This is a genomic window from Deferrisoma camini S3R1, assembly GCF_000526155.1.
Taxonomy (GTDB): Bacteria; Desulfobacterota; Deferrisomatia; order Deferrisomatales; family Deferrisomataceae; genus Deferrisoma; species Deferrisoma camini.
In genome coordinates, this window is the sequence record NZ_JAFN01000001.1 from 793187 (window position 1) to 904779 (window position 111593).

Consider the following 111593-nt stretch of genomic DNA (forward strand, 5'->3'; position numbering starts at 1 on the left):
GGCTCACCGAGAACACGGCGTCGGCCAGGTGCTCCCTCAGTTCCGGGTCCACGAACGAGCCGGGTACCGGCTCCAGGGTGTTCAGATCCACGCACTCCACGACCTCGGTGGGCAGGTAGTGTCGCACGAAGTCCCGGGCAGCCTCGGGCCGGGCGAATAGGTCGCGGAAAAACCGGTCATGGGGCGTCTGAAGGTCGGCCATGGGCGTAGTCTACCCTGACCCGACGCATTCGAAAAGGCCGCAGCGGGACCGGCTTCGGGCTCACGCGACGCCCCGACGCACCGGAATAGCCGTTCGTGGTTGATCGTCCGTCGCAGGTCGTGGGTCGGCCACCACGAACGACCTCCGACGAACGACCAACGGCAGTTGGGATGCCGTGTGGACGCTGGGAGGTGCGGACGTGCGAACGGTATTCCGTGTGGACGCTAGGACGTGCGGACGTGCGAACGGTATTCCGTGTGGACGTTTGGACGTGCGAACGTGCGAACGGAACGTCCCAACGTCCCAACGACTCACGACCAGCGATTCACCATTCACCATTCACGATTCACGGCCCCATCCGTCCCAACGTCCTAGCGTCCCAACGTCCTAGCGTCCTAACGTCCCCCGCCCCGTGGCGTCGTTGCGCCGTGGCGGGAGATCCGTGGGCCAAATCTCGAAGCCGGCGAGTTGGAAGTGGCGGTCGTAGGTGAACGCACGCCGAAGTCTGGCTTGATCCATGAGAACGAAGGAAATGCAGTCGGTGTAACTGACCGCCTGGTCGCCGAATTTCTCGAACAGGCTGACCGCTTTTTCTTCTTCCTCAGGGCCTGGGCGAAGAATGGTCAGTCGTGCAGACGACAGGATGGCTCGGGCCCGGTCGGCGGCGAACCGGTACGTGGTTCGGCGGGCCAGGAGGGTGAAGAGCTCGTCGAGGACGAAGTTGCTGGTGAATACAGGGCCGGAGGTGGTTTCCAGTTCTTTCCAGGCGAGGCGTGCCGAGGAATGGTATTGGTCTCGGGCCACGTAGCGGGCGAAGAAGGCGCCCGTGTCGACGTAGGTCATGCCCCTTCACCGTAGAGGTACCGGTCGTGTTCCGCGGCCATGTCGGCGGGGCCCGAGTCTTCATAGACGGCGTCGTCCGCGAAGAAGGGATCGAGCCCCCGAGGTTCCTCGAGAAAGCGGGCGAGGGAGCGGCGAATGAGTTCGCCGAGAGAAATCCCCTCGGCCTCGGCTCGTTGCCGAGCGCGGTGAATCAATGCGTCGTCGAGCATGATCGTGGTGCGATGCATGGTGCGCCTCCTGGATGCCACAACGATAGCGCCATAACTGAGCCACGACAAGGGCTGGAGCCGGGATGAGAAGGCCGTGCGTCCCAGGTCGCTCGTGGTTGGTCGTGGGAAAGGCCGTGACGGGTGGCGACGCCTCGCGTCGGCTGGGAGGCTGGAACGCTAGGAGGCTAGGAAGCGGAAAGGCAGGGCTGGCTGTTCGTCGTCGGTGGTTGAAGGTGTACAATGTACGCGACCGGCGATTTACGACCTGCGGCAGTTCAGATGACGTGCGGACGGTATTACGTGTGGACGCTAGGACGTGCGAACGAGCGGACGGTATTCCGTGTGGACGTTTGGACGTGCGGACGTGCGAACGGAACGTCCCAACGTCCCAACGACTCACGACCAGCGATTCACCATTCACCATTCACGATTCACGGCCCCATCCGTCCTAGCGTCCCAGCGTGCCAGCGGAGGGCGTCCTCAGCCCAAAACGATTCGCAGGGCCTCGCGGAACGCGTCGAGGTTTTCGACCCGCACGGCCTGTCGGAGGAGGATCTTGAGCTTTGCCGGGTCGTCGGCCAGGCGCACCCGGTCCACGATGTCCCCCGGCACGGGCTCGAACCGAGCTTCCAGGGCTTCCAGCACGCTTTCTCGGGCGGCTTCCAGCCGGCCCTCCTGAACTCCCTGCTGAAGGCCCTTCGTCCTCCCCTCTTCGATCCATTTCTCGGCCAGCGTCGGCATGATCTCTTCTCCTTCGGGCCCAAGAGCCGCTGTGAGGGCGTTTCGGATTTCCTCCGGACCCACCCGATCGGTGGCCGTGGCCACGTACCGGAGCATCACCTCCACCGCTTCGAGCCCGGTCTGGGACTGGCAGAGGTCTGCCAGGAGTCCCAGGGCCCGCGAGAGCGCCTCCCCCAGGTCGTCGTGGAAGATGTGCTTCATGACCAGCAGCGACGCCTGGAGGATCGCGGTCCCACGGATCTCCTCGTCCGCGTACCGGCCCAGGTCACAAAGCAGGTAACGAAGCTCCGGCTGATACGCGCGCAGGATTTCGGGGGCGTTCAGGAGCTCCGAGAGCCGCTCCGGTACCCGCCAGGGGGGTCGGCCGTGGTACAGGACCACCGGGATCACCGGCGGAAGGCCGGGCTGCCCGGTCTCCCGGAAGGTTTTCTCCCACAACCGGACGACGTAGCGCAGCACCTGGAGTGCCGTGAGCCGGTCCGGGTAGCTCTTGTGCTCGATGAGCACGTACACGAAGGCCTCGCCCCCATCCTTGAGGCCCACGGTGAACACGGCGTCGGCCTGGTGGCTGCGCAGATCGGGGTCGACGAACGTGCCGGGCACGGTGGTCACCGTGTCGAGGTCGAGGGCCGCCGTGACTTCCGACGGGAGGTAGTGGCGCACGAACTCCCGGGCCGCGTCCGGTCGTGCGAAGAGATCCCGGAAGAACCGATCGTGGGGGGACTGGAGGTCGGCCATGGGCGTAGTCTACCCTGACCCGACGCAATCGAAAAGGTCGCAGCGTGACCGACTTCGGGCTCACGCAACGCCCCGAAGCACCGGAATAGCCGTCCGTCGTAGGTCGTAGGTCGTGGGTCGGCTACCACGAACGACCGGGGGCAGTTGACACCACGAACGACCTCCGACGAACGACCAACGGCAGTTGGGATGCCGTGTGGACGCTGGGACGTGCGGACGTGCGAACGGAACGTCCCAACGTCCCAACGACTCACGACCAGCGATTCACCATTCACCATTCACGGCCCCATCCGTCCTAGCGTCCTAACGTCCCAACGTTCCCCGCCCCGTGGCGTCGTTGCGCCGTGGCGTGAGATCTGGGGTTTGGAAAGGGGGCGACATCGCCCGGCCAGCGTTTGTCGGGTGCCGGATCTTGTGCTATCAATGGTGATATCATTCCCCTTGGCTTCGCAGGATGGATCCCATGGCTCAGGTGATCGTGCGCAACCTCGACGATCGGGTGGTCCGTGCCCTCAAGGCGCGGGCCGCGCTTCACGGCAGGGCTCTGGAGCAGGAGCTCCGGGAGATCCTGACCCGGGCCAGCGAACTCAGCCCGGAGGAGCGGCTGGGGCTGGTGGACCGGATTCGGGCCATGGCGCCGCGTCCCTCCACGGACAGCGCGGATCTGATTCGCGAGGATCGGGATTCACGATGATCTGCGTGGTGGATGCGTCGGTCGCGGCCAAGTGGTTCTTTGACGAGCCGTTGACCCCCAACGCCAGGGCGGTGCTCGGCCGGCACGAGGGGCTCATCGCGCCGGATCTGGTGCTGCTGGAGGTCGCGAACGTCGCTTGGAAGCGGGTGGCTCGGGGTGAGGCTGCACCGGAGCACATGAAGGCGGTGGTGGATGCTTTGCCCCATCTGTTCTCCCTACTGGTCCCCGCCACCGAGGTTCTTGCCGAGGCCGCGGAGACGGCGATCCGCCTCGGCCATGCCGTGTACGACTGCGCGTATCTGGCCTTGGCTCGAAAGCGCAACGTGCCCCTCGTGACGGCAGACCACCGGCTGAAGGCGCGGGCCGGCGCAGGGGGCTGGGAGGGCGAGATCATCGCGCTGGAGGAGGTTCCGCCCCTGGATTGAAGGGGTGAGAACTGCCCGACATCTGCCACGGTTCACGACCAACGACCCACGGCAGTTGGGGTGCCGTGCGGACGCTGGGACGTGCGAACGAGCGGACGGAACGTCCCAACGACTCACGACCAGCGATTCACCATTCACCATTCACGATTCACGGCCCCATCCGTCCCAGCGTCCGCACGTCCCACCGTCCTAACGATTCACGGCAGTTTAGCGGTGACGTGTGACCGGGGCAGCGCGGTTGACGCCGTTCCTGCCGAGTACCAGAATGGATCGATCGCGAGCCCGTGATGTCGGGGGTGGGCAACGCCGGAGGATGTCGATGCCCCGGTCCGGACGAGAGGGAGAAGGCTCTTCGGTGCCCCGAGAGGATCCCCCGGGAACCCAAACCGCTTTTCGGGATTTCCTGTCTCCTGTCCGCTGAATTCCGGTTCCTGAAACCCATGCCCCGCCGCCGGCACCGGCCCCGGACCAACGCACGTTACCCCTCCCCGGCGCCCGGCCCCGCAAGGGGCCTGACGCTGCTTCCAAGTGACGTAAAGCCCCGCGTTTCCCGTGCCGATAGGTAGCCCCGTGCGGAGGGAGAGGGTAGACTTTTCCGCCTTTGGGATCTCAACCGCGGATTCGTCCCAGGGGCGGTCCCGCTGACATCGGAGAACCCATGGCCACCACGGAGGATCGAGCCACCTTTTCGCGGCTGGCGCTGCGGTTGGCCGAGGCCTCGACCCTGGAGGAGGGGGCCGAGGTTTTGGCCTGGGCCTGCGCCGAGCGGATCGAGTTCTACCGGCTGTCGATCGTGCTTCCCCTGACCGAGCCCGGAGAGTACTGGGTGGGCGCGTCCTGGGCCGAGCGGCCCGAGGAGGAGATGGCCGGGTACACCTTCCGCCTGAGCGGCCACCCCCTGGCTCCCGTGGTGGAGCAGGGGAGCAGCGTGGTGCGCCACGACCCGGAGAACGATGCCCCCGAGCTGCCGGTGTCGCGGCTGTTCCGGGGCGAGGGGAAGCGCTGGGAGCTGGCGGTTCCCCTGCACATCGGGGCCCGGCGGGGCATGCTGGTGTTGGCGAGCCGCGCGCCGTCCGGGCCGGGCCCGGACGCGGTGGCCTGGGCCGAGGAGGTGGCCTTGTGGGCCTCGGTGTGGAGCCGGGCTTGGTGCGGCCCGGACGCGCCCGAGGTGCTGCGTGAGCTGTACCAGTCGCTCCTGGAGGGGGCTTTGGACGGGATCGCCCTGCTGCGGGACGGGGAGGTGGTGTTCGCGAACCCCTCGTTCCGGGAGCTGTTCGGCCTCTCCGCGGCGGAGACGGCGGGGCTGGGGTTCGAGACCCTACTGATGCCCCGGTCCCGGGAGCGGTTCCGGGAGGCCCTGGCCTCCCTGGCCGAGCGGCCCCGGGTGCTGCCCCGGGTCGAGGTCGAGGGTCGGGGCCGGGGGGGACGGACCCTGGTGCTGGATCTGGGGATGCAGATGATCCTTCACCGGGGCGGCCCGGCCGTGCTGGTCCAGGTTCACAACGCCACCCCTCGGGCCCGGCGGGAACAGGAGACCCGGGAGCGGGTGGACCAGCTGCTGCGGGTGCTCGGCCACGACATGCGCACCCCCCTGACGGCGGTTCTCGGGTACGCGCAGCTGGTGTCGGAGCGGCTGGGCAAGGAGGATCCGAAGCGCCTGCGGGAGATGCTGGCGATCCTGCGGCGCTCGGCCGACGGGCTACGCAACCTGGTGGAGGGCATGCTGGAGTACAGCTCGCTGGGGCGGGAGAGCAGCCCCCTGGGGCCGGTGGCCCTGGAACCGCTGTTCCGGGCGGTGGAGGCCGAGATGGCGGACCCGATCGAGCGCTCCGGCGCCCGCATCCGGTACCACCAGGTGCCGCCCCGGGTCTGGGGGCGGCCGGCCGAGGTGAGCCGGGTGTTCCGGAACCTGATCGAGAACGCCATCCGCTACGCCCGGCCCGGCGTGGCCCCGAGGGTGGAGGTGCGGGGCGAGGGCGAGGAGAACGGGTTCCACGTGCTGTGCGTGGCCGACAACGGCCGCGGCGTGGCCCCGGCGGACCGGGAGCGGGTGTTCGACCTGTTCGTGAAGGGCCCGGGGGGCGGGTGCGGGGTGGGCCTGGCCGTGGTCCACAGGATCGTGACCGGGTACGGGGGCCGCATCTGGGTGGAGGACGGCCCGGAGGGGGGCAGCCGGTTCTACGTGACCCTCCCCCGGCTCCCGGAGGAGTAGCGGCCGCGCAGGAAGGCGGCGTCTCCCTTGGAGAGGGCCTCCCACCGCACCCCGATCCGGCCGTCGGGCCGCACGTACACCACCCGGCCCGCCAGCGTGCGCACCCCGCGTTCGAACACCACGGAGAATCGCCAGAGCCGGCCCGGTACCGGAAACGGGGGGCGTTCGAACCGGATCGCGGCGCCGGCCTCCGACAGATCGAGGGTCTTCCCCAGATTCTCCCCCCCCGGCCCGTGGCCGAGCACGGTCCGTACCTCCCTCCACCGGGGGGAGAGGCGGGCTTCGTCGATCCATTCGGGCAGGCGAGTCGACATGGGCACAACCTCCGGGATCGGCCCCGGTGCGTCCGGCTCGGTTCCACGGGGGGAAAGCCGGTTGTGGTGGCTCGGAGTGGCGGACAAAGGCAGGATATACGGTTTCTGCCGAGAGACAAGAGGATGGAGAAGACGTTTCGAGCCGGAACGACTCCCGTGGCCCCATGCCGCGGCCGCCGGGTGTGGGCGGTCGCGGTGGCGGCGTGGCTCGCATGGACCGCGGGGGCCGGGGCGGAGCCGTTTCGGGTGGTGGAGCCGCCCCCCCCGACGGCCCGGCCCGTGGCCACGGTCGCGGGGCAGGCCCTGCAGGGGGGTGAGCCGCCGGCCGAGCTCCTGGAACGGGCCGCTGCGGCGCTGGCCTCGGGTGGGGGGCTGCTGTTCGTGGGCCGAACCGACCCGGTCGGCCCGCGGCCGGTGAACCAGGAGCTCGGCCGGATGTGGGCCGAGGCCCTGGCCCTGGGGACGGCCCGGGCGCTGGGGGTCGAGCCGCGCCGCTTCGCGGTGGCGTCGGCAGGGGAGGGGACGGCCTCGGAGGTGCGGGTGTACCCGTGGAGCCCTCCTGGCGAGGCCCGGGCCCGGCCCGGCCCGGTCACGGTGCTCGAGCCGGGGCCGGGCGTCGCCCCGGCGGGCCGGGTGTGGGCCCTGGGGCGGCCCGCGGGGGCGGTCTGGGCCGAGGCCGACGGGCAGCTGTGGCGGTACCGGCCGGCCGAGCCCCTATGGACCCTGCCGGTGCCGGTGGGGGGGGCCGGCCTGGCCGCGGCCGCTGCGGGCGGGGTGTGGACCCGGCGGGTGGGACCGGCCGGACCCCGGTGGGACGCCCTGAGGGCCCGGGTGGAGGCGCAGGAGGACTGGTGGGCCACGCTTCGGGTCGAGGTGCCCGAGGGGGCCCGCGATCCGGTGGTGTGGGCCGGGGGCATCCCGTACCCGGTGGCCCCGGGCGCCGGGGACGTGCCGGTGCTGCTGTTCCCCTCCGCCCGGCAGGCTCGGCTGGAGGCCACCGATGCCGAGGGCCGCCGCCGTGGGGGGCCCGGGGTGGCGCTGCCGGCCGGCCAGGGCGAGCCGCCCCGCTGGGCCCTGGTGCTCTCGTGGGAGGGGGCCTCGGTCGATCTGGACCTGTGGGTGACCGACGGCCGGCGGCGCACGGGGCCGGCGAGGCCGGACCCCCTGTTCGACCCCGGGGCCGTGGACGGGGTTCGGCTGCTGTTCGACGGGGGGGTGGGGGGCTCGGCCGCCGCGGTGGCCGGATGGCGGGATCCGTCCGGCCTGCGCGCGTGGGTCACCTGCTTCAGCGACCTGGGTGGCGGGGGCGCCCGGGCGCGGGCGTACCTCGTGGAGAACCCGGGGGACCCCCTGGAGGGAACGATCCGGTTCCTGGGCGTGCGCAAGCTCTCGCTCCGGCCGGTGCAGGCGGCCTGGCGGGTGTGGGAGCGTGGCCGGTAGGCCGCGAGGCGGGCGGTTTCCAGTGGGCAGAGGGCCCCGGACCGACGACCGATGACTGACGACCGAACTGACCGGGAGGCTCCGTGAGACGGTTTTGGGCTGTGGCGGTTGCTGCGGTGCTGCTCCTGGGGGCCGGCGCGGCGCGGGCGGCCGACCCCGTGGACGACTACGACGCCCGGCTGGAGGAGATCGCCCGGGAGGTGGAGGCGATCCGCAAGGACCTGGAGGCCGTGGCCCGGGAGGTGGTCTGGGCCGGCATGGCCCAGGTGTTCGTGTTCGTGGAGAAGCCGGACCCGGCGTGGAGGGACCAGCCCGTGGAGGTGCGGGTGGACGGCACCCGGGTGGCGGTGCGACGGCTCCTGCCCGAGGAGTGGGAGCTGCTGGAGAAGGGGCTCGCGGTCGAGGTGGCCCGGGTGTGGGTGGCCGCCGGGGAGCACGAGGTGTGGATCGGGGCGGCGGGCGGGGAGCCCGGCGATGCGGCCCGCCTGGAGGCGCCGGCAGCCCGGCCCTCGGCCTGGGTGGCCGCGGCAGGGGAAGGGGAAGTGGAGTGGCGGGTCGAGTGACCCTGGCGGCCGCCGTGCTCCTGGCGTGTGCCGGGGCCGCGCGGGCCGGGGTGTGGGGGGAGGCCGGCGTGGTCCGGGCCCTGACCGGCGACGGGGCCGAGGCCGTGGACCTGCTGGCACGGTCCCCCCGGCCGACCCGGGCCGAGCGGTACTTCCGGGCCCTGGCCCTGGACCGGGCCGGGTTCCGGCCCGCCGCGTTCGGGCTGTGGGCCGAGCTGTCCGTGTCGGACGGCGCGTTCTCCGGCCCGGCCCTGGAGGAGCTGGTGAAGCGGGAGTTCGGCCGGGCCCGGTACGACCGGGTGATCGCAAGCTACGAGGCGGCCCGCCCCGGCCGCCTCACCGACCCGGCCGGCCTGTGGTACCGGGTGGGCCAGAGCTACCGGATGCTGGGCCGGCAGCAGGAGGCGGCCGAGGCCCTGGCCCGGGTGGACGGGGGGACGTTCCTCCCCTACGCGCTTCACACCCTGGCCCAGATCCGGTTCGAGCAGGACCGCCACGCCGAGGCGCTCGAGCTGTTGGCCAAGGCCATCGAGGCGGCCCCCCCACCCCTGGCCGACCGGATCCGGCTGACCCGGGGCCGGGTGCTCTACCAGGTGGCCACCGGGCTGTCGGACCTGACCCCCCAGGCCCGCAGACGGGCCTTGGCCACGGCTCGGGCCCAGTTCGACCGGATCGGCCCCGACAGCCCCTGGTACCCGGAAGCCTTGGAGGGGATGGGGTGGTGCGGCCTGGAGCTGGGGGCCGCGGCCGAGGCCCTGGCCGCGTTCGGCCTGGCGGCCGAGCGGGATCCCGGGAGGGAGCCGTTGTACCTCTGGGCCGAGGGGCGGGCCTACGAGGCGGCGGGGGTGCCGGCCGAGGCGGCCCGGTGGTACGGCAGGGCCAGGGATCGGGCCCGGGCCGCGGCGGCCGCGCTCGAGGCCCGGGCCGACCGGCCCGAGGTGGCGGCCGTGTGGCGCCGGGAGCTCGACCGGATCCGTCCGGTGGCGAGGCGCCTCGACACCCTCGCCGCACGCCTCGAAGCGGTGTCGGCGGCCCTGGGGGTGCGAGAGGGGTTCCTGGCCCGGCGGGCCGGCCGGGTGGACCGGGCGGAGGCGGGGCTGGCGGCCCTGGGGGCGGAGCTGGGGCGGATGTCCGAGGGGGTGGGTGCGTACCTGGACACGGTGCCCCTGGACGTGCTGGTCCCCCGGCAGACCCGGCCCAGGGTGTCGGCCCTGTCGGCCCGGCACCGGGGGCTCGACCGGGAGGCGGACCGGCTCTACGGCGCGGTCGAGGCCCTGGAGGCCGCCTCGCCTGGGGCGGCCCAGGGCCTGCGGGACCGGCTGCTGGCGGTGCGGCAGCGCCTGGCGCGGGCCCGGGCCGCGTTCCTGGAGGGGCTTCGCCAGCGGGTGTCGGCCCGGCAGAGGGAGCTGGCGGCCCGGATCGCCCAGGAACGGGAGGGGCTCGCCACGGTGGCGTCGTCGGTGGAGGGGGTGCGGGAAGCGCTCGACGAGGCCGCGGCCCGGGTGGGCCGGGCCCGGCAGGCCTTGCAGGGGCTGAGGGAGCGGATCGAGGCGGTCCGGGGGAAGATCGAGGCCCTGCGCGCCGAGGCCGAGGCCCAGGGGCGCAGGGCGACGCGGGAGCGCCTGGTGGCCGAGGCCTCGCGTTGGCGCAGACGCGCGGACCTCTACGCTCTGGACGAGACCCAGGCCCTACACCTGCTCCGGGAGGGCCGGCCGTGAGGCGGTGGGCGCTCCTGTGGGGGGCCGCGCTCCTCGTCTCGGGCTGTGCCGGTGCCCCTCCGGCTCCGCGGCAGCGGCCGGCTCCCCCCGGCCGGCAGGAGGCCGCACCCCGTGCCCGCACCCTGTCGGAGGCCACCCGCCAGGCCCGGGCCCGGCTCGAGGCCCTGCGCAGGGGCGGGGCCGCGCCCCCCGAGCCGGGCGACGACCTGGTCGCCCGGTACGAGGACCTGCTGCGCCGGCCCGGCACGCCCGAGGACCGCAAGCCGGAGATCCTGCTGCGGCTGGCGGAGCTCGCGTTCGAGCGGGAGACCGAGGCCCTGCGCCGGGCCTACGAGGGCGAGGCCGACATCCCCCCCCGCGACCGGTACGTGGACACCGTGGGGTACTACGAGCGCCTGGTGCGGAGGTACCCCGACAGCCCCCAAGCCCTGACCGCCTTCTACAACCTGGGGTACGTGTACGGCGAACGGGGCGAGGTCCGTCGGGCCGCCGAGGCCTACCGCGAGGTCCTGCGCCGGGACCCGGACACGCCGTACCGGGACGAGATCCACATGCGGCTGGGCGAGGTGGCCTTCGACGACGGCCGCCTCGAGGAGGCCGCGGCCCACTACCGGGCCGTGGTCGAGGAGGGCAAGGAGGCCTACCGGGCCGCGGCCCTGTACAAGCTGGGCTGGTGCTTCTTCAACCTGGAGCGGTACCCCGAGGCGGTGGAGGCGTTCCACCGGGTGCTGGCCGACGCAGATCCCAGCCGGGAGGACCTCAGGCGGGAGACCCTGGAGGTGCTCAGCAAGACCTTGCTCGAGTGGGGGGGGCTTCCCGCCCTCGAGCGGTACCTGGCCGACCACCCGGAGGTGGCCGACCGGGGCCCGGACCTGTACCGCAAGCTCGGAGACCTGTTCCTGGACGCCAGCCGCTACGACGAGGCCGTGGCCACCTACGCGGCCGGGGTGGAGGCGTACCCGACCTCGGCCCTGTGCCTGGAGATGGAGCGGGGCATCCTGGCCGCTTACCGGATCCGGCGGGACGTGGAGGCCGCGATGACGCGCCGGGAGAGCTGGGTGCGGCGCTACGGGCCGGGGTCGGCCTGGGACCGGGCCCACGCCGGCACGGACCTGGCCGCCGAGCGCGACGCCATGGTGGAGGAGGGGCTTCGGCTGGCCGCCCTGTACCGCCACGGCCGGGCCCAGCGGGGGCAGGGCGAGCTGGGCCGGGCCCTGGCCCTGTACCGGGCGTACCTGGACTGGTTCGGGGACGGCTCCGAGGCCGGCTACGAGATGGCCTACCGGTACGCCGACGCCCTCCGGGAGGCCCAGCGGTTCCGGGAGGCGGCCGACGCCTACCGGCGGGTGGCGGAGCGGGAGGACCGGCGGAACCGCCGGGAGGACGCGGCCCTGCGGCGGATCGAGGTGCTGGGCCGGCTGGTCGAGGAGGATCCCTCCGTGCTGGACGAGTGGATCGAGAGCCACGCGGACTTCGTGCGGTGGAACCCGACCTCGCCCCGGGTCCCGGAGGTGCTCCTGGCCCAGGGGGACCGGCTGCTGGCCGCGGGCCGCCTGGAGGCGGCCGCGGCGGTGTACGAGCGGCTCCGGGCCGGCCACCCCGCCTCCGCCCAGGCCGCCCGCTCCTGGGGCCGGACCGCCACGTGCCTGTTCCGGCTCGAGCGCTACGCCGAGGCCGAGGCGGCCGCCCGCAAGGCCCTGGAGGCGGCGGCCGATCAGGACGAGCGCAGCCGGGCCCGGGAGTTGGTGGTGTTCAGCGTGTTCAAGCAGGGGGAGGCGGCCGAGGCCGCGGGCCGGATCGACGAGGCGAACCGGCACTTCCTGCGGCTGGTGGAGGAGTTCCCGGCGGCCCAGGCCTCGCGCATCGCGCTGTACCGGGCCGCCGAGAACCTCCGGAACGCCGGCCGGCAGGGGGAGGCGGCCGAGCTGTACGAGCGCCTGGCCCGGACCTACCCGGGCTCGGACCACGCCCGCGCCGCCCTGCTGCTGGCCAGCCGCATCCACGAAGGCCAGGGGGACTGGGTCCGGGTGGCCCAGGACCGCGAGGCCCTGTTCCGGGGCTCGTCGGACCCGGCCGAGGCCGCGGACGCCCTGTTCGGGGCGGCCCGGGCCTGGGCCAAGGCCGAGAGGTGGGACCGGGCGGCCGACCGGTACGCCGAGTTCGCACGCCGGTTCCCGGATGACCCCCGGGTGGCCGAGGCGTGGGTGGGCCGGGCCGAGGCCCTGGAGGCCGGCGGCGGCGACCCCGAAGCGGCCTATCGGGCCGCCTGGGCGACCCCGGCCGAGGGCCCCGGCGCCTACCACCGGGCCCGGGCCGCCCTGGCCCTGGCCCGCCGTCGGCTGGAACGGTTTCGGGCCGTGGAGCTGCGGGGCGATCTGGAGGCCCGGCTGGCCGAGAAGGAGGCCCTGCTGGAGGAGGCCCTGGCCTGGCTCACCCGGGCGGCAGGGGTGCCGTTCGCCGACGTGGTGACCGAGGCCCTGTACCGGGCCGGGGAGGCGTTCGAGCACATGAAGCAGGCCTTGCTGGAGTCGGAGCGGCCCGAGGGGCTGAGCCCGGAGGAGCTGGAGGAGTACGACTTCCTCCTGGAGGAGCGGGCGTTTCCCCTGGAGGAGCGCGCGGTGGGGTTTTACCAGAAGGGCGTGGCCGTCGCCCGACGGGCCGGGACGGTCACGCCGTGGGTGGAGCGGATGTTCACCCGGCTGGAGGCGCTGGTGCCCTGGGCGTACCGGAGGCCCGAGCAGGCCGTAACCGCGGTGGACCCGCCGGCCCCGCCCCCGGCGCCGGAGGCGGAGCGATGAGGCCCTCCCGGCTCGTGCCCTGGATCGTGGCGGGCCTGCTGGCCGCCTGCGCCGGCCCGCGGCCCGCGCCGACCCCCGCGCCGACGGAACAAGCCCCGGCCCTGGGGGAGGCCGCGGCCCGGCTGGGCCCCGCCCAGTGGGCGGCCCGGGCCCGGGCCGCGCTCGAGCGGGGCGAGTACGGGAGGGCCATCGAGGCCGCCCAAAGGGCCCGGACCCTGGACCCGGACCTGGCCGAGGCCTGGCGGCTGGAGGCCCGGGCCCGGGAGGCCACCGGCGACCTGGCCGGAGCCCGGGAGGCCTGGGCCGGGGTGGTGGACCGGCTCCCCGGGGATGCCGGGGCCGTGGAGGCCTACGCCCGGCTCTCGGCCCGGCTGGGTCGCGAGGCGGAGAGCTGGCAGGGCCTGGCCGACCGGGGGGCCGTGGCCGCGGGGTGGGCCGGGTGGCTGGCCCTGCGGGCGGGGCGGGTGGACGAGGCGTCCCGGCTGCTGGAGACGGCGGTGGGGGCCGAGGAAGGGGATCGGTGGTGGGTGCCCTTGGGCCGGGCCCGGCTCCTGCGGGGGGACCTGGCCGGGGCGGCCGAGGCCGCGCAGGCGGCCGTGGAACGGTGGCCCCGGGATCCGGAGGCGTGGGGCCTGCGGGGGGACGTGGCCAGGGAGCAGGGGCTCGGCGCCGAGGCCCGCTCGGCGTACGAGGAGGCGCTTCGCCTGGATCCGGGGCGGTACGCGGCCCGGGTGAACCTGGCCGTGGTGCTCCTGGGCCAGGGGGAGGCGGCCGAGGCCGAGGCCGTGCTCCGGGAGGCGATCGAGAAGGAGCCCGAACGGCCCGAGGCCTGGAACGACCTGGGCCTGGCCCTTCGGTCCCAGGGCAGGTATGCGGAGGCGGCCGAGGCGTACCGAAAGGCCCTGGAGGTCCGGCCCGGCTACCTGCCGGCCCTCAAGAACCTGGGCATCTGCTACGAGAAGTACCTGGGGCGGCTGGCCGACGCGATCCAGGTGTACGACCGGTACCTGGAGCTGTCCCCGGACGACCGGGACGTGGCCCGGTGGCGCAAGGCGGCAAAACGAAGGGCAGGGGAGAGATGAAGGGTTCGGGGACGCCCGGTGCGAATCGGGGGGGAACGTGTGGATGTGCTGGGGCCGCGCCGCGGCGGGCCGGTCGGCGTGGGTCGCAGGTCGCTGGTAGCAGGTGGTGGGAAAGGCCGTCCATTGCAGGCCGGAGCGCGCTGGTCGTTGGGTCTTCCGAACGAACGACCAACGACAAACGACCTGCGGCAGTTGCTACCACGAACTACCTGCGATCTACGACCTACGGCCGTTCAACCATTCACGATTCACGATTCACGATTCACGTAAGTTGGCCCATTCCCGATTCCCGATTTACGATTCACGACCTCCGGCCATTCCTCGCGCTTCTCGTCGCCCTGGCGCTCTTGGGTGTTGGAGGGGCCGTGCCGGCGGCGGAACGGCCGAAGCCGCCGGCCGAGATCCGGATGAAAGAGGTCGAGATCCGGGGCGAGGTGGAGCGGCCCGGGGTGTTCTACGTGATCCCCCGACGGCCCACCCCCCTGGACCTGGGCCCCCGCACCCGGGACTTCCGGCCCGAGATCCTGGAGCCCTTGCTCCCGCAGGGGGAGGCTGGGAGGCGAGGCGGCTAGGCGGCTGGGCGGCTCGTCCCAACGATTCACGATTTACGATTCACGATTCACGGCAGTTTACGATTCACGGCAGTTCACACGACCGATCATCCGGAGGTACGCGCATGTGGGAAGGTTTGGCCAGGGCGTTTCAGGAGGGAGGGGTGTTCATGTACGCCATCACCGGCGCCCTGGGGTTCGGGGTGGCGGTGATCCTGGAGCGCCTGTACTGGCTTCTGGTGCGGTTCAATGTGGACGGCCGGAAGTTCTACGGCGAGCTGAGACGCCTGATCGAGGCCGGAGATCTGGAGGCGGCCCGCGACCTGTGCGGGGACGCGCCCCTGCCCCGGATCCTGCGGGCCGGCATCGAGGCCGCCCTCGGCGCCGGGGGAACGGAGCGGGCGGTGCAGAACGCCGTGGACGAGGAGGCCCTGGCCGTGATCCCCAAGATCGAGAAGCGGATCCACTACCTGTCGATGATCGCGAACGTGGCAACCCTTCTGGGGCTCCTGGGCACGATCCTGGGCCTGATGCAGGCGTTCCAGGCCGTGGCCGGGGCCGACCCCTCCCAGAAGGCGGCCATGCTGGCCCGGGGCATCTCCATGGCGATGAACACCACGGCCTACGGCCTGCTGGTGGCGATCCCGTGCATGGTGTTCTACGCGTTCCTCCAGTCGAAGGCGGCGAAGATCGTGGACGAGATCGACGAGTACTCGGTGAAGCTGATCAACCTGCTGACCACCTCCCGGAGGGAGGGGTAGCGGATGCCCGGCCTGCGGCCCAGCAAGCGGCGCCACCGGGTGCACGCGGACGTGGAGCTCAAGCTGATCCCGGTGATGAGCCTGCTCGTGGTGCTCGTGCCCATGCTGCTCCAGACCGCGGTGTTCCAGAAGGTGGCCGCCATCTCCATGAGCCTGCCCAGCGCCGACGAGGTCCGGTACCTGGAGGAGCCGACCCCCGAGGAGCTGGCCCGGTCGGTCACGGTGGCCATGACCGACGAGGGGTTCGTGGTGGCGTCGGGGGACGAGACGCTGGAGCGGGTGCCCCTGACGGCCGAGGGGGGGTACGACTTCGAGGCCCTGGCCGCGGCCCTGGCCCGGGTGAAGAGGTCGTTCCCCGGCCAGGAGGCCCTGGTGCTGCTGGTGGAGGACGCGGTGCGCTACGAGGACGTCGTGCACGCCATGGACCGGGCCCGGCCCCACTTCCCCGACGTGTCCCTGGCCGACCGGGTCCAGGCCCCGGTCGAGGAGTGAGCCGTGCCGTTCTCGCCCACCAAGCGCAAGAAGCACTTCCGGCGCAGGCCCCGGGAGATGACCCTGCAGATCACGTCGATGATCGACGTGTTCACGATCCTGTTGGTGTTCCTCCTGAAGAGCTACTCCACCGAGGGCCACCTGATCAACATCGCCGAAGCGATCCGGCTGCCCACCTCCACGGCCACCCTCGAGGTGGCCCGGGCCGTGAGCGTGGGGTTCAACGACCGGGCCCTGTACCTGGACGGCGAGCTGCTGGTGGAGGACGTGACGCCCTATCTGGCCTCGGACGACATGGCGATCCCCCCGCTGCTGCGGGCCCTGGAGGAGCGGGCCGCGAGGGTCAAGGAGGTCGCGGCGAAGAACCCGTCGGTGGTGTTCACCGGTGAGATCGTGCTCCAGGGCGACCGGGAGATCCCGTTCCGGCTGCTCAAGAAGGTCATCTACACCGCGGGCCAGGCCGGGTACGTGAACCAGTCGCTGGCCGTGTTTCAGGAGGAGTAGATGGGGCTGGCCAAGCCGAAGCCGGGTGCCCCCGCCGCCCGTCGGGTGCTGTGGGTGCGGTTCTGGCGGGGCGACCGCCGGGTGGGGCAGGTGGTCGCCCCCACCGGCCGGGTCCGGTGGGGGCCCAGCGTGGGGATCGAGTTCGCATACCCCGTGCCGGGGGTGGACCGTTGGGAAGACCTGTTCCTGCCGGGCCCGCGGCTGGTGGTACGGCCCGGCATGACCGGCGAGATCCGTACGGGCCGGTCGGTGCTGGCCGTGGAGGACCTGGAGGCCCTGGGGCTCCTGCAGGGGGGGCGCCGCCGCCGGTGGTTCGGCCTGACCCCGGCCATGGAGGGCACGGTGGAGGCCCGGGGCCTCCGCATCGAGTTCTCGTTCGGGCCTCCGCCCCTGCTGGAGCCGGTGGTCCGGTTGGGCGGGGTGCCCCGCCGGTTCCGCCGCGGGCTGCTGAGCCGGGAGGAGTGGCCGTTCGCCCTGTTCTCGTGGGCCCTGTACGGCGTGCTGGCCCTCCTGTGCCTGCGCCTGGGCACGGTGCCCGTGCCCCCCGCCCCCAAGCCCGAGGCGGTGAGCCGGCGGTTCGCGAAGCTGATCTACGAGGCCCCCCAGGAACGCACCCGGATCCAGCAGGAGCTCCTGGCCCAACGCCGGGCCGAGGAGGCCCGGAGGGCGCCCGCGACCGAGGCGAAGAAGGAGCCCGCCGAACCCGCGCCCCAGCCCAAGCCGGAGCCGGAACGCGAGCCGAAACCGCAACCCGAGCCCGAGCCCCGGGCGCAAGCCCCGGCCGAGGAGGCGCCCCAGCAGACTCCGCCGGCCCCCGCGGCCGGGCCCCCGGCCGGGGAGAAGCCGGCCGGCCCGGCGGAGCGGCCCGCCGGACCCAGCCGCGAGCAGATCCGCAAGAGGGTGGCCAACAAGGGCCTCCTGGGGCTTCTGAGTGGCCGGGGCCGGGCCTCGGTGTCCCGCCGCCGGGCCTCGGTGCTCCAGGGCGGCGGAGCGGCCGCGGACCTGGACCGGGTGCTGGAGAAGGTCCAGGGGCTCGAGGCCACCCCGCCCGCGGGGGGCGGCGGGGGCGGGGGCTCGGGCGGGCCCGCGGTGGCCACCGGGGTGGACGAGGCCGCGAGCCGGGTGGCGGCGGCCCCGGAACCGGTGGAGCTGGAGGGCCCGGCCGAGGAGGCCGTGGAGGCGCCCCAGGAGGAGGGGTGGGACGAGGTCACGATGCGCGAGGTGCTGGCCGAGCTCCACCGGGCCGTGGGCGCCTACCTGGGTGGGCTGCGGTACCTGTACAACCGGGCCCTGCGCCGCAACCCCGACCTGGAGGGCAAGTTCACGGTGCGCATGACCGTGGGGCCGGACGGCAGGATCCAGGCCCTGGAGGTGGTGGAATCCACCCTGGGGGATCCCGAGCTGGAGAAGGCCCTGCTCGCCCGGATCCGCCGTTGGACCCTTCCGGCCGTGGCGGACCGTCCGGTCACGGTCACCTATCCGTTCGTGTTCTTCCCGAGCATGTGACCATGGGGAGCCGAGCCTGCGCCGTGGCCGTCGCGGCCGTCCTGACGCTCGCCGGGCCGGGGACCCGAGCCCAGGTCCAGGGGGCTGCTGCCGCGGCCGCCCGGGTCGAGGCCGTGGCCCAAGACCCGGCGGCGCTGGCCGACCTGATGGGGGACGGCACCCTCGCGCCCGCGGCGCGGGCCCGGGCGCTGCTGGCCCTGGGCCGGCTGTGGTCGGGGCCGCTGGAGTCCGAGGCCCGGCTCCTGCTGGCCCGGAGCCTGGAGGATCCGTCGCCCCGGGTGCGCCGGGCGGCCGTGCGGGTGGTGGGGGAGCTGGGGGAACGGCCCCTGGAGCGGACCGTTCTGAAACGCGCGGCCGAGGACCCCGACCCCGGGGTCCGGCGCGAGGCCCTGGCCGCGGTGGAACGCTGGACCCGCCCCACCCACCTGTACTACCTGGAGGCCGCGCTCGGCTTCGGGGACCCGGGCGTACGCGCCCAGGCCCTGCGGAACCTGGGCCGTTTGGGGGTCAGGGACCTGCGGCCCGAGCTGGTGGCCGCGGTGCGGACCGCCCTGCGCCGGGGCTCCCCGGCGGAGCGGGCGGCCGCCCTGGGGGCGCTGAGGGCCTGGGACCGGCTGGGGGACGAGGATCTGGCCGACCTGCTGCAGGACCCCGGCGCCCCGGAGTTCCTGGTGCTGCAGGCCCTGGAGGCGGCGCGGGGCCGGGAGGGGGTGGCGGATGCCGTGGCCGACCTGCTGGCCCGGTCCAAGGGGCTTCGCACGGCCTGGGCCGCGTTCACCTGGCTGCGGCAGGAGGCGCCGGGCCACGACCGGGTGGCCCCGGCCGTGGCCCGGATCGTGGACGGCGAGACCCGCCGGAACCGGGCCCTGCTCGAGATGGCCGCCTACCTCAAGGGCGAGGGGTACCGCGTGGAACAGACCCCCTCGGGCTGGCGGGTGCTGGGGAAGGGGCCGTGAGGGCCCCTAGCCCACGAACTGCTTGGCCTTGGCGGCCTCGGCCCGGACCACGTAGGCCACGTCCCAGTTCTCGGCGTCGTCCTCGCCGAGGATCCGGGCCAGCATGGAGGCGAGCTGCTCCTTCTGCTCGGGCTCCAGGTAGCCGAACCGGGCCATCTTCCCCAGGCTCCGCACCGCCTTGCTGCGCACCCCGGCGTACCGGTCCGACAGCCGGGCCATGAGCCGGTCGAACATCTCCTTGCGCAGCGTCTGGTCCACCCGGTCGGGCTTCACGTACTCGCAGATCTTGCCCACCGCCCGAGACGCGGTGTCGCGAACCTCGGGGTTGGGGTCCTCCATGGCCTCGAACAGCACGGGCAGGGCCCGCACCACCTCGGGGTCCCGGATCTTGCCGAAGGCGTACAGCAGGAACACCCGGTCGTCGTCCCGCTCGGCCGTGCGGTAGGCCTGGAGCAGCGGGTCCACGGCCGCGTACCCCATGCGGCCCAGCACGGCCGCCAGGTGGAAGTGGGTCTTCAGGTCGGACTCGGCCAGCATCTCCAGGAGCACCGGGATGATCCGGGTGCGTTGCTCGGCCAGCACCTCCTCGGCCTGCTCCAGCACGGGGATCAGTTCGGGATGATCCATGGGGTCGATGTAGAACAGGGCCGACACCGCCTGGACCGCCTCCTCGAACGAGGGGCCCTCCAGCTGGGGAAAGAGCTCCGACAGACCCTCCAGCCCCTTCTGGATCTGCAGTTTGTCCTCGCTGCGCAGTTCGTCGAGCAGTCGGTCGAGCATGGTGCCTTCCTTTCTGTGGTGGGGACCCGAGGCCTGAGTTCGTCCGCTTGTGAAAAGCCAGTGTACCCGTTTGCCGGGGCGATGCAAGCCGTTCAAGTGCGGGGGGCCGGCTGCCGAAACAGACCCCCAGGTCCCACACGCCCCGGGGAGGGGGTGCGATGAGCCAACGAGTTCCGTTCCGCCGCCGTACGTTCCTGGTCAGGCAGGGGTTCCAGCTCCGGTGGAGCCTGGCACCCGTGGCCGCGCTGCTGCTGTTCCTGGCCGTGGCCGGCGTCCACGTGTACCGCGAGGCGGCCGAGGCCCTTCGGTTCGAGTCCTACCGTCCCCACAGCCGGGTGGTGAGCACCTGGGAGCTGGTGGGGCCGGCCACCCTGGACGCGGCGGCCGTGGGCGGGGCCGGGGCCCTGGTGTTCCTGGGGCTCTGGGGCGTGCTGTGGTTCCGCCGCCTGCGCCGGGACCTGTCGGCCGTGGCGGCGTGGCTGGAGGAGCGGGCCGGGCGGCCGGGGACGCCGCCGCCCCGTCTGGGGGACCGGGAGATCCGACTGCTGGCCGAGGGGTTCGAGCGGGGCGCCCAGACCCTGGAGGCGTGGGAGCGGGAGATGGGGGCCGCGTGGGGGGCGCTGGCGGCCGAGCTGGACGCGGCCGAGCCCGACCCCGAGGCGGTGCGCTCCGCCCTGGGCCGGCTCCACCGGCGCCTGGGCCGGGTGCGGGTGGACGAGGGGGTGCGATGAGGCGGCGCCGGGGGGGCTGGATCCTGGCGCTCCTTGCGGTGGCGGCCTGGGGGCTGGGCGCACCGGCCCGGACCCCGCCGCCCGGGAACCCCCACGCCTACATGGACACGGAGTCGGCCTGCGGGGGGTGCCACCGCATGGAGCGGGACGGGGAGGACTGGCTGCTCGATCCCCACATCTTCGTGCGGCCGGTGGACCAGATCTGCAAGGGGTGCCACCCCGACGGGGAGATCGGCCGGTCCCACCCCGTGGGCGTGGACCCGTACCGGGAGCTGGGGCTGCGGGACCTGCCCGAGGAGCTCCCGCTCCAGCTCACCGAGGGGGAGCGCGACGAGCTCATGACCTGCGGCACCTGCCACAACCCCCACGCCCCCCGGCTGTCGCCCCGGAAGCTGTACGCCCGACAGCGGCCCGTGGAGGGGACGGCGAACCGGTACCTCACCTACTTCCTGCGGATCCGGCCGGAGGACCCCCGGGACGGGTTCGCCCCGTTGTGCAAGTCGTGCCACCCCAAGATGTGACGTCCAACACCGGAGAGAGCGCCATGGCGTCCCACCCCCCAACGGTCGAGCGGTCCCACTCGGTCGGGTTCGTGATCCAGGCGGCCCTGGTGTCCCTGGCGGCCTCGGCCCTGGGGCTGTGGGTGCTGCGGTGGGTGCTGGACCGGCCCCTGGGCCCGGAGTACGGAGAGGCCCACCACACCCTGCGATCCCTGCTGCCCATGATCGGGCCGGCCGTGGTGTTCTGCGCCGTGTCGGTGCTGCTGGTCGGGGCGGTGGGCCTGCTGATCCTGGGCGTCCTGGCCTCGCACAAGGTGGCCGGCCCCCTGTTCCGGCTGCAGCGGGTCGCCGGGTTCGTCGAGCGGGGCATCCTGCCCGGCCGGATCCACCTGCGGGCCACCGACCAGGGGGTGGCCCTGGCCACGGCCCTGAACGGGTTCGTGGACCGGTGGAAGGGGGTGCTGGCCGGCCACGAGGAGCGGGTCGCCTCGGCCGACCAGGCCTTCCGGGAGTGGGTGGCGGCCCGGGGCACCCGGGCCGAGCCCGAGGCGCTGGCCCGGTTCCGGGCCCTGGTCCGCCGGGATCCGGCCGGCCCGCCTTGACGCGCCGGTGCGGATTGCACTATGTGGGGGGCGGCGACGGCCGTTAGGGTTAAACAGGAGCTGCCGCCCGCTGTTCGGAGGGGCGAGGGACCTGCCGGAGGGCCGGGTGCGGCCCCTTGGATCGCCGCGCAGCGCTCCTGGCGCTCGGACCGCGAAATGGTCCGGGTTGCACCAAGCTGGCATGAAACCAGCTCGCTTCTCCTGTGCCTGCGCGGCGAATCTCACACCCGGCTTCGCGCCCGGCCGGAGGCAGGTCCCTCGCCCCTCCCTCCGTGGTGACGCGCCTGTTTTGTCGCCGTGTTGATTCGTTGTGTTTGTTTTTGTTTCCAGAAAGGGGGCCGCATGGCCGGTGGAAGGTATCTGGAGGACGTCGTCCGGAGGCTGAAGGAAACGGGATTGAAGGTCACGCCGCAGCGGCTGGCGGTGATCCGGTGCCTGGAGGGAAACTCATCCCACCCTTCGGCGGAGCAGATCCATCGGGCGGTGACCCGTTCGTTCCCCGCCATCTCCCTGGCCACCGTCTACAACACCCTCGAGACCCTGGAAAAGATCGAAGCGGTCCGGTCCGTGTACCTGACCGGCGGCCGACGGCACTACGACCCGGAGATGCGGCCCCACCACCACGCGGTGTGCCGGCGGTGCCAGCGCATCGAAGACGTGTTCCCAGAAACCGGAGACCCGGTGCCGGTGCCCGCCACCGTCCGCGGCCGGTTCGCCGAGGTCACTCCCATGGTGCTGTACCGCGGCACGTGCGCCGACTGCGCTTCGTCCTCGTCGCCCTAGCCGGCCTGGCCGCCTCGGCGGCCCGGGCCGGGGTGGAGGGGGTGGTGGCGGGCCGGACCGAGTGGTCGGGCACGGTCGAGGTGACGGCCGACGTGTGGGTGCCCCCTGGGTCCGAGTTGGTGATCCGGTCGGGCACGCGCGTGCGGTTCGCCGAGGCCCTGAGCACCAAGACCGACCCGGTGTTCTGGCACCCGGGCACCGAGCTGGCCGTGGAGGGGCGGCTCGTGGTCGAGGGCACGCCCGACGCGCCGGTGGTGTTCGACGGGGAGGGGTGGGGCGGCCTGGTCGCGGCGCCGGGCGGCCGGGTGCGCCTGCGCGGCGTCCGGATCCGCAACGCCCAGGAGGGGTTGCTGGCCGTAGGGGCCCGGGCCGTGCTGGAGGCCGTGGAGATCGAGGGCGGGGAGTTCGGCCTGGTGGCCGGCCCGGGGTCCCGGATCGAGGCGGCCGGCACCCGGATCCGGGTCGAGGGGGTGGGCGTGCTGGAGGCGGGGGGGCAGGTGGTCGGCGGGCCGGTCGAGGTCGCGGCGGACGACGCGGACCGGCTGCGGGTGCCGCCGGCGGAGCCGGAGGCGGCGCTGGTGCCGGTGCCCCCGGCCCGGGGCCCTCGGGTGGAGTACGTGGGGGAGTACACCGTGGCCCGCGACGAGACCTGGCGGGGCGAGGTGGTGGTGGCCGGGCGGGTCACGGTGGTGCCCGAGGCCGTGCTGACCCTGGCCCCGGGCACCCACGTGCGGTTCCGGCGCATCGACACCAACGGCGACGGTCTGGGGGAGGGGGAGCTCCTGGTGCTCGGGGGCATCCGCAGCCTGGGCACCCTGGCCGCGCCGGTGGTGTTCGAGTCGGCCGAGGCCGAGCCCCGGCCGGGGGACTGGGACAAGGTGAGCCTGGTGGCGTCCGAGGACCCGGACAACCGGTTCCGGTTCACGGTGTTCCGCCACGGGGTGCAGGCCCTGCACGCCCACTTCTCGGCCATGACCGTGGACTCGTGCCTGTTCACCGACAACCTGCGTGCCGTCCAGTTCCAGGAGAGCCCGGAGGCCGAGATCCGGTCCAGCGCGTTCTGGCGCAACAAGCAGGCGCTGCGGTTCCGGGACTCGCGGGTGCGGGTGATCGGGAGCTGGTTCGGGGAGAACTGGTTCGGGGTCCACGCGTTTCGGGCCGAGCTGGAGTTCCGGGGCAACCGGATGGTCGGGCAGGCGTTGGGGAACTTCCTGGCCAAGGAAGGCCGGGTGGTGGTCGAGGACTGCCGGTTCGAGGCCGCCCGGGACGGGGCCCGGTTCAAGGACCCGGATGGGGTGGTGCGGGTGCGGGGCTGCGAGATCCGGAACGTGGCCCAGGACGCGCTCTCGTTCTCCCGGGTGGAGGCCCGGGTCGAGGGGGCGGTGCTGGAGGGGGCCGGCCTGGACCTGGTGGGGGTGGACCGGGCCCGGGTCGTGCTGCGGGGGAACCGGTTCGGTCGGGCCGGCCGGGACGCGATCCACCTGAGCGGGCCGGCCGAGGTGGACGCGCGCCGCAACCGGTGGGAGGGGCGGCCGCCGGAGCGCATCCACGACGGGGAGGACGAGCCGGGCCTGGGCCGGGTGCTGTGGAGGCCCGCGGAGGAGGAGCCCGAATGAGGAGGTGGGTTGCGGCGGCGGTGGTGGCGTGCCTCGCGGGCGCGGCCGTGGCCAGGGCGGAGAGCCTGGAGGCGATCCGGCAGCGGCTGCGGGCCGAGGCCGGGGTGTGCGAGACCCCGTCCTCCCCGGCCGACCTGCCCATGGTGGGCCTGACCGTGCTGCCCGGCGACACCCACGCGCGGCTGGCCCTGGACCTGACCGGCCAGGCCGAGACCGCGGGCGTTCTCAAGAAGGTGGCGCCCCGCCTGGTCCCGGGCACCCGGGTGTTCGTGCCCCGGGCGCTGCTGTCGCCGCTGCTGGCCGACCCCCGGCTCGAGCCGCTGCGGCTCGGGCCCGACACCCCCACCCTGTGGCGGCTGGTCCGCCGCCGGGTGGACACCACCGAGGGCGGGCCGGCCGTGGCGGTGCGCAACCTGCAGCGGCTCAACGGCATCACCGACCCCCGGCGCCTGCCCCGGGGAGCCCGGATCCTGGTGCCCCGGAGTCTGCTGAAGGGGCGCCCCGGGGAGCCGGCCCCGCCCCTGCGGCTCTCCAAGAAGTACCGCGTGACGAGGGTCTCGGGCCTCCAGCGGACCCCCAAGCCGGACGATTTTCCCACGGCGCTCCGCCGCCGACTCCGCGGTCGGGCGTGGCGGCGCCAGCTCAAACCCCGCAAGCCCGACCTGGTGGTGATCCACACCACCGAGCACCGGGGCGCGCCTTTCCCCAACGTGGCTTCCTACATCCGGCGCAAGCGACTGACCAACTACCTGGTGGGCCCCGACGGCACGGTCTACGAGATCGTGCCCGACCGCTACCGGGCGTTCGGGTGCGGCCAGAGCCTGTGGGAGGGGCGGTACGAGGTGGACTTCAACGCGATCAACGTGGAGGTGTACGCCGACACCAGCCCCGGCCGGCCAGAGGGCGGCGGCATCCGGCCCGCCCAGTACGAGGCGCTGCGGGCCCTGCTGGGGTTCCTGCGGGGAAGGTACCCGGGTCTGCACGAGGGGCGGGTGGTCACCCACCGCATGGTCGCGGTGAGCTACGCCACCGGCCTGCGCTCCCGCAAGGGCGACCCCTACGTGTTCGACTGGGCCCGTGCCGGCCTGCCGGACAACAGCCAGGTGATCGACCAGGACGTGCTGGTGGGGCGGGCCAAGCCCTGCACCGACCCCCGGTACGCCGATCGGATGACCGAGGGCCAGGCGGCCGCGGCCCGCATGGGGGAGCTCTGATCCAAAAAAGACGCCCCGGGCCAGGAGGAGAGCCCGAGGTCGCCAACCCGCGGCCCGGAAAGGAGGGAGAAAACGGACCGCGGGGGAACGTCCCCACTTTCTCAATATAGCCACGCCCCCGCCCGGGCGGAACCCCCGGGCCGCCTCCCCGGTGACCTCGGGCCTCGGCCCGCCAGAAGGCTGGGAGGCGAAACGGCCGTTCGTCGTGGGAACTGCCGTGAATCGTAAATCGTAAATCGTAAATCGTGAATCGTGAATCGTGAATCGTGAATCGTGAATCGTGAATCGTGAATCGTGAATCGTTGGGGCGACCGTCCCAACGTCCCCACGTCCCAGCGTCCCAACGTCTTTCCCGATTGAGGGCTCACACCCCTCTCGCCCGGTACCGGCGCGGTCCGGCGGCCGCCGGTTTCGTCCCGGGTTCCCCAAGGGGGGACCGGGTATCGGTTTCGTGCCGGGCAGGGGGCCGGACCCCCGGCGCGGGCCCCTGCGGGCACGGGTTCCGGCGCGGCCCCGGGCTTGCATCCGATGGGCGGATCGAACCCGGTCCGAGAGCTGAGGAGGAGTCTGCGATGGCGCGGTGGGTGCGGTGGTTGGGGGCATGGTGCCTGGTGGCGGTGTGGGCCGCGGCGGCGTCCGGGGCCTGCCCCACGGCGGACGAGGCCGAGGTGGTACGGTTGATCAACGAGGCCCGGCAGGCCGCGGGGCTGGGTCCGCTCCAGGCAGAGGTCCGGCTGACCGGTGCGGCCCGCGGCCACAGCCGGGACATGGCCGCAAACGGGTTTTTCAGCCACACCGGATCGGACGGTTCCGTGTTCTGGCAGAGGATCCGCACCGGGGGCTACGGGTTGAGGGCGGGCGCCGAGAACATCGCGGCCGGCTACCGTTCGCCGTCCGCGGTGGTGAACGCCTGGATGGCCTCCCCGGGGCACCGGGCGAACATCCTCGGGCCCTACCGCGACGTGGGGGTGGGGGTGGCGCGGGGCGGGCCGTACGGGGTGTACTGGACCGTGGACTTTGCCACGCCGCTGGGGGCCAGTGAGCCGTTCGACCCGGTGTGCTCCGGGGGGGACGAGCCGGCTTCCGACCCGGTCCCGACGCCCGTGCCGGGCCCGCCGGCCGGGGGCGAGGTCGTGGTGGACGACGGCGGCGCGGGCACCTCGTTCGTGGGGCTCTGGCGGCCCTCGGCGATGCCCGGCGGATACGGGAGCGGAAGCCTGTACTGCGTGGGGTACCGGGGGGAGCGGTACCGGTGGACGCCCCGGCTTCCGGCCGCCGGCCGCTACCGGGTGTTCCTGTGGTGGGCCGAGGGCAGGGGGCGGAGCATGCGGGTGCCGGTGCGGGTGCGCCACGCCGGCGGCGAGTCCGAGACGCTCGTGAACCAGCGCCGGGACGGGGGGCGGTGGAACCTGCTGGGCACGTTCGAGTTCCGGGCCGACGGCAGCGAGTGGGTGGAGCTCTCGGGCGAGAACGGCCAGGCCTCGGCCGACGCCGTGCGGTTCGTGCCGGCGACCGGGGAGCCCGCCGATCCCCCTGCCGCGGCGAACCGGTCGCCCCAGCCGCGGGACGACGAGGCGGTGGCCCGAAGCGGCGAGACCGTGGGGATCCGGGTCCTGGCGAACGACACCGACCCGGACGGGGACCCGTTGACCGTGGTGGCGGTCGGCCCGGCCGCCCACGGCCGGGCCGAGGTGGGGGCCGACGGTGTGGTGGAGTACACCCCCGACCCGGGTTTTGCGGGGAACGACGCGTTCTCGTACACGGCGGGCGACGGTCGGGGGGGCACGGCGGAGGCCCGGGTCACGGTGCGGGTGGATCCGCCGCCCCCGGCGGACGCGCCCTCACCGGCCGTCGAGCTGGTTCTCGACGAGGACGCCGCGGCCGCTCAGACCGTGGGGTTGTGGCGGCCGTCCAGGATCGCCGGGGGGTACCAGGGAGACAGCCTGTACTGCCTCGGGCTGTCCCGGGACCGGTTTCGGTGGACCCCGGACCTGCCGGCGCCGGGCCCCTACCGGGTATACCTGTGGTGGACCGCCAGCCAGGGCCGGAGCCCACGGGTGCCGGTGCGGGTGCGCCACGCCGGCGGCGAGTTCGAGACGCTCGTGAACCAGCGCCGGGACGGGGGGCGGTGGAACCTGCTGGGCACGTTCGAGTTCCGGGCCGACGGCAGCGAGTGGGTGGAGCTCTCGGGCGAGAACGGCCAGGCCTCGGCCGACGCCGTGCGGTTCGTGCCGGCAGGGCCTTGACCCGGCGACAGGACGGGTGACGGGGAGGCGGCGCACGGCGTTGCTACCCCCCCTCGTCCCAACGTCCCAACGTCCTACCGTCCTAACGATTCTGGCAGGTGCGCGATCCGGTTGGCGTACTGAACGAGCAGGGGCTCGTTTCGCACGACGTACCGGGAGCGGGCCGGGGCGGGGTCCACGAACCCCCTGCGCTGGAACAGGTCCAGGGCGTCCCCGAACTCGTCCCACCGCTCCGCTTCCGAGCCGGCCCGAAATGCGGCCTCGGCCTCCTCCGGCCGAAACCAGGAGGTTCCGCCCTCCCGGCGGGCCACCCTCAGCACGGCGCGGGCCAGGAGCGAGGTGGACGCCGGCACGATCCCCGCCGCGATGCGTTCGAGGATCCGGGCCGCCACCCGGTCGGCGGGCTCGCCCGGAACGAGCTCCAGGGGCTCGGAGAACCGCAGGTGGATCGGGGGGTCGCCGAGCTGTCGGTACCGGCGGTCCAGCCGGGTCAGCTGGCTCACCAGGTCCTGCCGGGAGATCTCGGCCCCCCTGCGGGCCGCCTCGATCTCCTCGTCCTCGGGCACCAGGGTGTAGGACAGCGAGATCGGCACGGCCCAGGCCCGGCGGCCGGTGTGCTCCAGGTACCCCAGGATGTCGGCCACGATGCCCCGCTTGGGCTTGCCGAGCCGGCCGTCCCGGGAGCGGGTGCCCTCCAGGTAGAACAGGAACGGCTCGTTGCGGTCCCACCCGAACCGCAGGTAGGCGGTGTGGACCCTTCGGTACACCGGGTTCTGGAACCAGCGCACGGTGTGGGGCCACCGTTTCTCTGCCCCGATCTGCTCCCGCCGGATCTTGTAAGCGTTCATGGCCGGGAGCACCACCGTGGACACCCCCCGGAACAGGTTGGCCCCGGCTGCGATCCGGGGCTGGGGGATGCCGGCCGCGTTCAGGGCGAAGCACAAGGGCACGTGGTCGGCGTTGGACACGTGGTTGGGCAGGAGGAACACGGGGCCGTGCTCCACGGCCCGTCGCACCCGGTCGAGCACCCCATCGCGCTCCTCGAGCACCCGGATGCTCCTCACGAAGTGGGGGAAGATCCGTCGGGCCACGGCCCGAAACAGCAGGAAGAAGGCTGGGTTGAGCTCGGCCACCATGTCCTCGGCGTAGTACCGGGCGAGGTGGCGGATGATCGCCATCGAGTCGCCCAGGCCGCCGAGCTCGGCCACCCGGCGCCGGTACTTGGCGGCGCGAGGATCGGAGGGGCCCAGGCGGCGCAGCCGGTGCCGGAAGTACACCTTCTGGTACACCCGGGCCTGCCGGGCCGCCAGGGCCGCTTCGAACCGGTGCTCGGCGTAGTGGGCCGTCACGGCCTCCACCACGGCCTCGACCGCCTCCTGCCTGCGGTAGCGGGTCCGGTTCAGGCCGTACCGCTCGGCCAGGGCCCGGATCCACGGGATCTCGCATCCCCGCAGGGAGGCGGACAGGAGCCGGGAGGACAGGGACCGGGACAAGCGGGCGATGGGGCGGGACACGGCTGGGCGGCTCGATGGGATGGGGGTGTCGGTCGTCGGAAACGGCCCGAGACGGTACCCGATGCCGGGGTCCCGTGTCTACTGCGAGCAGGCCGGGGCCTCCAGGGACTCGATGCGGAGGTCGTCGTACCAGGCCGTGACGGACTCTCCGGTCTGGTCGGTGTCGGTCATGACCGCCACGGCCCCGGCCTTTGGGGGGTCGCGGCCGAAGGCGCGACGGTAGTCCTCCACCAGGTTCCGCCGCTCCTCCACCCACCGGCCCACCCGGTCGGGACCGGACTCGGCCGCGATCATGACCGCGTTGGAGAAGAACGGGTTGGGCACCGCGGTCTCCGGGGGCAGACGGGTGCCCCAGATGTAGTTGAGGCTCTTCGTCTTGGGGGGAAACCAGTGGGGGAACACCACGTACACCCGGGCGGCGTAGTCGTCGCCCTGCTTGCGGCTCGGGTCGCTCGCCTCCACCACCCGGTCCACCTTCCAGCGCCAGGAGAGGATCGGGTAGCGGCAGGGGTCGAACCGGATCTCGAACACCAGGCCGGAGGCCGCCCCCCGGCTCTCGGCCCGCAGGGCCCGGTTGCCGTCCGGCTCGGTGACCACCTCGTACAAGGTCTGCCCGGAGAACCGCTTTTCCTCCCAGCCCCTGCCCAGGCCCCCCTCGAAGTCCTCGACCCACAGCACCTCGGCCGCCGCGGTCAGGGGAATCAGCATGAGCGCCGCCAGGGCCGTGAGCCGGATCATTCCCACTTGCATTCGAGAAGAGCGCTTTCGGGGCGACCGTTCCTCCGCTGGTGAGACGGCCTCGCCGAAGCCGCTGCGGCTCGGTCCGCTACGGCGCGTGAGGGCACGCGCCACGGCCGCTCCCCTTCGCCGAGCGGCTTCGAGCGGCTCGGCCGTAACGCTCCGGACCGGTCGCCCCGAAAACGCCGGCCGATACGTCTCAGGTTGACGGCAACTTGGTATCAGACCCCGCATCGCAGCACCCGGGCGTAGTTGGCCCGCACCAGGCCGGCCGGGTCGGACGAGCCGTCCGAGGCCAGCAGGCCCCGGACCTGGTCCAGGTTCTCGTACCCCTTGCGCTCCATCCACTCGGTGAGGCCCCGGACCACGGCTCCGAGGTGGTCGGGTCCGTGCTCGAGGAGCGCCGAGACCATCTGAACCGTTCGGGCCCCGGCCAGGATCGCCTTGGCCGCGTCCTCGGGCCCGTGGACCCCGCCGGTCACGGCGAGCTCGGCGGGCACCCTGTGGGCCAGCAGGGCGGTCCACCGGAGCCGGAGCCCCAGCTCGGCAGGGGTGGACCGGCGCAGGCGCGGGACCACCTCGAGGGCCTCGGGGTCGATGTCGGGCTGGTAGAACCGGTTGAACAGCACCACGGCCCGGGCCCCGGTCTGGCCCAGGCGCCGAACCAGGTGGGGCAGCGACGAGAAGAACGGGGAGAGCTTCACCGCCACGGGCAGGGACACGACCCGCACCACCGAGCCCACCACCTCGACCACCCGGTCGTCCACCTCGGCCGGCCCCACGCCGGGGTCGGCCGCCAGGAAGTACACGTTGAGCTCCAGGGCGTCGGCCCCGGCCTCCTGGATCTGCCGCGCGTACTCCACCCAGGTGCCGGGGGATGCGCCGTTCAGCGAGGCGATCACCGGGATCGCGACGGCCTCCTTGATCTTTCGGAGGCGCTCCAGGTACGCGTCCGGGCCCTCGGATCCGGCCCGGGGGAAGTAGCTCAGGGCCTCGGCGAACGACTCCGACGGCCGTTCCACGTCCCGGATCCGGCGGAGCCGCTCGTGCTCGATCTCCTCCTCGAACAGGCTCGGCAGGACCACGGCGGGCGCACCCGCGTCCTCGAGCCTCCGGACCCGGTCCGGACCCTCGGTCAAGGACGACGCGCCAGGGATCACCGGGTGGGAGAGGGAGAGCCCCAGGTAGGTCGTGCTCAGGTCCATGGCAGCCTCCATCGTTCGGACAAAGGGGGACCGGTTCGGCCATCGGCACGGCACCACCGTAACCGAAAAAAAAGGCCCGTCAACCGACGGGCCTTTCGGTGCCGCGAACCCGGAACCTCGACGCTAGGCGTCCTTGTGGGCCGGGCCCATTTTGAGGTGGGCCAGCTGCTCGTACAGGGCGTAGTGGCGCCGCACCTCCTCCTCGGCCGACCGCAGAAGGGCCTTGGCCCGGTCGGGATCCATCTGCTGGAGCATCCGGTACCGGGTCTCCTGGTACACGTACTCCTCCAGCCGGATCTTGGGCGGGTTCGAGTCGAGCTGGAACGGGTTGAGCCCCTCGTTCCGCCGCCGAGGATCGAACCGGTACAGGGGCCAGTGGCCCGACTCCACCGCCCGCTTCTGCTGCTCGCACCCGTAGCGCAGGTCGTAGCCGTGGGCGATGCAGTGGCTGTAGGCGATGATCAGGGAGGTGCCGGGGTAGGACTCCGCCTCGGCGAACGCCTTCACGGTGTGCTGGTCCTTGGCGCCGAACGCCACCCGGGCCACGTACACGTCGCCGTAGGCCATGGCCATGAGCCCCAGGTCCTTCTTGGGCTTGGACTTTCCGGCCGCGGCGAACTTGGCGGCCGCCCCCATGGGGGTGGCCTTGGACATCTGGCCGCCGGTGTTCGAGTACACCTCGGTGTCCATCACGAGGATGTTGACGTCCCGGCCCATGGACAGCACGTGGTCCAGGCCGCCGTAGCCGATGTCGTAGGCCCAGCCGTCGCCGCCCAGGATCCACACGCTCTTGCGCACCAGGTAGTCGGCCAGCGACGCCAGCCAGCGGGCCTGCGGATCGTCGCCCAGGCCCGCGAGCTTCTCCTTGAGGGCGGCCACCCGCTCGCGCTGCTCCCGGATGCCCGCCTCCGACGACTGGTCGGCCGTGAGCAGGGCGCTCACCAGGTCGTCGCCGATCCGGGGCGCCAGGGCCCGCAAGAGCTCCTCGGCCATCTCCCTCTGCTTGTCGATGGCCAGCCGCATGCCCAGGCCGAACTCCGCGTTGTCCTCGAACAGGGAGTTGGACCAGGTGGGCCCCAGCCCCTGGTCGTTGGTGGTGTAAGGGGTGGTGGGCAGGTTGCCCCCGTAGATCGAGGAGCAGCCGGTGGCGTTGGCGATCAGCATCCGGTCCCCGAACAGCTGGGTCATCAGCTTCACGTAGGGGGTCTCGCCGCACCCGGCGCAGCACCCCGAGAACTCGAACAGGGGCCGCCGCAGTTGGCTGCCCTTCACGTCGGTCTTGAGGGTCGTCGGGTCCAGGTCCGGGATCGACAGGAAGAACGCCCAGTTCTCCCGCTCCTGGTCCCGCAGGGGCAGCTGGGGCTCCAGGTTGATGGCCTTTCGCTTGGGGTCGGCCTTGTTCTTGGCCGGGCAGGTCTGGACGCACAGGCCGCAGCCGGTGCAGTCCTCCGGGGCCACCTGGATGGTGAACTTCTTGCCGGCCCAGTCCTTGCCCTTGGCGTCGGCCGACTTGAACGCGGCCGGCGCGCCCTCGAGGACCGCGGGATCGTAGATCTTGGGCCGGATCGTGGCGTGGGGGCACACGAACGAGCACTTGGTGCACTGGATGCAGGTGTCCGGGTCCCACACCGGGATCTCCAGGGCGATGTTGCGCTTCTCCCACTGGGTGGTGCCCGTGGGGAAGGTGCCGTCCACCGGCAGCAGGCTCACCGGAATCTGGTCGCCCTTCAGGGCCATCATGGGCGCCTCCACCCGCTTCACGAACTCGGGGGCCTCGTCGGGCACGATGGGCGGGCGGGTGCGGGTGGCCGTGACCGCGTCGGGCACCTCGACCTCGTGGAGGTTGGCCAGGGTCTCGTCCACGGCCCGGAAGTTCTTCTGGACGATCTCCTCGCCCTTCTTGCCGTAGGTCTTCTGGATGGCGCCCTTGATCTTGGCGATGGCCTCTTCCCGGGGCAGCACGCCCGAGATGGCGAAGAAGCAGGTCTGCATGATGGTGTTGATCCGCACGCCCATGCCGGTGTGCTTGGCCACCTCGTAGGCGTCGATCACGTAGAACCGGAGCTTCTTCTCCAGGATCTGCTCCTGCATCTCCCGGGGCAGGTGCTCCCACACCTCGTCCGGGCCGTAGGGCGAGTTCAGCAGGAACACGGCCCCGGGCGCCGCGAACTCGAGCACGTCGTACTTGTCCACGAAGGTGAACTGGTGGCAGGCCACGAAGCTGGCCCGGCGGATCTGGTAGGCCGACCGGATGTGCCGGGGGCCGAACCGCAGGTGGGACACCGTGACGCCCCCGGACTTCTTCGAGTCGTACACGAAGTAGCCCTGGGCGTAGTTGTCCGTCTCCTCACCGATGATCTTGATGGAGTTCTTGTTGGCGCCCACGGTTCCGTCGGCCCCCAGGCCCCAGAACACGGCCCGCACCACGTCCTCGGGCTCGATGTCGAACCCGGGGTCGAACTCCAGGGAGGTGTGGGTCACGTCGTCGTGGATGCCCACGGTGAAGTGGTTCTTGGGCCGGTCGGCCGCCAGGTTGTCGAACACCGCCTTGACCATGGCGGGCGTGAAGTCCTTGGAGGACAGGCCGTACCGGCCTCCCACCACCCGGGGCCGGTCGGCGTAGGGCGCGGCGCCGGTGGCCTCGGCCTCGTCCAGGGCCGCCACCACGTCGGTGTACAGGGGCTCGCCCACCGCCCCGGCCTCCTTGGTCCGGTCGAGCACCGCGATGCCCCGCACCGTGGCGGGCAGGGCGGCCGCGAAGTGCTCCAGGCTGAACGGCCGGTACAGCCGCACCTTGACCAGGCCCACCTTCTCGCCCCGGGCCACCAGGTGCTCCACGGTCTCGTGGGCCACGTCGGCGCCCGAGCCCATCATCACGATGACCCGCTCGGCCTCGGGATGGCCCACGTAGTCGAACAGCCGGTACCGCCGGCCGGTGAGCCGGGCGAACTGCTCCATCACCTCGGCCACGATGCCGGGGCAGGCCAGGTAGTAGGGGTTGCACGCCTCCCGGGCCTGGAAGAACACGTCGGGGTTCTGGGCCGTGCCCCGGATCTTGGGCCGGTCGGGCGACAGGGCCCGCTCCCGGTGGGCCCGCACGGCGTCCTCGTCCACCAGGGAGCGCAGGTCGTCGTCGGTGAGCTCCTCGATCTTGGCCACCTCGTGGGAGGTGCGGAACCCGTCGAAGAAGTGGAGGAACGGGACCCGGGCCTTGAGCCCGGCCGCGTGGGCGATGGCGGCCAGGTCGTGGGCCTCCTGGACCCCGTTGGACGCGAGCAGGGCAAACCCGGTCTGGCGGCAGGCCATCACGTCCGAGTGGTCGCCGAAGATGGACAGGGCCTGGGCCGCCACCGTGCGGGCGGAGACGTGCATGGTGTAGCTGGTGAGCTCCCCCGCGATCTTGTACATGTTGGGGATCATCAGCAGCAGCCCCTGGCTCGCCGTGAACGTGGTGGTCAGGGCGCCGGCCTGCAGGGCGCCGTGGACCGCGCCGGCCGCGCCGCCCTCGCTCTGCATCTCCACCACGTGGGGCACGGTGCCCCAGATGTTCTTCTTGCCCACGGCAGACCACTCGTCCGCGAACTCGCCCATGGGCGAGGAGGGGGTGATCGGGTAGATCGCGATCACCTCGCTCAGCCGGTGGGCCACCGAGGCGGCGGCCTCGTTCCCGTCGATGGTCATCCGTCTCCGCTGGGACATGGGTGTCTCCTTTCGTCCTTAGGGGATAGGCGGAAAAAACGAAAGGGGCCCGGTCCTCACGACCAAGGGTGGGCCCCCGCAGTCCGGTGTTCGCTCCGGCTCGGTGGGTTGGGCTAGTCCCGGCCGCGGCCGAAGATCCTCAGGAGGAACAAGAACAGGTTCACGAAGTCCAGGTAGAGGGCCAGGGCGCCCAGGATGGCCTGGCGCGACAGGGCCGCCTCGCCGCCCGCCGCGGCCGCCACCCCGATCCGCTGGACCTTCTGGGCGTCGTAGGCGGCGAGCACGGTGAACACCAGCACCCCCATGTAGCTCAGGGCCCAGTCCAAGGCCGGGCTCCGGAGGAACCAGTTGGCGATGCTGGCCACCAGCACCCCCACCAGCCCCATGAACGCGAACGATCCCGCGCTGGTGAGATCCCGGCGGGTCACGGTGCCGTAGAGGGCCGCGGCCCCGAACGTGGCCGCGGCCACCCCCAGGGTCAACACGATGCTCGTGCCGGTGTACACAAGAAAGATCACCGACAGGGTGACCCCGTTCAGGACCGAGTAACCCAGAAACGCCCAGCTCGCCGCGGTGACGCTCATGCGGCCGATCCAACCGGACAGGGCCACCACCAGCCCCAGCTCCGCCAGGATCAGGAACAGGAACGCCCCCCGGTTCAGCACCAGGGCCCCCATGAGGGCCGGGCTCCGGACCACCAGCAGGGCGCTCGCCGCGGTGAGCACGAGGCCCCCGGCCATCCACTGATACACCGCCCGCACGAACCGGGTGCGCACCAGCGCCAGGGTTCGGGGGTCGGCCACGGGAACGGTCTGGGACAACGAAAGGGGCATCGCATCTGCTCCTGGGGATCAGTAACTTCGGTCTACCGGTCTACGGTCGTCGGTCTGGGGTCTTCGGCCCAGGTCGCGAGGTGGAGGCCCTCCCGCCCCCTGAGTCGCGAGGGCGTCGCCTCCGCGCTCACCTTCTGTGGGAGCGGCCTCCTGGCCGCGACAAATCCCCCGCGCCCGTTTTGTCGCCGGGGTCATCCCCGGGATCACTCGTAATCTCTCGTCGCGAAGCAGAACGCTTCCTGACCCGTCCGGGTCAGAGGGGCGGGTGGTAGGCGGACTGCCGGTACCAGGCCAGGGCCTCGGCCGCCGAGGGAAACGCACGGCGGTGGCTGACCATCTCCCGCAGGATCGCGAGGCTCTCCTCCCAGTAGGCGCCGGCCCGGAGGAGTTCGGCCTGGAGGGCCACCCACATCTGTCGGACCCGTTGGGGCAGGGTGTCGTCGCCGGGGAGCCGGGCGAACGCGGTCGTCTCCTGTGCCATGGCGGTTTTGACCTCCCTCGTTTCGGTGTGGCGGAACACGGGTGCAACGGCGCGAAATGGCGCAGAAAAGGAGCTTTACTTATACCCGGACCCGCCGGGTCGATCAAGGGACGAGGAGGACCGGCGTGCCCCGGGTGAGCCCCAGCACCTCTCGGGCGCTGCCCTCGCGAACGCCGATCTCCAGGCGATCGCTGGAGCCCCAGAGGGCCAGGGCCTCTCCCGGGTCCACCTCGGCGTAGGTCCGGACCACCGGGATCTCCCGGCCGGCCACCCGGACCCTACGGCCCGGGCCGTGGCCCTGTCGGAGGTTCGTGACGGCGTTGCCGAACCGGTCGAAGGCGAGGACCTGGCCCTCCACACCCTCGGGGGTGGGGCGGGGTTGGGGGAAGGGCAGCCGGTGAATCGAGTCGGCCCGGGGCCCGACGAGGCCGGGGTCGGCCCCTGCGGCCAGGTGGGCCGCCACCGGCGCGAACACGTCCCGGCCGTGGAAGGTGGAGCTGACCGGATGGAGCCACAGGGCGGGGTTCTCGATCCGGCGCACCTCCCGGATCTCCGCGGGGTCCAGGAACGACAGCAGGCCGTTGTCCGGGGCCACGAACCAGGCGGCCTTCGTGGCCACGGCCACGGCCGGCCGGTCCGTGCCCACCCCCGGGTCCACCACGGCCAGGTGCACCGTGCCCGGTGGGAAGTAGGGCGCGGCCGCCTCCAGCGCGAGGCATCCGGCCAGCACGTCCTGGGGCGGCAGCTCGTGTACCAGGTCGACCAGCCGGGCCCGGGGGCAGATCCCGAGAATCACCCCCTTCATGATGCCCACGAACGGGTCCCGGCCGCCGAAGTCCGTGGTCAGGGTGACCACCGGGGGTTCCTTGACAGCCCGGGGTGCCGGCTCTACTCTGGCTTGCATCCCATCATCCTCACACGAAGGGAGGTGAGCGCAATGACGATGAAGCGGTTCATGGTGCCCCGCGTGGCCCACTGCAGCGAGGGCTGCCCTAGTCGGTCCTGGGCATGACGCAAAACTGCCCACCGGATCCGACCCGGGAGTCGCGCGGCCCGCCGGCCGCAGGCTCCCGGGTTTGTTTGTAACTTCGGTCGTTGGTCGTTAGTCGTTGGTCGTCGGTCGAGGGCCTTCGGCCCGCTGGGCGGCTAGGCTGCTAGGCGGCCGGGCCGCTTCCCCGAACCGTCGCCAAACGCTCGGTGGGGCATGGGTTTCAGGGGCCAGAATTCAGAAGTGGGTGGACAGGGAGAAGGCTTTTCGGTGCCCCGAGAGGATCCCCCCGGGAACCCAGGATTTCCTGTCTCCTGTCCGCTGAATTCCGGTTCCTGAAAGCCATGCCCCGCCGCCGGCTCTGCTCCCCGCATCAGGGAACGTTACCCTTCCCGTTGTAGGGCCCCGCAGGGGCCTGATGGGGCCTTCTACCAGGTTGCGTTCAAAGCCGTTGGCCCCCCTTGCCCCGCTCCCCGAGGGCTCTCGGTTGGAACGCAGTTCGGTATGGGACCCGGGGCAAGGCTGCCCCGGGTCGATCCCCATCGGGGCTACATCGGGAAGGATCCGGACTCCCCCGGGGCCGGCGGGGCAGGGGCCAGGCGTTCGGCAGGGGGGAGCCGTCGGGTGCGGGGCCTCCACACCCCCAGGGCCCGGAACCCCCACACCCCCAGCACGAACCCGGCCACCACCAGCCAGGCGAACCACCGGCGGTCGACCCTCACGTCCGGACCTCCAGCCGCAGCTCCAGGGCGCCCCGGTCGCATGCGTCGAGGCAGCGCAGGCAGTTGGTGCACAGGGCGTCGGTGACCCGCTGCCGGCGGGCAACGGGAATGCGCTGGGGGCAGGCCCGGGAGCACCGGTTGCACCGGGTGCAGGCCGGGTCGGCCCGGGTGATGCGGATGCGCCCGAGCCGGGAGATCGGGTCCAGGGCCGCGCCCAGGGGGCAGAGGTAGTGGCACCAGGCCCCGGGCACCACCAGCGCCCCGGCCGCCAGCACGGCCAGCACGGCGTATCCCCCGACCGGGGCCGCGGCGCTCCCCACCGTGTACAGGGCGAAGAAGGGGTCCACCTCCTTGAACACCAGGTACCCCGCCCACCCGGTGAGCCCCACGAGCACCGCCAGCACGGCGTAACGCAGCCGCCGGAGACGCCGATCCCACCGGCCGGGCAGCCGGACCTGGCGGACCCCGAGCCGCCGGCCGACCCAACCCAGGGCCTCGAACACGGCGCCGAAGGGGCACAGCCAGGAGCAGAAGGTCTTCTTCGTCAGCAGCACCAGCGCCGCCACGGCGAACAGCACCCCCAGGTTGCGCAGGGTCACCGGCCCCACGAACGAGACCCCCCGGCCCGCGGCCAGGCCCTGGGCGGCCCGCACCACCCCCTCCAAGGGGCCGAACGGGCAGTAGTCCTCGATGCTCAGGCTGCCGGCCTCGGGGCCGAACGGGAACAGACCGGCCAGGGCCGACAGCGTGGGAGGGGGGGTGCGGGTCTGGTCCGCCAACGCCACGAGGTAGGCCGCGTTGAGGGCGATCCAGGCGGCCCAGAGCACCGAGGCGGCCTGGACGGCCACCCGCAGGGGCCAGGCGCGGTTACGCAACCCGGTCCCCCTGTTGGGGTTGCTCGATGCGGGGCGAGGGGAAGCAGGCCCCGCAGGCGGCGCACACCCCCAGGGGGCAGGTGCCCGTCCCGGTCCGCCCGAGGGCGGCCAGCACCAGCCCCCACAGGCCCACGGCCACGGCCAACCAGCGAGCCCTCACGCGCACGGCTCACCCCGCCAGGGCCCGGGCCACGTCCCCCAGGCCCAGCCCGCCCAGGGTCTCGGCGGTGGGAACCCCTCCGGACCGGGTCCAGCCCCGCCGTTCGTAGTACTCGGCCAGCATCCGGGCCTCCTGCTGCGCGTCGAGCACGGCGCCGGCCCGCGGGCCGGTCCGGAACGGCTCGGACCGACACCGCTCCGGAAGCCGGTCGTCCTCCGGGCCGAACCCCTCGCGCACGGCGAAGGCCCGCTCGAGGTTCCAGATCCGCGCCCCGATGCGGCGCAGGTCGTCCGGGGACCGGTCCACCCCGGTGACCGCGGCCAGGGCCTGGGCCTGCACGGACAGGGGGTTGGCGTAGAGGTGGAACCGGCACAGCCCCAGCGAGTCGGACACGGCCCGCTCGTCCTGGACCCGAGGGGTGTGGCCGAACTCGTGGGCGGCCCCCACCGGCGAGGTGCCGAACGAGACCGCCAGCAGGGGCAGGCCCGGCGGGTTGTAGGTGTCCATCTCGAGCCCCTTCACCTCCATAGCCCACGGGGCCGTGTCGGGCCCCAGCTCCCGGCTGGCCGCCCGCACGCCCCGGGCGGCCCAGACCACGCCCTCGTCTGCCCCGGCCAGCAGGTCCACCAGGGCCAGGAACCCCTCGGGGTCCCCCCACCGGGGCTCGACCCCGGCCAGCTGCGAGGGGGTGACCACGCCCTTGTCGGCGGCCTCGGCCAGGAATCCAAGGAGGTTGCCGGTGCTGGAGGGGTCGAGCCCCAGGCGGTCGCACCGGTCCTTCAGGCGGAGCACGGCCTCCAGGTCGTCGAGCCCCAGGTTGGTCCCCAGCATGGCCGCGGTCTCCAGCTCCGGGCCGGCCACGGCCAGCCCCCGCCCGTCCCGATCCCGGATCCGGGCCACCTTGCGGCAGTGGAGCGGGCAGTAGAAGCAGGCCTCGCTGCGGGTCCAGAAGACCGCCTCGGCCCGGACCGCCCCCACCCGGGGGGCCGCCGGGGTCCACCCCTCCCGGAAGTTCCGCACCGCCAGGAACCCGGCGTCGTTTCCGGCCTCCAGCAGGCAGGCGGTTCCGTACCGCCGCCAGGTCTCGAACCGGTTCCACCCCCGGAGGTTCTTGGTGAGCCCCGGCGTCAGCTCGTCCAGGGCCTGGGGCCGCGCCGCGTCGAACGGGGTCAGGGTGCCCCGCACCGCGATGGCCTTGAGGTTCTTGCTCCCCCACACGGCCCCGATGCCGCCCCGGCCGCCGTGGGCCCCGTAGGGGTGGCTGTGCACGACCGAGGCCAGGGGAACGAGCCTCTCCCCGGCCGGGCCGATGGCCGCCACCTGGTACGGCTCGCGGGGCAGCTCGTGGCGCAGCATCGCCTCGGCCTCGGGGATCTCCTTGCCCCAGAGGTCCAGCGACGGCCGCAGGTGGGCCTCGCCGTCCCGGATCACCAGGCTGACCGGCTCGGGGGCCCGACCCCTCAGGATCACGGCGTCGAACCCGGCGTAGCGAAGCTCCGTGGCCAGATGGCCCGGCATCTGGCCGATGGCCAGGGTGGCCGCGCCGGCCACGCCGTTGCGCGGAGCGGTGGCCGGGCTCTTGGTCACCACGCTGGTGCGCGACGCCCCCGGCACGGGGAACCCCGTGAGAGGGCCGGCCGCCAGCACCACCACGTTCTCGGGCCCCAGCGGGTCCGCTCGGGCCGGCACCGCGTCCCAGACGAGCCGGACCGCCAGGCCCCTGCCGCCGAGGTAGCGGGCGACGAGGTCCGGGTCCAGCCGCCGGGTGCGCACCTCGCGCCGGGTCAGATCCACGTCGAGAACGGTTCCTGCGTAAGCTTCCATGTGACTTCGGTCGTTGGTCGTCAGTCGTTGGTCGTCGGTTGGGGGCCTTCGGCCCGCTGGGCGGCTAGGCAGCTAGGCGGCCGGGCGGCTCTCGAATCGCGCCAAAGCTCGGGGGTATGGGGATCAGGGGTCAGAGGACAGACGTCAGTGGACGGGTCGTGGTCCCACGACGTCGCTTTGGCCACAGTGTCTTTACCCTTTTTCTGGCTCCTGTCCCCGAAATTTTGGCTCCTGAAGATGGCTCCGGCGCCTCCCAGCCTCCTCGCCCCCTCACCGGTACCACAGCCGCGCCAGCTCCTCGCCGAGGAGGTACGGGTTGCGGGCCAGGTACCGGCCGTCGAAGGTGATCGGCACCCGCGCCATCGCCCCGTTGGGGCAGAACTTGACGCAGGAGGGGTCGCCGTCGCACAGGGTGCAGAACCCCTCGGGGCGTTTCGATGCCTCGTTGCGCCGCAGGATGCCGCTGCGTTCCCGCTGGCACACGTCCACGCACTTCCAGCACCCCGTGCACGCCACGTTGTCGAGCTTGAGCCCCTTGACCTTGGGGTCGTGGTACAGCGCCCGGGTGCCGGCGGCCGCGTCCACCACCACGGGGCACTCCGCGATGCACGGGGCGTCCTTGCACAGGTAGCAGTGGTTGGGCACGCTCACCGGCGGCACCAGGTGGATCACCTGGAGGTTGGCGTGGCGGGGATTGTAGGTCTTGTAGTTCTTGCGGGCGCACTCCACCTCGCAGATGCGGCAGCCGACGCACCGCTTCAGGTCCACGACGACCAGGGAAGGAGGCTGCTCCTGGGGCTGGGCCGCCGGCGCGGGCCGTGGCAGCAGGAGGCACAGGGCCAGGTAAGAGGCGCCGGCGCAGGCCTGCACCAGAAACTGCCGGCGGCTGGGCCGGGATGCGGCCGTCGGGGCGGGCTCCCGGCGGCGGGGCAGTCGGGAGAGGCAGTAGTCCTCGGGTCCGGGCGGGTGTAGCATGGGGCCCCCCGTGCTGGTCCGACCTCGGCAGGTTGCCTGGGATGGGATGAGTGCGGCGAGGGTAGGGTAGGGCCGGGACCGTGTCAAGACGTGCCGGCCCCCGGAAGGGAGGTCTCCCGTGACCGCGCAGCTTTGGACGGCGCTGGCCGCGCCGGTGTTCGGGTTCGCCATCGGATACGCCACCAACGCCCTGGCGATCCGGATGCTGTTCAGGCCGTACGACGAGAAGCGGGTGCTGGGCCTGCGGTTCCAGGGCATGATCCCCCGCCGCAAGCAGGACATCGCCCGGACCGTGGCCGAGGTGGTGACCACCGAGCTCCTGCGGGAGGACCGGGTGGCCGAGCGGTTGGCAGGGCCCGAGGTGCGTCAGGCCCTCGAGGCCCTGGCCACGGACCTGGCGGTCCGGTACCTGGCGCCGGGGGAGGGGGCGTGGATCACGCGCCCCGAGCCGCGCCGGGCCCTGGCGCGGGCGGTGGAGGGGGCGGTGCGGGAAGGGGCGGCCGGCCTGGCCGCGTGGCTCTCGGGGCCGGAGGGGCGCCGGGCGGTGGGCGCGGTGCTGGGGAGCCTGCTCGAACGCTCGCCGGCGGACCTGCTGCCCGGGGAGCAGGGGCTCCTGCGGCGGTTCGCGGCCGGCAAGGCTGCGGAGCTGCTGGCCTCGCCCGGCCTGGAGGCCCGGGTGCGGCAGGCCGTGAGCCGATTCGCCGTGCGGCTGGCCGGCGTGGAGCGGCCGGTGGGCGAGCTGCTGCCGCCCGAGGTGCGGGGGGCGATGCGGGCGGCCGTGGAGCCCCTGGTGGACCCCCTGCTCCACCGCTTCGAGGAGGCGGTGCTGTCGCCGGCCAACGTGGACCGGATCAAGGCCGCGGTCCGGGCGGGCATCGTGGGGTACCTGGCCGAGCTGAGGGGGGGGCTGGTCAAGAACGCGATCCGCCACGCCGCGCTCCTGGCCCGGGACCGGATCTTCCGGGAGGCGGACGAGCTGGTCGACGCGAACCTGTTCCGGCTCCGGGAGCTGGTGCGCCAGGAGGAGCACCGGGAGAGGATCCGGGAGGGGATCCTGGAGGCCGTGGACGGGTTCCTGGGGCGCACCCCGGGCGAGATCCTGGCCGAGGTGCCGGCCGAGGCCCTGGACCGCCTGTTCGACCAGGTGTCCGCCTGGGCGGCCGGCCGGCTGCGACGGCCCGACACGGCCGAGGCCCTGGTGGGGTGGGTGGAGCGCGAGCTCGACCGGTGGTACGCGGAGCCGCTGGGGCGGGCCGTGGCCGTGGCGGATCCGACCGCGCCGCAACGTTGGGTCGAGTCGTTCGTGGGCTGGGCCCGGGACGGCGGGCTGGAGCGGCTGGCCGAGCGGGAGGCCCCCCGGATCCGCCGGGCCGTGGAGCAGGCCTTGGCCAGCGGCCGGATCCCGCCTCCGCCCCGGGAGGTGGTGCGGGACCTGGTGGGGGTGGCGTTCCAGCGGGTCATGCCGGTGATCGCCGAGCAGGTGCCCGCGGTGCTGTCGATCGTGGACGTGAGGGGGCTGGTGGAACGCCAGATCCAGGCGTTCTCTCCGGCCGAGGTCGAGCGGGTCATCCTGCAGGTGGCCCGGCGGGAGCTGCGGGCCATCACCTGGTGGGGCGGGGTGCTGGGGGCTGCGGTGGGAGGGGTGCAGGCGGGCCTGCTGCTGCTGGCCGGTTGATCTTGCCCGGGGGGGCGGGGGTCTGCTAGGGTCCGTACGTTCAGCCTCCGGGGGGCGGGCAGAGGCTGGAAACCAGAGGCTAGTGTCATGCTCCGCAAGTTCGTGCATTCCCCGGGGCGGTGGGGCTGGGGACCCCTCCTTCGCTGAACGGCCTCGCAGGGGCCGCCTCGGCTCGGCCCGCTGCGGCGCGTGAGGGCACGCGCCGCGGCCGCTCCCCTGCGCCGGGCGGCCCGGCCTGCTCGGCCATCGCGCTTCGTCGGAGCCCCCAGCCCCACCGCCGCAACCGATATGCTTTCTTGCGCAACGGGACACTAGAGACTGGAAACCGGAGGCTAGAGGCAACCAGCGGAGAGGAAAGAGGTTGTTAGCCTTTTGGCCTCCCAGCCTCCTGGCTTCCGAGCCTTCCAGCGGGCCGAAGGCCCAAACGTTCGTTGGTCCGGGACGTTGCCGCCGAGGGGCAAGGGGCCTGGTTCCGGCCGTGCGTGAGTGCAGCATCCGACTTACGCTGCATCCGGCGCCCAGCCCGGGTTGCAAAGGTTCGGTGGCGGATCGATCTACGAGAACGTTTTCAGGGGGCCTGGGGAAGCAAGCATCGGCTGAGCACCGGATGCCGCGGCTGTAGGAGCCACGCCCGGCGCTCCACCAGGCCCCTTGCCCCTCGACTCCGATGTCGAGGCGAGTTTTCGACCGACGACTAACGACTGACGACCGAAGTCATTGGGAGGAACGCTCCGAGCATGGGTATGAAGGTGTTCAACACGCTCTCCGGCCGCAAGGAGCCGTTCGAGCCGCTGGTGCCGGGCCGGGTCGGCATGTACGTGTGCGGGGTGACCGTGTACGACCGGTGCCACATCGGTCACGCCCGCTGCGCCGTGGTGTTCGACGTGATCTACCGGTACCTCCGGTACAGCTCGTTCGACGTCACCTACGTGCGCAACTTCACGGACGTGGACGACAAGATCATCCGCCGGGCCAACGAGGAGGGGGTGCCGGCCTCGGAGATCGCCGAGCGCTACATCCAGGCGTTCTACGAGGACATGGACGCGCTGGGCGTGGAGCGGCCCACCCACGAGCCCCGGGCCACCGAGCACGTGGAGGACATGATCGCCCACATTGAGGGGCTGATCGCCAAGGGCCACGCGTACGAGGTGGAAGGGGACGTGTACTTCTCGGTGGACAGCTACCCGGCCTACGGCCGGCTGTCGAAGCGCTCCCTCGAGGACCTGGTGGCCGGGGCCCGGGTGGAGGTGGATCCCCGCAAACGGAACCCCCTGGACTTCGCCTTGTGGAAGGCGGCCAAGCCCGGCGAGCCGTCGTGGCCCAGCCCCTGGGGCCCGGGTCGGCCCGGCTGGCACATCGAGTGCTCGGTGATGAGCCAGAAGTACCTGGGCGAGACGGTGGACGTGCACGGCGGCGGCAAGGACCTGGTGTTCCCCCACCACGAGAACGAGGTGGCCCAGGCCGAGGCGCTCACGGGCCGGCCGTTCGTGCGGTACTGGCTCCACAACGGGTTCGTGAACGTGAACCAGGAGAAGATGTCCAAGAGCCTGGGCAACTTCTTCACGATTCACGAGGTCCTGAAGCAGGTCCACCCCGAGGTGCTGCGGGTGTTCCTGCTGGGCCATCACTACCGGAGCCCGGTGGACTATACCGACCAGGCGCTCCACGATGCGGCCGCCGGGCTGGACCGGCTCTACGGGTTGCTGGAGCGGGCGGACGGGGTGCTGCGGGGCCGGGACGTGCCGGCCCAGGTGCCGGTGTCGGAGCTGGGCAACGGCAGCCGGGCCGTGCACGAGGCCGTGCTGGGGCTGTTCTACCAGTTCGAGCACGCCATGAACGACGACTTCAACACGGCCGAGGCCCTGGGGCACATCCACCGGTGCGCCCGGGAGGTGGGGGCGTTCCTCCACGAGGGGTTCGATCCCCAGTCCCACCACCTGGCGGTGGTGCGGTACGCGGCCGAGAGCCTGCGCAAGTTGGGGGCCGTGCTGGGCATCCTCCAGGACGACCCCGTGGCCTACCGGGAGGCCCGGCGGAAGGGGGGGGCGGCGACCCTCGGCATCGACCCGGAGTGGGTCGAACGCAAGATCGCCGAGCGGGCCGCCGCCCGCAAGGCCCGGGACTGGGCCACGGCCGACCGCATCCGGGACGAGCTGGCCGAGCGCGGCGTGGTGCTCGAGGACGGCCCCGGCGGGACCCGTTGGAAGGTGAGGTAGGGGGGGCCGCCCCGAGAACCCATGTCCGAGTTTCGCCTCGTCACCGAGTTCGAGCCCCGGGGGGACCAGCCCCGGGCGATCGACGAACTCGCCCGGGGGGTCGAGGAAGGGCTGCGCCACCAGGTGCTCCTGGGGGTCACCGGCTCGGGCAAGACCTTCACCATTGCCAACGTGGTGGCCCGGGTGAACCGGCCCACCCTGGTGATCGCCCCCAACAAGACCCTGGCGGCCCAGCTCTACGCCGAGTTCAAGGCGCTGTTTCCGCATAACGCGGTCGAGTACTTCGTCAGCTACTACGATTACTACCAGCCCGAGGCCTACCTCCCCGAGCAGGACCTCTACATCGAGAAGGACTCGTCCATCAACGACCGGATCGACCGGCTGCGCCACGCAGCAACCCACGCGCTGCTCACCCGGCGGGACGTGCTGATCGTGGCGAGCGTGTCGTGCATCTACGGCCTGGGCGACCCCGAGACCTACCAGGAGATGGTGCTGTACCTGGAGGAAGGGGTCGAGGCGGACCGGGACCGGGTGCTCCGCAAGCTGGTGGACCTCCAATACCAGCGGAACGACGTGGACTTCCACCGGGGCACCTTCCGGGTCCGGGGAGACGTGGTGGAGGTGTTCCCCGCGTACGAGGACGAGCACGCGATCCGGGTGGAGTTCTTCGGCGACGAGATCGAGGCGATCCACCTGGTGGATCCCCTGCGGGGCCGGAGGATCGGCCGGCTCCGGCACGTCCTGATCCCCCCCGCCAGCCACTACGTGACCCCGCGGCACGTGCTGGATCGGGCGATCCGCTCGATCCAGCAGGAGTTGGGTGAGCGGCTGCGGGAGCTGCGGGCCCAAGGCAAACTCCTGGAGGCCCAGCGGCTGGAGCAGCGCACCCTGTTCGACATCGAGATGCTCCAGGAGATGGGGTACTGCACCGGCATCGAGAACTACTCCCGCCACCTGACGGGCCGAAGCCCCGGGGAACCCCCGCCCACCCTCATCGACTACTTTCCCGACGACTTTCTGCTGGTCGTGGACGAGAGCCACGTCACGATCCCCCAGATCGCGGGCATGTACCGGGGCGACCGGTCCCGCAAGGAGACCCTGGTGGAGTACGGATTCCGGCTGCCGTCGGCCCTGGACAACCGGCCCCTACGGTTCGACGAGTTCGAGGCCCGGGTGAACCAGGCGATCTACGTCTCCGCCACGCCCGGCCGGTACGAGCTGGAGAAGGCCGGCGGCCGGGTGGTGGAGCAGATCGTGCGGCCCACCGGGCTCGTGGACCCCGAGATCGTGGTCAAGCCGGCCGAAACCCAGGTGGACGACCTGCTCGAGGAGATCCGCCGCACCGTGGCCCGGGGCGAGCGGGTGCTGGTGACCACCCTGACCAAGCGGATGGCAGAGGACCTCACCCGGTACTACGCCGAAGCGGGGGTGAAGACGGTGTACCTGCACTCGGACATCGACACCCTGGAGCGGGTGCGGATCATCCGGAATCTGCGGCAGGGGGAGCACGACGTGCTGATCGGGGTCAACCTGCTGCGGGAGGGCCTGGACCTGCCCGAGGTGAGCCTGGTGGCGGTGCTCGACGCGGACAAGGAGGGGTTCCTGCGCAGCGAGACCAGCCTGATCCAGACCGCGGGTCGGGCGGCGCGGAACGTGAACGGCCGGGTGATCTTCTACGCCGACCGGATCACGGGCTCCATGGCCCGGGCCATCGCCGAGAGCCGGCGCCGCCGGGCGGCCCAGCTGGCCTACAACGAGGCCCACGGCATCACGCCCGAGTCGGTGGTGAGGCGAATCGACGACGTGCTCTCCTCGGTGTACGAGATGGACTACGTCACCGTGCCGGCGGCGGCCGAGGAGGAGTTCCCCTATCGGGACGCCGCAGAGCTGGAGGCCCGGATCGAGGAGCTCCGAAAGAAGATGCACGAGGCCGCGGCCGAGCTGGAGTTCGAGCGGGCGGCCCGGTACCGGGACGAGATCCGCCGGCTTGAGGACCAGGCCCTGCGGGTGGTCGGCGCCGCCACCGGGGCGTGAGCTCGGAGCCGCCCTCGTTTGACCCCTTCCTGCCTTTCCGATAGCTTACTTTTCGGGCTGGGCCCTTCACGGGGCCGTCTAGAGACTGGAAACTAGAGACTAGAAACTAGGGGTCAGACCGTTGGATGGGGGCTCTACCAGGCCCCTTCGGGGCCCTGCAACAGGGAAGGGTAACTTCTCCCCAAACCGGGAGGTGAAGGCCCGGGGCATGGTGATTCCTAAGGACGTGGGGGAATCCGGGAGGTTTTTCAGCCTTCAAGCTTCCTAGCCTCCTGGCTTTCCAGCCTTCAAGCGGGCCGAAGTCCCCCGACCGGCGACCAACGACTGACGACCAAAAACCGAAGTTGCTTGGTTCCCTGCGTCCCCGGCGGCGTCCGAGCCGGGGAACTCCCCTTCGTCGAGAAAGGATCAGCACCCGAGATGGAACGATTCCCCTGGCAGCGGGCCCTGGGGCTCCTGCTTCTTCTCCTGTTGATGAGCGTGATGGTGGAGAACCTCTCCCGCACGCCCACCGGTCCCTCCCCCAGTGTGTCGTATTCCACGTTCAAGAAGGAGCTGCGCGACGGCAACGTGCAGCGTGTGGTGCTCACCGATCAGGACGTCACCGCCACCCTGTACCGGGCGGTGGCGGTGGGCAAGGCGGGACAGCAGGTGCAGACCATTCGGACCAGTCTGCCCCCCCTGGACGACCGGGAGCTCCTGCCGTTGCTGGAGGAGAAAGGGGTCGAGCTGCAGGTGAGGCGCCGGGGCCAGGAGAACATGTGGTGGATGTTCCTGGTGAACAGCCTCCCCTGGCTGCTGCTGCTGGGGTTCTGGGTGTGGACCATGCGCAGGGCCCAGAACGCCCGGTTCGGCCCGTTCGGCAGCTTCGGCCAGGTCAAGGCCAAGGTGTACGAGGCCAATGTGCCGAAGGTCACGTTCAAGGACGTAGCCGGCATGGAGAACCCCAAGAGGGAGCTGGCGGAGATCGTGGACTACCTGGGCGACCCCGAGCGGTTCCAGCGGGTGGGCGGCCGGGTGCCCAAGGGGATCCTGCTCATGGGGCCGCCGGGCACGGGCAAGACCCTGATGGCCCGGGCGGTGGCTGGGGAGGCCGGGGTGCCGTTCTTCTCGACCAGCGCCTCGGAGTTCATCGAGATGTTCGTGGGGGTGGGGGCCGCGCGGGTGCGGGACCTGTTCGAGAAGGCCCGGGCCAAGGCCCCCAGCATCATCTTCATCGACGAGATCGACGCGGTGGGCCGGTCGCGGGGCACGGGCCTGGGTGGCGGGCACGACGAGCGCGAGCAGACCCTGAACCAGCTCCTGGGGGAGATGGACGGGTTCGAGGGCCACGAGCGGGTGATCGTGATCGCGGCCACGAACCGGCCGGACGTGTTGGACCCCGCCCTGCTGCGGCCGGGCCGTTTCGATCGGCACGTGGTGATCGATCTGCCCACCCTGGAGGAGCGGGCCGCGATCCTTCGGATCCACACCCGCTCGATGCCCCTGGCCCCGGACGTGGACCTGGACATGATGGCCCGGTCCACCCCGGGGATGAGCGGGGCCGACCTGGAAAACCTGTGCAACGAGGCGGCGCTGTTCGCGGCGCGGGAGCGAAGCGACCTGGTGACCAAGGCCCACTTCGAGCAGGCCAAGGACAAGGTCCTGATGGGCCTGGAGCGGCCGGGTCTCACCGATGAGAACGAGCGCCGGATCACGGCGTACCACGAGGCCGGCCACGCGGTGGTGGCCCGGCTTCTCCCCGGCATGGACCCGGTGCACAAGGTGACCATCGTGCCCCGGGGGGCGGCCCTGGGGGTGACCCAGATCGTGCCCGAGGCGGATCGGCACTACTACCCCAAGTCGTATCTGCTGGGAAAGATCACGGTGAACATGGGCGGGCGGGCGGCGGAGCTGCTGGTGTTCGACGACCTGTCCACCGGGGCACAGAACGACCTGAAACAGTCCACCGATCTGGCCGAGAAGATGGTGTGCCAGTGGGGGATGAGCGACCGGGTGGGGCCGGTGACGTTCAGCCGGGGCGAGGAACACGTGTTCCTCGGCAAGAAGCTGGCCCAGGAGAAGTCCTATTCGGAGCAGATGGGCTGGATCATCGACCAGGAGATCGAGACCCTCGTGCGGGACTGCGAGGCCCAGGCGGCGGAGCTGCTGAAGGCCCACCGCGAGGCCCTGGACCGGGTGGCGGCGGCCCTGCTGGAGCGGGAGGAGTTGACCGGCGCCGAGGTGGACCGGTTGATCGCCGGATCCGGAGACGAGGAGGGCCGGGCGACCGAGGAGTGAGGGCCCCCCGAAGGAGTGGCAGCGCCTCCAACGCTCGCACCGTGAAACCGTTCGGTCCCCGGCCGGACCGCCATGAAACCACCGTTGGTGCCCCGTGCCTGCGCGGCGAATCTCATGCCCGGCTTCGCGCGCGGCCGGAAGCGGACCCCATGCCCCACCGCCGAAACCGTGCGGGGATCGGTTCGAGTCACGTGGTCGGCCGGGGGGCTGAGGGAATGGAGGGGCAAGTGGGAAAAAGGTTTCCACAATTGGGCTGTTTTTGCCACGCCGTGCTCGGCGCCGGCCGGCTCCGTTTTTCGCGGAACCGGCCGTTTTATTGGAATCCGGGTTGGGAAGAGGCGTGGGGCAAGACTCTTGCATGGAATCCGGCAAACCCGCGCTGCGCCTCGCTGCTGGATGCGAAAGGAACGCCTCGACATGCCCGTGGAGATCCCCGCCCCGTGTTTCGTCTCGGTGCCGCTGGAGGTATCGGGCCCGTGGGTCACCGAGGCCCCCGAGAAGGTCAACCTCCTATTCCAGGCCCAGTGGGCCGCCCGAAGCGCGGTGTCGCTGGAGGACGCGTTCGGGCTGCTGGTGGACCTGGCCGACCCGCTGGTACCGGCGGACGGGGCAGCGGTGGTGTGGGACGGAGGGCCGGAAGGAGGGGGCACGGTGCATCAGGCGCGGGGGCTGGCGGTCCAGCGGGAGGAGAGCTTCCGGCGGCTGGTCGAAGCCCTGGCGGGCCGGAGGACGCAGCCGGTGCTGCTGGACGAGGGGCGGGCGGCCCGGGCCGCCTGGGAGCTCCTGGAGCCGTTCGGGGCCACGGGCCTCGTGGCGGTGCCCATCGGCGGATCCGGGAGGAGCTGGGGGCTTCTGGTGCTCCTGCGCGGGCAGGGGAACGAGTTCTGCGAGGACGAGGCGCGGATCCTGCGGCTCCTGGCCCTGAGCTTCGAGCCGGTGCTCGAGGATCTGGCCACCGGGGACCGGGCCAAGGAGCTGGCTTTCGTGGACCGGCTCACGGGGGCGTTCACCCGGCGGTACTTCGACCAGCACTTCCGGGGCGAGGTGGCCCGGGCGAACCGGTCCCAGACCCCGATGGCCCTGCTGCTGATGGAGATCGACCAGATCCCCGAGGTTCGGATCCGGCAGGGGCCGGCCGTGGCCGACGCCCTGCTTCAGGCGGTGGTGCGCCGGGTGGATGAGACCCGGCGCCAGAGCGACACCCTGGCCCGCATCGAGCGGGAGCGGCTCGCCGTCATCCTGCCCGGCGCCGGCCCGGACCACGTGGCCGTGTTGGCGCGCCGCCTGTTCGACGCCCTGGCGGCCCCGCTGATCCCCGACCTCGTGCCGGGCGGTGGCATCCGGGTCAACCCCCACATGGGGGCGGCCGTGCTGCCCGACCACGGGGACACCGCCGAGGTCCTGTGGAACCGGGCCCTGGAGTCCCTGGAGGCGGCCCGGGGCATGTCCGGCCGACGGTACTACGCACCGCCCCGTCCGGAGGAGGACGCCGGCGACCGCCTGCTGGACCGCCTGGCGGCCCAGAGCCTGGTGGGCCGGCCCGGGGAGCCGGGGGTGCTCTTGGCGTGGATCGCCCGGCTGTGCCGGGAGGTGGTGCCGGCGGACCGGGTCTCCCTGATGGAGCGGGACGACGGGCACCTGGTGGTCCAGGAGGCGTTCGGGTTCGAGGGGAGGGATCAGGTGATCCGGACCACCCGGGTCCCCATGGACTCGGAGAGCGTGTCGGGATGGGTGGCCCGGCACCGGCGTCCCCTGCTGGTTCCCGACGACACGGCCATCGAGGAACTGCCGGTGAACCGGGTGGGGGGCTACCGGAGCGACTCGTTCCTCAGCGTGCCCCTGGTCGCCGAGGGAGATCTGGAGGGGGTGGTCCACTTCAGCAACCGGTCGGACGGTGGGGTGTTCACCCGCGACGACCTGGAGCGGTTCCTTCCGGTGGCCGACCGGATCGCCCAGGTGCTCCGGTCCTGCCGGCGGTTCTCGTCGGATCGGCAGGGGTTCCTGAGGGAGTCGCTGGCTTACCTGGTGGACATGGTGGAGGACATGATCCCCGGAATGGGGGGCCATTCCCTGACCGTGGCCCAGTGGGCCGGGCGGCTGGCGCGCGCCCTGGGATGGGACGAAGAGGCCGTGGAGCGCGTCGTGACGAGCGCCCGGTTCCACGACCTGGGGGAGGCGAGCTTTCGGGTGCACCGCCTGGCCGAGGCCCGGGCGTTCGGCCCCCGCGAGCGAAGGGACCTGGCCGAGCATCCGCTGCTGGGTTGGCGGTTCCTCGAGGGCCTGGGGATGAAGGGCCTGGACCGGGACGCCATCGTGTACCATCACGAGCGGGAGGACGGCTCGGGCTACATGGGGCGCAAAGGAGATCAGATCCCCCCGGCCGCCAAGATCGTGGCCGTGGCCGAGGCGTTCGTGGGGCTGACCTCCCCCCGGCCCTACCGGGAGGCCGTGCCCATCGGCGAGGCGGTGTCGCGGCTGGAGGCCGAAGCGTTCGACCCGGAGGTGGTGGCCTGCCTGCGAAAGATGGTGACCGACTCAGCCCCGTAGCACCGTTCCGTCCGGAACCGTGAGGGGGTCTGGCCCGTCGTGGGCCACCACCACCCGCCCCTCCACCACCACCCCCCTGCCGAACCGCACGTCGCCCCGCACCTCGAACCACCGGGCCCGGACCAAACTGGGGGGGGCGGGGATGCGCAGGTCCAGGTCGGCCACCGATCGGTAGTAGCGGGGGTCCAGCCGAACCACGGGGGGGCCGAGGCCCGGGTCCCGGGCCGGATTGGGCACCAGGGGGCTCTCCTCTCCCAGGACGTAGGCGTCGCTGCGCCGGACCAGCAGGTCGTCCGTGGTCTTGACCGGGGCGAACCGCCGGCGGCCCACCACCACCCCCACCGACCGGTCGAACGCTCCGATGGCCGCGCCCATGGCGGTCTCCAGTTGGACCACGCCCACGCCCCCCACCTCCTTCCGGTTGACGATCAGGGGAAGGTCCAAGCCGCCCTCCCTCAGCCGGTCGCGCACGGCGTGCAGGTCGAGCCAGAGGTTGTTCGTGTTGAACACCGGGAACCGGTCGGTGTCCTGGAACTCGTCCACGTGCTCCGCGGGCACCTGGGCGATCTCCAGCAGTTCCAGGCGGCCCCGCCGCACGACCAGGGTGCCGCCCTTGACGTCGGCCGGGGTCTTGGGGGTCACCTCCAGGGCGAACGCGAGCCCGTCCCGGGCCATGAGCCCCAGGAGGGCGGGGTGGGGGCTGGCCCCGAGGTTGTCCGCATTGGATACGAAGGCCCAGCGGATCCCAGCCGCGAGCAACCTCTCCAGCAGGCCCGATCCGGCCAGGGCGGCATACAGGTTGCCGTGGCCCGGCGGCGCCCAGGCCTCCTTGTGGTCCGCTCCGGCCAGCGGTCCGCCGTCGTCCACCCGGATCCGGGGAAACCGGTGCTGCACGAAGTCCACCGGCAGCCCCCGCACCCGCAGGTCGTCCAGGGGCAGGGCCCGCAGGGTGTCGTCGCGGGTGGCGAAGGAGTTCATGAACACCACGGGAAGGTCGGCGCCGGTGCGCTTGCGCATCCGGAGAACGTGGTCCACCAGGAGGTCCAGGAAGGTCCGCCCCTGCTTGACCGGCACCAGGCTCTTGGCCCGGTCCATGCGCATGGAGGTGCCGAGCCCGCCGTTCAGCACGATCCAGGCGAGCTGGGACCACCGGTCCTCCCCCTGCCGGCGGAGTTCGGGGGTGTCCAGCTGCTCCTGGGGAACCATCCTTTCGGCTCCCGCCGGCGCGATCTCGGGCCAGCGCACGGTGCCGGTCTCGCCGGACCGGTACCGCCGGTACAGGCGGGCGAAGGTGTCGAACGCCTCCGGCGGCTCGCCGGCGTCCTGGAACATGCCGCGAAACGTCTCCAACGCCTCTTCCACCGGCAGCATCATGGGTCGCTCCTTTCCGGATTTAGGCTGAAGAGACTGGGAAGCCCCCTCAGGCCCCTACGGGGCCGTCTAGAGACTAGAGACTAGAAACTAGAAAAATCTTTGGAACCTCGGCCTGTGAGATTCGACCGACGACCGTAGACCGAAGTTACATGGAAGCCCCTTCGGCCCTGGGGGGCCCTACAACGGAGAAGGGTAACGTTCGTTGGTCCGGGGCCATCGCCGGCGGCGGTTCGGGGAAGCGGCCCGGCCGCCTAGCGGGCCGAAGGCCCCCGACCGACGACCAACGACTGACGACCGACGACCGAAGTTACTGGGAAGCATACGGCGTGGGCCGGCCCCCGGGCAACCTGCCCCCTCGCGGCGGGCCAGGGGGGGCAGGGGTTGCGAAACGCCCCCGGTTGGGGTAGGAAAGGCGGTCCCCGACTGCCTTGCCGGAGGGTTCGGTGTCATCCACGTTTCTCCAGGCGTTCGTCACCCTGTTCGCCATCCTGGACCCGGTGGGCAACACCCCGGTGTTCCTGGCCCTGACGGCCGACCTGCCGGCCCCGGCCCGACGGGGGGTGGCCCTGCGGGCCACGGTGTACATGGTGGCCGTGCTCCTGTTCTTCTCCCTGGCAGGCCGGTTCATCTTCGGCCTGTTCGGGGTGACCCTGGCCGCGTTCCGGGTCACGGGGGGCCTGATCCTGCTGAAGGTGGGGTTCGACATGCTCGAGGCCCGGGACAACCGCATGAAGCGCACCGACGAGGAGGAGGCCGCGGCCCGGGAGAAGGAGGACGTCTCCCTGATCCCCCTGGCCATCCCCATGCTGGCCGGACCGGGGGCGATCTCGGCCGTGCTGATGCTAACCGACGCCGGCCACGGGCCCATGGAGACGGCCATGGTGTGGGCGGCGGTGGCGGCCAACGCCGTCCTGGTGTACGCGGCGTTCCGCCTGGCGGAGCCGCTGTCGCGGTGGATGGGGGCCACCGGCGAGCGGTTGGTGACCCGGTTGATGGGGCTGCTGCTCGTCTCGCTGGCGATCCAGTTCGTGATCAAAGGGGTGCAGGAGATATGGACCGGATGACGGACAGACCCGAGGAGCCGGAGGCCGAGGGGGCGCTTGCGCAGGCGGCGGATCGCGGTAGCCTGGAGGCCATGGACCGAACCAGCTCCTTCCACCGCCTTCGAAAGGCGCGGCAGCGCGCAGCGCACCGCCGCAGAGGCCTGCCGGTGTCCCGCATGGGTCGGGACGCCGGACCGGTGCTCCTGGGCCGCACGGGGGACCTGGCCCCCGACCTGCGCCGCGTGATCGCGGAGTTCGTGGACCGGGCGTTGGCCTACCCCTGGGTCTGGGGGTGTTTCCTCGAGGCCACCCGCGAGGGGGAGAGGCTGATCCTGCACGTGCCGCGCCCCATGACCCGGGCCCTGGAATGCTTGGCCCGCACCTGGCTGGCGGAGATCGAGGCCCGCAGGCCGTCCCCGCCGCTTACGGTGACGGTGTGCCCCTCGCCCCCGGCCGCGGGGTCCGGGGTGAGGACCCTGTTCCGCCGCTGACCCCTCCGGAGGATTCCCGATGACGCCCCCCCTGCTGGAGCGCGCCGACACGGTGCTGGTGGTGGTGGACCTGCAGAGCCGTCTCCTGTCGCACATCCCCGGTGCCGAGGCCGTGGTGGACCGGGCGGTGCGGCTCGTGCGGGCCGCCCGGGTGCTGGACCTGCCGATCCTGTGGACCGAGCAGGAGAAGCTCGGGCCCACGGACCCGCGGGTGGTCGAGGCCCTGCCCGGGATCGAGCCGATCCGGAAACTCGATTTCGGGTGTTTCGGATGCGACGCGTTTTCCCCGGCCCTTCGCGCCACGGGCCGCGGGACCCTGCTCCTGGTGGGGATCGAGGCCCACATCTGCGTGGCCCAGACCGCGCTCCAGGCCCTGCAGGCCGACTACGGGGTGCACGTGGCGGCCGACGCCGTGGCCTCACGCGACCCCCTGCACCGGGATCTGGCCCTGCGGCGGATCGAGGCGGCCGGGGGCGTGGTCACCTGCTGGGAGTCGGCCCTGTACGAGCTGCTGGAACGGGCCGGCACGGAGGAGTTCCGGGCGTGCCTGCCCCTCGTGAAGGGGGCGTAGCACCGGCTCATCCCCTTCGCCGGGGGTGCTTCTCCTCGAAGAACAGGCAGTCCCGGCCCGAGATCCGGCGCACCTCGTCGCCGGGCACGGACCGGGTTTTGAACCCCAGGGCCCGACATCCCCGGGGCGCGCGGGGGTCCCAGGTCACGTAGAAGTGGCGGCAGCGCAGGCAGGGCGGGCGGCTCACGGCAGGCCCTCATTCGGGAGGGGCCCCGGCCCGGCGGCGGTGGCGCCACGCGTACACCCCGCACAACAGGGCCAGGGCCGGGGCCAGGTACCAGAACGCCCGGCGGGAGTAGGCCGCCACCAGGTCCTGGTTGTTCCCCACGAAGTAGCCGATCGCGGCCAGCACCACCACCCACGCGCCGGCGCCCAGGCAGGTGTACAGGCAGAACGGCACCAGCCGCATCCGGGCGAGCCCCGCCGGAAACGAGATGTACTGGCGCACCCCGGGCACCAGCCGCCCCACAAAGGTGCTGATCTCGCCGTGACGCCGGAAGAACCCCTCGACCCTCTCCAGGGCCCGGGGGGTCAGCCCCACGTACCGGCCGTACCGGTGCAGGAACGGCCGGCCCAACCACACCGCCAGGCCGTAGTTGAACAGGGCCCCGAGCAGGCTTCCCAGGATCCCCGCCACGATCACCCAGACGAGGCTCATCTCGCCGCGGCTGGCCAGGTATCCGGCCGGGGGGATCACCACCTCGCTGGGGAAGGGGAAGAACGAGCTCTCCAGGAACATCAGGGCCACGATGCCCGGGTACCCGAGCCTCCCCACCGTGGCCACGATCCACAGCACCGCCGCGTGCAGCAGCCGCATCACCGGTTCTCCACCAGGACGTATCCGCCCCCTCTTGCGAGCTCCTTGGCCCCGGGGAGCTCCGGCAGGTGTTTGGGCCGGGTCAGGGCCAGCACCCGCCGGGGGCCGCTCCAGAGCTCAAGGAACGCCTTCCGGTCCAGCACCCGCCTCTTTGCGGCGGGGCCCTCGAAGGCCAGCTCCCGGCCGATCCCCCCGAGCACGGGCAGCCGTCCCGTGTAGAAGGCGAACCCGGCGGACAGGTCCCGGTACTCGGCCAGCACCGTGCCGGGCTCCCAAAGGGACTGGGCGGCCCGGCCCGCGGGGCGGGCCGTGCGCAGGGGCAGGGCGTCACCCCGGGAGAACGCCCAGGCGGTGGTGGCGGCCAGGGCCGCGGCCAGGCAGGCCGCGGCCGCCCCCGGCCGCGCTCCGGTCCGAGCGGTCCAGGCCAGGGCCCCGGCCCCGGCCAGGCCGAGGACGGCGGCCAGGGGAAGGAACAGCTCGCCGACGCGGCCGGGGGGAACGCCGGCCAGGTCGCCCCCCCGCAGGGGCACCACGCCCAGGCCAACCACGAGCGCCGCGCCCGCCAGCGCCAGGGTGACCCCCCCGCACCAGCGCAGCGGCGTCCGGGTCTCGCCGGGGGCGCCGGCCAGGGCCGCGGCCCCCAGGAGACACACGGCCGGGTAGGCGGCCAGCACGTACAGGGGGAGCTTCGTCGCCGGCAGGCTGAAGAACGCCGGGGGCACCAGGGCCCACAGGACCAGGAGCGCCGCAAGGGGCGGGGAGCGGCGGGCCGCGGCCCGGCGGCCGGCCGGCGCGAGCAGGATCCAAGGGAGGCCCAGGGCGGGGAACACGAGGAGGTAGTAGTGCCAGGGATGGGGGTGCCCCATGCCGCCGCTCCGGAGCCGGCTCGCGATCTGGCCGCCCAGGAAGTAGTCGAGCAGCCCCGGAGTGGCGGCCACCACGTAGGCGAACCAGGGCAAGGCTACGGCCAGGGCCAAGGGGACGCCCCAGGAGACGCCCCAGGGCCGGCTGCGGCCCCCTCGCCCCCGGTGGAACGCCAGGAACGGGCCGAGCACGAGCAGGGGGACGATCCAACCCACCGGTCCCTTGGTGAGGAACGCCAGGCCCAGGGAGAGGTACAGGACGATCCGGGCCGGCGTGCGTCCCTTTCCGCTCCAGACGTCGTAGGCGCTGGTGATCACCAGGGTCTGGCACAGGCACAGCAGCAGGTCGGTGGTGAGCATGCGCTCGGCCCCCACCACCGCCGGGGTGGTGGCCGCCAGCGCCACGGCCCAGGGCGCGGCGCCCTCGCCCAGGTGCCGGCGGGCGAACCGCCACAGCACCAGGACCAGGGCCGCCGCGAGCACGCCCTGGCCGGCCCGGGCGCCCCACTCGGTGGGCCCCAGGGCGGCGTAGCCCAGGGAGGTGATCCAGTAGACGAGGGGGGGCTTGTGGAAGTGGTGGATCCCGAGGAGCCGGGGGAACAGCCAGTCCCCCGACGCCCACATCTCCCGGGCGATCTCGGCGTACCGGGCGTCGGACGGCTCGACCAGTCCGTAGGAACCCAGGCCCACCCACAGGGCGACCGCGGCCAGGACGAACGCTCCGAGGTCACGCGCTCTGGGCATCCGGGGGGTCGTCCTTCCACAGCATGAGGTTTCGCACGTACACCACCGACCCGAACGCCTGGCCCAGGATGAACACGGGGTCGCGGCGGTGGATCGCGTAGGCGAGCAGGAGCACGCTGCCCCCCAGCGACAGGTACCAGAACGCCTTGGGCACGGTGGAGCGCCGCTTGCGCTCGGTGACGATCCACTGCACCAGCATCCGGCCCGAGAACAGGGCCTGGGCCCCGAAGCCGACCACGAGCCACGGGTCCCAGGTCACCGGATCTCCTCCCAACGGTAACCCAGGTGGCGCTTCTGCATCCAACGTACCGCGAACAGGTCCATCAGCGGGCCCACGAGCCGGTTCCAAAGGTGGTACTTGGCTTCGCCGTAGCGCCGGGGCCGGTGGTTCACGGGCACCTGCACGACCCGGGCCCCCTCCATCTTGAGGAGGGTGGGCAGGAACCGGTGAAGCCCGTTGAACAGTTTCAGCCGGGCCAGGTACTCGCTGCGGTACACCTTGAGGGAGCAGCCCGTGTCCACGATGTCGTCGTGGGTCACCCGGTTGCGGACGGCGTTGGCGATGCGCGAGCTCACCCTCTTCACGAACGGGTCCCTGCGCCGGGCGCGCACCCCCACCACCACGTCGGCCCGGTCCAGGTGCTCCAACAGGCGCGGGATGTCGCGGGGGTCGTTCTGGAGGTCGGTGTCGAGGGTGACCACCACCTCGCCCCGGGCCGCCCGGAACCCGGCGTCCATGGCGGCCGTGAGGCCCCAGTTCCGGTCCAGGGCCACCACGCGCACCCCCAGGGACGGGTAGCGGTCCCGGATCTCGAGCATCCGCTCGCGGCTGCGGTCGGTGGATCCGTCGTCCACGAACACGCACTCCACCTGCCACGGGGGGACCAGGCCGGCGACCACCTCCTGGAGCTCCGCGGCCAGCAGGGGGAGGTTCTCCTCCTCGTTGTAGACGGGCAGCACGATCGAGAGCCGCATGGCCGCCTCCGGGGCTGATTCGGGCCGGCCCGGCGAGTATACGTGCCGGCCTGGGGAGCGGGAAACCCCTCGGCCGACCCGTTCCGTGGGGTCACTCCGGGCCGAGGCCGAAGGGCCGGGTGCCGTGGGGCCGGGCGGTGTCGAAGGCCGGAGAATGTACCGGAACCGGCCCTTGGGCACAATCCGGGGGCGGGGGCGCGGGGACCTAAAGTTTCGATCCAGGGCGCCGATGAGTAGGATCAACCCGCGCACACCCCGTTTCCGGATAGGAGGTTTGGACGGTGAAGATCCTCACGGTTGACGACTCCTCGACCATGCGGCGCATCATCAAGAACACCCTGAACCGCCTCGGTTACACGGACGTGGTCGAGGCAGAGCACGGTGTGGACGCTTTGGCGAAGATGGCGGGTGTGGGGCTGGTGCTGACCGACTGGAACATGCCGGAGATGGATGGGTTGACCTTCGTCAAGGCCCTGCGGTCCAATCCCCAGTACAAGGAGATCCCCATCATCATGGTGACCACCGAGGCCGCCAAGAAGGAGATCCTGGAGGCGATCAAGGCGGGGGTCACGGACTACATCGTGAAGCCGTTCACCCCGGACACGTTGAAAGAGAAGATCGAACGGGTGCTGGCGGCCTGATCTCGAGGATCTCCCATGTACAACGTGGAGTACATCAATCCGTTCATCGCGGCCACGGTGCAGGCCCTGGAGGTCATGGCCGGGATGAAGCCCGAACGGGGAAAACCGTTCGTGAAAACCGACCACGTGGCGGCCGGCGACATCAGCGGCGTGATCGGGTTGGCCGGCGAGGCCGTGGGGTCGGTGGCCGTGACCTTCCCGGAGAGCCTGGCCCTCAAGGTGTACGAGGCGATGGTCGGCGAGGAGGCCCGGGGCCTGGACGACGAGGTGCGGGACGCCGTGGGCGAGATCGCCAACATGATCGCCGGCGGGGCCAAGGCCGAGCTGACGAAGGAGGGTTACCAGTTCCGCATCGCCATCCCCACGATCGTGGTGGGAAAGAACCACACCATCGAGCACAAGGGGCAGGGGCCGTGCCTGGTGGTGCCGTTCGAGGTGGACGGGGAGACGTTCTGGGTGGAGGTGAGCTTCCTTCCCGGCCGGGAGTAGACCGGCCGGGAGCCGCCGGGGTCTGCCATCCGCCCGGTGTGTGTGGTACATTCGAGCCGCCGTGAGCGGATCCCTCCCCCCGCCTTCGGAGGCGCACCCCGCGACCCATGGACCGAGGAGCCACCCTGTCGGTACCCGGCTTGCTGAACCGCCACAGCGGCGTGCTGGTGGCGGGCGGGGTCATGAGCATCGTCTTCCTCATGATCCTCCCCCTGCCGAGGGCCGTCCTGGACCTCCTGCTGGCCCTCAACATCAGCTTCTCGGTCCTGATCTTCCTCCTCGCCATGTACACGGAACGGCCGCTGGACTTCTCGCTGTTCCCCAGCGTGCTGCTGATCACCACGCTGTTCCGGCTCGCCCTGAACATCTCGTCGACCCGTCTGATCCTGACCCAGGGGGACAAGGGGATCGAGGGCGCCGGCAGGATCATCGCGGCGTTCGGGTCGTTCGTGGTGGGCGGGAACTTCGTGGTGGGGATCGTCATCTTCCTGATCCTGGTGGTGATCAACTTCGTGGTGATCACGAAGGGGGCGACCCGGATCGCGGAGGTGAGCGCCCGGTTCACCCTGGACTCGATGCCGGGCAAGCAGATGGCGATCGACGCCGACCTGAACGCGGGCCTGATCGACGAGACCGAGGCCCGGAACCGTCGGGAGGAGATCGCCCGGGAGGCGGACTTCTACGGCGCCATGGACGGCGCGAGCAAGTTCGTGCGGGGCGACGCCATCGCGGGCCTGGTGATCACGGGCATCAACATCCTGGGCGGGTTGGTGATCGGGGTGCTCCAGCTGGGCATCCCCCTGGACCGGGCGGTGCGCACCTACACCACCATGACCGTGGGCGACGGGCTGGTGAGCCAGATGCCGGCCCTGATCATCTCCACGGCCGCGGGCATCCTGGTGACCCGGGCCGGGAGCCAGTCGAACCTGGGCGAGGTCCTTCCCCGGCAGTTGGGGCAGGTGCCCGAGGCCCTGGGCGTGGCGGGCGGGGTGCTGCTGGTGCTGGGGGTGGTGCCCGGGCTGCCGTTCTTCCCGTTCGCGGTGTTGGCCGCGGTGCTGGGGGGCACGGCCTACAGCCTGAAGAGGGTGCGCGGGGCCGAGGCCCGTCGGAAGGAGGAGGCGGCGCGCCAGGAGGCGGAGAAGGTGCCGGCGGCCCCGCCCGGCCCGGAGGACGTGACCCCCCTGCTCCAGGTGGACGTGCTGGAGCTGGAGGTGGGGTACGGCCTGCTGCACCTGGTGGACGCGGCCCAGGGGGGGGACCTGCTGGAGCGGATCCGGTCGATCCGTCGGCAGATCGCCCTGGAAGCGGGCATCGTGGTGCCCCCGATCCGCATCCGCGACAACCTCCAGCTGCGGCCGGGGGAGTACATGATCCTGATCAAGGGGATCGAGGTCGCCCGGGCGGAGCTGAAGGAGGGGTACCTCCTGGCCATGAATCCGGGGCTGGGGGAAGAGGGGCTCGACGGCATCCCCACCAAGGAGCCGGCCTTCGGGCTCGACGCCCTGTGGATCCGGGATGAGCTGCGGGAGGAGGCCCAGATCAAGGGATACACGGTGGTGGACCACTCCACCGTCATCGCCACCCACCTGACCGAGATCATCAAGCAGAACGCCCACGAGCTGCTGGGGCGCCAGGAGACCCAGAACCTGTTGAACGTGGTCAAGGAGCAGGCCCCGGCCCTGGTGGAGGAGCTGGTGCCCGGGCTGCTGCCGCTGGGCGTGGTGCAGAAGGTGCTCCAGAACCTGCTGCGGGAGCGGGTGAGTATCCGCGACCTGCGCACCATCCTCGAGACCCTGGCCGACTACGCGCCGGTCACGAAGAACCCAGAGCCCCTCACCGAGTACGTCCGTGCTGCCCTGCGGCGGGCCATCACCAAGCAGTACCAGGACGCCGACGGAAAGCTCCCGGTCATCGCCCTGGACCACCGCCTCGAGGAGACCCTGCTCGCGGCGGTGCAGAGGACCGAGCACGGGTCGTTCCTGTCCCTGGAGCCGTCGGTGGCCCAGCAGGTGCTCACGGCGCTGGGCCGGGCGGCCGAGGCCGCCACCCTGGAGAACCTGGTGCCGGTGGTGCTGACCTCGCCGGCCCTGAGGCTGCCGCTGCGGAAGCTCACCGAGCGGGTGCTGCCGAGCCTGGTGGTGCTGAGCCACAACGAGGTGGAGGGCCCGATCCGAACGATCCGGATGGTGAGCCTTGAAAGTTAGGAAGTTCCAGGCCGTGGACATGGCCGAGGCCCTCCGCAAGATCAAGGAGGAGCTCGGGCCGGACGCCGTGATCCTGTCGACCCGGCAGGTCAAGCCGGGCAAGGGGGTGTTCGGCCTGCTGGGCCGCCCGATCCTCGAGGTGACGGCCGCGGCAGACCTGGACGGCCTGGCGCGCAAGGCCGCGCCGCCCGGCGCGCTGGGCCGCGCCGCCTCCCCCCGACCGGAGCCCGCCCGCCCGGGCGGTGCCGACTCGGGGGCGATCCTGGCCCTCCAGGCCGACATCGACAGCCTCAGGGAGGAGCTCGACCTCCTGGCCCGTCGGCCCCGCCGCACGCCCGTGGACGGGGTGGCCTCCGAGGTGCGGGGCCTGGTGGCCAAGGTGGAGCGGTTGCTGGAGGAGACGGCCCGGTTCGAGCGGCTGCGCCTGGCCCCGGGGCTGCGCCGGCTCCACGACCACCTGGAGGCGATCGACGTGGACCCGGCCCTGGCGGCACGGGTGCTGGGGTTCCTCCAGCAAAAGGTGGACCAGGGCGCGGTGGCGGCCGGCCGCGAGGTGGCCGCGTTCCGGGAGCTGGTGTCCCGCACGGTGCGGGTGTCGGGCCCGTTGCGTCCCGGCGACGGCCGGCCCCGGGTGGCGGTGTTCGTGGGCCCCACCGGGGTGGGCAAGACCACCACCGTGGCCAAGCTGGCGGCCCGGTTCGCCCTGCAGGACGGCCGCCGGGTGGGCCTGCTGACCGTGGACACCTTTCGGATCGCGGCGGTGGAGCAGCTCAAGACCTACGCCAACATCATGGGCGTGCCGCTGCGGGTGGCCCTGGACCGGGGGTCGTTCTTGGACGCGGTCGAGGGATTTTCGGACCGGGATCTGGTGCTCGTGGACACCGCGGGCCAGAGCCCCCGGGACGAGGAGAGCCTTGTCGAGCTGCTGGAGCTCCTTCCGCCCGGCGTGGAGACCGAGGTGTACCTGGTGTTGGCGGTGACGACCCGGGGCCGGGACCTGGAGCGGATCCTGCGCCACTACGCGCTGCTCGAGCCGGCCCGGCTCCTGCTCACCAAGCTGGACGAGACCGACTGCCACGGGCCGCTCCTGGGGCTGCCGCTGGTCTCCCGGCTGCCCCTGAGTTACCTGACCACGGGCCAGAACGTGCCCGATGACATCGAGGAGGCCACGCCCGCGGGCGTGGCGGCGTACCTGGTGCGGGGGCTGGAGGGGGCGTCGTGAGGGACCAGGCGCAACGGCTCCGGCAGATGGCCACCGAGCGGGCCGGCCCCGCCCCCACGGACGGCGCCCGGGTCCTGGCCGTGACCAGCGGAAAGGGGGGGGTCGGGAAGACGAGCCTGGTGGCCAACCTGGCCGTGTCGCTGTCGGGCCGAGGCCGTTCGGTCACCGTGCTGGACGCGGACTTCGGGCTGGCCAACCTGGACATCCTGCTGAACCTGAACCCCTCCCGGAACCTGGGGCACCTGCTGCGGGGCGAGGCCCCGGCCGAGGAGATCCCGGTGGAGGTGGTGCCGGGGTTTCGGGTCATTCCCGGGGCCTCGGGGGTGGGGGAGATGGCCGACCTGGACCCGGCCCAACGGGCGAGGCTGGTGCACGAGGCGGGCCGCCTGGCCGCGGGCGCGGAGTTCTTTCTGATCGACACGGCGGCCGGCATCGGCCGAAACGTGGTGGACCTGTGCGCGGCGGCAGGGGAGGTGTGGGTGGTGACCAACGCCGAGCCCACGGCGCTCACCGACGCCTACGGGTTGATCAAGGTGCTGTGGAGCCGGGATCCAGACGCCCGGGTGGCCGTGGTGGTGAACGGCGTGGCCGACGAGGCGTCGGCCCGGGCGATCCACGACCGGCTCGACCGGGTGGTCCAGCGGTTCCTGGGCCGGAGGGTGGGCTGGGCCGGGTTCGTGGTCCACGACGACCACGTGCGACGGGCCGCCCTGCGCCAGGTGGCGTTCGTGACGGCGTACCCGCGGTGCCCCGCGTCCCGGTGCGTGGCGGCCCTGGCCGACAGGCTGCTGGGACGAGACGGGGGCGCGGCGGGCGGGGTGACCCGGTTCTGGCAGCGGCTCGCGGCCGGGGGGGCGCGATGATCGCCGGGCGGCTCTGGCCGGGCCGCGGTGGGTTCGCCCTGGTCTTGGCCGTCTCGGCCGTGCTGGGGGCGGCCGTGCCGAGCCGGGCGGTGGTGCTCGCCCGGGTGGAACCGGGCTGGAGCCCGTTCCTGCGAGCCGGCCCGCCCCCGGGCCGGGAGGCCCTGTGGGCCGAGGCGGGCCGCACCCTGGCGGAGGATCCGGCGCGGGTGGCCCGGGTGGTGGGGAAGGCGGCCGCGGCAGCCGGGGCTCCGGCGCAGTTGCGGGGGCTGTGGGCCGACGCCCTGTACCTGGCCGGACGCGACACCCTGTGGCAGGCGGAGCGGGTGTACCGGACTCTCGTGAAGGAGGAGCTGGACGCCGAGCAGACCGCGTGGTGCTGGTTTCAGTTGGGGAACGTGCAACGAATCCAGGGGTTTCCGGAGGCGGCGGCCGTGTCCTACGAGCAGGCGGTCCCCGGCAGTCGCGAGCCGTGGCAGCGGGCCCTGCGGTTCGACCGGGCCGCCCTGGCGCTGGAGGCGGGCCGGATCCCCGAGGCGGTCGCGGCCTGGAGGGCCTGGGTCCGTGCGTACCCCCGGGCGCCCGGCCGGGTGGTGGGGCTGTACCTGTGGGGGGAGAGCCTGTGGCGGGCGGGAGCCGAGGCCGAGGCCGTGGAGCGGTTCCGGCAGGCCCGCAGGCTCGACCCGGACGGGTGGCGGGTCCGGACCGAGACGGCCCGGGCGATGGCCGAGGCGTTCGAGGCGGCGGGTGACGTGGATGCCGCGGCGGACGTCCTGGAGGCGGTGGCCCGCCTACACCCCGGCACGGCCGATGGGGCGGAGGCGCTCCTGGCCGTGGGGGCCCTGTGGACCAAGGAAGGGCGGGTGGAGCGGGCGGCGGCCGCCTACGCCCGCCTGCTGGACGGCCCGGCCCCGGCCGAGGCGGCCCGGGAGGCCCGGCTTCGGCTGGCCCTGCTGGGGGTTCGGTTCGCCGAGCGGGTGGAGCTGACCGAACCGTACCCCGCGTACCGGTGGTTCTACCGGCCGCGGCCGGTGTTGGAGGATCTGGCCGGGGGACGGGACCCCCTGGCGGCCCAGCGGGCTCTGGAGGGGTTGGCCGAGCTGGCCCGGTCCGATGGGGATGCCCAAGCAGCCCTGGGGTTCCTGGAGCGGGTGTTCCGGGACTACCCCGAGAGCCCCGAGTCCGGCCGGGCCTACGAGGCGTTCGTGTCGTTGCTGGAGGCCCGGGTGGCGGAGCTGGTCCGGGACGGGGATCCGGCGGCCGGACTGCTGCTGTTCGAGCGGTTTCGCGGGTCCGCCGGGTGGGTGGCCACCCGGGACCTCGGCGCCCTGGTCTGGGAGGCGGCCCGGGCGGCCGAGGCGTTGGGGGCGTGGGATCGGGCGCTGGAGCTCTACGGCGAGGTCAAGGCCATGGGAAGCCGGGCCGTGCCCGCCCGGCGGGCCGAGGCGGCGGCCCTGCGCCTCCGGGCCCGCGAGGGGGACCCGGACGCGGTGGCCCGTTGGGCCGCGGAGCGGCCGCGGGACTGGCGGGCCCAGCTGGCCCTGGCCCGGGTGCGGGCGGACGAGGGGGATCGGTCCGGAGCCCTGGAAGCGTTCCGGCGGGCCTTGGCCCGGGCCCCGGACGACGCCGCCCGCTACGCGGTGCGGATCGAAATGGACCGGGTGGGGCGGGGCGAGGCCCGAACCCAGGATCTGTTCCGGGCCTGGAAGGCCCGCCGGGAGCTGTGGCAGAAGTTGGCGGCCGAGGGGGGGCGCGACCTGCCCGCCCCGAGCCCGGTGGCGGGGGGGCGGTTGGCCTTCGCCCTGGGCCGGTACGGCGAGGCCCTGAGCCTGCTGCCGGCGAAGGGGGGCGAGCCGGTGGACCGGCTGTTCCGGTCGGTGTCGGCCCTGCGGACCGGGGACGGCTCCGGGGCCCGGGCCGCGTGGGTCGACCTGGCCGAGACCGAGGACCCGGTGGCGTCCGGGGCGGCCCGGGCGCTGGCCGGGGCCGAAGCGCTTCTGACCCGGGAGGGGAAGCCGTGACCGCGGTGCCGGAGGAGCTCCGGGAAGCGATGCTGCGGTTCCAGGAGGCCACCGAGCGGCTCCAGGGGTCGTACGCCAGGCTCCAGGACGAGGTGCGGGAGCTCCGCAGGCGGCTGGAGGCGAAGGACCGGGAGCTGGACCGCTCCCTGGCGGAGAGGGCCCGTCTCACCAACTACCTGGAGCACCTGCTGGAGAGCGTGCCCAGCGGGGTGGTGGCCGTGGACCCCGAGGGCCGGATCTCGACCCTGAACCGGGCCGCCCAGGAGATCACGGGGTTCGGGCCGGAGGCCGTGGGGAAGCCGTTCTCCCACGTGTTCCGGTTCGAGGAGCCGGCCGAGGCCGATCTCGACGCCCTGGAGGCGGTGTCCCGGCCGGTCGTCACCCTGCACCGGAGCGACGGTCGCCGGGTGCTGCTGGGGCTTCGGGTGTCGCCGTTCCGCGGGGAGGCCGGGGAGGTGCTGGGGCGGGTGGTGGTGTTCCAAGACGTGACCCGCCTGCGTCGGCTCGAGGAGCAGGAGGAGCGGAACCGACGGCTGGTGGCCATGGGCCAGATGGCCGCCGGCATCGCCCACGAGATCCGGAACCCCCTGGGCAGCCTGGAGCTGTTCGCCCACCACCTGGTGGAGGAGCTGCGGGGCACGGCCCACGAGGACCTGGCCGGCCAGGTGCTCAAGGGACTCCAGAACCTCTCCCGGATCACGGGGAACCTGCTTCTCTTCGCGCGGCAGGTGGAGCCGCGGTGCCAGACGGTGGACCTGAGGGAGGTGGTCGCCGAGGCGGCCCTCTACGCCCGGTCGGCGATCCGGGCCAAGGGCGCGCGCCTGGAGGAGGACCTCCGGCCGGCGCCGGTCCTGGCGGACCCGGATCTGGTCCGCCAGGCCCTGCTGAACGTGCTCCTGAACGCGGCCCAGGCCGTGGACTCGGGGGGGCGGGTACGGGTGGAGTGCGCTCCGGTGGACTCCGAGGAGCCCCCGGCGGTCCGGGTGGCCGTGTGGGACGACGGGCCGGGCGTGCCGGAGGCGGAGCGGGAGCGGATCTTCGACCCGTTCTACACCACCCGGGCCCGGGGGGTGGGGCTGGGGCTCGCCATCGTGCAGCGGATCGTGGCGGCCCACGGCGGCTGGGTGGCGGTGGACGGCTCCCCCTGGGGAGGGGCCCGGTTCACCCTGTCGTTCCCGGCGGAACGGCCGGGAGCCACGCCCCCCGAACCATGAGACGGGGGCCCAGGGGCGGGCTTGTGCCTGGAGTATTCGGGGAGCGAAGAGGTTTTTTGCCTCCCAGCTTTCCAGCTTCCTAGCCTCCGAACGGAGACTCCTCGGTGAGCGACGCGAGACATCTACTGGTGGTGGATGACGATCCGGACATGCGCCTGGCCCTGGAGCTCACCCTGCGCAAGGCCGGGTACCGGTGCACCCTGGCCGCGGACGGGCAGGAGGCGCTGGATCTGCTGCGGCGCCAGGGGTTCGATCTGGTGGTGACGGATTTGCGCATGCCCCGGGTGGGGGGGATCGAGCTGCTGGAGCGGATGAGCGCGGCCGCGCCCCACACCCCGGCGCTGGTGATCACGGCCCACGGCTCCGTGGACGCGGCCGTGGAGAGCATGAAGCGGGGTGCGGTGGACTTCCTGCAGAAGCCGTTCGGCCCAGACGTGCTGCTGGCCAAGGTGTCGGCGGTGCTGGGGCGGCCGGCGGCCCCCAGGCGGGGCAGGCCCCGGACGCCGTTCGTGGCCGAGGATCCGGCCATGGAGCGGGTGCTGAGCCTGGTGGAGGCGGCCGCAGCCACCCGGGCCACCGTGCTGATCACCGGCGAGAGCGGCACGGGGAAGGAGGTGGTGGCCCGCAGGATCCACGAGCTCTCCCCGTGGGCCGAGGGGCCGTTCGTGGGGGTGAACTGCGCCGCGATCCCGGCCAACCTCATGGAGAGCGAGCTGTTCGGCCACGAGAAGGGCGCGTTCACCGGGGCCACCGAGGCCCGGCCCGGCCGGTTCGAGCAGGCCCAGGGCGGGACCCTGCTGCTGGACGAGGTGAGCGAGATGGAGCCGGCGCTCCAGGCCAAGCTCCTGCGGGTGCTCCAGGAGCGGGAGGTGGAGCGGGTGGGGGGGCGCAAGACGATCCCTTTGGAGCTGCGGGTGGTGGCCACCACCAACCGGGACCTGCCCGAGGAGGTGCGCCGGGGCCGGTTCCGGGAGGACCTGTACTACCGGCTCCAGGTGATCCCGATCCAGGTGCCGCCCCTGCGGAGCCGTCGTCGGGACATCCTGCCCCTGGCCAGACATTTCCTGGCCGCCGCCTGCCGGGCGTACGGGTTGGAGGAGGCCACCCTCACGGCGGCCGCGGAGAAGGCCCTGCTGGCCCACGACTGGCCGGGCAACGTACGGGAGCTGCAGAACGCGGTGGAGCGGGCGGCCGTGATCTGCCGGGGTGGGCCGGTGGGGCCGGAGCACCTGTTCCTGGAGGAGGCCGCGGTCCGACCGGACGGCGGGATCCGGGTCGACGGCACCCTGGACGAGATGGAGCGGAAGATCATCCTCGCCGCGTACGCCCAGCACGGCCACAACAAGAAGGCCACGGCCCGGGCCCTGGGCATCAATGTGAAGACCCTGCGGGCCAAGCTCCGGGCCTACGGGGTGGAGGGGGCGGAGCCGGGGGGAGAGGGCTGAACCCTCCGGGGGGAGAAACCGGACCCGTGGGCGTGGCGGGCGCGGTGCGCAGGGGGCGCGTTTCGGGGGCTCGGAACCGGCTTCCGGCCGGAAGGGGGTCGGTGGCCCCGTCCTTGCAGGGCTTCGAGCCCGCGGGCATCGGAGGAATCGAGCGACGCGGAGGAGACGAGGTGGGTTTTCTTCGGGCGATGGACGGGGTGGTGGGGCCGCTGGTGGAGGAGCTGCGCTACCGTCAGCGCAGGCAGGCGATGCTGGCCGCCAACGTGGCCAACGCGGACACGCCGGGATACCGGGCCCTGGACGTGCGGTTCGACCGGGCCATGGCCCGCCACGGGCTGCGGCTGGCCACCACCCATCCGCGCCATCTCGGCGGCGCCCGGGCTTCCGGCCGGCAGACGGTGGTGGCGGCGAGGGGGACGCCCCGGCGGGACGGAAACGACGTGGACATCGACCGGGAGATGGCGAAGATCGCGCAGAACCAGATCGAGTACCAGTTCCTGACGCGGATGCTCGGCAGCCGGTTCCGCAAGCTCAAGGAAGCGATCACAGGGAGGCCGACGCCATGAACGGATGGTTCCGGGTGATGGACGTGTCCGCCTCGGCCCTGGCGGCCCAGAGGGCCCGCATGGAGGCCGTGGCGTCGAACCTGGCCAACGCCGAGACCACCCGCACCCCCGAGGGGGGGCCGTACCGGCGGCGGGACGTGGTGTTCGAGGCCACCCCGGTGGCCGGAACCTTCGACGACGTGTTGGCCGGGGCCGTGCGGGGGGTTCGGGTGGTGGACGTGGCGGTGGACCAGAGCCCGCCGCGGCTGCGTTACGAGCCGGGCCACCCCGACGCCGACGCCCAGGGGTTCGTGGCCTACCCCAACGTGGAGGTGCCGGTGGAGATGGTGAACCTGCTGAGCGCGGCCCGGTCGTACGAGGCGAACGTCACCGCGATCGAGGCCACCAAGAACATGCTGTTGCGGGCCCTGGAGATCTGACGAACGGCCCGGAAGGGAGATGGCCATGGTGAAGGAGATCGCAGGGGTCGGCATGCCCCAGGCCGCCGAGTCCAAGGCCGCGACCGGAGCCAAGCCGGCCAAGGACTTCGGCGAGTTCCTGGCCGAGAGCCTGGAGAAGGTCGACACCCTCCAGCAGGAGGCGGACGCGGCCGTGACCCGGGCCGCCCAGGGCGAGGGCGACATCCAGGAGGCCATGGTGGCCGTGGAAAAGGCCGACGTGGCGTTCAAGCTCATGATGGAGGTGCGCCAGAAAATCCTGGACGCGTACCAGGAGATCATGCGGATGCAGGTGTGACCGGCCACGGGCGCGCAATTGCCACTGGAAATTCGGCCGCAGAACCCGGAAACTAAGGGAGAGAAAGCCGAACCGAACCCAGGAATCCGGATGAGAGCCTAGTCCATGGCCTTTTGGGACGCCGGCCTGGCCCAAGCGCGGGAGCTGTGGGGCAGGCTCACCGCAACCCAGCGGCTCACCCTGGTGGGGGTGACCGCTGCCCTCCTGGCCGGCCTCGCAGCCTTGATGCTGTGGGCCGGTACGCCCGAGTACACCCTCCTGTTCAGCCGCCTCACCCCCGAAGACGCCTACCAGGTCGTGGAGAAGCTGAAGGCCGAGGGAGTCCCCTACCGTCTCGAGTCGGGGGGCACGGCCGTGTTCGTGCCCGCGGACCGGGTGTACGAGATCCGGCTCCAGTTGGCCGGCGAGGGGATCCCCCAGGGGGGGCTGGTGGGGTACGAGATCTTCGATCGGTCGAGCTTCGGCATGACCGACTTCGCCCAGCGGGTCAACTACGCCCGGGCGCTGGAGGGAGAGCTGACGCGCACCATCCGGCACATGGAGGGGGTGCAGGGGGCCCGGGTCCACCTGGTGCTGCCCGAGAAGAAGCTGTTCGAGACCGAGAAGGAGCCGGCTTCGGCGTCGGTGGTGCTCCAGCTGGCTCCCGGCCGGGCCCTCACCGCCAAGCAGGTGCGCGGCGTGGTGTACCTGGTGTCGTCGAGCGTGGAGGGGCTGTCGCCCGAGCGGGTCACCGTGGTGGACACCCGGGGCAACGTGCTGTACCGGCAGGAGGGCGACGAGCCCGGGTTCCTGGCCGCCAGCCAGCTGGAGTACAAGCGGGCGTTCGAAAAGGACATGGAGCGCCGGGTCCGGGACCTGCTGGAGCGGGTGATGGGCGCGGGCAGCGCGGTGGTCCAGGTGGCGGCCGAGTTTGACTTCTCCCGGGTGGAGGAGACGGCCGAGACCTACGATCCCGAGGGCGTGGCGGTCCGGAGCGAGGAGCGGGTGAGCGAGACCACCACGGGCCCGACCGGCCCGGCCGGGGTGCCGGGGGTGGCGTCCAACGTGGGGCAGGGGCCCACGGCGCAGGCGGGGGGCAAGGGGGGCGGGTCGAGCCGGGAGACCGAGACGGTCAACTACGAGGTCTCCAAGCGGGTCACCCGGATGGAGAAGGGGCCCGGCACCCTGAAGCGTCTGTCGGTGGCGGTGGCCGTGGACGGCACGTACCGGGAGGGGGAGAACGGGCGGGAGTTCGTGCCCCGGTCGGACGAGGAGCTGGCCCGGCTCAAGGCGCTGGTGGAGAAGGCGGTCGGGGCTGACCCCCAGCGGGGGGACGCGGTCGAGGTGACCAGCATCCCGTTCCAGCCGGGGGAGGTGGAGGTGGCCCGGGCCGGCCCGTGGTGGACCTCGCCCGAGCTCCTTCCGTACGTGCGCTACGGACTGATCCTCGTGCTGGCCGTGCTGGTGGTGTTCGGGGTGCTCAAGCCGTTGGTGCGGTGGCTCACCCGCGCGCCCGAGGCCCCCGAGATCACCGAGCCGCTCACCGTGGCCGAGATGGAGAAGCGGCTCGAAGAGGAGGCCGAGGAGGAGGTTCGTATCGAGGAGGAGGCCCCGACGGAAACGGTGCGCCGCGAGCTGCTGAAACAGCGCCTGTTGGAGATGATCCGACGGGAGCCCGATGTGGCGGCCCAGCTGATCCGAAGCTGGCTGACGGAGGACTGAGCGTTGGCACAGGACGTCCAAGAGATCCCGGGGCTCCGCAAGGCGGCGATCCTCCTGGTGGCCCTGGGGGAGGAGGCCTCGGAGGCCCTGTTCCCGCACCTGCGGGACGAAGAGATCCAGGAGATCACCCGGGAGGTGGCCGTGCTCGAGAAGGCCAGCCCGGAAGAGGCCGAGGCGGTGATCGAGGAGTTCCACACCCTGGCCCTGGCCCGATCCTACGTGCTCCAGGGGGGGGTGGAGTTCGCCAAGAAGATCCTGCGCAAGAGCCTGCCCCCCGAGAGGTGCCGAGAGATCCTGGACCGGCTGGTGAAGTATCTGGACCAGGGCCCCGGGTTCCAGAACCTGCGCAAGGCGGACCCCCGGCTGCTCAGTAAGATCATCCAGAAGGAACACCCCCAGACCATCGCGTTCATCCTGTCGCACCTGGACGCGGCCAAGGCCGCCCACGCCATCTCGAGCCTGCCGAGCGAGCTGCAGGTGGAGGTGGCCCGGAGGATGGCGAGCCTGGAGGAGATCAGCCCCGAGGTGGTGAAGAAGGTCTCGGAGATCCTGGACAAGAAGATCGCCTCCATGGCCGGCTCGTCCATCGAGGTCCAGGGGGTGAAGACCGTGGCCGAGATCCTGAATCGGATGGGCCGCACCGAGTCCAAGAACATCCTGGACCGCATGGAGCAGGAGAACCCCGAGCTCGCCGCCCACATCCGGCAGCTCATGTTCGTGTTCGACGACATCCAGTACCTGCCCGACAAGGCGATCCAGGAGATCCTGAAGCGGGTCGACAAGAACGCCCTGGTGGTGGCCCTGAAGGGCGCGAGCCCCGAGCTCCGGGAGAAGTTCTTCCGGAACATGAGCTCCCGGGCCGTGGAGACCCTCAAGGAGGAGATGTCCTTCCTGGGGCCGGTCCGGGTGAGCGAGGTCACCGAGGCCCAGTCCACGATCACCGAGATCGTGCGCCAACTCGAAGAGGAAGGGGTGGTCGTGCTCGCCGGGGGCGATGAGGACGAGTACATCTGAGCCGCACCCCCTGCGGCAACCCGCCGCTCCGGCCCGATCGGGTCGGCCCCCCCCACACGAAGACAAGGGACCGGTCCCCATGGGCGAAAAGTCCTCCCCCCCGATTCGACCGTTTCGATGGGCCGACCTGGAGGCCGATTCCGTCGGCGCCGAGGGGCCGCAGGCCGCCCGGGGGGACGGGGTGCGTCGGTTCGAGCCCCAGGCCTTCGAAGATCGCGCCGACGAACCGCGGGGCAGCGAGGGATCGGCCGACCCCCGGGCGCCCGCCGACGGGGCGGCCCCCCCGGATCCCCTGGCGCGGGCCCGGGAGGAGGCCGAGCAGATCCTGCTGCGGGCCCGGGAGGAGGCCGGCAGGATCCGGGCCGCCGCCCGGGAGGAGGGGATCCGGCAGGGCCGGGAGGAGGCCCGGGCCGAGGCGGCCGAGCGGGCCGAGGCCCTGGAGGCCCTGCTGAGGGAGCTGGCCGGGTGGAAACCCCGGCTGTACGAGGAGGCTCGGGCCCAGGTGCTGGAGCTGGTTCTGGAGCTGGTGCGAAAGATGCTGGGGCCGCTCTCCGAACAGTGTGAAGGGACCGTGGTGCACGTGGTGGGGCGGGCCCTCCAGGCCCTGGCCGACCGGGAGCAGGTCACGGTGCGCGTGCACCCCACCGACCTGGAGGCGGTGGTGGAGGCCAAACCGACCCTGCTGGAGGCCGTGGACGGGATCCGCCAGCTCACCGTGGTGGAGGACCCGTCGGTGGGCCGGGGAGGGTGCCGGGTCCAGACGCCCACGGCGGAGATCGACGCCCGGCTGGACACCCAGCTCGAAGAGCTGGTCCGCGTGCTGCGGGGCGCCTGATGGGGTTGGACTTCGCGGCCGAGATCGAGGCGGTCCGCGAGGCGGACCTGCTGCGGCCCTACGGCAAGGTGCTGCAGGTGGTGGGCATGGTGGTGGAGGCCTCCGGCCCGGCGGCCCCGGTGGGGGACATCTGCCTCGTGTACCCGGAACAGGGGGGGCTCGAGCGGGACCGGGCGATCCCGTGCGAGGTGGTGGGGTTCCGGGAGGGACGGATCCTGCTGATGCCCTACGGCGAGATGCGGGGCATCCAGCCGGGAAGCCGGGTGGTGGCCACCCGCACCCAGAGCCTGTGCCAGGTCGGGGAGGAGCTCCTCGGCCGGGTCATCGACGGCACCGGAAACCCCATCGACGGAAAGGGACCGGCCCGCTGCCGCCGGAAGTACCCCTTGTACGGCCGCGACATCAACCCCATCGCCCGGGCCCGGATCCAAGATCCCCTGTCCACCGGGATCAAGGCGATCGACGGGCTCCTCACCCTGGGCAAGGGCCAGCGCATGGGCATCTTCGCCGGGAGCGGGGTGGGAAAGAGCGTCACGCTCGGCATCATCGCCCGCAACACCTCGGCCGACGTGAACGTGATCGCCCTGATCGGCGAGCGGGGCCGGGAGGTGCGGGAGTTCATCGAGCGGGACCTGGGGGAGGAGGGACTCCGCCGGTCGGTGGTGGTGGTGAGCACCTCGGAGAAGTCCCCCCTGGTCAAGGCCCGGGGGGCCCTGGTGGCCACCACGGTGGCCGAGTACTTCCGGGATCAGGGGATGGACGTGCTGCTGCTGATGGACTCGGTGACCCGGTTCGCCATGGCTCTGCGGGAGGTGGGGCTGGCCATCGGAGAGCCCCCCACCACCAAAGGATACACGCCCAGCGTGTTCGCGGCCCTGCCCCGGCTGATGGAGCGGGCCGGGATGGGGGAGGGGGGAAAGGGCTCGATCACCGGGCTGTACACGGTTCTGGTGGAGGGGGACGACATGAACGACCCGGTGGCGGACACGGTGCGCTCGATCCTGGACGGCCACGTGGTGCTGTCGCGGGACCTGGCGGCCCGCAACCACTACCCGCCCATCGACGTGCTGACCTCGGCCAGCCGGTTGATGATGGAGGTGGCGTCCCCCCGGCACCGCCGGGCCGCGGCCCGCATGAAGAGCCTGCTGGCGGCGTACCGGGAGGCCGAGGACCTGATCAACATCGGGGCCTACCGGGAGGGCTCGAACCCGCTCGTGGACGAGGCCCTGGAGAAGCGCGAGGCCATGCGGGAGTTCCTGACCCAGGGCATCGAGGAGTCGTGGACCCTGGAGCAGGCGGTGGACCGCCTGGCCGAGATGTTCCCCGAGGTGACGTAGCATGGCGTTTCGGTTCCGCCTGGAGAAGGTGCTGTCGGTGCGGCGCAGCGAGGAGGAGGAGGCCGAGCGCCGCCACGCCGAGGCGCGGCGTGCGAGGGCCCGGGCCGTGGCGGCCCTGGAGCGGGCGCGGGCGGAGCTGGGCCGGGCCCACGAGCGGCTCGACGACCTGAAGCGGGGCGGGGAGCTCACCGCGGAGGACCTGTACCTCCACGCGAGCCACGTGGCCGGACTCCGGCGCCGGGTGGAGGCGGCCGCCACGGAGGTGCGGGCCGCCGAGGCCCGGGTTCGGGAGACCCACCAGGCGCTGCTCGAGGCCCATCAGGCCCGGGAGGCGTTGGAGAAGCTCCGGGAGCGGGAGGAGACCCGGTGGCGCGAGGCCGAGCGTCGCAGGGAGACCCGGATCCTGGACGAGATCGCCCTCAGCCGCCGCTCGACCGGCGAGGAGGAACGCCATGGCCCGTGAGGTCCGGTTTTTGGCCCCCCTGGTCCTGGGTTTGACCCTGGCACCGGCCGCCCCCGCCCCCGCCCAGCCGCAGAATCCCGCGAAGGAACAGGAATCCCCCCAGACCCTCCAAGCGAAGGCCCGCCTCTTGCAGGAGCTGGATCGGCGAATCGAGGAGCGTCGCCGGGAGCTCGCGCAGCAGGAGGAGTCCCTGGAGGCGCTCCGCAGGGCGATCGAGGCCGCCCGTCAGGCCCTGGCCGACGAGGCGGAACGGCTCGAGGCCCTGAAACGGGAGGTCGAGCAGGCCATCGTCCGCCGGCAGAAGGCGGAGGACGCCCGGCTCGACCAGATCGCCAAGGTGTACGGGGCCATGAAACCCCGGGAGGCTGCCCAGGCCCTGGAGGGCCTGGGGGACGACATGGCGGTGGCGATCCTGGAGCGCCTGCCCGGCCGGGCCGTGGGGAAGATCTTCGACCTCATGAACAAGGACCGGGTCCGGGAGTTGACCCGCCGCCTCGAGGAGGGACGCGCTCCCTCCCCCTCCGCCCCCTCGCGCTAGCCCTCCCCCCCTTTTCCGCCCCTCCGGGGCGGATCCTTCCCCGTCTCCCTCGGCGACCCGAGCCCGGACGCCCGCACCCCTGCGGCCGGATGAGGGGAAACGACGCCCCCCTTCCGGACGAGCACCCACCCGAGACGGCAAAGGAGTGCCCATGGAAGTCGCACAGGTGGCCGTGAGTTCGTTGCCGGTGGCCGACGGGAAGCCGGGGGCCGGGGATCCCCCCCAGGGGGTCGACGCGTTCTGGGCCGCCCTGGCGCAGAGCCTGGCCGGTGCCGTGTCGCCCGGCCCGGTCCGCGTGGACCCGGGTCAGGGGGTACCCGGCGCCGAGCCCCCGGCCGACGGCCCCGCCGCGGACGCGACGGGCGTGCCCCCGGAAGAGGGCGAAACGGAAGGGCCCGGGCAGACGGCGGCCTGGGTCGTGGTCACGGTTCCGGCCGAGGCCGTGGGCATCGAACCGGAGGAGCCGGGGGAGGAGGACTCCCCGCCTCCCGCCCCCCGGGAGCCGGCCTCGGAAAAGGGGACGGGGCTCGGGGAGCCGGTCGCACCGGCGGCGACCGTCCTCCTGGTCCCGGACCCTGCGCAGACCGCGGGAACGGGCCGGCCGCCGACCGGGGAGAAGGGACGGCCGGCCCCCGAGGGGGCCGGCGCCACGTCCGAGCAGGGCCCGGAGGGCCCGCCCGAGGCGAGGCGGATCGGCGACCGCACCCGGGCCGAACGGCTGTGGGGGTTCTGGGCACGAAGGGGCGGCGGGCGCCAGGGGGATCGGGGGCTTCGCCCGGGTGAGGGCGGTCCCATCGGGCCGGAGCAGGGCGCGCGGGCACCGGAACCGGCCTCACCGGGGGATCGGCCGGCCGAGGCCCGAGGCCCGTCGCCCAGGTTCGGCGGAGCCCTGGCGGCGTCGTCCCCTGCCGACCGCCCCACGGCCAGGGAGGGGGGGGAGCGCCCCGGGGCCGGCGAGGACGCCAAAGGGGCCGGGGCGGGGTCTCCCGCGCCCCACTCGGCGGCGAGCCCCCCGAACCGGGGCCCGGCCTCGGCCTCCGGCTCGCCCGAGGCGTCGCGTCCCCACGCCGGCCGGCCGGTGGAGCAGGCGGCCCAGGCCGTGCGGCTGGCGGTGCACCGGGGCGGTGAACGGGTCACGGTCCAGCTGGAGCCCGAGCATCTGGGGCGGATTCACGTGGAGGTGGTGCGAGAGGGTGCCGGGTTGTCGGCGCAGATCCGGGTGGAGACCCCCCAGGCGCACCAGCTCCTCGCGGCCGAGCTTCCGGCCCTGCGTGCGGCGGCCGAGGCCCGCCAGGTGCCGCTGGTCCACGTGACCGTGGAGTTGGATCACGGGCAGGGGCGGGGCGAGGGGGGGGACCCCGGACCCCGCCGCCGGCACCGGCGGCCGGCCGCGCTCGAGCCAGCCGAGGATGAGGTTGCCGCAGGAACGGCCTGGATGCCTTGGGGGTTCGAGGCGAGAATCTAAAGTGCTTTCGGAGGTTGTGTCATGGACATTTCCGTCGTATCGGGCCCGGCCGGCGTCGCGCCGGCCGACATCGAAACCGGCCGAAACGCCCAACCCATCGCGGACTTCCAGGACTTCCTGAAGCTGTTCGTGTCCCAGCTGAAGTACCAGGACCCCTTGAGTCCCACGGGCAGCGAGGAGTTCCTGGCCGAGACCGCCCAGTTCTCCACCGTGGAGCAGCTGGTCAACCTGAACCGAAGGGCCGAGGCGGCGGTCCAGGGGGGCGAGGTGCTGCGGCGGGCCACCGCGGCGGCGTATCTGGGCCGCACGGTGACCGCCTCGATCTCCGGGGAGGGGGGCGACACCGTGGTCACGGGGCGGGTGACCGCGATCGAGTTCGCGGACGACGGGGCCGTGTTACTGGGCCTGGACGACGGGCAGGAGGTGCCGCTGGCCGACGTGGTGCACGTGGCCGGCGGATGACCGTTTGGATCCTCACACACAGGAGGTGGACCCATGCTTCGCTCCTTCTACTCCGGCATTGCGGGCCTCCGGAACCACCAGGAGGCCATGGACGTCATCGGGAACAACATCGCCAACGTGAACACCCCGGGGTTCAAGGGGAGCCGGACCACGTTCATGGAGGCGTTGAGCCAGACCCTCCAGGGGGCCCGAGAGGCTTCGAACGCGCTGGGCGGGCGCAACCCCGTCCAGATCGGGCTGGGCATGACCGTGGCGGCCATCGACAAGAATATGAGCCAGGGGGCGCTCCAGTCCACCGGGAACAACCTGGACCTGGCCATCGAGGGCCAAGGGTTCTTCATCGTGGGGCAGGGGGACAACTACTTCTACAGCCGGGCCGGCGCGTTCCAGGTGGACGACGAGTTCAACCTGGTGACGAACACCGGCGACCGGGTGTTCGGGTGGATCGACAGCGACCAGAACGGGGTGGTGGACCCGGAGCGGGACGTACTCGGGTTCATCAACCTCGACCGCCGCGGGGACGGCCAGATCACCAACGTGCTCGCCAGCGCCACCCCCGCGGTGAACGGCCCCAACCTGGGGGATGCTTCCCTCGGGCCGGTCACCACCTTCCCCACCACCGTGACGGACGAGTGGCGGATCGAGTGCACGGACGCCACCACCGGTGAGTTCACGGTCACGGGGGCCCGCAGCGGGGTGCAGGGAACGGTGCGGGTGGGGGAGACCTTCACGGATCCGGACCTGGGCACCTTCGTGGTGAACGGGGGAACGCCGGCGAAGGCCAGCCTGTCGCTCGACAGCAACGGCGACGGCACCGCCATCGTGCTGACGGCCGTGGAGTACGGCGCCGGAGGGAACGACATCCACGTGGAGTTCGTGAACGAGGGCCCCAACCGCAGCCTGGGGGTGAGCGTCAGCGGAACCAAGATCACGGTGAGCCTGGGCACGGACAACCTCGGCCGCGTGACGAGCACCGAGCAGGACGTGGTGGACGCCATCAACAACCATCCCCAGGCCCGGGACATGGTGGAGGCCAGCGGAGGGGGCACCTCGCCGGCCCAGGCCACCATCGACCGGTACCTCCAAGGGGGCAGCGGGCCGAACGAGGGGGACTACTTCACCCTGACCACCACCGCCCCGGGGGGGGCCGCCCTGGAGAACCTGACCGTGAGCCGGGACGGCGCGATCATCGGGATCTTCGAGAACGGCACCACCGAGGAGATCGCCCGGGTGGCCCTGGGGCTCGTGCCCAACCCCCAGGGGTTGCTCGCGATGGGGGGCGGGAAGTTCGCCGAGTCGCCGACCTCGGGCTCCGGGTTTCCGCCGGTGATGCCGGGCAGCGGGGGGGCCGGCACGGTGGCCTCCGGGTTCCTCGAGATGTCCAACGTGGACCTGACCCGGGAGTTCACCGACATGATCGTGACCCAGAGGGGTTTCCAGGCCAACTCCCGGATCATCACCACCAGCGACGAGATGCTCCAGGACCTCCTTGCATTGAAGCGGTAACGGTAAAGTTTCCGCAACATCGGGCGATCAGAGAGGGGGCGGGGACCACCCGCCCCCTCTCTTCTTGTTTGGTTCCGGACGCCGTGGTAAAGGAAAGGGCCTTCAGGCCCCTGAGGGGCAGGGCAACAGGGGAAAGGCTGCTGGAGAGCCGCGTGCGGCTCCTTAGCTCGCCGCCCAGCGCCTCCAACGCTCGCACCGTGAAACCGTTCGGTCCCCGGCCGGACTGCCATGCAACCACTGTTGGTGCCCCGTGCCTGCGCGGCGAATCTCATGCCCGGCTTCGCGCGCGGCCGGAAGCGGACCCCATGCCCCACCGCCGAAACCGTGCGGGGATCGGTTCGAGTTGTTTCTTCGCAAACAGGCCGCCTCGCGGTCTACTGGAGCTGAAGTCTGGCCCTTGAAACCTATGCCCCCGGAGCGTGAGGTGGTGGCGCTGAGGCCGGTTGTGTCGAGAACGCTTGGATATCAAAGAGGTTTTCGAGCTTTCTAGTCTCCTGGCCTCCGAGCCTCCTAACCCCCTAGCCGAAGTCGCTGGAAAGGGCGCCATGAACAAGAAGAAGCTGATCTTCATCGTGGGCGGCCTGGTGCTGCTGCTGGGTCTTGCGGGGGGCGGCTTTTTCGCCTACAAGACCTTTTTCGCGGCGCCGCCCCCGGAAGAGGCGGAGAAGGCTCCCGAGCCGCCCCAGCCGAAGGTGACGCTGGGGCCGATCTACCCCCTGGATCCGTTCCTCGTGAACCTGGCGGATCCGGGCCGGCCCCGGTTCCTGAAGGTGGTCATGGAGCTGGAGCTGGACGGCGAGGCCGTGAGCGCGGAGCTGGACACCCTGCGTCCTAAGGTTCGGGATGCGCTGTTGACCCTGCTGTCGAGCAAGACCTCGGCCGACCTCGTGACCGTGGCCGACAAGGAGAAGCTCCGCAACGAGATCCTCCACCGCTTGAACTCGTTCCTGGGGACGGGCAAAGTGGTGGAGGTGTACTTCAGTGAGTTCGTGGTGCAGTAGGGAGGCCCATGCCCCGCTCCAAGGTCAACACCGACGAAGAGGCGGCCCGGTATCAACGGGACTGGGGACTGTTGCGAGACGTCCCGCTCCGGTTAAACGTGGAGGTGGGACGGGCCCGGATGCGGATCCGGGACGTGCTGGCCCTGGAGGAGGGTGCCCTGGTGGTGACCCAGAAGCTCTCGGGCGAGCCCATGGACCTGAGCCTGGACGGCGAGATCTTCGCGCGGGCGGAGGTGATCATCATCAAGGACCGGCTCTGGGCGCGGCTCACCAAGATCGTGGGGGGAGAGCGGTGAGGCGGGTGCTCCTGTGGGTGGCGGCCCTGGCCCTCCTGGCGGGCCCGGCCGCTGCAGGCCAGGCCGTGGTGCAGTGGGAGTACGGGTACGTGAACGTGCGCTCCGCGCCCGACGGCCGCAAGGTGGACCGGCTGGAGCGGGGGGCGCGGGTGGAGACCCTGGAGACCCGGGGGGAATGGGTGCGCGTTCGCTACGAAGGGCGGGACGGGTGGGTGGTGGCCCGGAGCCTGCGGCCCGTGAAGGCGCCCCCGGCCCGGGAGCCCCAGGGGCCCGCCCCGGAGGCGCCGGCCGCGGCCGAGCCCCGGCCCGCGGCCCCGCCGGCGCAGGTGCGGGAGGAGCCGGCACCGCCTCCCCCGGCGGCCGAGCCCCCGGCCCGGGAGGCCGGCCGCGGTTACCTGGCCGAGTACCTGGACCGGCCGGAGCCCCAGCCGAGCCGGCCGGGAGGGGCGTGGCTCCAGATCCTGTCGGGGCTATTCCTGGTTCTGGCCCTGATCGGCGGAGCGGTCTGGGTGGCGCGGATGGTCCTGGCCCGGCGCCCCGGCCTGGGGAGGGCTTCGGGGGGGATCCGGATCCTCGCGACCCGGCCCCTGGGCCCCCGGCAGGGGCTGCTGCTGGTGGAGGCGGGCGGGCTCGTGTGGCTGCTGGCCCAGGGGCCCGAGGGGGTGCGCCCCATCGCCGAGATCCGGGACGCGGACGCGCTCAAACGGCTCAACGAGCGGTACGGCTTCCTGGAGAGCCCGTTCGAAGCGGAGCTCCGGAAGCAGGTGGACCTGGAGTCCGAGGGGAGCCCGGTCCCCGAACCCGCCCCGGAGGCGGGCGGGCCCACCCCTGAGGAGCGGCTGGCCGCCCTGCGGCGCCGGCCGCGGCCGGGTGACCCCACGTGAGACGGCTGGCGGCCGCCGCCGCGCTCGTGGTCTGGGCAGGCGCCGCCCACGCCCAAGAGGCGGTGCTGCCGGCCCTGCGGTTCGGCATCGACCGGGCCACGGGGCCCCAGGACGTCAGCCTCACCCTCCAGATCGTGTTCCTCCTGACGGTGCTCACCCTGGCGCCGGCGATCCTCATCCTGCTCACCTCGTTCACCCGGATCATCGTGGTCCTGTCGTTCCTGCGCAACGCCCTGGGCACCCAGGCCATGCCGCCGAACCAGGTCCTCGTGGGGCTCGCCCTGTTCCTGACGTTCTTCGTGATGACCCCCACCTGGAACCAGGTGTACACGGGGGCCCTGCGGCCGTACCTGGACGGTCGGATCCCCCAGGCCGAGGCGCTGGAACGGGCCGAGCCCCCGGTCCGGCGGTTCCTGCTGGAGCACACGCGTGAGAAGGACATCGCCCTGTTCGTCCGCCTGGGTCAGGGGCCCCGCCCCCGCAGCCCCGAGGAGGTGCCGTTCGCGGCGCTGGTGCCGGCCTTCGTGATCAGCGAGCTGCGAACCGCGTTCACGATCGGGTTCCTCCTGTACATCCCGTTCGTGGTGATCGATCTGGTGGTGGCCAGCGTGCTCATGAGCATGGGCATGTTCATGCTGCCGCCGATGATGGTGAGCCTGCCGTTCAAGATCATCTTCTTCGTCCTAGTGGACGGGTGGAACCTGGTGGTGGGGAGCCTGGCGAGGAGCATACTGGGATGACCCCGGACGACGTGCTGGCCCTGGCCCGAAGGGCAGTGGAGATCACCCTGATGCTGTCGGGCCCGCTGTTGTTGGTGTCGCTGGTGGTGGGGGTGATCATCAGCCTCCTGCAGGCGGTCACCCAGATCCAGGAGCAGACCCTCACCTTCGTGCCGAAGTTCCTGGCCATCGTGGTCGTGTTCCTGCTGATGCTCCCCTGGGCCATGAATCTCATGCTGGGTTACGCCACCGAGCTGTTCCTGAGCTTCCACCGGTTCGCGGGGTAGGCGGCCGTCCGCCCATGCTGGGGATCACCGACGTCCAGTTTTTCGGCTTCCTGTTGGTCCTGCTTCGCACCGCGTCGTTGTTCTCGTTCGCGCCGGTGTTCTCGAGCCCGTTCGTGCCGGTTCAGGTCAAGGCCGCCGCGGTCCTGGGGTTGAGCGTGGGGCTCGCCGGGCTGGGGCTCGCCCCGGCCGTGGCGGTGCCCCCCACGGCGGCGGGCGTGGCGGCCCTGGCCGGGCGCGAGGTGGTGGTGGGGCTGCTGGCCGGGTTCGTGGCCCGCCTGGTGTTCGCGGCCGTGCAGTTCGGGGGCCAGCTGGTGGGGTTCCAGATGGGGTTGGGGATCGTCAGCGTCATGGACCCCCAGTTCGAGACCCAGATCTCGGTGGTCAGCCAGTTGGAGTTCGTCCTGGCCCTGCTCCTGTTCCTGTCGGTGGGGGGCGACCGGATGTTGGTGGAGGCGTTCGTGTCGAGCCTGGCGACCGTGCCGCCCGGAGGGTGGTGGGACTCGCCAGCGGTGATGGAGGTGCTGGTACGTCTGTCGGGCGACGTGTTCCGGCTGGGGGTGACCCTGGCCGCGCCCGTGATCGCCGCCCTGTTCGCGGCCCACGTGATCCTGGGGGTGTTCGCCCGGGCGGTTCCCCAGATGAACATGCTCATCCTGGGGTTTCCCCTGCAGATCCTGGTGGGGTTCACGGTGCTGGGGCTGTCCCTGCGGCACTGGGGCCGGGCGTTCCTGTGGGCGCTGCAGGACAGCTTCCGGGCGCTCGAGGCGCTCGGGAGGATCTGGGGGTAGCCCGTGGCCGCGGACGATCAGGAACGAACCGAAGCCGCAACCCCGAAACGCCGCAGAGAGGCCCGGGAGGAGGGCCAGGTCGCCCGCAGCCCCGAGGTGCTCACCGCGTTCGTGCTGGGGGCGGGGGTGCTCGGCGTGTGGCTGGGCGCGGGCCACCTGTACCGGGAGCTGGCAGGGCTGACCCTGGACGTGATCCGCCAGGGGGGCGGCCTCGATCTCCGGCCGGATGCGGCGGCCGCCCTGGCGCTGCGGGTGTTCCGGGCCCTGCTCAGCGGGCTGGCGCCCGTGTTCCTGGCCGCGCTGGTGGGGGGCGTTGCGGGCAACGTGGTCCAGGTGGGGTTCCTGGTGTCGTTCAAGGCGATCGAGCCCAATCCGGACCGCATCAACCCGATCTCGGGGTTCGGCAATCTGTTCCAGTGGGCCAAGGTGGTCGACCTGGCCAAGAGCCTGCTCAAGGTGGTGGCCGTGGGGTGGGCCGCCTATCTCGCCCTGCGGGACCGGCTGTGGGAGTTTCCGGCCCTGGCCGGGGTTCCTCCCCGCACCCTCCTGGAGTTCCTGCTGGCCAAGGTGGCCTTCCCCATCCTGCGCAACGTGCTGCTCGTGTACGTGGCGATCGCGTTGCTCGACTATGCGTTCCAGCGGTGGCAGTTCGAGAAGAAGATCCGGATGACCAAGCAGGAGATCAAGGACGAGTACAAGGAGACCGAGGGCGACCCACTGGTCCGGAGCCGCATCCGCACCCTGCAGCGCGAGATGGCCCGGCGCCGGATGATGGCCGAGGTGCCCCGGTCCGACGTGGTGATCACCAACCCCACCCACTTTGCCGTGGCCCTTCGCTACGTGCCGGAGGAGATGGACGCGCCCCAGGTGACCGCCAAGGGCGCGGACCGGGTGGCCGAGAAGATCCTCGAGCTGGCCCGGGAGCACCGGGTGCCCGTGGTGGAGGATCCCCCGGTGGCCCGGGCCCTGTACCGCCAGACCGAGCCGGGCGATCGGGTGCCGGCAGACCTGTTCCAGGCCGTGGCCGAGATCCTCGCGCACGTCTACCGCCTGACCGGGCGGATCCCCGGCGAAGCACCCACGCAGCCCCCTCCCACCTCCGGAGCCTGACGGCCGCCGGGCGGCTTCCATGGAACTTCGGTCGTCGGTCTACGGTCAACGGTCGCCGGTCTGAGGCCTTCGGCCCGCTGGGCGACCAGGCGGCTGGACGGCTCACGAACCGCGCCAAGCTCGGGGGGCATGGGTTTCAGGGGCCAGAATTCAGAAGTCGGTGGACAGGGAGAAGGCTCTTCGGCCCCCCGAGAGGATCCTCCCGGGAACCCAAACTGCTTTTCGGGATTTCCTGTCTCCTGTTCGCTTCCATGTAGCTTCCGCTAGGACGCTAGGACGCATAAAAACCTACTTGATTCCAAAGTGTTCCAAGTATGGCCCCGCCTCTTTGTCGTCATCTCACGGTCTCGGGGAGGAAGGGACCTGGTGGAGCGCCCGCCCGCCTAAAGGGGCCGAGATCCCCGTGGTCTCCAGTCTCTAGTTTCTAGTCTTCGGCCCGCCGGAAGCAGGCCCCATGCCCCACCGCCGGCAACGCTCCCGGCGCCCCGTGGCCACGCCAGAAGGACGGTTTCCGGTGTCCCCCAAAACGGGTCAAGTTCTTTTCGGCCGGTGCCGATGGGTATGCCGAACGGCCCCGGGGCGGGAGCCGGCCCCGAGGCAACCGCGGTCGAAAGGAGCGGACGTGATCCGGGTGTTGGTGGTGGACGACTCGGCGTTCATGCGCAAGGCCCTGTCGAGGCTGCTCGAGGACGATCCCGAGATCCGGGTGGTGGGCAGCGCCCGGGACGGGTACGAGGCCCTGGAGAAGGTGCAGGAGCTGGACCCGGATCTCGTGACCCTCGACGTGGAGATGCCCCGGATGGACGGCCTCGAGGCCCTGGCGCGGATCATGGAGACCTCGCCGAGGCCGGTGATCATGGTGTCCAGCGTGACCGAGGAGGGCGCCGAGGTGACCCTGAGGGCGCTGGACATGGGCGCCGTGGACTACGTGCCCAAGAACATCGGCTCCAACCCCCTCGAGGTGGTGAAGATCCGGCAGACCCTGTGCCAGAAGGTCAAGGCGGTGGCCCGCCGCGGCGCGCCCCCGAAGCCGGCCCCGACCTCCGAGTCCCGCCGCCCGGCGCGGCTGGGGCCGGCCCGGTTGGTGGCGATCGGCGCGTCCACCGGCGGGCCCCCCGCGCTCCAGAAGGTGTTCTCGGGGCTTCCGGAGGGGTTTGGGGCGCCGGTCCTGGTGGTGCAGCACATGCCCAAGGCGTTCACGAAGGCGTTCGCGAAGCGGCTGGACGCCATGGGCCCCCTGGCGGTGAAGGAGGCCGAGAGCGGAGACCGGCTGGAGGCCGGCCGGGCCTTCGTGGCGCCCGGGGGGCGGCACGTGGTGGTCCACCGGGACGGCCGGGGGCTGGTTCTCCAGGTCACCGAACGGCCGGCGGACACCCTGCACCGGCCCAGCGTGGACGTCACCTTCCGGTCGGTGGCCGAGATCCCGGTGTCGGACGCCCTGGCGGTGGTCCTGACCGGCATGGGGTCGGACGGGGCCCGGGGCGCGGCAGCGATCAAGGCCCGGGGCGGGAGCGTGGTGGCCCAGAGCCCCGAGACCTGCGTGGTGTACGGGATGCCCCGGGCCGTGGTGGAGGCGGGCGTGGCCGATGCGGTGCTTCCCATCGACCGCATCGCGCCCGCGATCCGGGAGGCGGTGCCGTGAGCTTGGAACGGGTGGTGGAGGTGATCAAGCGGTCCGGCGAGCTCCCCACCATCGGTGCGGTGGCGGCCGAGGTCATGCGCCTGGCCGGGGACCCCTCGGCGGACTTCGGAAAGGTGGCGGCAGCGGTGGAGAACGATCCGTCGCTCGCCGCCAAGGTTCTGAGGCTGGCCAACTCCCCGTTCTACGGACTCCGGGGGGAGGTGGCCTCGGTGGAGCGGGCGGTGGCCCTCCTGGGCATGACCCAGGTTCGCAACATCGCCCTGTCGCTGTCCCTGATCCGGGACTTCTCGGGGGCCTACGGCGGCGAGACCTTCCGGTGGGACCGGTTCTGGGAGCACTCGGCCGGCGTGGCCCTGATCGCGGAGACCATGACCCGGCTGCTCAGGCTGCCGGTGTCGGGCACCGAGTACGCGGCCGGCCTGCTCCACGACGTGGGCAAGATCCTGCTGGGGCACCACTTCCCGGAGGAGTTCGGCCGGTGCCTGGACCTGGCGGCGCGGCGTCAGGTCTCTCTGTGGGAGGTGGAGCCGGAGGTGTTCGGCACCCACCACGCGGAGTTGGGGGGGTGGATCGCCGAGCGCTGGGGGTTCCCGGCCCCGCTGCGCGGTGCCATCCGCTACCACCACGAGCCCGGCGAGGCCGGGGACGAGCACGGGGTGGCGGCCGTGGTGCACCTGGCCGACCTCTTCGCCAAGGTCAAGCAGATCGGGTTCGGGGGCGACCGGGTGGCGGTGTGCTTCGCCGACGACCCCGCCTGGGCCGTTCTGGTGGAGCGGCAGCCCCACCTGAGGGTCCTGGACCTGGCCCGGTTCACGCTGCAGCTGGACCAGGAGGTCGAGATGGCCCGGGCCCTGGCGAAGCTGGGGAGGGAGCCGTGAGCGGCTCCGCCAACCTGCGCCAGGGCGTCGTGAGCTTGTCGGCCGAGGAGTTCCGGGCGATCCGGGACTTCCTGTACGAGCGCAGCGGGCTGTACTTCGCCGAGAACAAGAAATACCTGCTCGAGAACCGGTTGGCCCGGTGCATGGAGCAGGCCGGGGCCGAGACCGTGGCCCAGTACCTGAGCCTGCTGCGCTCCCCCACCCGGGGCCGGTCGGCCCTCATGAACCTGCTCGACGCGGTCACCACCCACGAGACCTCCTTCTTCCGGCACCGGGCCCAGCTGGAGGCGTTCCAGCGCCAGGTGCTGCCCCAGCTGATGGAGGACCTGAAGAGGCGCGGCCGCCGGAGCCTGCGGCTGTGGAGCGCGGCGTGCTCCTCGGGGGAGGAGCCCTACACCCTGGCCATGCTGATCCTCGAGGCCCTGGGGCCCGACCTGGGGGGGTGGAACGTGCGCATCTACGGAACGGACATCGCCCACTCCGTGATCCAGAAGGCCCGGGGCGCGGAGTACACCCGGTACTCGTTCCGGGGTACCCCGGCGTACTACGCGCAGAAGTACTTCGACGTGTTGGGGCCGGACCGTTTCCGCGTGAAGGAGGAGGTGCGCAGCCTGGTGGAGTTCGGCCTGCTCAACTTCGCGGACGACCTGCGCATGGGCCGCATGAGGGGGTTCCAGACGATCTTTTGCCGCAACGCGCTCATCTACTTCGACAAGCCGGCCAAACGCAAGTTCGTGGCCCACTTCTACCGGGCCCTGGATCCGGGCGGGTATCTGTTCGTGGGCCACAGCGAGTCGCTCCACGGCATTACCGACGAGTTCAAGCTGGTCCATTTCCCCGGGGCGATGGGCTACTTGAAGCCGGCCGTTCCGTAGGGTCTGTCCAGGGAGGTGTCCATGGAACCCGACCGAGTGTCCCCGGAGGTGGCCGAGCTCCTGCCGGACTATCTGGCCGACGCCCGGGAGTGCCTGGAGCGCGCCTCCGGGATCCTGCTCGCCATCGAGCGGGGGGACGACGACCCCGAGCTGCGGGCCGACCTGTACCGGCAGATGCACGTGATCAAAGGGGGGGCGGGACTGATGGGGTTCCGGACCGTGGAGGCGGTCACCCATGCCGCCGAGACCGCCCTGGGGCCGGTGAAGCGGGGGGAGCGGCCGTTCACCCCGGCCCTGGCCGCCGGCCTGCTCCGGGCCCACGACGTGATCGCGGCCCTGCTCAACGAGTTGGAGGCGGACGGGCGGACCCGCACCGACCCGGGGCCCGCCCTGGAGGCCCTCGAGGCGGCCGCCCGGGGGGAAGAGCCGGCCCCGAGCGAGACGGAGCCGGCCCCCTCGCCGGAAGCCCCTCCGGACCCCCCCGCCGACGGGCTCGCTTCGGACGACGAGGTGGTGCAGGAGTTCTTCGTCGAGGCCTGGGAGCTGATGGAGGAGCTGGAGCAGGACTTGGTGGCCCTGGAGGAGTCGCCGGACGACGCGGAGCTGCTCAACAAGATCTTCCGGGCGGCCCACACCCTGAAGGGGTCCAGCTCGTTCCTCGGGTTCGACGCCATCAGCCGGGTGACCCACCGGGTCGAGGACGTGTTCAACAAGCTGCGCCGGGGTGAGATGGTGGCCTCGGGCGAGGTCATGGACGTGGTGCTCGAGGCCGTGGACCGGCTCCGCAGGCTCCTGGAGGCGGCCCAGGCCGGCCGGCCCGGCCCGGCCGTGGACGACGTGCTGGGGGCCCTGACCGAGGCCGTGGAGAGCGGCCGCCCCAAGCGGCTGGGGGAGATCCTGGTGGAGCAGGAGGGGGTTCCAGCGGAGGCGGTGGAGAAGGCCCTGCAGAGCCAGAAGGACGGCAAGCCCCTGGGCCAGGTGCTGGTGGAGCAGAAGGCGGTTCCCCCCGAGGTGGTCGAGCGGGGCCTGGCGCGGCAAAGGCAGATGCAGCGGCCGGCCCCCGAACAGACCGTGCGGGTGGACGTGGGACGCCTGGACACCCTGATGAACCTGGTGGGGGAGCTGGTGCTGGCGAAGAACCGCCTGGCCCGGCTGCGGGCCGAGGCGGAGGAGCGGTGGCCGGGGGAGGACCTGGTCGAGGCCCTGGGCGAGACCTCGGCCCAGGTGGACCTGGTGGCCTCGGACCTCCAGCTGGCGGTCATGAAGACGCGGTTGGTGCCGATCGGCAAGGTGTTCCGGAAGTTTCCCCGGATGGTGCGCGATCTCGCGCGCAACCTGGGCAAGGGGCTTCGCCTGGAGGTGGAGGGCGAGGGCACCGAGCTGGACAAGTCGGTGGTGGAGGTGATCGGGGACCCGCTGGTCCACCTGATCCGCAACGCCGCGGACCACGGGGTGGAGCCCCCCGAGGAACGGGAGCGGGCCAGAAAGCCCCGGGACGGGGTGATCCGGCTGTCGGCCCGCCACGAGGGGAACCACATCGTGGTGGAGGTGGCCGACGACGGGCGGGGCATGGACCCGGAGCGGCTGAAGGCCAAGGCCGTGGAGAAGGGTCTCCTGAGCGCCCAGGACGCGGCCGCGCTGTCGCCGAAGGAGGCGTTCAACCTGGTGTTCGCCCCGGGCTTCTCCACGGCGGAGAAGGTGTCGAACGTGAGCGGCCGGGGGGTGGGCATGGACGTGGTGCGCACGAACATCCAGCAGCTCAACGGCCTGATCGAGATCGACTCGGAGCCCGGGCGGGGCACGAAGGTGGAGCTCAGGATCCCCCTGACCCTGGCCATCATCCAGGCCCTCCTCGTCCGGTGCGGCCCCGAGGTCTACGCGATCCCCCTGGTGAGCGTGTTGGAGACCGTGCGGGTCGAGCCGGGGCAGGTGAAGCCCCTGGACGGGGTGCCCGTGCTCCGGCTGCGGGATCAGGTGGTGCCCCTCGTGTACCTGGACCGGCTGTTGGCCGTACCCCCCCACGAGCGGTCGGCCCGGGAGTACGTGGTGGTGATCGGGCTCGCCGAGAAACGGGTGGGGGTGGTGGTGGGCGGCCTCCTGGGGGAGCAGGAGGTGGTGATCAAGAGTCTGGGGGGATACCTGTCGGACACCCCTGCGGTGGCGGGGGCCACGATCCTGGGTGACGGCCGGGTGACGCTGATCCTCGACGTGAACCAGGTCCTGGACTTGGCGGGCAAGACCGCGCCGCCCCGGGCCGCAGCCTGACCCGCCCGCCGCGGGCCACGGGACACGGAGGTCCCCATGGGAGACGACCGGACCGCGCCGAGCATCGTGGGCACCAGCGCCGCGGTCGAGGCCCTGCGCCGGGCTCTGGCCCGGGTGGCCCGCACCCGCCTGCCGGTGCTGCTGTACGGAGAGACCGGCACCGGCAAGAAGCTGGCCGCCCGGGTCCTCCACGAGCTCTCGGGGCACGGGGGGGAGCTCCGCTGGGCCAACGGGAGGGACGAGGCCTCCCTGGCCGGGCTCGAGCGGGAGGGGCGTGGAGGCACCCTGGTGGTGGCCGGCATCGACGAGGCGCCGGCATCGGCCCAGGCCCGGATCCTGGGGTGGGTGGAGACTTGGGGGGACGAGGGGCCCTGGCGGTGGGTGTTCACGGCCCGCACGGACCTGGAGAGCCGGGTGGAGGAGGGCCGGTTCCGGGCGGATCTGTACTATCTGATCGGCGGGTTTCCCCTGGTCGTTCCCCCCTTGCGGGAGCGCCTCGAGGACCTGCCCGCCCTGGCCCGGGCCCTGGTGGCCCGGCACGCCCCGGGCCGGGAGTTCCCGGGGCTGAGCCCCGCCTTCCTGGAGGAGGCGGCCCTGTACCCCTGGCCAGGGAACGTGCGGGAGCTGGAACTGCTGCTGCTGGGCAGTTTCCCGCCGGAGCCGGGCGAGCCGTGGCCCCCGGCCCCGGCCACCCGGGCCCGGGCGGATCGGCCGGGGATCCTTCCCTTCGGCGAGGCCAAGCGCAGGTTCGAGCGGGACTACGTGGCCCGTCTGCTGCTGGTGACGCGGGGCAACGTGGCCCGGGCGGCGCGGCTGGCGGGGAAGGCCCGCAAGGACTTCTACATCCTGATGGGCCGCACGGGGATCCGGCCCCACGCGTTTCGGGCCGGCGGGAGGCGGGGTTGAGTCGGCTATGGCAAGACCCCCGATTCGGGCCCCTGGCCCAAGAGCTGTACCGCCGGTGCGGCCTGGTGTTCGAGGGCGGCCAGGCCCACCTGTTCCGCAAGCGGGTGGAGCGACGGGCGATGGAGGCCGGGCACGGTGACGTGGACTCGTACCTGGAGCGGCTGGCGTTCGGCATCGATCCGGAGGAGTTCGAGCGGCTCGTGGATCTGCTGACGGTCAACGAGACCTTCTTTTTCCGGGAGCCGGAGCACTTCCGGCTGTTGTTGGACGAGTTCTGGCCCCGGTGGCGGGAAAGGGGGGAGGTCCGGGTCTGGAGCGCGGCCTGCTCCACCGGGTGCGAGCCCTACACCCTGGGCATGCTCCTGCGGGAGCGGGGTTGGCACGAGGGGGTGGAGATCCTGGCGAGCGACGTGAGCACCCGCGTCCTGGGTGAGGCCCGGCAGGGGGTGTACACCGAGTTCGCCCTGCGGAACACGCCCGCGTACTACCGGCAGCGGTACTTCCGGACCGAGGGGGGCCGGTTCCACCTGGACGCCTCGGTCCGGTCCATGGTGCGGTTCCAGCGGATCAACCTGGCCGGGCCCGAGCCGTGGAGCCCCCCGGGCCGGTTCCATGCGGTGTTCTGCCGCAACGTCCTGATCTACTTCGACCTGGAAGCCAAGCGCCGGGTCGTGGGACGACTGGTGGCCAGCTTGCGGCCGGGTGGGGTGCTGGTGGTGGGGCGTTCGGAGTCGTTGCTGAGCGTGCCGGAGGCCCCGCCCCCGTTGCACCGGGGTGGGGTGGTGGTGTACCGGTTGCCGGAAGAGACGGAGAACGAATCCGAGGTTTCCCCGTTCGGGTGGAGGAGCCATGTCTGACAACGCGAACAGCTCGGACCAGGAGATCCTGCAGCTCGTCACCTTCCACATCGGGGAGGAGGAGTTCGGCGTGGCCATCCTGGACGTCCGGGAGATCAACCGGATGATGGAGGTCACCCGGGTGCCCCACGCCCCCGAGTTCGTGGAAGGGGTCGTGAACCTGCGGGGCCGGGTGATCCCGGTGGTGGACCTGCGCAAGCGCTTCGGCCTGCCGGCCCGGGAGCGGGACCGCAGCACCCGGATCGTGGTGGTGGAGCTGACCGACAAGGTCGTGGGGTTCATCGTGGACGCGGTGGACGAGGTGCTGCGGGTGCCGTCGAACCTGGTGGAGCCCCCACCGCCCATCGTGGGAGGCGTGGATCGGCAGTACATCGAGGGGGTGGTCAAGCTGGAGGACCGGTTGCTCATCCTGTTGAACCTGCACAAGCTCCTCGGCACCGACGAGTCGGAGGAGCTCCGGGAGTTCGAACCGTGAAAGCCGAGATCGTGAATCCGTTCTTGCATGCCACCGTGGACGTGCTGCGCACCATGGCCGGGGTCGAGGCCCGGCGGGGGGCCCCCCGGCTCAAGGGAGCCGGGGAGCCCTCGTTCGACATCTCGGGCCTCGTGGGCCTCAGCGGCCAGGTGCAGGGGTACGTGGCCCTGAGCTTTCGGGAGCCCGCGGCGTTCTACGTGGTGGGCCGGTTCCTCGGGGAACCGGTGCAGGAGACGAACGCCCAGGTGCGCGACGCCGTGGGCGAGCTGGCCAACATCGTGGCCGGCGGGGCCAAGCGGGTGCTGGCCGAGCAGGGCTACGACCTGAAGATCTCCATCCCCACCGTGGTGGTCGGTCGGAACCACACCGTGTCGAGGCCCCGGGGGATCCCCTGCATCGAGATCCCCTTCGACACCGACGGGGGGCCGTTCCGGGTGGAGCTGTGTCTCAAGTTGGAGCCGTAGGGCCGGGCGCCGCGCCGCCGGCCGCCGCGCCGGGGGCGGCGGAAGGGGTGCGGCTGGCGGCCGGGACCGTGGTCGAGGCCCAGATCCTCGAGTCGGCCGAGCCGGGCTCGGGCAGGGTGGCGGTGGGCCGGTGGGTGCTGGACGCGCGGTTTCCGGCGGAGCTGCCCCAGGGCGCGCGGTTCCAGGCCCGGGTGGAGGTCGAGGGGCCGCCCGTGGTGCTGCGGCTCCTGGAGCCTCCGGAGGCGGATGCGGCACGCCTGGCCGTGCCCCCCCGCCAGGCCCTGGCCCGGGCGGTGGTGCGGCTGCTGGAGGCCGCCCGGTCCGACCCGGACCTGGCCCCCCTGGCCCGGCTGCTCCGGCTGTCCCCCGAGCCCCGGGCCTTGGCCTCGGACCTGGCCCGATGGGTGCGGGAGAGCGGGGTGTTCCACGAGTCGGCCCTGGCCCGGGGGGAGGTGCCCGAGGACCTGAAGACCCTGGCGGGCCGTCTGCTGGGGAGGCTCGGCGACGGGCCGGTGCGCGAGGCCCTGGAGGGCCTGGTTCGCCACGTGGAGGCCCACCAGGCCCGGGGCGCGCTCACGGGCGGGCCGGTGATTCCCCTGGTGCTGCCCTGGCCGGGCGGCGCCGTGCACGGCGAGATCGCCCTGGAGCCCGAGCGGGGCGGCCGCGGGGGGCCGGGGCGACGGTATCGGGCCCTGAGGATCCGCCTGGACCTGCCCAACCTGGGCCCGGTGGAGGTCCGGGCGGCCTGGTCCCCCGAGGGCGTACGGCTGGGCCTGGCAGCCCGGGCCGAGGTGCTGCCCCTGGTGCGGGCACGGTTGGATGGGCTGCGTCGCGCCCTGACCCGGGACGCCGGGGTGCGGCTCGTGGGCCTGGCGGTGGAGGCCCTGCGGCCGCCCGCGGTGGAGGGCCCTTCGGTCCTGGAGGTTCGGGCGTGAAGGGCCGGCCCAAGGCCGCGAGCCTCGCCTACCGGCCGGGAACCGACCGGGCGCCCCGGGTCACGGCATCGGGCCGGGGAAGGGTGGCGGAGCGGATCCTGGAGGTGGCGCGGCAGGCCGGCATTCCGATCCGGCACGACCCCGCCCTTGCCGAGATCCTGTCGCGGCTGGATCCCGGCGAGGAGATCCCCCCCGAGACGTACCGGGCCGTGGCCGAGATCCTGGCATTCCTGTACCGGCTGGACGGGGAGAAGGCGGCTGATACCAAGTTGCATTCAGGGCCATCGGCGCCTGCCCAGAGGGGCAAGGGACCTGTCGGAGAGCCGGGCGCGGCTCCTTAGCTCGCCGTGCAGCGCCTCCGGTGTCTGGACTGCGAAATGGTATGGATTCCGACGTGTTGCCATGAATCCAGCTCCCCAGCTCCGTGCCTGCACGGCGAATCTCAATGCCCGGATTCGCGCCCGGCCGTAGGCAGGTCCCTTGCCCCGCCCCCGGATGCGTATCCGATGGATGACAACTTGGTTATGAGTCCCAGTCGGGGCCTCGGGGGCCCGGCCCCGCCGGGGGTCACGCAGCGGGGTCCGGCGCTTCGGGCAGGTGAACGATGAACGAGCTGCCCCGGCCGGGCTGGCTGCGTACCTCGATGCGCCCCCCGTGGACCTCGGCGATCCAGCGGCAGATGGCGAGCCCCAGGCCGCTGCCCCCCTGGGCCCGGGACCGGTGCTTGTCGACCCGGTAGAACCGTTCGAAGATCTTGGCCTGGTGCTCCGGAGGGATGCCGATGCCGGTGTCCTTCACGGTGATCCGGGCCCAACCCGGCCCCGACCGGGCGTGGCTCAGGAACACCTTTCCGCCCTCGGGCGTGTACTTCACGGCGTTGTCCAGCAGGTTCCAGACCAGCTGCCGGAGCCGCAGGGGGTCCGCCTCGACCCGGATGGGAGGGCCCCCGGCCCAGGTGAACTCCAGCCCCTTGGCCTCGGCCAGCACCGCGGCCCGGCCGGCCAGCTCGCCCAGCACCTCCTCCAGCCGAAGCGGCACCTTCTCCACCGGCGCTTCGCCCAGGTCCCCCTTGGCCAGGAGGAGCAGATCCTCCACGATCCGGCCCATGCGGTGGATCTCCTCCAGGCTGGAGGCGAGCACCTGCTGGTACTCCTCGGCCGTGCGCGGGTGGCGCAGGGCTACCTCGGCCTCGCCGCGCAGCACCGTGAGGGGGGTGCGCAGCTCGTGGCTCGCGTCGGCCGTGAACTCCCTCACCCGCCGGAACGCGTCGGCCAGCCGGCGCAGCAGCCCGTTGATGCTCCGGGCCAGCTCCCGCACCTCCTCGGTGCCCTCGTCCTCCGGCAGCCGAGCGGCCAGGCGGTCGGCGTCGAGGCGGCGCAGGGCCGCCACCAGCCCGTCCAGGGGGCGCAGGGCCCGACCCGCCAGGAACCACCCGCCCCACAGGACCAGGAAGAGGGTCAGGGGAATGCCCACCGCCAGGGCCAGGAGCACCTGGCGCAGGGTCGTGACCACCGACTCCAGGCTGGTGGCCACCTGGACCACGTTGCGCACCCGGCCGCGGACGATGATCGGGTAGGTCAGCACCCGCAGCGGGGCGTGGGGGTCGGGCACGGTCTCGAATACCCGCTGACCGTGGACCGCCCGCCGCAGGGCCTCGCGGGAGACCGGTAGGTTGCGCAGGATCAGGTTCTGGCTGCGGGCCCCCACCTTGCCCGAGGGATCGAGCACCTGGATGAACTGGCCCGCGGCCGGAACCCCGAAGAACTCCTCGAGGAGGCGTGCGAAGTTGGTGTAGCCGGGCCTCAGGAAGTTGCGGACGCTCGACTCCGCCACCACCTCGGCCAGGGCCAGGAGCTTCTGGTCCACCCCTCGGTACAGGTTCCGGGCCAGGGCCGCGTAGAACCCGACCCCGAACAGGAGGAGCACGGCGGTGAGCAGCGCTCCGTACCACAGGGTGAGGCGGCCCCGAAGGGTCTGGGGGCTCACGGTTCCTCCCGGAGCACGTAGCCCACGCCCCGCACCGTGTGGATCAGCCGGGGCTCGAACCCCTGGTCCACCTTCTTGCGCAGGTAGTTCACGTACACGTCCACCACGTTGGTGTACGAGTCGAACGACTGGTCCCACACGTGCTCGAGGATCATGGTCCGGGTCAGAACCCGGCCGGCGTGGCGCATGAAGTACTCGAGCAGGGCGAACTCCTTGGCCGTGAGCTCGATGGGCTTCCCGGCCCGGGTCACCCGGCGGGCCGCCGGGTCCAGGGTGAGGTCGGCCACCTGGAGCACCGGCGGCGCCTGGGGCGCGCCCCGCCTCAGCAGGGCCCGGATCCGGGCGAGGAGCTCGGCGAACGCGAACGGCTTGGTCAGGTAGTCGTCGGCCCCCAGGTCGAGCCCCTTGACCTTGTCGCCCACCGAGTCCCGGGCGGTGAGCACCAGGATCGGGGTGTGCACCCCCTGGGCCCGGAGCCGCTGGATGAACCGGAAGCCGTCGAGCCCCGGCAGCATCAGGTCGAGCACGATCAGATCGTAGGGGTTGAGCTCGGCGAGCTCGAGCCCCTCCTCCCCGTCCAGGGCCACGTCCACGGCGTAGCGCTCCTCCTCGAGGCCCTTGCGGATGAACGAGGCCACCTTCTCTTCGTCTTCCACCACCAGGATGCGCACGGTCCGTACCCTCCGTCGTCGAGTCGGCGCCCGGGTGTCGCCGGCGTCCAGATAGACGCTCCCCCTCCGCCCGTGGGAGGGGCAAGGGAAGCACGCCTATTTTGTCGCCGGGTTGATACTAATGCCAACGGAACTATTGTCAGATCCCCGGCCTTCACAAGGGAACCAGCGGGTGGGGGGCTGGTGGAGAGCCGGGCGCGGCCCCTTACGTCGCCGCGCCCTCACCCGGCTTGGATCGCTTTGTAAGTTCAGGAACTTCCGCCACCGGCGCCCCGGCCTACCGGGCTGACAACGGCATGCGAAGGCGCGGCGAAAAGGGTGCCGCACTCGCGCCCGGCCGGAGCCAGTCCCCCACCCGCGTCCGGCAATACCTTCGTAGGCCTTAGTAAGCCCTTCAACTAGGATTGCCGCAATGCGCGATGGGCCCTGGTGGGGCGGAGTCAGCAGCATTCGGAAGGGGGCTCGGCCGCGGTCTTTGCCGCCGGCCAGGGGGCCGGGGTCCGGGCGCGGGGCGGCCCGCCCCTTCCCGCCGGCAGCCGGCTCCGCACGGCGGCCCACAGGCCCACCCCCACCGACGCCCCCACCAGGTCCGCCACCCAATCGAGCCAGCTGGGCTGGCGACGGGGCACGAACCACTGGTGGACCTCGTCGGTCGCGCCGAACGCGGCCGCGGCCAGGAACCCCCACGCGAGGCCCCGCCGGCCGCGCACCCCCAACGCCCGGGCCCACAGGTAGCCCATGGGCACGTACTCCAAGGCGTGCAGGGGCTTGTCGCCCAGCGCCCACAGGAAACGGGGCAGGGGGGGGCGCGACGAGTTGGACAGGCCGAACACCACGGCCATGTACAGCACCGGCGGACCGAACCGCCAAAGCAGCGAACGAACCCGGGTGGGCATGATCTCCTCGGATGCGGAACCGGGACCCCAAGCGGCCATCGCCTTGCAGGGTACGCACGGCCAACCCTAGAATGCAACCGGTCGGGGCCCCGCCGCCCATCAACCCCTTGCCGGAATCTTGTGCCCTTGCGAACCCACCGACCCTCCCTGGACCCGGAACTCCTCGAAACCCTTCGGTTCGCCGTGAACTCGGGAGCCTGGCTGGTGGCCGGGGCGCCCGCCTCCTCCCGGCCCGCCGCGTCGGATCTGGCCGCGGTCCGGCGGGAGCTGGGGGAGTGTCGCCGGTGCCGGCTGTGGCAGACCCGGACCCGGATCGTGTTCGGGGTGGGGGACGAGCGTGCCCGGGTCGTGTTCGTGGGGGAGGCCCCGGGGTTCCAGGAGGACCTGCGGGGCGAGCCGTTCGTCGGACGGGCCGGCCAACTCCTGGACCGGATGCTCGCGGCCCTGGGCCTGGACCGGGGGCGGGTGTACATCGCCAACGTGCTCAAGTGTCGGCCCCCGGACAACCGCGATCCCCTGGCGGACGAGGTGGAGACCTGCGTGGCCTTCCTGTGGGCCCAGATCGAGGCGATCCGGCCCCGGGTGATCTGCGCCCTCGGGGCCCATGCGGCCCGGGCCCTGCTGGGAGTCACGGGCTCGATCTCGGAGCTGCGGGGCAAGGCACAGCCCGTTGGGCCGTGGACCGTGGTGCCCACCTACCATCCGGCGTTCCTGCTGCGCCGGCCGAGGTTCAAGCGCCAGGCGTGGGCGGATCTGAAGGCCGTGGCGCGACTCCTGGCGGAGTGAGCCGCCGCGGCCCATTCGGGTTTGACGAACCGGCCGAACCGGGTAAGGTGTCCGGAAGCCGTGAGGGCCGGGTTCGGCAGAGAGGAGAAAACGATGGACTGGCAAGACGACATGGGCAACCCCAAGAGCCCCGGAGAGATCGTGGCGGAGCTGCGGGAACGGTTCGGGGGGTGGTTCGGAGGAGGGCTGGCCACGGTGGCCGCCGCCGTGGTGCTGCTGGGATGGGCGGCCACGGGGTTCTACATCGTGAACCCCGACGAGGTGGGCGTGGTGAAGCGGTTCGGCCGGTACTCCTACACCGTGGGGCCGGGGCCCCACTGGCGCCTGCCGTACCCCATCGAGTCGGTGCTCCGACCCAAGGTCACCAAGGTGCGCAGGGTCGAGGTGGGGTTCCGGACCGTCGCGGTGGGCCCCCCGGCCCGGTACCAGAAGGTGCCAGCCGAGGCGCTCATGCTCACGGGAGACGAGAACATCGTGTCCACCGAGTTCATCGTCCAGTACCGGGTGCGCGACCCCGTGGAGTTCCTGTTCAACGTGCGCGATCCCGAGGGCGCGGTGCGGGACGCGGCCGAGGCGACCATGCGTGAGGTGGTGGGCCGGCACACCGTGGACGACGTGCTCACCGAGCAGAAGGACAAGATCCAGCTGGAGGCCCGCGACACCCTCCAGCGGATCCTGGACTCCTATAAGACCGGCGTGTCCGTGGAGTATGTGAAGCTCCAGGACGTGTACCCGCCGTCCCAGGTGATCGACGCGTTCCGTGACGTGGCCAGCGCCCGGGAGGACCGGGAGCGGCTCCGGAATGAGGCCGAGGCCTACGCGAACGACGTGCTGCCCAAGGCCCGGGGCGAGGCCAAGAAGATCGTCAACGAGGCCCAGGCCTACCGGGAGACCCAGATCAAGCGGGCCCAGGGGGACGCGGCCCGGTTCCTGGCCCTGTTGAAGGAGTACCGCCGGGCGCGGGAGGTGACCCGCAAGCGGCTGTACCTGGACGCCATGCGCGACATCCTGGCCAACGCCAAGCTGGTGCTGCTGGAGCCCCAGGGCGCCTCCGGGGTGCTGCCCCTGCTGCCCCTGAGCCCCCTCAACACCGGGGAGAAGAACTGAGATGGGACGCATCCTCCGAATTCTCGGAATCCTGTTCGCGCTCGGTGCGCTCGCCTGGGGCACCGTGCTGTTCACCGTGGACCAGACCGAGGTGGCCATCGTGCTCCGGCTCGGAAAGCCGGTGGGCGGGCCCCGGTCGCCGGGGCTGCACGTGCGCATCCCGCTGGTGGAGAGCGTGGTGGTGTACGACGCCCGCCAGTTGGAGTACGACGCCGAGGCCCGCGAGGTGATCAGCAAGGACAAGAAGAACCTCAAGGTGGACAACTACGCCCGGTGGCAGATCGTGGATCCGCTCAAGTTCTACCAGACCGTGCGGGACGAGCGCGGGGCCCAGTCCCGACTGGACGACATCATCTACTCCCAGGTGCGCGAGCAGCTGGGCAAGTACACCCTGCTCGAGATCGTGGCCGAGAAGCGCTCCGAGATCATGGCCGAGGTGACCGAGCGCACCCGGGAGGCGGCCGCGGAGTTCGGCATCGCCGTGGTCGACGTCCGGATCAAGCGCGCGGACCTGCCCCCGGCCAACGAGAAGGCCGTGTACGCCCGGATGCAGGCCGAGCGCAAGCGCCAGGCCCACCGGTACCGGGCCGAGGGCGAGGAGGCGGCGCGGGAGGTGCGATCCCAGGCCGACAAGGAGAAGGCGATCCTGCTGGCCGAGGCATACCGCAAGGCCCAGGAGATCCGGGGCGAGGGAGACGCCGAGGCCACCCGGATCTTCGCCGAGGCGTTCGGCCAGGACCCGGAGTTCTACGACTTCATGCGCAGCCTCGAGATCTACCGGAAGGGGATCAAGAAGGGCGACGTGCTGCTCCTGTCCCCCACGAGCCAGCTGTTCCGTTATCTGGCGCCGGTGGGCTCGGGGCCGTGAGGATCGGGGACTTCACCTACGAACTGCCCCCCGATTGCATCGCCCAGTTTCCGGTGGACCCGCGGGACGCCTCGCGCCTGCTGGTGGTGCGGCCGACGGGGGCGTTCGAGGACGCGCGGTTTCGGGACCTGCCCGACCACCTGGAGCCGGGGGACCTGCTGGTGGTGAACGACACGCGGGTCCTGCCGGCCCGGCTGTTGGGCCGCAAGCCCACGGGCGGCCGGGCCGAGGTGCTTCTGCTGACCCGGCTGGCGGCCGGGGAGTGGGAGGCCCTGGTGCGGGCGTCCAAGCCGGTGCGGGCCGGGGTACGGATCGAGGTGGCGGACGGCGGGGTGCGGGTGCTCGAGCCGCTGGGGGAGGGGCGTTACCGGGTCCGGATCGAGGCGCCCGAAGCGGTCGAGGCGTGGCTCGATCGGGTGGGGCGGATGCCCCTGCCCCCCTACATCCGGCGGGAGGCTCCGGACGGGCGGGACCGGTCGTGGTACCAGACCGTTTTCGCTCGGCCCGATCGGGCGGGATCGGCGGCCGCCCCCACCGCCGGGCTCCACTTCACCCCCCGGGTGCTGGAGGCGCTGGAACGAAGGGGGGTGGGTCGGGCCAGCGTGACGTTGCACGTGGGGTTGGGGACGTTCCTCCCGGTGCGGGTCGAGGATCTGGACGAGCACCGCATGCACCGGGAGTGGTTCGAGGTGCCGGCGGACACGGCCCGGGCGGTGAACCGGACGCTGGAGCGGGGCGGCCGGGTCGTGGCGGTGGGCACCACCGTGACCCGGGTGCTCGAGCACGTGGGCCGCTCCGGCCGGGTGGAACCCGATGTGGGGTGGACCGATCTGTTCATCCGGCCGGGCCACGGGTTCCGGGTGGTGTCGGGCCTGGTGACCAACTTCCACCTGCCCCGCTCGACCCTGCTGGTGTTGGTGTGCGCGTTCGGGGGCACGGACCGCATCCTCTCCGCGTACCGCCACGCGGTGCGCTCGGGGTACCGGTTCTACTCCTACGGGGACGCCATGCTGGTGCTGGGGAGCCCCCCGGCCGCCTAGTGTCCTGCTCCGCAAGTTCGTGCATTCCCCCAGCCCCACCGCTGCAATCGATATGCTTTCTTGGGGAACGGGACACTAGCGGGCCGAAGGCTCCCCTCAGTACCGGCTGCGGGCCAGGGGCAGGGCGACCCCGCCCGAGCCCCGGCCGGGGAGGTCCCAGCTCACCCTCACCACGATCCGCCTCAGGTCCCCTGCGTCGCCGGGCAGGGCGGGGACCGCGGCGAACTCCCACTCCCGGGTGAACCCCGCCGCCGGGGCGTCGGAGCCGGGCACCCGAAGGGACAGGTCGTCGAAGGGAACCGTGCGCAGCTCCTCGGCCTTCTCCTGGGCCAGGGCCACGGCCTGGGTGCGCACGCCGGCCACGTCCACCGCCCTCAGGTTGGCCACCGCCATGGGGAGCAGCGCGGCCACCCCCAGGGCGAACAGTGCCAGGGCCACCAGCAGCTCCACCAGGGTGAACCCCCTCCGGCTCATTCCCACCTCCCGGTTCCCGGGTTCCAGGTGTACGCCCGCACCCGCCCGGTCGTGGACAGCACGGCGACCTTGCGCTCCGGGGTCGCCCGGCCGGGCACCCGGAGGACCACGCTGCCGCCGTTGGAGGTGCCGCGGGGCCGGAACACGGCCACGTCGTTCTGGAACGTGACCGGGTCCGCCACCACGGTGGACCCCAGGACCACGCCCGGAAACTGGTCCGTCACGGCCACCTCCCGGTCCGTCTGGTCGCCGGGGGTGGGCCCTGCCACGCCGTCGGCCTCGCGGACGATTCGATAGACCGAGGTGCCCACCTCGAACACGACGTAGACCGGCTCCCCCGACTCCACCGCCAGGGTCCGGGCCCGCCGAAGGTCGGTCAACACCTGGCGGGTGGCGGCGGCGGCGCGCCGGTTCGGCAGCGAGGCAAGATAGTAGGGCATGGCCACGGCCCCGGCCACGGCGAGGATCACCAGGACCAGCACGAGCTCCAGGAGGGTCAGCCCCCGGGTCAGCCGTAGGCGGCCTTCTTCCGCTGGGCCTTGCGCCACCCCTCGGCGTAGAACCTCTGCTCCCGCTCCAGGGCCCATTTCTTCAGGGCCTCGAAGTGGGCCTTCGGGTCCCCGGCGTAGCGCTGCTCGATCTCCCGGCGCTCCCGCGCCCGTTGGATGTTGTCCTCCGGGCTGAAGCCCACCCAGGTCACGAAGTCGCCGTCGAACACCTTCTCGGCGGTGACCTCGTCGGGGGTCATGTCCATCCGGGGGGCGTAGGCCCGCAGGACGTCCATGTCGAGCTCCAGGATCCAACCGTTGTCCTCGACCGCGGCCACCGGGTCCGGCTCCACCGTGGCCGCGCACTCGGGGCAGTACACGGCGCGCACGGCCGCCTCGTCGAGGATCATGTGGCCGAAAAACAGCTCGGCCGTGCGTTGTCCGCAGGCACAGGGTTTGCGATAGCTCTGGCACATGGCGAGTTGTCTCCTTCTTGGGAGGATCGACGAACCAAAGTCTAACCGATACGGTCATCATTGGCAACCCGCCCGCTTTTCTCGATACCTCGAAAGCCGTTACCCTACCCCGGATTTCCCGATTGTCCAGGAACCGAGGAGGTGTCCGATGGACGGAGCGTTGGAAGGAATCCGGGTGCTGGACCTGTCGCGCCTGTTCCCGGGGCCGTTCGCCACCCAGCTCCTGGCGGACTTCGGCGCGGACGTAATCAAGGTGGAGCAGCCGGGCCGGGGCGACTACATGCGGGGATTCGCTCCCATGGTGCGGGGCGAGAGCCTGTTCTTCCTGAACCTGAACCGCAACAAGCGAAGCGTGGCCCTGGACCTGAAGCACCCCCGGGGCCGGGACGCCCTGCTGCGCCTGGTGGACACGGCCGACGTGGTGGTGGAGTCGTTCCGGCCCGGGGCCATGGAGCGGCTCGGCCTGGGGCCGGACGAGCTCCTGGGGCGCAACCCCCGGCTGATCTACTGCGCGGTCACCGGATACGGCCGGTCCGGCCCCTACGCCCAGCGGGCCGGCCACGACGCCAACTACCTGGGGGTGGCGGGCGCCCTGGCGCTCAACCGGGACGCCCAGGGCCGGCCCGTGCTGCCCCACTTCCAGATCGGGGACGTGGGGGGCGGGGCGCTCAACGCGTGCATCGGGATCCTGCTGGCCCTGGTGGCCCGGCAACGCACCGGCCGGGGGCAGGTCGTGGATGCCGCCATGGTGGACGGTGTGGCCACCTGGCTCACCTACCGGTGGGCCCACCTGGAGGTGGGCACGCCGGAACGGGAACTCCATCTCGGGGGCGGATACCCATGTTACGCGGTGTACGAGACGGCGGACGGCCGTTTCGTGGTGCTGGCGGCCCTGGAGCCCCAGTTCTGGGAGCGGTTCTGTCGCCACATCGGCCGGCCCGAGTGGATCCGGGCCCAGTTCGCAGGCGGGGAGGAGCGGGACCGGATCTTCGACGAGCTGCGCTCGCTGTTCCGCAGCCGTACCCGGGACGAGTGGGTTCGGGAGCTCGAGCCCGTGGACTGCTGCACCTCCCCGGTGCTGGAGGTGGACGAGCTGGCCGACGATCCCCACTGGCGGGAGAGGGAGCTGGTTCGGCCCGTCGAGATCCCGGGGTGGGGGGTCCTGCGGGCCCTGGGGTTCCCGGTCCGGCTCTCCGCCACCCCCGGGTCGGTCCGCAGGCCGCCGCCCGGCCTGGGGGAGCACACCCGGGAGGTGCTGACCGAGGCGGGGCTGTCGGAGGGGGAGATCCACGCCCTGCTGGCCGAGGGGGCGGCGGCAGGCTCGTGATCCTTGACCCCGGTCAAGGCGCTGGAAACCGATCTGGGGTGAGATGCATCCAACCGCTCGGAACCCCACGCGCCGGAGGGACGCCATGGGCCTCGACGCCCTGTTCGTCGTGCTGCTCGCGGTCCTGGCCGGGATCTACGGGATCTACTGGCTGGAGGCCCGGAGGGCCGGGCCCCGCCCGGGGGGGCGGGACGGTCAGGACTCGCAGTGAATCGCCTCGACCGGACACGTCTCTGCCGCCTCCGTGATCCGGTCGTCCAGGGAGAGGTCGGCGTCGGCGCGCACCGTGGCCACGTCGCCCTCGAGCTCGAACACCTCGGGGCAGATGTCCACACAGGTTCCGCAGGCGATGCACTCGTCGTCGATCCAGACCTTCTTCATGGGGTTCCTCCGGGGTGCGAGGGGGAAGGGGATCCGCTCCCCGCGGGGGGCGGCCCCGGCAGGGGAATCCGTCGGAACAGGGCCCCCGCGGCGGAACGTACGCTCAGGTCCAAGGACGGGGTGAGGGGGGTGGCCGCCGGGTTGATCTCGACCACCACCGCCCCTCGGGCCAGCAGGGGAAACGAGGCCACCGGCTGGACCACGGCCGAGGTGCCGATCACGAGGAGGAGATCCGCCTCCTGCACCGCCTCCGTGCTCCGGGTCAGGGCCTCGGCGGGCAGGGGCTCTCCAAACCACACGACCCCGGGCCTCAGCAGCCCGCCGCACTCGGGGCACCGGGGCGGCACGGGCAACGGCACCCGCCGGTCCTCGCCCTCCCGGCCGCAACGGGTGCAGCGGAGCACCCAGAGGTTGCCGTGCACCTCGACCAGCCGGCGGCTTCCCGCCAGACGGTGCAGCCCGTCCACGTTTTGGGTGATCAGCAGGAACCCGGGGTTGGCCCGTTCGTAGGCGGCGAGCCACCGATGGGCCGGGTTGGGCCGGGCCGGGGCGATCCGTTCCCTGCGCCAGTTGTACCACTCCCACACCAGGGCGGGGTCGCGGGCGAACGCCTCGGGCGTGGCCAGGTCCTCGGGCCGGTGGCGCCTCCACAGCCCGTCCGGCCCCCGGAACGTGGGCACCCCGCTCTCCGCGGACACGCCGGCGCCCGTGAGGGCCACGGGACGCCGGGCTTTTCGGAGCAGGCCGGTCAGCTCGGCCACCGGATCCCGGCCGCTCACCGCCACACCTCCTGGGCCGTTCGGATCTGGGCCCAGACCAGCTCCTCGAACCGCTCCTGCTCCTGACGGCGGCGGGGCTCGTCCCACCCCAGCTCCCGCGCCATGAGCCGGGAGGCCGCCTCGGCCACCCCCAGCCCCCGGTCGGGCCGCAGGCCCGTGCCCAGCCGTCGCAGCAGCACGTCGTCCAGGTGCCGGGCCCCTTCCTGACGTACGGCGTAGACCACCTGGGCCTTCCGGTCGTCGCATCCGGGGCCGAGACGCTCGCGCAGATCCTCGCGGGCGAGGCCCAGCTCGATCACGTCGCACGCCTTCCGGCCGTACAGGCTCACCAGGTGGTCCACCACCTCCCGGGGGATGTGGGGCAGGTTCTCCGTGCACTCGACCAGGTTCTCCCGATACACGACCTGGTCACCGAATCCGCCGCCGACGAGGGGGGTCCGGTCCGTGGTTCCCGGGACCGCGGTGCCCAGGTGCCGGCAGGCCGCATCCACGCCGTATTCCGCCAGCCGGCGAAACAGGGTCAGGTTCCCGCCTGCCAGGGTGACGAACCCCGGAGGCCCGCCCGAGGGGATCACCTCGAACCGGCAGGGCAGATCCCCGGCCCGGTCCTGTTGCCCCCGGGGTACGGCCCAGGCGCCGGCCTCGGCCAGGAGCAGCTGGGAACGGTCCCGGGCCAGGCCCGGCATGCGCGTCCGGGCCAGGCCCACCCACTCCCTCAGCCCCTCCACGTCGGGATGGGCGGCCTGGGCCGGGTCGGAGAGGTCGCGCAGGTGCCACCCGGCCACCACGTGGCCGTCCCGGGGTACGGCGAAGCACGGCGGGAACGACTCGCACCAAAGGGCGGTGTCCAGATCCGCGTCGATCCACAGATGGGCCCCCTGCAGGATCCGGATCCGGGCCGCCCAGCCCGGGCCGGCCCGGCGCCCTAGCTCGTCGGCCCACGCGCCGGCCGCGTTGATCACCGCCCGGGCCTCCAGCACGTGCCGGCGGCCGGTCTGGACCTCGCGCACCTCCAGGCGGAACGAGCCCTGGCCCGGCCGAATCCGCTCCACCTCGTGGTAGTTCCGGCAGTCCGCGCCCCGTTCCCGGGCCGAGAGCACGTGCTCGAGAACCAACCGGGACGGAAGGGCGCAGTGGAAGTCGTAGAACAGCCCCGCCCCCAGGAGGCCTTTGCCGTCCAGCACGGGCGCCCGACGCAGCGCCTCGCGCTCGGACAGGATCTGGCAGACGGGGTCGGCCGACCCCATGCTGAGCCAGTCGTAGAACCGAAACCCCCAGCGGATCCGCCGCAGCGTCAGGGAGCCCCCGCGATAGGCCGGCACGATCACCGGCAGGGGACGGATGAGGTGGGGCACGATCCGGTGGAGGATCTCCCGTTCCCGGAGGCATTCCAGTGCCAGGTGGAACTTCCGGTCCCGGGCGAACCGGAGTCCGCTGTGGATCAGGCCCGCAGCCCGGCCCGTGGTGCCCGAGGCCCAGTCCCCCCGCTCGAGGAGCACCACCCGCAGCCCCCGCAGCACCGCGTCCCGGGCCGCCGCGGCGCCCACGATCCCCCCCCCGACCACCGCGATGTCATAGGGACGCGTGGTTCCCACCCGACGCCTTCTCCTCTCCGAGCACCAGACGCAGGACCAGGTTCGCCTGGGCATGGGCCGCCACCCCCACCCGTGGGGCCATGAGCCCCACCCCGGGGCGGGCCTCGGACTCCAGGTCCCCCACCACGAACAGGCGGTGGGCCACCCGGTGGGTGCGGATCGCGTCGCTGGGGCCGTACCCTGCGAGCCCCGAGGCCGCCACGATCCAGGTGCCCGGCATCCGGGCCAGCACGGTCTCGACCAACATGGCCTTCTGGTCGGCTCGATCGAAGGCCTCGACCACCACCTGGCAGCCCCGGAACACCTCCGGCACGTTGGCCGGGGTCAGCCGAACCGGCCGGAGCTCCAGATCCACGTAAGGGTTGATCCGGCGCAGGTTGTGGGCCAGGGCCTCCACCTTGGGCAGGCCGATCTGGTCCACGAAGTACTGCTGCCGGTTGAGGTTGCTGGGTTCGACCACGTCGAAGTCGGCCAGCACCAGCCGGCCGAACCCAGTGCGCGCCAGGGCCACGGCGACCTGGCTTCCCAGGCCTCCCAACCCGGCGATGCCCACGCAGGCGCGCTTCACCCGGTCGTGGACGCCGGGGGTGTGGCGGGCCACCAGCAGGGCCTCCATCTCCTCGGCTGAGGGGACCTCGCCCCTACGGATCAGGACGATCTCGTCCCCCGGCCGCACCGGCTCCTCGGCCCGGGCCGGGAACCCGTTTCGCACCAACACGTCCGCCCCGGGTCTGAACCGGTCACGCAGGTCGCCCACCCGCGAGCCCTCGGGCACCTCCACCGACCGCTCGTTGACCCTGATCCGAAGCACCTGGAACCTCCCGGGACGGCGTGTGCAGGCGATTGTGGCACCGGACCGGCCGGTTCGCAACCCGTGTCTTGACAGGGCGGCCAACCGGGCTAGGCTCGGATTCCACGCCGTTCCCCCGTTCGACCCAACGCCGGGAGGGTGCCATGGACCTGGATCGGGAAATCCGTCGTCTCGCCCGTCTCGCACGCACGGAACATCCCTTCTTCACCGTGTACCTGAACACCCGCTGGAACTCCGAGAGGGAGCGCGAACGGGTGCGGATCTTCGTGAAGTCCAGGCTGCGCGAGTGCCTGGGGTCGGAGCCGGCCGAGGCCGGTGCCGGCGTGGAGGCGGACCGGGAGAAGATCGAGCACTACGTGAAGGGGCTGGTGGCCCGGGAGTGGGACGAGGAGTACAACGGCGTGGCCGTGTTCGCGTGCTCGGGGTTGGGGGTGTACCGGATCGTCCGCAGCTACATCCCGTTCCGGGACGAGGTGCAGTGCGCGGACCGGCCGTTCCTGAAACAGGCGGTGGAGAACCTGTGGGAGGGCCAGCGGGGGATCCTGGCCCACGTGGGATCGGAGGGGGGCAGCCTCTACGAGTTTCACCTGGGGGGGGTGGTGCGGACCTGGCGGTTCGAGGACGAGGAGTTCCCGGGCCGCCACGAGCAGGGCGGCTGGAGCCAAGCCCGGTATCAGCGGCACGTGGAGGACCACCTCCACCGGAACCTGCGGCGGCTCGCGGACCGCATGACCGCCTGGGTGGACGAGAGGGGCGGGTGCCGGGTGGTCGTGGCCGGACCGGACGAGATCGTGGCCGCGTTCGAGCGGGAGGTGCCCCGCCGGATCCAGGAGCGCCTCGCGGCGCGGCTACGGGTGGACCCCCACGCCGGTTCGGCCGAGGTCGTGGAACGAAGCCTGGCGGCGTTGGCCCGGGCCCGGGACCGAGAGGCCGCCGGCCGGCTCCAGAGGGTGCTGGACCGGGACGGCGGCCGGGCGCTGGGAACCGTCGCGGTGTGCACGGCCGTGCGGGACGGCCGGGTGCACGAGCTGTTCCTGCTCAAGGGGTTCCGGCGGCCCGGCTGGGCGTGTGCGAGCTGCGGCGAGCTGGGGGAGCGGGTGCCCCTGGGATGCCCCCGGTGCGAGCGACCGGTGGAGGCCGTGGATCTGGGGGAGGAGTGGGTGCGCAGGGTCCTGGCGAGCGACGGGCAGATCGCGTTCCTGGACGGCCACGAGGGGCTGGAGGCGGCCGGGGGGGTGGCGGCGGCCCTCCGGTACTGACCTCGGTTGTTGGTCGTTGGTCGGGGCCTTCGGCCCGCTAGGCAGCTAGGGGGCCAGGCAGCGCTCGAACCGCGCCAAAGCCCGGGGGCATGGGGCCTGCTTCCGGCCGCGCGCGAAGCCGAGCATGAGATCCGCCGCGCAGGCACGGGGCATCAGCGATGGTTTCATGACAGACCGGTCAGCACGAACGATTTCACGGTGCGAACGTTGGAGGCGCTGCGCGGCGAGCCAAGGAGCCGCACGCGGCGCTCCAGCAGACCCCTTGTATAAGGGCCCCCGGACAGGGGAGTGAGTGCGCCTACTTCGTTGCCGGTTCAATACCTTCTCCGTTGCCCGACCCCGCAGGGGCCTGAGGAGGCCTCCCCGGCCGGTTGGGTCGACAACCACACCCAAAGGAGGACGATCATGGCAGTGGCTCGGGTTACCGAACTGGTGGCGGCATCGCCGGTGAGCTTCGACGACGCCATCCGCAAGGGGTTCGAACGGGCGGCCAAGACGCTGCGGAACATCACGGGGTTCCACGTCACCGAGTGGCGGGCCAGCGTGAAGGACGAGGCGATCCAGGAGTATCGGGTCACCATGCGGGTGACCTTCCTCCTGGAAGACACCCTATAGCCCAATACTGTTCACTTAGTGTGCCTTCGTGCTATTCTTCTCTCGTCTTCCTTACTCATGGAAAGCGAGGTGAAGGATGGCTCGAACTCCAGCAGGGCTTCCCGAAGGCACGCGGATCACGGATTACATCACGCTGGGGGTCATCGCAAAAACGTTCCCCCTGCCCAAGGTGCACGAGGTGCTGCAAGCCACAGGCAAGGCGAGCCAGCGACAGCGCGCCTTACCTGCCCATGTCGTGGTCTACTATGTGATCGCACTGGCGTTGTACATGAGCGTGTCCACACGAGAGGTGCTCCGCTGTTTGCTCGAAGGTCTCCAGTGGCTCATGGGGCCCCGTGAACGCGTTCGCGTTGCCGGAAAATCGGCCATCTCCCAAGCGCGGTCCCGTCTGGGGGCGGAACCGATCGAACGGCTGCACAACGAACTCGTCCGGCCGATCGCCGAAACGGCCACCCGAGGGGCGTGGTACCGGCGCTGGCGGCTGGTCAGCCTGGACGGCAGCACCTTGGATGTGGCCGATACTCAGGAGAACGAACAAGCCTTCGGACGCCCCAAGGCCGCCCGGGGACGGAGCGCCTATCCGCAGATCCGGTTCGTCTCCTTGGTGGAGAACGGAACCCACGTGCTGTTCGGCTCCCGCATGGGTGGATACCACACGAGCGAGGTCGCGTTGGCTCGGCACGTGGTGGAGTCCTTGCGGCCCGGGATGCTGTGTCTGGCCGATCGGTGTTTCTTCTCCTGGCCCTTGTGGACCCAGGCCTGCGCAACCGGAGCCGATCTGCTGTGGCGAGTGAAGGCAAGCGCACGCCTGCCGTGCATCCGTCGTCTGTCCGATGGTTCCTATCTGAGCAAGATCTATCCCAACGCCTATGCTCGCCAAAAGGATCGGGGCGGTGTCATGGTCCGGGTGATCGAGTACACACTGGACGGAGTCCCAGGCGCAGAGGACGTGTACCGGTTGGTGACCACGATCCTCGACCCTGAAGATGCCCCGGCAGAGGAGTTGGCCGCCCTGTACCAGGAACGCTGGGAGATCGAGACTGCACTCGACGAGTTGAAAACGCACCTCCGAGGGGCTCGGATTGTGCTCCGGAGCAAGACCCCGGAGCTCGTCCGACAGGAGTTCTTTGGGTTCCTGATGGCGCATTTTGCGATACGAGGACTCATGCATGAAGCCGCCCGCAAGGGCGATGTGGATCCTGACGAACTTTCCTTCGTTCACACGGTGCGGGTGGTGCGTCGGAGACTGCCCGCTTTCGTCGCCACTCCCCCCTGAGCACAGGGCGGCGTTCCATGCGCAGGTGCTGGAGGAGATTTTGGAAGAGCGAGTGGTGTCCAGTCGTGGTCGACGCAACCCGCGAGCGGTGAAGCGGAAGATGACCCCGTATCCGACTCGGCATCGCCAAACGGTCTCGCCCATGCGACTGCAGCCCATTTGCGAACACGTTCGTATCTTAAAGTGAACAGTATTGCCCTATAGCCCGGGTTTGAGGACCGGGCCGAGCTCCGGCCGGCGGTCTTCGAGCCGGCGCGCCAGGGCCTCGAAACAGGCATCCGGCACGTGTAGGGAGCCGTAGCCCGTGCCCAGGGCCGGGCCGTCGGAGCCGGGCTCGTGGAAGTCGCTTCCGCCGGTGACCAGCAGGTCCCGTCGGGCGGCGAGGGAGCGGTATCGTTCCTGCTGCTCCCGGGTGTGCCGGCTGTAGTAGGCCTCGATCCCTTCCAGGCCGAGCTCCACCAGGTGATCCAGGAGGGGGCGAAGAAGGCCCGGGGCGTCCTCCTCGATCAGCCCGGGGTGGGCGAGGACCGCCACGCCCCCGGCCCGCCGGATCGTCCGGCACGCCTCGGCCGGGTCGAGGCGGTCCTTGTCCACGTAGGCCGGCCTGCCCCGGCCCAGCAGGCGGTCGAATGCCTGCTGCACGTCCCTCACCACCCCTTTGCGGACCAACACCCGGGCCACGTGGGGCCGCCCCACCAGGGCGGCGCCGGCCTCGGCGCGAACCTCCTCCAGCGTGATCGGGATCCCCAGGTCCCGGAGCCGGGCGATCATTCTCGGCGCCCGTGCCTCGCGG

110 protein-coding genes (2 of these 110 running past the window's edge) are annotated in these 111593 nt (G+C 72.0%); 75 read left to right on the forward strand and 35 right to left on the reverse strand.

The features are described from left to right. From DEFCA_RS0103355 to DEFCA_RS0103370, 4 genes are all read right to left on the reverse strand, one after another. Nucleotides 1–202, reverse strand: the 5' end (the start) of a protein-coding gene (locus tag DEFCA_RS0103355) for an Rpn family recombination-promoting nuclease/putative transposase (protein ID WP_025321626.1). Its footprint begins 821 nt before the window's first position; only the first 202 of its 1023 coding nucleotides appear in the window; the start codon lies at nucleotides 200–202; its stop codon lies beyond the left edge, outside the window. A 387-nt stretch (nucleotides 203–589) separates the two neighbouring features. After that, on the reverse strand, nucleotides 590–1045 hold the full coding sequence (locus tag DEFCA_RS0103360) for a type II toxin-antitoxin system VapC family toxin (RefSeq protein WP_025321627.1): 456 nt from the start codon (nucleotides 1043–1045) through the stop codon (nucleotides 590–592). Beyond that, a complete protein-coding gene (locus DEFCA_RS0103365; protein ID WP_025321628.1) occupies nucleotides 1042–1272 on the reverse strand; it encodes a ribbon-helix-helix domain-containing protein in 231 nt (76 codons plus the stop codon). Before DEFCA_RS0103365 ends, DEFCA_RS0103360 begins: the two co-directional genes overlap by 4 nt. A 462-nt stretch (nucleotides 1273–1734) precedes the next feature. Next, entirely contained in the window at nucleotides 1735–2733 is a 999-nt protein-coding gene (locus tag DEFCA_RS0103370) for an Rpn family recombination-promoting nuclease/putative transposase (RefSeq protein ID WP_025321629.1), read from the reverse strand. A gap of 463 nt (nucleotides 2734–3196) precedes the next feature. Here DEFCA_RS0103370 and DEFCA_RS21955 point away from each other — a divergent pair, with 463 nt between their 5' ends. The 3 genes from DEFCA_RS21955 to DEFCA_RS0103385 all read left to right on the forward strand — a co-directional run bounded on the left by DEFCA_RS21955 (nucleotide 3197) and on the right by DEFCA_RS0103385 (nucleotide 6064). After that, entirely contained in the window at nucleotides 3197–3427 is a 231-nt protein-coding gene (locus tag DEFCA_RS21955) for a FitA-like ribbon-helix-helix domain-containing protein (RefSeq protein WP_025321630.1), read from the forward strand. Continuing rightward, nucleotides 3424–3852, forward strand: coding sequence for a type II toxin-antitoxin system VapC family toxin (locus DEFCA_RS21960; protein WP_025321631.1), 429 nt, complete (start codon nucleotides 3424–3426; stop codon nucleotides 3850–3852). The genes DEFCA_RS21955 and DEFCA_RS21960 overlap by 4 nt, the downstream gene beginning before the upstream one ends. Nucleotides 3853–4510: 658 nt before the next feature. Further along, nucleotides 4511–6064 carry a sensor histidine kinase gene (locus DEFCA_RS0103385; protein WP_025321632.1) on the forward strand — a complete coding sequence of 518 codons (1554 nt, stop codon included), beginning with the start codon at nucleotides 4511–4513 and terminating at the stop codon, nucleotides 6062–6064. Here DEFCA_RS0103385 and DEFCA_RS0103390 read toward each other — a convergent pair. Next, nucleotides 6031–6378, reverse strand: coding sequence for a PilZ domain-containing protein (locus DEFCA_RS0103390; RefSeq protein ID WP_025321633.1), 348 nt, complete (start codon nucleotides 6376–6378; stop codon nucleotides 6031–6033). The genes DEFCA_RS0103385 and DEFCA_RS0103390 overlap by 34 nt on opposite strands. A 156-nt stretch (nucleotides 6379–6534) precedes the next feature. Between DEFCA_RS0103390 and DEFCA_RS23985 the strand changes: the two genes are divergently transcribed. The 11 genes from DEFCA_RS23985 to DEFCA_RS19055 all read left to right on the forward strand — a co-directional run bounded on the left by DEFCA_RS23985 (nucleotide 6535) and on the right by DEFCA_RS19055 (nucleotide 18749). After that, on the forward strand, nucleotides 6535–7818 hold the full coding sequence (locus DEFCA_RS23985) for a hypothetical protein (RefSeq protein ID WP_025321634.1): 1284 nt from the start codon (nucleotides 6535–6537) through the stop codon (nucleotides 7816–7818). Between the two features lie 83 nt (nucleotides 7819–7901). Then, complete coding sequence (locus DEFCA_RS0103400) at nucleotides 7902–8381, forward strand: hypothetical protein (protein ID WP_169709427.1); 480 nt, start codon at nucleotides 7902–7904, stop codon at nucleotides 8379–8381. Beyond that, complete coding sequence (locus DEFCA_RS23990; RefSeq protein WP_169709428.1) at nucleotides 8366–10099, forward strand: tetratricopeptide repeat protein; 1734 nt, start codon at nucleotides 8366–8368, stop codon at nucleotides 10097–10099. Before DEFCA_RS0103400 ends, DEFCA_RS23990 begins: the two co-directional genes overlap by 16 nt. Then, on the forward strand, nucleotides 10096–12897 hold the full coding sequence (locus tag DEFCA_RS23995) for a tetratricopeptide repeat protein (RefSeq protein WP_025321637.1): 2802 nt from the start codon (nucleotides 10096–10098) through the stop codon (nucleotides 12895–12897). Before DEFCA_RS23990 ends, DEFCA_RS23995 begins: the two co-directional genes overlap by 4 nt. Further along, the gene (locus DEFCA_RS20225; protein WP_025321638.1) at nucleotides 12894–13979 is read left to right on the forward strand and encodes a tetratricopeptide repeat protein; all 1086 of its coding nucleotides are present in this window, start codon (nucleotides 12894–12896) and stop codon (nucleotides 13977–13979) included. Before DEFCA_RS23995 ends, DEFCA_RS20225 begins: the two co-directional genes overlap by 4 nt. A 365-nt stretch (nucleotides 13980–14344) precedes the next feature. After that, nucleotides 14345–14551: a hypothetical protein gene (locus DEFCA_RS0103420; RefSeq protein WP_025321639.1), complete on the forward strand. Its 207-nt coding sequence runs from the start codon at nucleotides 14345–14347 to the stop codon at nucleotides 14549–14551. A gap of 104 nt (nucleotides 14552–14655) precedes the next feature. After that, the gene (locus DEFCA_RS0103425) at nucleotides 14656–15291 is read left to right on the forward strand and encodes a MotA/TolQ/ExbB proton channel family protein (protein WP_025321640.1); all 636 of its coding nucleotides are present in this window, start codon (nucleotides 14656–14658) and stop codon (nucleotides 15289–15291) included. Nucleotides 15292–15294: 3 nt separating this feature from the next. Then, a complete protein-coding gene (locus DEFCA_RS0103430) occupies nucleotides 15295–15783 on the forward strand; it encodes an ExbD/TolR family protein (protein WP_025321641.1) in 489 nt (162 codons plus the stop codon). Nucleotides 15784–15786: 3 nt separating this feature from the next. Beyond that, nucleotides 15787–16287, forward strand: coding sequence for an ExbD/TolR family protein (locus DEFCA_RS0103435; RefSeq protein ID WP_025321642.1), 501 nt, complete (start codon nucleotides 15787–15789; stop codon nucleotides 16285–16287). Continuing rightward, on the forward strand, nucleotides 16288–17793 hold the full coding sequence (locus DEFCA_RS0103440) for an AgmX/PglI C-terminal domain-containing protein (RefSeq protein ID WP_025321643.1): 1506 nt from the start codon (nucleotides 16288–16290) through the stop codon (nucleotides 17791–17793). 2 nt (nucleotides 17794–17795) lie between these two features. Continuing rightward, entirely contained in the window at nucleotides 17796–18749 is a 954-nt protein-coding gene (locus DEFCA_RS19055; RefSeq protein ID WP_035802871.1) for a HEAT repeat domain-containing protein, read from the forward strand. Between the two features lie 6 nt (nucleotides 18750–18755). Here DEFCA_RS19055 and DEFCA_RS19060 read toward each other — a convergent pair whose 3' ends face one another. Then, on the reverse strand, nucleotides 18756–19529 hold the full coding sequence (locus DEFCA_RS19060) for a HEAT repeat domain-containing protein (protein WP_025321645.1): 774 nt from the start codon (nucleotides 19527–19529) through the stop codon (nucleotides 18756–18758). A gap of 158 nt (nucleotides 19530–19687) precedes the next feature. Between DEFCA_RS19060 and DEFCA_RS0103455 the strand changes: the two genes are divergently transcribed. The 7 genes from DEFCA_RS0103455 (at nucleotide 19688) to DEFCA_RS20230 (ending at nucleotide 27221) form a co-directional block, all read left to right on the forward strand. Then, the gene (locus tag DEFCA_RS0103455; RefSeq protein ID WP_025321646.1) at nucleotides 19688–20260 is read left to right on the forward strand and encodes a hypothetical protein; all 573 of its coding nucleotides are present in this window, start codon (nucleotides 19688–19690) and stop codon (nucleotides 20258–20260) included. Next, a complete protein-coding gene (locus tag DEFCA_RS0103460; RefSeq protein ID WP_025321647.1) occupies nucleotides 20257–20781 on the forward strand; it encodes a hypothetical protein in 525 nt (174 codons plus the stop codon). Before DEFCA_RS0103455 ends, DEFCA_RS0103460 begins: the two co-directional genes overlap by 4 nt. A gap of 23 nt (nucleotides 20782–20804) precedes the next feature. Then, nucleotides 20805–21362 carry a hypothetical protein gene (locus DEFCA_RS0103465; protein WP_025321648.1) on the forward strand — a complete coding sequence of 186 codons (558 nt, stop codon included), beginning with the start codon at nucleotides 20805–20807 and terminating at the stop codon, nucleotides 21360–21362. A 396-nt stretch (nucleotides 21363–21758) separates the two neighbouring features. Further along, entirely contained in the window at nucleotides 21759–22145 is a 387-nt protein-coding gene (locus DEFCA_RS19065) for a Fur family transcriptional regulator (protein ID WP_025321649.1), read from the forward strand. Then, entirely contained in the window at nucleotides 22112–23761 is a 1650-nt protein-coding gene (locus DEFCA_RS24000; protein WP_025321650.1) for a right-handed parallel beta-helix repeat-containing protein, read from the forward strand. Before DEFCA_RS19065 ends, DEFCA_RS24000 begins: the two co-directional genes overlap by 34 nt. Then, nucleotides 23758–24975, forward strand: a complete 1218-nt coding sequence (locus DEFCA_RS0103480) for an N-acetylmuramoyl-L-alanine amidase (protein ID WP_025321651.1) — start codon at nucleotides 23758–23760, stop codon at nucleotides 24973–24975. The genes DEFCA_RS24000 and DEFCA_RS0103480 overlap by 4 nt, the downstream gene beginning before the upstream one ends. Nucleotides 24976–25547: 572 nt before the next feature. Continuing rightward, nucleotides 25548–27221, forward strand: a complete 1674-nt coding sequence (locus DEFCA_RS20230; protein ID WP_025321652.1) for a golvesin C-terminal-like domain-containing protein — start codon at nucleotides 25548–25550, stop codon at nucleotides 27219–27221. Between the two features lie 74 nt (nucleotides 27222–27295). Here the strand turns inward: DEFCA_RS20230 and DEFCA_RS0103490 are convergent, their stop codons facing one another. The 12 genes from DEFCA_RS0103490 to DEFCA_RS0103545 all read right to left on the reverse strand — a co-directional run bounded on the left by DEFCA_RS0103490 (nucleotide 27296) and on the right by DEFCA_RS0103545 (nucleotide 41235). Then, nucleotides 27296–28735 carry a 1-acyl-sn-glycerol-3-phosphate acyltransferase gene (locus DEFCA_RS0103490; RefSeq protein WP_025321653.1) on the reverse strand — a complete coding sequence of 480 codons (1440 nt, stop codon included), beginning with the start codon at nucleotides 28733–28735 and terminating at the stop codon, nucleotides 27296–27298. 78 nt (nucleotides 28736–28813) lie between these two features. Continuing rightward, entirely contained in the window at nucleotides 28814–29473 is a 660-nt protein-coding gene (locus DEFCA_RS0103495) for a DUF3047 domain-containing protein (RefSeq protein ID WP_025321654.1), read from the reverse strand. A gap of 221 nt (nucleotides 29474–29694) precedes the next feature. Next, nucleotides 29695–30678: a dihydroorotate dehydrogenase-like protein gene (locus DEFCA_RS0103500; protein ID WP_025321655.1), complete on the reverse strand. Its 984-nt coding sequence runs from the start codon at nucleotides 30676–30678 to the stop codon at nucleotides 29695–29697. A gap of 123 nt (nucleotides 30679–30801) precedes the next feature. Further along, nucleotides 30802–34377, reverse strand: coding sequence for a pyruvate:ferredoxin (flavodoxin) oxidoreductase (gene nifJ, locus DEFCA_RS0103505; RefSeq protein ID WP_025321656.1), 3576 nt, complete (start codon nucleotides 34375–34377; stop codon nucleotides 30802–30804). Nucleotides 34378–34490: 113 nt separating this feature from the next. After that, on the reverse strand, nucleotides 34491–35210 hold the full coding sequence (locus tag DEFCA_RS0103510) for a Bax inhibitor-1/YccA family protein (RefSeq protein WP_051463187.1): 720 nt from the start codon (nucleotides 35208–35210) through the stop codon (nucleotides 34491–34493). Between the two features lie 253 nt (nucleotides 35211–35463). After that, nucleotides 35464–35691: a hypothetical protein gene (locus DEFCA_RS0103515; RefSeq protein WP_025321658.1), complete on the reverse strand. Its 228-nt coding sequence runs from the start codon at nucleotides 35689–35691 to the stop codon at nucleotides 35464–35466. A gap of 103 nt (nucleotides 35692–35794) precedes the next feature. Continuing rightward, nucleotides 35795–36595 carry an SAM hydrolase/SAM-dependent halogenase family protein gene (locus tag DEFCA_RS0103520; RefSeq protein ID WP_084318742.1) on the reverse strand — a complete coding sequence of 267 codons (801 nt, stop codon included), beginning with the start codon at nucleotides 36593–36595 and terminating at the stop codon, nucleotides 35795–35797. A gap of 632 nt (nucleotides 36596–37227) precedes the next feature. Further along, nucleotides 37228–37401 (reverse strand): hypothetical protein, encoded by a 174-nt coding sequence (locus DEFCA_RS21970; protein WP_169709429.1) that lies wholly within the window; start codon nucleotides 37399–37401, stop codon nucleotides 37228–37230. Next, nucleotides 37398–38276, reverse strand: a complete 879-nt coding sequence (locus DEFCA_RS0103530; RefSeq protein ID WP_025321660.1) for a 4Fe-4S binding protein — start codon at nucleotides 38274–38276, stop codon at nucleotides 37398–37400. The genes DEFCA_RS21970 and DEFCA_RS0103530 overlap by 4 nt, the downstream gene beginning before the upstream one ends. Then, a complete protein-coding gene (locus tag DEFCA_RS21975) occupies nucleotides 38269–38436 on the reverse strand; it encodes a hypothetical protein (RefSeq protein ID WP_169709430.1) in 168 nt (55 codons plus the stop codon). Before DEFCA_RS21975 ends, DEFCA_RS0103530 begins: the two co-directional genes overlap by 8 nt. A gap of 9 nt (nucleotides 38437–38445) precedes the next feature. Further along, nucleotides 38446–40260: an aldehyde ferredoxin oxidoreductase family protein gene (locus tag DEFCA_RS0103540; protein ID WP_025321661.1), complete on the reverse strand. Its 1815-nt coding sequence runs from the start codon at nucleotides 40258–40260 to the stop codon at nucleotides 38446–38448. 270 nt (nucleotides 40261–40530) lie between these two features. After that, complete coding sequence (locus tag DEFCA_RS0103545; RefSeq protein ID WP_051463188.1) at nucleotides 40531–41235, reverse strand: twin-arginine translocation signal domain-containing protein; 705 nt, start codon at nucleotides 41233–41235, stop codon at nucleotides 40531–40533. A 118-nt stretch (nucleotides 41236–41353) separates the two neighbouring features. Between DEFCA_RS0103545 and DEFCA_RS20235 the strand changes: the two genes are divergently transcribed. From DEFCA_RS20235 to DEFCA_RS0103575, 5 genes are all read left to right on the forward strand, one after another. Then, nucleotides 41354–42910 carry a DUF445 family protein gene (locus DEFCA_RS20235; protein WP_025321662.1) on the forward strand — a complete coding sequence of 519 codons (1557 nt, stop codon included), beginning with the start codon at nucleotides 41354–41356 and terminating at the stop codon, nucleotides 42908–42910. A 737-nt stretch (nucleotides 42911–43647) separates the two neighbouring features. Beyond that, nucleotides 43648–45126: a cysteine--tRNA ligase gene (gene cysS / locus DEFCA_RS0103560; protein ID WP_025321663.1), complete on the forward strand. Its 1479-nt coding sequence runs from the start codon at nucleotides 43648–43650 to the stop codon at nucleotides 45124–45126. Nucleotides 45127–45147: 21 nt separating this feature from the next. Continuing rightward, nucleotides 45148–47160 carry an excinuclease ABC subunit UvrB gene (gene uvrB, locus DEFCA_RS0103565; RefSeq protein WP_025321664.1) on the forward strand — a complete coding sequence of 671 codons (2013 nt, stop codon included), beginning with the start codon at nucleotides 45148–45150 and terminating at the stop codon, nucleotides 47158–47160. Nucleotides 47161–47580: 420 nt separating this feature from the next. After that, nucleotides 47581–49440: an ATP-dependent zinc metalloprotease FtsH gene (gene ftsH / locus DEFCA_RS0103570; protein WP_025321665.1), complete on the forward strand. Its 1860-nt coding sequence runs from the start codon at nucleotides 47581–47583 to the stop codon at nucleotides 49438–49440. Nucleotides 49441–49857: 417 nt separating this feature from the next. Further along, the gene (locus tag DEFCA_RS0103575; RefSeq protein ID WP_025321666.1) at nucleotides 49858–51987 is read left to right on the forward strand and encodes a bifunctional diguanylate cyclase/phosphohydrolase; all 2130 of its coding nucleotides are present in this window, start codon (nucleotides 49858–49860) and stop codon (nucleotides 51985–51987) included. Here DEFCA_RS0103575 and DEFCA_RS0103580 read toward each other — a convergent pair. Beyond that, the gene (locus DEFCA_RS0103580; RefSeq protein WP_025321667.1) at nucleotides 51976–53361 is read right to left on the reverse strand and encodes a UTP--glucose-1-phosphate uridylyltransferase; all 1386 of its coding nucleotides are present in this window, start codon (nucleotides 53359–53361) and stop codon (nucleotides 51976–51978) included. The genes DEFCA_RS0103575 and DEFCA_RS0103580 overlap by 12 nt on opposite strands. Nucleotides 53362–53804: 443 nt before the next feature. On the opposite strand from DEFCA_RS0103580, the gene DEFCA_RS0103585 reads away from it, so the two are divergent. Genes DEFCA_RS0103585 through DEFCA_RS0103595 form a run of 3 tightly spaced genes read left to right on the forward strand, consistent with a single transcriptional unit; the run spans nucleotide 53805 to nucleotide 55466 of the window. Further along, nucleotides 53805–54425, forward strand: coding sequence for a MarC family protein (locus DEFCA_RS0103585; protein WP_025321668.1), 621 nt, complete (start codon nucleotides 53805–53807; stop codon nucleotides 54423–54425). Continuing rightward, entirely contained in the window at nucleotides 54422–54895 is a 474-nt protein-coding gene (locus DEFCA_RS0103590) for a hypothetical protein (protein ID WP_169709431.1), read from the forward strand. Before DEFCA_RS0103585 ends, DEFCA_RS0103590 begins: the two co-directional genes overlap by 4 nt. Before the next feature lie 19 nt (nucleotides 54896–54914). Further along, nucleotides 54915–55466: an isochorismatase family protein gene (locus DEFCA_RS0103595; RefSeq protein WP_029733500.1), complete on the forward strand. Its 552-nt coding sequence runs from the start codon at nucleotides 54915–54917 to the stop codon at nucleotides 55464–55466. Between the two features lie 7 nt (nucleotides 55467–55473). Here the strand turns inward: DEFCA_RS0103595 and DEFCA_RS0103600 are convergent, their stop codons facing one another. Genes DEFCA_RS0103600 through DEFCA_RS0103620 form a run of 5 tightly spaced genes read right to left on the reverse strand, consistent with a single transcriptional unit; the run spans nucleotide 55474 to nucleotide 58865 of the window. Continuing rightward, complete coding sequence (locus tag DEFCA_RS0103600; protein ID WP_025321671.1) at nucleotides 55474–55653, reverse strand: hypothetical protein; 180 nt, start codon at nucleotides 55651–55653, stop codon at nucleotides 55474–55476. Between the two features lie 9 nt (nucleotides 55654–55662). Then, nucleotides 55663–56283: a DedA family protein gene (locus tag DEFCA_RS0103605; protein ID WP_035802873.1), complete on the reverse strand. Its 621-nt coding sequence runs from the start codon at nucleotides 56281–56283 to the stop codon at nucleotides 55663–55665. Continuing rightward, nucleotides 56283–57890: an ArnT family glycosyltransferase gene (locus DEFCA_RS0103610; protein ID WP_025321673.1), complete on the reverse strand. Its 1608-nt coding sequence runs from the start codon at nucleotides 57888–57890 to the stop codon at nucleotides 56283–56285. The genes DEFCA_RS0103605 and DEFCA_RS0103610 overlap by 1 nt, the downstream gene beginning before the upstream one ends. Then, nucleotides 57874–58149 carry a lipid-A-disaccharide synthase N-terminal domain-containing protein gene (locus DEFCA_RS0103615; protein WP_025321674.1) on the reverse strand — a complete coding sequence of 92 codons (276 nt, stop codon included), beginning with the start codon at nucleotides 58147–58149 and terminating at the stop codon, nucleotides 57874–57876. Before DEFCA_RS0103615 ends, DEFCA_RS0103610 begins: the two co-directional genes overlap by 17 nt. Further along, the gene (locus DEFCA_RS0103620; RefSeq protein WP_025321675.1) at nucleotides 58146–58865 is read right to left on the reverse strand and encodes a glycosyltransferase family 2 protein; all 720 of its coding nucleotides are present in this window, start codon (nucleotides 58863–58865) and stop codon (nucleotides 58146–58148) included. The genes DEFCA_RS0103615 and DEFCA_RS0103620 overlap by 4 nt, the downstream gene beginning before the upstream one ends. Before the next feature lie 281 nt (nucleotides 58866–59146). Between DEFCA_RS0103620 and DEFCA_RS0103625 the strand changes: the two genes are divergently transcribed. From DEFCA_RS0103625 to DEFCA_RS0103805, 37 genes are all read left to right on the forward strand, one after another. Continuing rightward, nucleotides 59147–59506, forward strand: coding sequence for a chemotaxis response regulator CheY (locus tag DEFCA_RS0103625; RefSeq protein WP_025321676.1), 360 nt, complete (start codon nucleotides 59147–59149; stop codon nucleotides 59504–59506). 15 nt (nucleotides 59507–59521) lie between these two features. Further along, nucleotides 59522–59995 (forward strand): chemotaxis protein CheX, encoded by a 474-nt coding sequence (locus tag DEFCA_RS0103630; RefSeq protein ID WP_025321677.1) that lies wholly within the window; start codon nucleotides 59522–59524, stop codon nucleotides 59993–59995. Between the two features lie 107 nt (nucleotides 59996–60102). Continuing rightward, nucleotides 60103–62199 carry a flagellar biosynthesis protein FlhA gene (gene flhA, locus DEFCA_RS0103635; protein WP_025321678.1) on the forward strand — a complete coding sequence of 699 codons (2097 nt, stop codon included), beginning with the start codon at nucleotides 60103–60105 and terminating at the stop codon, nucleotides 62197–62199. Then, nucleotides 62189–63421 carry a flagellar biosynthesis protein FlhF gene (gene flhF, locus DEFCA_RS0103640; protein ID WP_169709432.1) on the forward strand — a complete coding sequence of 411 codons (1233 nt, stop codon included), beginning with the start codon at nucleotides 62189–62191 and terminating at the stop codon, nucleotides 63419–63421. Before flhA ends, flhF begins: the two co-directional genes overlap by 11 nt. After that, on the forward strand, nucleotides 63418–64284 hold the full coding sequence (locus DEFCA_RS0103645) for a MinD/ParA family protein (RefSeq protein WP_025321680.1): 867 nt from the start codon (nucleotides 63418–63420) through the stop codon (nucleotides 64282–64284). Before flhF ends, DEFCA_RS0103645 begins: the two co-directional genes overlap by 4 nt. Next, a complete protein-coding gene (locus DEFCA_RS0103650; RefSeq protein WP_025321681.1) occupies nucleotides 64281–66302 on the forward strand; it encodes a tetratricopeptide repeat protein in 2022 nt (673 codons plus the stop codon). Before DEFCA_RS0103645 ends, DEFCA_RS0103650 begins: the two co-directional genes overlap by 4 nt. Then, nucleotides 66299–67516, forward strand: coding sequence for an ATP-binding protein (locus tag DEFCA_RS0103655; RefSeq protein WP_025321682.1), 1218 nt, complete (start codon nucleotides 66299–66301; stop codon nucleotides 67514–67516). The genes DEFCA_RS0103650 and DEFCA_RS0103655 overlap by 4 nt, the downstream gene beginning before the upstream one ends. A 104-nt stretch (nucleotides 67517–67620) precedes the next feature. Next, a complete protein-coding gene (locus tag DEFCA_RS0103660) occupies nucleotides 67621–68961 on the forward strand; it encodes a sigma-54-dependent transcriptional regulator (RefSeq protein WP_025321683.1) in 1341 nt (446 codons plus the stop codon). Nucleotides 68962–69131: 170 nt separating this feature from the next. Further along, nucleotides 69132–69527 carry a flagellar basal body rod protein FlgB gene (gene flgB, locus DEFCA_RS0103665; protein ID WP_025321684.1) on the forward strand — a complete coding sequence of 132 codons (396 nt, stop codon included), beginning with the start codon at nucleotides 69132–69134 and terminating at the stop codon, nucleotides 69525–69527. After that, nucleotides 69524–69946: a flagellar basal body rod protein FlgC gene (gene flgC / locus DEFCA_RS0103670; RefSeq protein WP_029733504.1), complete on the forward strand. Its 423-nt coding sequence runs from the start codon at nucleotides 69524–69526 to the stop codon at nucleotides 69944–69946. The genes flgB and flgC overlap by 4 nt, the downstream gene beginning before the upstream one ends. Nucleotides 69947–69971: 25 nt before the next feature. After that, a complete protein-coding gene (gene fliE, locus DEFCA_RS0103675; protein ID WP_025321685.1) occupies nucleotides 69972–70262 on the forward strand; it encodes a flagellar hook-basal body complex protein FliE in 291 nt (96 codons plus the stop codon). A 105-nt stretch (nucleotides 70263–70367) separates the two neighbouring features. Beyond that, nucleotides 70368–71963, forward strand: coding sequence for a flagellar basal-body MS-ring/collar protein FliF (gene fliF / locus DEFCA_RS0103680; protein WP_025321686.1), 1596 nt, complete (start codon nucleotides 70368–70370; stop codon nucleotides 71961–71963). Nucleotides 71964–71966: 3 nt separating this feature from the next. Continuing rightward, entirely contained in the window at nucleotides 71967–72977 is a 1011-nt protein-coding gene (gene fliG / locus DEFCA_RS0103685) for a flagellar motor switch protein FliG (protein ID WP_025321687.1), read from the forward strand. A gap of 79 nt (nucleotides 72978–73056) precedes the next feature. Then, nucleotides 73057–73812 carry a FliH/SctL family protein gene (locus DEFCA_RS0103690; RefSeq protein WP_025321688.1) on the forward strand — a complete coding sequence of 252 codons (756 nt, stop codon included), beginning with the start codon at nucleotides 73057–73059 and terminating at the stop codon, nucleotides 73810–73812. Continuing rightward, on the forward strand, nucleotides 73812–75149 hold the full coding sequence (gene fliI, locus DEFCA_RS0103695; RefSeq protein ID WP_029733505.1) for a flagellar protein export ATPase FliI: 1338 nt from the start codon (nucleotides 73812–73814) through the stop codon (nucleotides 75147–75149). Before DEFCA_RS0103690 ends, fliI begins: the two co-directional genes overlap by 1 nt. Before the next feature lies 1 nt (nucleotide 75150). Then, the gene (fliJ, locus tag DEFCA_RS0103700; RefSeq protein ID WP_025321690.1) at nucleotides 75151–75612 is read left to right on the forward strand and encodes a flagellar export protein FliJ; all 462 of its coding nucleotides are present in this window, start codon (nucleotides 75151–75153) and stop codon (nucleotides 75610–75612) included. Further along, nucleotides 75602–76150, forward strand: coding sequence for a MotE family protein (locus DEFCA_RS0103705; RefSeq protein ID WP_025321691.1), 549 nt, complete (start codon nucleotides 75602–75604; stop codon nucleotides 76148–76150). The genes fliJ and DEFCA_RS0103705 overlap by 11 nt, the downstream gene beginning before the upstream one ends. Nucleotides 76151–76301: 151 nt before the next feature. Next, a complete protein-coding gene (locus DEFCA_RS0103710; RefSeq protein WP_025321692.1) occupies nucleotides 76302–77615 on the forward strand; it encodes a flagellar hook-length control protein FliK in 1314 nt (437 codons plus the stop codon). Nucleotides 77616–77636: 21 nt separating this feature from the next. Then, entirely contained in the window at nucleotides 77637–78077 is a 441-nt protein-coding gene (locus DEFCA_RS0103715) for a flagellar hook assembly protein FlgD (RefSeq protein WP_025321693.1), read from the forward strand. Between the two features lie 33 nt (nucleotides 78078–78110). Then, complete coding sequence (locus DEFCA_RS19075; protein WP_025321694.1) at nucleotides 78111–79583, forward strand: flagellar hook protein FlgE; 1473 nt, start codon at nucleotides 78111–78113, stop codon at nucleotides 79581–79583. Between the two features lie 545 nt (nucleotides 79584–80128). Continuing rightward, entirely contained in the window at nucleotides 80129–80584 is a 456-nt protein-coding gene (locus tag DEFCA_RS0103725; protein WP_025321695.1) for a flagellar basal body-associated FliL family protein, read from the forward strand. Between the two features lie 8 nt (nucleotides 80585–80592). Then, nucleotides 80593–80880, forward strand: a complete 288-nt coding sequence (locus tag DEFCA_RS0103730) for a FliM/FliN family flagellar motor switch protein (RefSeq protein WP_025321696.1) — start codon at nucleotides 80593–80595, stop codon at nucleotides 80878–80880. After that, on the forward strand, nucleotides 80877–81764 hold the full coding sequence (locus DEFCA_RS21980) for a flagellar biosynthetic protein FliO (protein WP_025321697.1): 888 nt from the start codon (nucleotides 80877–80879) through the stop codon (nucleotides 81762–81764). The genes DEFCA_RS0103730 and DEFCA_RS21980 overlap by 4 nt, the downstream gene beginning before the upstream one ends. Further along, nucleotides 81761–82504 carry a flagellar type III secretion system pore protein FliP gene (gene fliP, locus DEFCA_RS0103740; RefSeq protein ID WP_025321698.1) on the forward strand — a complete coding sequence of 248 codons (744 nt, stop codon included), beginning with the start codon at nucleotides 81761–81763 and terminating at the stop codon, nucleotides 82502–82504. The genes DEFCA_RS21980 and fliP overlap by 4 nt, the downstream gene beginning before the upstream one ends. Beyond that, nucleotides 82501–82770 (forward strand): flagellar biosynthesis protein FliQ, encoded by a 270-nt coding sequence (gene fliQ / locus DEFCA_RS0103745; protein ID WP_025321699.1) that lies wholly within the window; start codon nucleotides 82501–82503, stop codon nucleotides 82768–82770. Before fliP ends, fliQ begins: the two co-directional genes overlap by 4 nt. A 14-nt stretch (nucleotides 82771–82784) precedes the next feature. Further along, entirely contained in the window at nucleotides 82785–83558 is a 774-nt protein-coding gene (gene fliR / locus DEFCA_RS0103750; protein WP_025321700.1) for a flagellar biosynthetic protein FliR, read from the forward strand. Nucleotides 83559–83561: 3 nt separating this feature from the next. Further along, a complete protein-coding gene (gene flhB, locus DEFCA_RS0103755) occupies nucleotides 83562–84668 on the forward strand; it encodes a flagellar biosynthesis protein FlhB (protein WP_025321701.1) in 1107 nt (368 codons plus the stop codon). A 622-nt stretch (nucleotides 84669–85290) separates the two neighbouring features. Next, nucleotides 85291–86310 (forward strand): protein-glutamate methylesterase/protein-glutamine glutaminase, encoded by a 1020-nt coding sequence (locus tag DEFCA_RS0103760; protein WP_025321702.1) that lies wholly within the window; start codon nucleotides 85291–85293, stop codon nucleotides 86308–86310. Beyond that, the gene (locus DEFCA_RS0103765) at nucleotides 86307–87188 is read left to right on the forward strand and encodes an HDOD domain-containing protein (RefSeq protein ID WP_025321703.1); all 882 of its coding nucleotides are present in this window, start codon (nucleotides 86307–86309) and stop codon (nucleotides 87186–87188) included. Before DEFCA_RS0103760 ends, DEFCA_RS0103765 begins: the two co-directional genes overlap by 4 nt. Beyond that, nucleotides 87185–88063 carry a CheR family methyltransferase gene (locus DEFCA_RS0103770; protein ID WP_051463189.1) on the forward strand — a complete coding sequence of 293 codons (879 nt, stop codon included), beginning with the start codon at nucleotides 87185–87187 and terminating at the stop codon, nucleotides 88061–88063. Before DEFCA_RS0103765 ends, DEFCA_RS0103770 begins: the two co-directional genes overlap by 4 nt. Before the next feature lie 21 nt (nucleotides 88064–88084). Then, nucleotides 88085–90328: a chemotaxis protein CheA gene (locus tag DEFCA_RS19085; RefSeq protein ID WP_025321705.1), complete on the forward strand. Its 2244-nt coding sequence runs from the start codon at nucleotides 88085–88087 to the stop codon at nucleotides 90326–90328. Nucleotides 90329–90364: 36 nt separating this feature from the next. Then, nucleotides 90365–91234: a sigma-54-dependent transcriptional regulator gene (locus DEFCA_RS0103780; protein WP_025321706.1), complete on the forward strand. Its 870-nt coding sequence runs from the start codon at nucleotides 90365–90367 to the stop codon at nucleotides 91232–91234. Next, nucleotides 91231–92091, forward strand: a complete 861-nt coding sequence (locus DEFCA_RS0103785; RefSeq protein WP_025321707.1) for a CheR family methyltransferase — start codon at nucleotides 91231–91233, stop codon at nucleotides 92089–92091. Before DEFCA_RS0103780 ends, DEFCA_RS0103785 begins: the two co-directional genes overlap by 4 nt. Further along, on the forward strand, nucleotides 92084–92566 hold the full coding sequence (locus tag DEFCA_RS0103790; protein WP_025321708.1) for a chemotaxis protein CheW: 483 nt from the start codon (nucleotides 92084–92086) through the stop codon (nucleotides 92564–92566). Before DEFCA_RS0103785 ends, DEFCA_RS0103790 begins: the two co-directional genes overlap by 8 nt. Then, nucleotides 92563–93030, forward strand: a complete 468-nt coding sequence (locus tag DEFCA_RS0103795; RefSeq protein ID WP_025321709.1) for a chemotaxis protein CheX — start codon at nucleotides 92563–92565, stop codon at nucleotides 93028–93030. Before DEFCA_RS0103790 ends, DEFCA_RS0103795 begins: the two co-directional genes overlap by 4 nt. Then, a complete protein-coding gene (gene fliK, locus DEFCA_RS24005; RefSeq protein ID WP_084318748.1) occupies nucleotides 93009–93965 on the forward strand; it encodes a flagellar hook-length control protein FliK in 957 nt (318 codons plus the stop codon). Before DEFCA_RS0103795 ends, fliK begins: the two co-directional genes overlap by 22 nt. Then, entirely contained in the window at nucleotides 93962–94306 is a 345-nt protein-coding gene (locus DEFCA_RS0103805) for an EscU/YscU/HrcU family type III secretion system export apparatus switch protein (protein WP_025321711.1), read from the forward strand. Before fliK ends, DEFCA_RS0103805 begins: the two co-directional genes overlap by 4 nt. A gap of 226 nt (nucleotides 94307–94532) precedes the next feature. Here the strand turns inward: DEFCA_RS0103805 and DEFCA_RS0103810 are convergent, their stop codons facing one another. The 3 genes from DEFCA_RS0103810 to DEFCA_RS19090 all read right to left on the reverse strand — a co-directional run bounded on the left by DEFCA_RS0103810 (nucleotide 94533) and on the right by DEFCA_RS19090 (nucleotide 97518). Next, nucleotides 94533–95951 carry a sensor histidine kinase gene (locus DEFCA_RS0103810; protein WP_025321712.1) on the reverse strand — a complete coding sequence of 473 codons (1419 nt, stop codon included), beginning with the start codon at nucleotides 95949–95951 and terminating at the stop codon, nucleotides 94533–94535. Next, the gene (locus DEFCA_RS0103815) at nucleotides 95948–96622 is read right to left on the reverse strand and encodes a heavy metal response regulator transcription factor (RefSeq protein WP_025321713.1); all 675 of its coding nucleotides are present in this window, start codon (nucleotides 96620–96622) and stop codon (nucleotides 95948–95950) included. The genes DEFCA_RS0103810 and DEFCA_RS0103815 overlap by 4 nt, the downstream gene beginning before the upstream one ends. Before the next feature lie 440 nt (nucleotides 96623–97062). After that, nucleotides 97063–97518 carry a VanZ family protein gene (locus DEFCA_RS19090; RefSeq protein WP_025321714.1) on the reverse strand — a complete coding sequence of 152 codons (456 nt, stop codon included), beginning with the start codon at nucleotides 97516–97518 and terminating at the stop codon, nucleotides 97063–97065. A gap of 126 nt (nucleotides 97519–97644) precedes the next feature. Here DEFCA_RS19090 and DEFCA_RS0103825 point away from each other — a divergent pair, with 126 nt between their 5' ends. The 4 genes from DEFCA_RS0103825 to queA all read left to right on the forward strand — a co-directional run bounded on the left by DEFCA_RS0103825 (nucleotide 97645) and on the right by queA (nucleotide 101319). Next, complete coding sequence (locus DEFCA_RS0103825; protein WP_025321715.1) at nucleotides 97645–98304, forward strand: uracil-DNA glycosylase; 660 nt, start codon at nucleotides 97645–97647, stop codon at nucleotides 98302–98304. A gap of 93 nt (nucleotides 98305–98397) precedes the next feature. Further along, complete coding sequence (gene hflK, locus DEFCA_RS0103830) at nucleotides 98398–99411, forward strand: FtsH protease activity modulator HflK (protein ID WP_025321716.1); 1014 nt, start codon at nucleotides 98398–98400, stop codon at nucleotides 99409–99411. 1 nt (nucleotide 99412) lies between these two features. Then, nucleotides 99413–100279: a protease modulator HflC gene (gene hflC, locus DEFCA_RS0103835; RefSeq protein ID WP_025321717.1), complete on the forward strand. Its 867-nt coding sequence runs from the start codon at nucleotides 99413–99415 to the stop codon at nucleotides 100277–100279. After that, on the forward strand, nucleotides 100276–101319 hold the full coding sequence (queA, locus tag DEFCA_RS0103840) for a tRNA preQ1(34) S-adenosylmethionine ribosyltransferase-isomerase QueA (protein WP_025321718.1): 1044 nt from the start codon (nucleotides 100276–100278) through the stop codon (nucleotides 101317–101319). The genes hflC and queA overlap by 4 nt, the downstream gene beginning before the upstream one ends. Nucleotides 101320–101415: 96 nt before the next feature. Here the strand turns inward: queA and DEFCA_RS0103845 are convergent, their stop codons facing one another. From DEFCA_RS0103845 to DEFCA_RS21990, 3 genes are read right to left on the reverse strand one after another with little or no spacing between them, the layout of a single operon-like run. Continuing rightward, nucleotides 101416–101793: a prepilin-type N-terminal cleavage/methylation domain-containing protein gene (locus DEFCA_RS0103845; RefSeq protein WP_025321719.1), complete on the reverse strand. Its 378-nt coding sequence runs from the start codon at nucleotides 101791–101793 to the stop codon at nucleotides 101416–101418. Then, the gene (locus DEFCA_RS21985; RefSeq protein ID WP_169709433.1) at nucleotides 101790–102341 is read right to left on the reverse strand and encodes a GspH/FimT family protein; all 552 of its coding nucleotides are present in this window, start codon (nucleotides 102339–102341) and stop codon (nucleotides 101790–101792) included. Before DEFCA_RS21985 ends, DEFCA_RS0103845 begins: the two co-directional genes overlap by 4 nt. After that, on the reverse strand, nucleotides 102302–102757 hold the full coding sequence (locus tag DEFCA_RS21990; protein ID WP_025321721.1) for a hypothetical protein: 456 nt from the start codon (nucleotides 102755–102757) through the stop codon (nucleotides 102302–102304). The genes DEFCA_RS21985 and DEFCA_RS21990 overlap by 40 nt, the downstream gene beginning before the upstream one ends. Before the next feature lie 148 nt (nucleotides 102758–102905). Between DEFCA_RS21990 and DEFCA_RS0103860 the strand changes: the two genes are divergently transcribed. Both DEFCA_RS0103860 and DEFCA_RS24010 read left to right on the forward strand, forming a co-directional pair. After that, on the forward strand, nucleotides 102906–104084 hold the full coding sequence (locus tag DEFCA_RS0103860) for a CaiB/BaiF CoA transferase family protein (RefSeq protein WP_025321722.1): 1179 nt from the start codon (nucleotides 102906–102908) through the stop codon (nucleotides 104082–104084). 85 nt (nucleotides 104085–104169) lie between these two features. Next, on the forward strand, nucleotides 104170–104295 hold the full coding sequence (locus DEFCA_RS24010) for a hypothetical protein (protein WP_281173732.1): 126 nt from the start codon (nucleotides 104170–104172) through the stop codon (nucleotides 104293–104295). Here DEFCA_RS24010 and DEFCA_RS0103870 read toward each other — a convergent pair. Genes DEFCA_RS0103870 through thiF form a run of 4 tightly spaced genes read right to left on the reverse strand, consistent with a single transcriptional unit; the run spans nucleotide 104280 to nucleotide 107650 of the window. Beyond that, entirely contained in the window at nucleotides 104280–104465 is a 186-nt protein-coding gene (locus tag DEFCA_RS0103870) for a ferredoxin (RefSeq protein ID WP_025321723.1), read from the reverse strand. The genes DEFCA_RS24010 and DEFCA_RS0103870 overlap by 16 nt on opposite strands. Continuing rightward, a complete protein-coding gene (locus tag DEFCA_RS0103875; RefSeq protein ID WP_245693425.1) occupies nucleotides 104462–105244 on the reverse strand; it encodes an NAD-dependent deacylase in 783 nt (260 codons plus the stop codon). Before DEFCA_RS0103875 ends, DEFCA_RS0103870 begins: the two co-directional genes overlap by 4 nt. Beyond that, nucleotides 105241–106839, reverse strand: a complete 1599-nt coding sequence (locus tag DEFCA_RS0103880) for a glycerol-3-phosphate dehydrogenase/oxidase (protein WP_025321725.1) — start codon at nucleotides 106837–106839, stop codon at nucleotides 105241–105243. The genes DEFCA_RS0103875 and DEFCA_RS0103880 overlap by 4 nt, the downstream gene beginning before the upstream one ends. Beyond that, on the reverse strand, nucleotides 106817–107650 hold the full coding sequence (thiF, locus tag DEFCA_RS0103885) for a sulfur carrier protein ThiS adenylyltransferase ThiF (RefSeq protein WP_025321726.1): 834 nt from the start codon (nucleotides 107648–107650) through the stop codon (nucleotides 106817–106819). The genes DEFCA_RS0103880 and thiF overlap by 23 nt, the downstream gene beginning before the upstream one ends. Nucleotides 107651–107793: 143 nt before the next feature. On the opposite strand from thiF, the gene DEFCA_RS0103890 reads away from it, so the two are divergent. The 3 genes from DEFCA_RS0103890 (at nucleotide 107794) to DEFCA_RS0103900 (ending at nucleotide 110800) form a co-directional block, all read left to right on the forward strand. Next, nucleotides 107794–108909: a baeRF10 domain-containing protein gene (locus tag DEFCA_RS0103890; RefSeq protein ID WP_025321727.1), complete on the forward strand. Its 1116-nt coding sequence runs from the start codon at nucleotides 107794–107796 to the stop codon at nucleotides 108907–108909. A gap of 405 nt (nucleotides 108910–109314) precedes the next feature. Then, on the forward strand, nucleotides 109315–109524 hold the full coding sequence (locus tag DEFCA_RS0103895) for a dodecin family protein (RefSeq protein ID WP_025321728.1): 210 nt from the start codon (nucleotides 109315–109317) through the stop codon (nucleotides 109522–109524). Nucleotides 109525–109600: 76 nt separating this feature from the next. Beyond that, nucleotides 109601–110800, forward strand: a complete 1200-nt coding sequence (locus DEFCA_RS0103900; RefSeq protein ID WP_025321572.1) for an IS4 family transposase — start codon at nucleotides 109601–109603, stop codon at nucleotides 110798–110800. A 198-nt stretch (nucleotides 110801–110998) separates the two neighbouring features. On the opposite strand, the gene DEFCA_RS0103905 is transcribed toward DEFCA_RS0103900, so the two are convergent. Further along, nucleotides 110999–111593 carry the 3' portion of a PHP domain-containing protein gene (locus tag DEFCA_RS0103905; RefSeq protein ID WP_025321729.1) on the reverse strand. It continues 287 nt past the right edge of the window, so 595 of the gene's 882 nt are visible here — the last part of the coding sequence; its start codon lies beyond the right edge, outside the window — the gene reads right to left on this strand; its stop codon occupies nucleotides 110999–111001.

Excerpts from the sequence above, each read along its gene's own strand:
- DEFCA_RS21990 (WP_025321721.1), bottom strand. The coding sequence starts at position 102,757 with ATGTGCCAGAGCTATCGCAAACCCTGTGCCTGCGGACAACGCACGGCC.
- DEFCA_RS0103870 (WP_025321723.1), bottom strand. The coding sequence starts at position 104,465 with ATGAAGAAGGTCTGGATCGACGACGAGTGCATCGCCTGCGGAACCTGT.
- DEFCA_RS0103510 (WP_051463187.1), bottom strand. The coding sequence starts at position 35,210 with ATGCCCCTTTCGTTGTCCCAGACCGTTCCCGTGGCCGACCCCCGAACC.
- DEFCA_RS19085 (WP_025321705.1), top strand. The coding sequence starts at position 88,085 with ATGGAACCCGACCGAGTGTCCCCGGAGGTGGCCGAGCTCCTGCCGGAC.
- DEFCA_RS0103430 (WP_025321641.1), top strand. The coding sequence starts at position 15,295 with ATGCCCGGCCTGCGGCCCAGCAAGCGGCGCCACCGGGTGCACGCGGAC.
- DEFCA_RS0103690 (WP_025321688.1), top strand. The coding sequence starts at position 73,057 with ATGGGCGAAAAGTCCTCCCCCCCGATTCGACCGTTTCGATGGGCCGAC.
- DEFCA_RS0103465 (WP_025321648.1), top strand. The coding sequence starts at position 20,805 with ATGGCGTCCCACCCCCCAACGGTCGAGCGGTCCCACTCGGTCGGGTTC.
- DEFCA_RS0103455 (WP_025321646.1), top strand. The coding sequence starts at position 19,688 with ATGAGCCAACGAGTTCCGTTCCGCCGCCGTACGTTCCTGGTCAGGCAG.
- DEFCA_RS0103460 (WP_025321647.1), top strand. The coding sequence starts at position 20,257 with ATGAGGCGGCGCCGGGGGGGCTGGATCCTGGCGCTCCTTGCGGTGGCG.
- DEFCA_RS0103480 (WP_025321651.1), top strand. The coding sequence starts at position 23,758 with ATGAGGAGGTGGGTTGCGGCGGCGGTGGTGGCGTGCCTCGCGGGCGCG.
- DEFCA_RS0103390 (WP_025321633.1), bottom strand. The coding sequence starts at position 6,378 with ATGTCGACTCGCCTGCCCGAATGGATCGACGAAGCCCGCCTCTCCCCC.
- DEFCA_RS0103360 (WP_025321627.1), bottom strand. The coding sequence starts at position 1,045 with ATGACCTACGTCGACACGGGCGCCTTCTTCGCCCGCTACGTGGCCCGA.
- nifJ (WP_025321656.1), bottom strand. The coding sequence starts at position 34,377 with ATGTCCCAGCGGAGACGGATGACCATCGACGGGAACGAGGCCGCCGCC.
- DEFCA_RS0103630 (WP_025321677.1), top strand. The coding sequence starts at position 59,522 with ATGTACAACGTGGAGTACATCAATCCGTTCATCGCGGCCACGGTGCAG.
- DEFCA_RS0103575 (WP_025321666.1), top strand. The coding sequence starts at position 49,858 with ATGCCCGTGGAGATCCCCGCCCCGTGTTTCGTCTCGGTGCCGCTGGAG.
- DEFCA_RS0103545 (WP_051463188.1), bottom strand. The coding sequence starts at position 41,235 with ATGCTACACCCGCCCGGACCCGAGGACTACTGCCTCTCCCGACTGCCC.
- DEFCA_RS0103780 (WP_025321706.1), top strand. The coding sequence starts at position 90,365 with ATGGGAGACGACCGGACCGCGCCGAGCATCGTGGGCACCAGCGCCGCG.
- DEFCA_RS19075 (WP_025321694.1), top strand. The coding sequence starts at position 78,111 with ATGCTTCGCTCCTTCTACTCCGGCATTGCGGGCCTCCGGAACCACCAG.
- DEFCA_RS0103895 (WP_025321728.1), top strand. The coding sequence starts at position 109,315 with ATGGCAGTGGCTCGGGTTACCGAACTGGTGGCGGCATCGCCGGTGAGC.
- fliR (WP_025321700.1), top strand. The coding sequence starts at position 82,785 with ATGCTGGGGATCACCGACGTCCAGTTTTTCGGCTTCCTGTTGGTCCTG.
- DEFCA_RS0103845 (WP_025321719.1), bottom strand. The coding sequence starts at position 101,793 with ATGAGCCGGAGGGGGTTCACCCTGGTGGAGCTGCTGGTGGCCCTGGCA.
- DEFCA_RS0103540 (WP_025321661.1), bottom strand. The coding sequence starts at position 40,260 with ATGGAAGCTTACGCAGGAACCGTTCTCGACGTGGATCTGACCCGGCGC.
- DEFCA_RS0103425 (WP_025321640.1), top strand. The coding sequence starts at position 14,656 with ATGTGGGAAGGTTTGGCCAGGGCGTTTCAGGAGGGAGGGGTGTTCATG.
- DEFCA_RS0103590 (WP_169709431.1), top strand. The coding sequence starts at position 54,422 with ATGACGGACAGACCCGAGGAGCCGGAGGCCGAGGGGGCGCTTGCGCAG.
- cysS (WP_025321663.1), top strand. The coding sequence starts at position 43,648 with ATGGGTATGAAGGTGTTCAACACGCTCTCCGGCCGCAAGGAGCCGTTC.
- DEFCA_RS0103605 (WP_035802873.1), bottom strand. The coding sequence starts at position 56,283 with ATGCGGCTGCTGCACGCGGCGGTGCTGTGGATCGTGGCCACGGTGGGG.
- hflK (WP_025321716.1), top strand. The coding sequence starts at position 98,398 with ATGGACTGGCAAGACGACATGGGCAACCCCAAGAGCCCCGGAGAGATC.
- DEFCA_RS0103650 (WP_025321681.1), top strand. The coding sequence starts at position 64,281 with ATGATCGCCGGGCGGCTCTGGCCGGGCCGCGGTGGGTTCGCCCTGGTC.
- fliI (WP_029733505.1), top strand. The coding sequence starts at position 73,812 with ATGGGGTTGGACTTCGCGGCCGAGATCGAGGCGGTCCGCGAGGCGGAC.
- DEFCA_RS21960 (WP_025321631.1), top strand. The coding sequence starts at position 3,424 with ATGATCTGCGTGGTGGATGCGTCGGTCGCGGCCAAGTGGTTCTTTGAC.
- ftsH (WP_025321665.1), top strand. The coding sequence starts at position 47,581 with ATGGAACGATTCCCCTGGCAGCGGGCCCTGGGGCTCCTGCTTCTTCTC.
- fliE (WP_025321685.1), top strand. The coding sequence starts at position 69,972 with ATGGTGAAGGAGATCGCAGGGGTCGGCATGCCCCAGGCCGCCGAGTCC.
- DEFCA_RS19090 (WP_025321714.1), bottom strand. The coding sequence starts at position 97,518 with ATGCCCACCCGGGTTCGTTCGCTGCTTTGGCGGTTCGGTCCGCCGGTG.
- fliF (WP_025321686.1), top strand. The coding sequence starts at position 70,368 with ATGGCCTTTTGGGACGCCGGCCTGGCCCAAGCGCGGGAGCTGTGGGGC.
- DEFCA_RS0103890 (WP_025321727.1), top strand. The coding sequence starts at position 107,794 with ATGGACCTGGATCGGGAAATCCGTCGTCTCGCCCGTCTCGCACGCACG.
- DEFCA_RS0103715 (WP_025321693.1), top strand. The coding sequence starts at position 77,637 with ATGGACATTTCCGTCGTATCGGGCCCGGCCGGCGTCGCGCCGGCCGAC.
- DEFCA_RS19060 (WP_025321645.1), bottom strand. The coding sequence starts at position 19,529 with ATGCTCGACCGACTGCTCGACGAACTGCGCAGCGAGGACAAACTGCAG.
- DEFCA_RS0103385 (WP_025321632.1), top strand. The coding sequence starts at position 4,511 with ATGGCCACCACGGAGGATCGAGCCACCTTTTCGCGGCTGGCGCTGCGG.
- DEFCA_RS0103520 (WP_084318742.1), bottom strand. The coding sequence starts at position 36,595 with ATGCAAGCCAGAGTAGAGCCGGCACCCCGGGCTGTCAAGGAACCCCCG.
- DEFCA_RS0103500 (WP_025321655.1), bottom strand. The coding sequence starts at position 30,678 with ATGGACCTGAGCACGACCTACCTGGGGCTCTCCCTCTCCCACCCGGTG.
- DEFCA_RS24010 (WP_281173732.1), top strand. The coding sequence starts at position 104,170 with ATGGGCCTCGACGCCCTGTTCGTCGTGCTGCTCGCGGTCCTGGCCGGG.
- DEFCA_RS0103440 (WP_025321643.1), top strand. The coding sequence starts at position 16,288 with ATGGGGCTGGCCAAGCCGAAGCCGGGTGCCCCCGCCGCCCGTCGGGTG.
- DEFCA_RS0103710 (WP_025321692.1), top strand. The coding sequence starts at position 76,302 with ATGGAAGTCGCACAGGTGGCCGTGAGTTCGTTGCCGGTGGCCGACGGG.
- DEFCA_RS0103580 (WP_025321667.1), bottom strand. The coding sequence starts at position 53,361 with ATGATGCTGCCGGTGGAAGAGGCGTTGGAGACGTTTCGCGGCATGTTC.
- hflC (WP_025321717.1), top strand. The coding sequence starts at position 99,413 with ATGGGACGCATCCTCCGAATTCTCGGAATCCTGTTCGCGCTCGGTGCG.
- DEFCA_RS0103705 (WP_025321691.1), top strand. The coding sequence starts at position 75,602 with ATGGCCCGTGAGGTCCGGTTTTTGGCCCCCCTGGTCCTGGGTTTGACC.
- DEFCA_RS0103610 (WP_025321673.1), bottom strand. The coding sequence starts at position 57,890 with ATGCCCAGAGCGCGTGACCTCGGAGCGTTCGTCCTGGCCGCGGTCGCC.
- flgC (WP_029733504.1), top strand. The coding sequence starts at position 69,524 with ATGAACGGATGGTTCCGGGTGATGGACGTGTCCGCCTCGGCCCTGGCG.
- DEFCA_RS20225 (WP_025321638.1), top strand. The coding sequence starts at position 12,894 with ATGAGGCCCTCCCGGCTCGTGCCCTGGATCGTGGCGGGCCTGCTGGCC.
- DEFCA_RS0103370 (WP_025321629.1), bottom strand. The coding sequence starts at position 2,733 with ATGGCCGACCTCCAGTCCCCCCACGATCGGTTCTTCCGGGATCTCTTC.
- uvrB (WP_025321664.1), top strand. The coding sequence starts at position 45,148 with ATGTCCGAGTTTCGCCTCGTCACCGAGTTCGAGCCCCGGGGGGACCAG.
- DEFCA_RS0103595 (WP_029733500.1), top strand. The coding sequence starts at position 54,915 with ATGACGCCCCCCCTGCTGGAGCGCGCCGACACGGTGCTGGTGGTGGTG.
- DEFCA_RS0103515 (WP_025321658.1), bottom strand. The coding sequence starts at position 35,691 with ATGGCACAGGAGACGACCGCGTTCGCCCGGCTCCCCGGCGACGACACC.
- DEFCA_RS0103620 (WP_025321675.1), bottom strand. The coding sequence starts at position 58,865 with ATGCGGCTCTCGATCGTGCTGCCCGTCTACAACGAGGAGGAGAACCTC.
- DEFCA_RS0103495 (WP_025321654.1), bottom strand. The coding sequence starts at position 29,473 with ATGATCCGGCTCACGGCCCTGGCGGCGCTCATGCTGATTCCCCTGACC.
- DEFCA_RS20230 (WP_025321652.1), top strand. The coding sequence starts at position 25,548 with ATGGCGCGGTGGGTGCGGTGGTTGGGGGCATGGTGCCTGGTGGCGGTG.
- DEFCA_RS0103725 (WP_025321695.1), top strand. The coding sequence starts at position 80,129 with ATGAACAAGAAGAAGCTGATCTTCATCGTGGGCGGCCTGGTGCTGCTG.
- DEFCA_RS0103790 (WP_025321708.1), top strand. The coding sequence starts at position 92,084 with ATGTCTGACAACGCGAACAGCTCGGACCAGGAGATCCTGCAGCTCGTC.
- fliJ (WP_025321690.1), top strand. The coding sequence starts at position 75,151 with ATGGCGTTTCGGTTCCGCCTGGAGAAGGTGCTGTCGGTGCGGCGCAGC.
- DEFCA_RS0103365 (WP_025321628.1), bottom strand. The coding sequence starts at position 1,272 with ATGCATCGCACCACGATCATGCTCGACGACGCATTGATTCACCGCGCT.
- DEFCA_RS0103900 (WP_025321572.1), top strand. The coding sequence starts at position 109,601 with ATGGCTCGAACTCCAGCAGGGCTTCCCGAAGGCACGCGGATCACGGAT.
- fliQ (WP_025321699.1), top strand. The coding sequence starts at position 82,501 with ATGACCCCGGACGACGTGCTGGCCCTGGCCCGAAGGGCAGTGGAGATC.
- DEFCA_RS0103730 (WP_025321696.1), top strand. The coding sequence starts at position 80,593 with ATGCCCCGCTCCAAGGTCAACACCGACGAAGAGGCGGCCCGGTATCAA.
- DEFCA_RS0103860 (WP_025321722.1), top strand. The coding sequence starts at position 102,906 with ATGGACGGAGCGTTGGAAGGAATCCGGGTGCTGGACCTGTCGCGCCTG.
- DEFCA_RS21955 (WP_025321630.1), top strand. The coding sequence starts at position 3,197 with ATGGCTCAGGTGATCGTGCGCAACCTCGACGATCGGGTGGTCCGTGCC.
- flhA (WP_025321678.1), top strand. The coding sequence starts at position 60,103 with ATGGACCGAGGAGCCACCCTGTCGGTACCCGGCTTGCTGAACCGCCAC.
- DEFCA_RS19055 (WP_035802871.1), top strand. The coding sequence starts at position 17,796 with ATGGGGAGCCGAGCCTGCGCCGTGGCCGTCGCGGCCGTCCTGACGCTC.